The organism is Sphingomonas sp. Leaf242 (assembly GCF_001422045.1).
Classification (GTDB): Bacteria; Pseudomonadota; Alphaproteobacteria; order Sphingomonadales; family Sphingomonadaceae; genus Sphingomonas.
In genome coordinates this window covers 457153-572495 of the sequence record NZ_LMLW01000009.1, presented here as the reverse complement: position 1 = coordinate 572495, position 115343 = coordinate 457153, and the positions used below count along the sequence as shown (strand labels likewise).

Sequence of the window (115343 nt, the reverse complement as noted above, 5' to 3'; positions counted from 1 at the left end):
GATCTCGGTCACCGCACCATCGGCGTCATCACTGGCCCCGAGATAAGCCCGATCAGCCGCGACCGCCTCGCCGGCGCGATCGTCGCCGCGACCCGCGCCGGCCTGCGCGACAGCCTGCACATCAGCATCGGCGACTATTCCGCGGGATCCGCGGTCGATCACACCCGCGACCTGCTCGCACACGACGTCACCGCGCTATTCTGCTTTAGCGACGAAATGGCGATGGGCGCGCTCAGCGCGATTGGCGATGCGGGGCTCTCATGCCCCGCCAACATCTCGGTGATCGGCTTCGACGACCTGCCGCTCGCGCGCTACTTCCAGCCGCCGCTGACCACCATCGCCCAGCCCAAGGGCATGATCGGGCGTCGCACGGTCGAACTGCTCGTCGACATTCTGCGCGGCGTCGACGGCCCCCCGCAGCAAGTCACGCTCCATCACGAACTCGTGGTGAGGAAAAGCACCGCGGCACTTCGCCCTCGATGACCGAAACCGAAGACAGATTGTATGCCAGAGAATGACCGTCACTTTCTCGTTCGCGTGACGCCCGCTGTGTCTCTGGATCAAAGTTCGGCCGAACCGCCTCGTGTGCTCCGATAACGCTATAGGCGCCCCAGGCTGAACGGACATCCTCCCGAAATTTACAGACATTCGAGCCTTCGGTGTCCTGAACCCCGCCGATCGAGACTAATCGGCAGACTTCGCGCATACGCTACCGGACCGGCCGTTCGCGAGGTATCGCGGGCCATGCCCGACTCAGACCCGACGCCCCCGATCCCTGCAGCGACGTTGATCGTGTGCCGCGAAGCATCGGTCGGGCCACCCCAGATCTTGATGGTCGAGCGCGCGAAGGCGATGGCGTTCGCCGGCGGCGCGCTCGTGTTTCCGGGCGGTCGGGTCGATCCCGGCGATCATGCGCTGGCGGCGTTGCTGGGGCGTCCCGACGCCGATACCGCCGCGCGGATCGCCGCGATCCGCGAGACGATCGAGGAAGTCGGACTGGCGATCGGCCTGTCGCCGGCACCATCGGCAGCGACGCTCGCGACGCTCAGGGCCGCCTTGCACGCGGGGTTCCCCTTCGCGCAGGTGCTGGCCGAGGCGGGAACGCAGGTCGACGTCGATGCGCTCGAGTATTTCGCGCGATGGCTACCCGCACACGCCGCCGTGCGGATCTTCGACACGCGCTTCTATCTGGCCCGCCTGCCCGCCGGTGCGCCCGCACCCCGCGTCGACGCAACGGAGAACGTCCGCCTGTTTTGGTCCACCGCCGCCGACGTGTTGGCGGATGCCGATGCAGGCCGGGCCACGATCATCTTCCCGACCCGTCGCAATCTCGAACGGCTGGCGCAATTCGCCGATGTCGAGACGGCAATCGCGCACGCGCGGAGTCACCCGGTTCGCACGATCACGCCGTGGATCGAGACGCGCGACGGCGTCGATCGTCTCTGCATTCCCGACGATCTCGGCTATCCCGTGACCGTGGAGCGGCTCAGCGACGCGGTCCGCGGCTGATCGCTTGCGCGCGCTTCGTCGTACGATCGGCGGGCTTACGGGGCTCGCATTGCTGGTCGCGCTCTGCCTCGTGCTGTGGGCCAACCTGCGGGGGCGACCGCAGGACCTGCCGTGGACTCCGCTCGATCTCGGCCAACCGATCGGCGCGTTCACCGGCCGCAAGCTGACGGCGCTGACCCGGGATTTTCCAGCATGCCGGGCGCTGCTCGACCAGGCCGGCGTGTCCTATGCGGTCCTGCCGCCCCGTCGGGACGGGGATCGATGCGGCTATGCCGATGGGGTTCGCCTGGTCGAAGATCCCCGCACGGCAGATGGCAAGGTTCGGCGGATCGCGTTCAGCCCGGCGGGATTGCGCCTATCCTGCCCGGTCGCGGCGGCGCTGGCGATGTGGGAGTGGAATGTCGTGCAGCCATCTGCCCAGCGGCATTTCGGCGCCCGAGTGGCACAGATCGATCATCTCGGCAGCTATAGTTGCCGCCGCGTCGCGGGCAGCGGCCCGACCGGCTGGAGCGAGCATTCGACCGCGGACGCCGTCGACATCGCGGGGTTTCGGCTCAGCAACGGCACGCGGATCACGATCGCGCGCGACTGGCGGGGCGACACGGCGAAAGCGGCGTTTCTCCACGACGTGCGCGACGGCGCATGCACGCTGTTCGCGACGACATTGTCCCCCGATTACAACGCCGCTCATGCCGACCATCTCCACCTCGACCAGGCCGAACGCGGATCGATCGGCTGGCGTGCGTGTCGTTAGGCCTTCGATCAGTTCGCCAGCGTCGTCCCCGAATCGACCTTCTCCACCCAATAGGGAAAGAACGCCGGTTGACGGTTCGACCAGCCCGACGCGGTCGCCGCGGCTTCGCTGATCGACTGGAGCAATTTTCGCCGGAGTTCGGGATGCAGATGCGGCAGCGCAGCCGCGGCGCAGAAGGCGGACGGCAGCCATGGCCGGACCTCCGCCCCGATCAGCCGCTCGTACAGGAAGCGCAATGCGGAAAAGCTGGTCAACCGCCCCTGGCCCAGATCGAACGCGACGAGGGTCATCAGCGGCGCGAGGAACGGCTCGATCGCGTCGAGACCGCTGTCGTCGGGCACCATGACGCGAAGATCGGGCAGCGCATTGTAGAGCCTCGCCTGGGCACGGATGCTTGCCGCCTCGACGACATCGCGCGACCACCGCTCGGTCGCGTCGTCGCGGTCCAGCCCGACATCCAGAGACCGTCGGATGTAACGCTGCGCAGCGCTCGGAAAAGCCGCAAATTCCTTCATCTCGGCCAGCGTCATCGATCCCTGTGCCGGTTTCATTCTGGAAGCCATGTCGTCACCCCGCTCTCGTCAAGGAACCGGCAGACTATGCGCTCGGATGGTTAACAACGTTCCTATCGCGCGTCATCTTTCCGTAACGCCAAGCGACCATGAAAGCTGTTGCGCTGCAACAAGGCTGCGATGAACCGAACGAAACTAAGCGATTTGATCGTCTTGCGAGGCGTTTGGGCAACAAAAAAGCGCCGGTCGTTGCCGACCGACGCCCGTTCGTTGAGCAGATGCGAGAGCTACGCCTGCTTTTCGCGCAGCGCCCGCTCGGCATCCTCGTCATAGCCCGACGACTTCGCGGGCTCGCTGCCCGACCCCGGCTGCGTCGCCGAAATCGGATCGCTGCCGTCCATCGACTCGTCGAGCCCGTTGTCGAGACGCGCGTCGGCGCTGTCGGGATTCTTCTGCAGGCGCTTGCCGATCGACTTGTCCTGGCCTGCCTCCTGGCGCGGATCGCGACCCGAACTCTTGCCCTCGGCATCCTTGTCGTCGGGCGCTACGGACAGGCTATCCAGCGCGCTCTTGTCTATGTCGGTCATTGCGACGTCCCTTTTTAATCTTGGCGATGACCAACGGACGAAGCGAAGTTTGTTTCCCGGCGAAGGGCTCCGCGGGCCGGCTCAATCGAGCGGCGTCACCTTTACCGTCTGCTCCCAGAGATAAGCCTGACCAAATACCGTCATGAACGCGATATCGGTCGCATCGCGTCCGACGCAGACCCGCGCGATGTCGCTGCACGTCGCCATCCTGGTCGCGTCGATCAGCCGCCAGTCCCCCGCCAGCCACAGTTCCGCCACCGCATGGAAGTCGGGCGGATCGACCCCCGGCGCATAGGCCGACACGCACCGCGCCGGGATCCCACCCGCCCGCGCGAGCGACACCAGCAGATGCGAATAATCGCGACACACGCCCGAGCGCGACGCAAACGTATCGAGCGCCGTCGTCTCTCCGCTGCTCGATCCACAGCGATAGTCGAGTGACTGGTACACCCACTCGGTCAGCGCCGCCGCCAGCGGACCGCCTTCCAGCCCGCCGAACTCGCGCGCGACGAAGCCCTCGAAACGGTCCGACGGACAATAACGGCTCGGCATCAGATACGGCGTCAGCTCACCATCGAGCATCCGCGGCGGCGTCGCCGGATACAGCTCGAGCTGCACCCGCTCGCGCTTTACCGCGACGATGGCCTTATACTCGGCCGTGAACCGGCCATGCCCGCGCGACCAGCAGCGCTGGCCGATCCCGTCCTCGCCGCGCACCGCCCGGATCGGGCTATCCGACCACAAGGTAAGGGACTCGGATTCGATCGTCTGGTCGGCCATCGCCGCCGCCTCGATCTGGAGGAGCACATCGGCATCCCCCGTGATCCCGTAATCCAGACGCACGTCGATCGAGAGCCGCATGGCGCGTCCCATTCCTGTCCCGAGGCCAAAAGAAAAGGGCCCGGCGGTGTCCCGCCGAGCCCTGCGTTCGTCACAACCTTAGCGGGAGTTAGTTGCGGCTGCTACCAAACAGACGCAGCACGAACATGAACATGTTGATGAAGTCGAGGTACAGGCTCAGCGCCGACATGATGACGACCTTGCCGACCATGTCCGTGCCAGCGACCTGCGCATACAGCGCCTTGGTACGCTGCGTGTCGTAGGCGGTGAGGCCCGCGAACAGCAGCACGCCGACGCCGCTGATGACCAGCTGCATCACGCCCGACTGCAGGAACATGTTGATCAGGCTCGCGACCAGCAGGCCGACTATGCCGATGATCAGGAACGTCCCGAACGCCGACAGGTCGCGCTTGGTGGTGTAGCCGTACAGGCTGAGACCAGCGAAACCGGCTGCGGTGGCGAAGAACGCACCCGCGATCGACGTGCCGCTATAGACCAGGAAGATTGTCGACATCGACAGGCCCATCAGGACGGCAAAGCCCCAGAAGAGCATCTGCATCGTGCCGGTCGACATCTTGTTCTGGCCATAGCTCATGCCGAACACGATCGCGAGCGGCGAGAACATGATGACGTACTTCAGGATGCCGCCGCTCATGAACACCTGTGCGGCGGGCGACTCTGCGCCGCCCCATGCAAACAGCATCGCGACGATGCCCGTCAGCAGGACAGCCGAGCCCATGTAGTTATACACGGACAGCATGTACGACCGGAGACCAGCGTCATAGGCCTCGGTACGCTGGCCCGTGGCCGTCGTTCCGAACGGCGCGGCGCGGGGCCGGGGGTCAGACCAATTAGCCATGGTGAAATCAGCTCCTTTGTCCGGCATGGTGCCGGTTACGGTGAATATCGTCTTTTACAGGACGCTTTTCAAGCAGAGTGGTTGCATCGGCACGGTGGTTCGCGGTTAACCTGCCGCAATCCATGATCCGCCTTTTCGTCGCCCTCCGCCCGCCACCCGCTATCCGTCAGAGCTTGCTCGACATAATGGAGGGCGTGCCCACCGCACGCTGGCAGGACGAGGAAAAACTGCACGTGACGCTCCGCTTCATCGGCGAGGTCGAACGACCGGTCGCGGAGGACGTCGCGGTCGCTTTGAGCCACATCGTCGCGCCGGTCCCGAGCGTCGCCCTCACCGGAGTCGGCCGGTTCGAGAAGCGCGGACGGACCGATACGCTCTGGGCCGGCGTGACGCCCCCCGACGCGCTCGCCGCGCTCCACCGCAAGGTCGACCAAGCGTGCGTCCGCGCCGGCCTCCCGCCCGAACACCGCGCCTATCTCCCGCACATTACCGTCGCGCGGCTGGCACGGTCCGCGGGTGTCGGGTTCGCGATCGAGGACTGGCTGACGACGCATGCCGCACTGTCGAGCGCGCCCTTCCCGCTGCCCCATCTCGTGCTGTACCAGAGCCATCTCGGCCGCGACGGCGCGACGTACGAACCCGTCGCTCGCTGGGCGCTCGATACCGGGGGCGGAACCTGAGCCACGGCGAAGGGTTCGCCAAGACACAACAGGGAGAGACATTATGCGGATTGCGACACTGGCATTGCTCGGCGCGGCGACCATGAGCTTGAGCGCCTGCGACAAGGCCGGCATGGACACGGGCACGCCGATGGCAGGCGGCCGGCACGCCATCGCGACGCTCCAGAACGCCAACGGGGTCGATGTCGGCCGCGCCACCGCCACCGAAGTCGCGGGCGGCATCCGCTTCACGCTCGATGCCAAGGCGATGCCCCCCGGCACGCACGGCGCCCATATCCACATGGTCGGCCGCTGCGACGCCCCCGACTTCACGACCGCGGGCGGCCACTGGAACCCGACCGGCATGAAGCACGGCAGCATGAACCCACAGGGACCGCACGAGGGCGACCTGCCCAACCTCGTCATCGGCACCGACGGCCGCGGCACGATCGGCATCACGATCTCCGGCGCGACGATGGCGGGCCTGATGGACACGGACGGCTCAGCCTTCGTGGTGCATGCAGGTCCGGACGACCTGATGACCGATCCGGCCGGCAACAGCGGCGGGCGCATCGCCTGCGGTGTGTTCCAGGCGGGATAACGACGATTTGGGGGGGGTAACGAGCGCTGGCGGGCGCTCGTTTGAGCCCCGCCCCCGTCCCCGTCATGCCGGGCTCGTTCCGGCATCCACGGCCCCGCAAACTCGAAAGCCGTGAGTTCGCGGCACAGTGGACCCCGGAACAAGTCCGGGGTGACGGCATGAGTAATGCACCCCGCCCCCGTTCGTGCTGAGTAGAGACCGAGTAACTTCAAAGAAGCGTATCGAGGGCTCGTATCGAAGCGCATTTTTCGCGCACCGACCTACCTCCTCCCCGTTCGCCCTGAGCGAAGTCGAAGGGCATGCCCCAAGCGTAGGTGATTCGACTTCGCTCAGCACGAACGGAAGAGGGTGGCCGGCATAGGGTCAACAGGAGCGGTTAAACCGCCTCCCCCGCCGCCCGAGCCCTAGCCTCCCGCGTAGCCTCGGCCCCAGGCGCCAGCCGGTACGCCGCCACCGCACACGCCAGCGTGATCGGCGTCACCACCAGCAACGACAGCATCCCGATCGACAAGCTCCCGGTCAGCGTCGACACCCGCCCCGCCATGTACGGCCCCAGCGCCAACCCGATCAGCGTCGTCCCGATAAAGAACGTCGCGGTCGCCGTGCCCCGCATCCGCGGCAACACCATGTCTTGCGTCGTCGCCGCCGCCGCCCCCAGCGCACACGATGCGGTCAACTGCGCAAGGAAGATCCCCGCATAAAACGCGACCGGCGACGACGCGGTGAAGGCGAGGATCAAGAACGGCACCGGCACCACCGCGCCGAAGATCACCACCCACAACCGCCCCGCCGGATTCCCCTGGCGCAACCGATCGGACACCACCCCGCCGATCGTCAGCCCGAGGAACCCCGCGGTCGCGCCAAGACTGCCGATCATGAACCCCGCCGACGCCGGCGTCGCGCCAAGCTCGCGCAACGCATAGGGCGCCGCCCAGAAACTCGCGGCATAGCTCAGGAACGCGTTCAGCCCATACGCCACCACCGTGCACAGGAACGCCGGCGTCCCGACGATCAGCGCAAAGGTCGGCGGATCCCGCCGCTTCAGCGCCGACGCCCATGAGAACACCGCGTAAACACCGATCCCGATCGCCACCCATTGCGGCCACGGTTCGCCCGCCGCGACCAGCCCCAACACCGCCGCGACCACCAGCGCTAGCGCAACAAGGTTGTACCAGAGAGCCCGCGCACCACCCATTGCCGCACCAATCAAGGTCAGCGGTGGCACGATCGTCACCAGTTCGGCTCCGAACGCACGGAACGGCGCCGGATGCTTGTCGGGCTCGGGCAGACCTTCGACCAGCCCGCGGATCGGCTCCTTCAACGTCGCGATCCAGACGGCGAGCAACAGCCCCGGGACGCCGACCGCCATGAACGCCGCCTGCCAGCCGACCAGCCCGAGCGGTCCGCCGCCCGGATAGGCCTTGTTCCAGCCCTGCACGATCAGCCCGCCAATGAACAACGAACAGCCGCCGCCGACGTACAACCCGGCGGAATAGATCGACAAAGCCGTCGCGCGCAGCCGCTTCGGGAAATAATCGGAGATGATCGAATAGGCCGAAGGACTAGCGGTTGCCTCGCCGATCCCGACGCCGATCCGCGCGGCGGCAAGATGCCCTCCGGTCTTCGAAAATCCCGACAGCGCGGTCATCACCGACCACAGCGACAACCCGATCGTCATCAGCCGGACGCGGTGCCAATTGTCCGCCAGCCGCCCAAGCGGGATTCCGAACAGCGAATAGAACACGCCGAAGGCGGTGCCGTACAGGAACCCCAGATCCTGATCCTTCAGCCCCAGGTCGCGCTTGATGTCCTCCGCCAGGATCGAGATGATCTGCCGGTCGACGAAGTTCAGCACATAGACCAGGAACAGGACCGACAGCACATACCAGGCGTAGCGCGATGCGCCCTGTTCGGAGGGCGGGACGACGCCCGAGCTATCGCCCGATCGGTCAGCAAGCTCGTCTATAGTCGCCGCCATGATCCCTCCTCGATGTTTTCGAAGCTTGGGTATCAGAGCTTGCCAGATAGAAAAAGCGGTTTCGACCCTATCGGGTACGCCCGGCCCTCAGTGCGCGCCGAGCCGCCGCCGACGGCTGGCGCCTTGCTCTAGGCGGCGCAACAAGGTCTCGATCGTTTGCGGCTGCGCCGCCTCGTTGGAGGACGCGGTCGGCTCGGCCGGGGCCGTTGCCGACGCGACGACGGTCGGCTCCGGTATCGCCAGTTCGGCCTCGGCGTGCCCTTTAGCCTCAGGCACGTCCCATGGCTCGAGCATCGCCACGGGATCGGCGCCGCCGGCTGCCGCCCTTTTGTTGAGGGCGACGCTCTCCGTCGCGTTCAGCGAGATGTGGATCAGCGACGACACCGGTCGAGCCGGTACCATCGGTGTGGGCAGGATCGCCGTCGGATCGAACGCCGCGAGCGGAAGATCGAGATCGACCGGGATGCCACGCTCGTCACGCGCCTTGCCGACGCCGACCTCCATCATCGGCGTGCCGAGATCGGCGGCCGACATCGGTTTGCGCGGCGGCGCGTCGGGATGCGCATCGGCGCGACGGACCACCGGCAGATCATCGTCGCGACGTGGGCGCCGCACGAGCAGACCGCCAGGCCCTACCAACAGGAACAGCGACGACCACAGCAGCGCCGCGGCCAGCATGCCGCCACCCAAGGCCAGCAACAGGCGCGCCGTCATGCCGAGCGGCGGTGCGGCGGCCGGGATCAACGACGCAACCCCGGTGGTCCAGACCAGGCCTTCGAGGGTAGTGGTCGGCGACAGGAAGACGCCGCCGGCGACGATCACCGCGCCGACAACCGCGCCGTAGACGGGGACCGAACGGATCAGGCGTTGGCGGAGGAATGCGACCATCAATTTTCCCGTGCCGCGGCTGAAACGAGCCGCTGATAGGCAGGTGCATAGCGTAGAATGTTTGACGACCAGTTACGCTCCGCCTGCACGAAGGCACGCCCCTGTGCCCGTCGCGCGTCCCAACCGGTGCGATCGTCGAACATCGCACCCAGTGCCGCGGCGATCGCGGCGGGATCGTCGGGCGCGAACAGCGTGCCGGTATCGCTCGCCTTGCCCTCGGCGCGGATCAGTTCGCGGTGACCGCCGACATCCGACGCCGCGACCAGCCGCCCCTGCGCCATCGCCTCGAGTGGTTTCAACGGCGTGACCAGGTCGGTCAGCCGCATGCGTTTGCGTGGATAGGCGAGGATGTCGACCAGCCCGTAATAGCGCTCGACCGCGTCGTGCGGGACGCGGCCGATGAAGCGGATCGCGTCGGCGACCGGCGATGCCCCCGCCTGCGCGCGCAACGCCGCCTCCATCGGGCCACCGCCGACCATCAACAGGCGTGCGTTCGGACGCCGCGCCACCAGCATCGGCATCGCCGCGATCAGGTCGTCCAGTCCCTCGTAATCGTAGAAGCTGCCGATGAACCCAATCACGTCCGCGCCATCGAGCCCCAGTTCCGCGCCGAGCGCATCGTCGCGTGGCGGGGCGGTCCCGAAAAGGTCGAGATCGACGCCATTGGGCGACACGATGATCTTGTCCGCCGCGATGCCGCGCGCGACCAGGTCGCCGCGCAGCCCTTCGCAGATCACCGCGACCGCATCCGCGCGCCGCACTGCCCACGTCTCCAGCGCGCGCGTCGCCCGGTAGCGCAGCGACGTCGCCGTCCCCGTGCCGTTGCCGACCGCCGCATCCTCCCAGAACGCACGGATCTCGTACACCAGCGGCAATTTCCGCTTGCGCGCGACGATCAGCGCGGCGAGCGCATCGATCACCGGCGAATGCGCGTGGAGGATGTCGGGCTTGAAGGCATCGACCGCGGCCTCGATGCGCCGGGCAAACGCGGCGATCCCAGCGACCTCGCCGATAGGACCGGACGTCAACGCCGCCGGCGTGCGATGAAAGGTCAGCCCGTCGACCGACTCGACCGACGCCGGCGCATCGCCGTGACGCGGTCCGGTCACCGCCGCGACGGTCCACCCCAGCCGCTCCTGCGCCTTGAGGATCGCCCGCGTGCGGAACGTATAGCCGCTCTGCAAAGGCAGGCCGTGATCGAGGATATGAAGGATACGCATCGTGCTATCCGCTTGCCACCACATCGCTTAACGGCGCGTCAACCGACCCGACCTAAAGCTGTCGGTCCAATATGTGTGTATCGTAGCCGAAAGGAGGCCGCATCATGATCGACAATCTCGCACTCGGCCTCAGCCACGGGCTGATGATGCTCGCTGCGTTCCTTTTGCTCAAGCGCCCCGACCTCGATCGCGAGCCGAGCCCACACGATACGCCCGACAAACCCGACACGAAGACCCGTCCCGGTGCGTGATCTCGCATTCATCGCGTTCCTGCTGGCGTTTTTCGGGATGGGCTTCCGGCGGCCGTTCCTGCTGGTGCTCGTCTACGTCTATATCGATATTGTCTCGCCGCAGCGCCTCACCTACCTGCTGCTCAACACCATCCCGATCTCGTTGATCGCGGTTGCGCTCGCGGTCGGCGGCTGGGTGCTCGCCGACGACAAGCGCGATACGCGGGTCGGCGCGCGGTCGGTTTTGATCGTCGTGCTGATGCTCTATTGCTGGGCCACTACGCTCGCAGCCGACTTCCCGGTCGAGGCGCTGGAAAAGTGGGACTGGGTGTGGAAGGCGCTGATCTTCGCCGCGTTCCTGCCGCTGACGCTGCGGACGCGGTTGCGGATCGAGGCGCTGCTCGTGTTCATGGTCCTGTCCGCCTCGTCGATCATCATCGTCGGCGGGATCAAGACGATCGCCAGCGGCGGCGGCGGCTATGGCCAGTTGAACCTGATGGTCGACAATAATTCCGGCCTGTACGAGGGCAGCACGATCAGCACCGTCGCGATCGCGATCATACCGGTGATCTTCTGGTTCATGGGATACGGCACGATCTTCAAGCGCGACTGGCGACTGAAGGGATTCTGCCTCGCGCTGGTCTTCGCGTGCCTGCTGATCCCGGTCGGCACATCGACCCGTACCGGGCTGTTGTGCATCGGCCTGCTGGCGCTGCTGTCGTTGCGCGCGGTCAAGCGCAAGGGTCTGTATCTTGCGGCAATTGTCGCGCTCGGGGTCGCCGCCGTGCCGTTCCTCCCGTCGACCTTCACCAACCGGATGAACACCATCAAGACCTATCAGGCGGACGAATCCGCCTCGACCCGGCTGGCGGTGTGGAAATGGACGATCGACTATGCGAAGGATCATCCGTTCGGCGGCGGGTTCAACGCCTTCCTCGGCAACCGGATCCGCTACGACCTGAAGACCGCCGAGGGTGGCGCGATCACCGGCGGGTCTAAGGTCGAGGTCGACAAGGCGCGCGCGTATCATAGCGCCTATTTCGAGATGCTCGGCGAACAGGGCTATCCGGGGCTGGCGCTCTGGCTGGCGATCAACCTTATCGGCATCGTCCGGATGGAGGTGCTGCGTCGCCGCTACCGCGATCCCGACGACGAACTCGCCTGGGCCGGACCGCTCGCCGCTGCGTTGCAGAGCGCGCATATCGTCTATCTGCTGGGCGCTGCGTTCATCGCGATCGCGTTCCAGCCGTTCATCTACATGCTGATCGGTGCGCAGATCGGCCTCGACACGTATCTCGGTCGCAAGCGCAGCGAGCAGACGTTCCGGCCGATGCGCCGCGTACCGCAATCGCGACCCGCACCCCTGTGAAGACTTGCGCGTGAAGACCGAGCTTCGGGCGCTGACCGGCGCGCGCGGTCTCGCCGCCTGGCTGGTCGTCCTCTACCACATCAGGCTGTCGATCGCCGGGCTTCCGCAGGCGGCGCTCGTCATCATCGCCAAGGGCTATCTCGCGGTCGACTTCTTCTTCCTGTTGTCCGGATTCGTGATCTGGCTGACCTGGCATGAGCGCCTGCGTGTGCAGGGCGTCGCCGGGATCGGCCCGTTCCTGCGCAAGCGGATCGCGCGGATCTGGCCGCTGCACATCGTTGTGCTGGCGGGTGCGGTGGCGCTAGCGCTGGTGTTCGTCGCGACCGGCCGCGCCGACCCGGTCGATTATCCCTTCGCACGACTCCCGCTCGACATACTGCTCTTGCAGAACTGGGGATTCACGGACCGCCTGGCCTGGAACGATCCGAGTTGGTCGATCAGCGCCGAACTCGGCGCCTATCTGCTGTTTCCGCTGCTGATTGCGACGGTCGACTGGCGGCGGCTAGCCAGCCCGGTCTTGCTGGTCATCGCAACGGCGATCCTCGTGCTGCTCTACCTCACGACGGCCGCCCCGACGCTCGGTACCGATATCCCGCGCTACGGATTGCTGCGATGCCTGACCGAGTTCGCGACCGGTACGATCGTGAGCGCGCTCTGGCTGCGGTGGCGGGATGTTAGGAAAGGGCCGATCGTTATCGCTGCGTCGACCGCAGGCATCGCGCTTCTCGCCGCTTGGGCGACTGGGGCACCCGAAACACTGATGGTCCCGGCTGCGTTCGCTTGCCTGCTACTCGTATTGGCGCTCACAACCGCGGCAAATCACAATCCGCTCTCCAGCCGGGCGATCCACTATCTTGGCGAGATCAGCTATGCCACGTATCTCGGCCATTTCATGCTGTGGGTGGTGTTCAAGCTGCTGTTCGTCAGCAACGCGGCGGCTGTCCCGCCGATGTTGATCGCGCTGTACCTCAACGTGGTACTGCTGGCCTCGATCGCGCTCTACCACTTGGTAGAACGCCCCGCGCAACGCAAACTCAACAGGCCCCCCTCCCGCCTGCGGGAGGGGTCGGGGGAGGGGCTGCGATAAAAGCCGCAACCCCGTCCCCTCCCCTAACCCCTCCCGCAAGCGGAAGGGGAACACATCAGTCAACCGGCTCGTCGGCCAGTTCTTCCTCCAGCGCGGCGATGATCGCCTTGTTGAACGCAGGAATATCATCCGGCTTGCGGCTCGTGATCAGGTTGCCGTCGACGACGACCTCCTCGTCCACCACGTCCGCGCCCGCATTCTCCAGGTCCGTGCGGATCGACGGGAAGCTCGTCACGCGACGACCGTCGATCACGTCCGCCTCGGCCAGCAACCACGGCGCATGGCAGATCGCGGCGATGATCTTGCCGTCCTCCATGAACTCGGTGATGATCTCGATCGCGCGCTCTTCTTGACGCATCGTGTCGGGATTGGCGACGCCACCCGGCAGCACCAGCGCATCGTAATCGTCGGTATCGACCTCGTCGAGCGTCAGGTCGGGCGTCGCCGTCTCGGCCTTGTTGATGTCGCCCTTCATGCCCTGGATCGGGTCGGTCTTGATCGAGGCGAGCGTCACTTTCGCGCCCGCCGCCTCAAGCGCTTTGCGCGGTTCGAACAGTTCGACGGTCTCGAAACCATCGGCAGCGAGCATCAATACGCGAGCTTGGGAAAGATCGGCCATGTCATGTCTCCAGTAAAATCCCGTGCCCCCTCAACCAAGCGCAGCCCGCCTCGTTCCGGAACGATGCGCCTTCCCGAACATTTGCAGAGATAGTCAGAATCAGACGCCCCCAAGGGACCACCGCATTGCCCACCAAGATCGTGTATTCCGACGACTCCAAGCCCGGCATCACCCGCAAGAAGATGCGGAACGGCTGGGGCTATTGGGATGCCAAGGGCGAACGCATCACCGACCGCGACGAGATCGACAGGCTGAACGCGGTCGGCCTGCCCCCCGCCTACCGCGACGCCTGGTTCTGCCCCAAGCCCAACGGTCATATCCAGGCGGTCGGCTGGGACGAGAAAGGGCGCAAGCAATACCGCTATCACCTCGGTTTCCGCGAAGCGCAGGAGGCCGCCAAGTACGAGCGTTGCGCCGATTTCGGCCACGCCCTCCCCAAGATCCGCAAGGCGGTCGAGGCTGATCTCCGCAAGCGCTCGCTGACCCGCGAACGCGCAGTCGCCGCGGTCATCCGCCTGCTCGACGGCGGCCACATCCGCATCGGCAACGAAGCCTATGCAGAGGCGAATGAGAGCTTCGGCGCGACCACGTTGCGCAAGCGCCACGGCGAAGTGAAGGGTTCGACGCTGAAACTCCAGTACAAGGGCAAGTCCGGCAAGATGCGGACGCTCAAGATCACCGATCGCTCGCTCAGCAGCTTCGTCAAGAAATGCCAGGACCTCGACGAACAGCATCTGTTCGCGTGGCTCGACGATGCCGGCGTTGCGCACCCCGTCACCTCGACCGACGTCAACTGCTATATCCGCGACGTCACCGGCACCGATTTCACCGCCAAGAATTTTCGGACCTGGGCCGCCAGCGTCGCCGCGTTCGAGGCACTAGCATCCGCCGAACGCGACCTCAGCCTCAAGACGATGCTCGAACCCGTCGTCGCCCGCCTGGGTAACACCCACGCGATCGCGCGCAAAAGCTATGTCCACCCGTCGCTGATCGCGCTTGTGAAAACCGGTCAGTCGACCTTCCGCAAGGCGCTCCGCCTTCCGCGCGCCAAGCGCTACATGAGCCGCGAGGAATGTGGCCTGATCACCTTCCTCGAAGCCGGCACGCCCGCTGTTGCGACACTGGCAAAAGCGGCCTGACGAGTATTCCCATGACCAATACCACTGCTGCCGCCAAGCAACCGATCTTCGACGCGGGCGACGTCGGCGACCAGGCGCAGGGCTTCGTCACCGCCAGCTTCGCCTGGGTCCAGGCCTATTGGCTCCAGATCCTGATCGCATTCGGGATCGGTGCGGTGATCGTCGTCGCGCTCCACACCGCACGCCGCTTCGGCAGCAAGCTGTGCGAACGCCCGCGCGCGCTCAACGGCTGGGGCATCGTCGTAGGCAAGGCGATCGCGCGCACCGGCAATTTCTTCATCGTCATGCTCGCCGCCAAGCTGGTCGCCGGCTATTCCGCCGCCCCCGGCGAAGTCGCGACGACGATCAACTTCCTCTTCACCGTCGCCGCGGTATTCCAGGCCGCCGTCTGGGTCCGCGAGATCATCCTAGGCGCGATCGAGCATCGCACGCAGTCCGAACATTATTCGGGCGAAGCGTTGCTGTCGGCGATGGGCCTGATCCGCCTGCTCGTCACCTTCGTGGTGTTCGCGGTCGCGCTGGTCGTCGTCCTCGACAATCTCGGCGTCAACGTCACCGGCCTCGTCGCGGGTCTGGGCGTCGGCGGCATCGCGATCGGTCTGGCGGCACAAGGCATCTTCGCCGACCTGTTCGCCGCGCTCGCGATCATCTTCGACCGCCCGTTCCGCCGCGGCGATTCGATCAGCTACGACACCGCTTCGGGCAGCGTCGAGGCGATCGGCCTCAAATCAACGCGCATCCGCGGCATCGACGGCGAGGAGCGCGTGATCTCGAACAAGAACCTCCTCAACAAGGAGATTCTCAACAACACGCAGCGCAACCACCGCCGCGCGAAGTTCGTCATCGGGGTCACCTACTCCACGCCCCCCGAAGTCTGCTCGCGCATTCCCGCGATGCTGAAGGAGATCGTCGAGGCCAACGATAAGATCTTCACGCGCGCCGGCTTCACCGGCTTCGGCGCGTCGAGCCTCGATTTCGAGGTCCAGTTCGACAGCAAGGGCCCCGATTACGCGAGCTTCTACGACGGCCGCACGGCGGTCGGCATCGCGATCCTGAAGCGGTTCAACGACGAGAAGATCGAAATCGCCTTCCCGACGCAGGTGAACATGATGGCGGCGCCCGATGGATCGGTGGTCATGCCCTATCCCGAACGCAAAGCGGCCCGCGACGAAGTTTAGAACATCGGGTTCGCTCTTTCACCTGCGCGAATACGGGTTTTTCCTCCTTTAGGTTGGTCGAGGCTTGCAGGAGCCTTACCGACATGCCTAGAGACGCACCAGCGTTCAGCGCTAACCATGAGGGGAATGCCGTGGCCACGATCACCACTGCCGAAATGCAGGCCCGCATCGGCACCGAAACGGTCTCCGACTGGGTCGAGGTCACGCAGGCTATGATCGATAAGTTCGCCGACGCGACCGGCGACCACCAGTTCATCCACATCGATCCCGCACGCGCGGCGCAGACCCCGTTCGGCGGCACGATCGCGCACGGTTTCCTAACGCTGTCGCTGATGCCGCTGCTGTCGTCGAAGGTCCCCGATGCGCCGACCATCGAAGGCGCGAAGATGGGCGTCAATTATGGCGGCAACTCGGTCCGCTTCCTGACCCCCGTCCGCTCCGGCTCGAAAGTCCGCGGCCGGTTCAAGCTGCTCTCGTTCGACGAAAAGCGCCCCGGCCAGTGGCAGCAGACCAACGCCTTCTCGGTCGAGATCGAAGGCCAGGAAAAGCCCGCCCTGATCGCCGAATGGATCAGCCAAATTTTCGTTTGAAACTAATTCCCCTCCCGCTTGCGGGAGGGGTCAGGGGAGGGCCCGAGATAGCCGCGAATGCGCCGACCGCTCTGGCCACCCCCTCCCCCAACCCCTCCCGCAAGCGGGAAGGCAGCAGATAAGGATAACATCATGCGCTCAGCCGTCATCGTCTCCACCGCCCGCACCCCCATCGGCCGCGCCTATCGCGGCGGCTTCAACAACACCCCCGCCCCCACGCTCGCCTCGCATTCGATCAAGGCCGCGGTCGAGCGTGCCGGCATCGACGGCGCCGAAGTCGACGACGTCGTCTTCGGTTGCGCGCTCCAGCAGGGCCACCAGGCCGGCAACATCGCCCGCACTTCACTGCTGCGCGCCGGTCTCCCCGTCACCGTCTCGGGTATGTCGGTCGATCGCCAGTGCGCGTCCGGCCTCATGGCGATCGCCACCGCGGCCAAGCAGATCATCACCGACAACATGGACATCACGATCGGCGGCGGCGTCGAAAGCATCAGCCTCGTGCAGACTCCACAGATGCGCGTCGCGCCCGATCCCCAGCTGATCGCGATGCACAAGGACGTCTACATGCCGATGCTGCAGACCGCCGAAGTCGTCGCCAAGCGCTACGGCATCAGCCGCGACGCAATGGACGCCTACGCGCTCCAGTCGCAGCAGCGCACCGCCGCCGCACAGGCTGCCGGCTATTTCGACGCCGAGATCGTGCCCGTCGATGCCAACATGGCGATCGTCGACAAGGCGACGAAGGAAGTCACGTACAAGGACGTGACGATAACCAAGGACGAGGGCAACCGCGCCGACACCACGCTCGAAGGCCTCCAGTCGCTCAAGCCGGTGATGGGCCCCGACTTCACGATCACCGCCGGCAACGCATCGCAGCTCTCGGACGGCTCGTCCTCCTCGGTACTGATGGAAGAGAAGATCGCCTCGCAGCGAGGGCTCCAGCCGCTCGGTCGCTATGTCGGCATGGCGGTCGGCGGCACCGAGCCCGACGAGATGGGCATCGGCCCGGTCGTGGCGATCCCCAAGCTGCTCAAGCGCTTCGGCCTAAAGATGGACGATATCGGCCTGTGGGAGCTGAACGAGGCGTTCGCTGTGCAGGTCCTGTACTGCCGCGACAACCTCGGCATCCCCGACGAGCTGCTCAACGTCAGCGGCGGCGCGATCTCGATCGGCCACCCCTACGGCATGACCGGCGCCCGCGCGACGGGCCACGCGCTCATCGAAGGCAAGCGTCGCGGTGCGAAGTACGTCGTCGTCACGATGTGCGTCGGCGGCGGCATGGGCGCAGCCGGGTTGTTCGAAGTACTGTGACCTTGCAAGATATGTCGAGAAGCGATATTTAGTCTTTCGGCAAAGGACATTCTTGCCTTTCTGTGCGAGCCCTGGTTGTGTCAGCAGCCGGGGCTCAACTGCGTTTGGGGCCCGAGTGTCAGCTCGAACCCCGCCCGTGTGCTTATCCTCGACGTGCCACTTCGATGATCTTCACGACCAAGGTCGCAAAGGCGAAGAGCACGCCTAGTATCAGACACAGATCGACAAGAGACATTCTCGATCCTTTCATGTGCGACAGCAGACTTGCTGCCGCCGTCACCATGACGCGTCGCATGCGCAATCACCAAGCTACATTGCACGCGCCGATCGCGCCGCCCCCGCGCAACCAACCTCCGCCCCGCCCGTTCTCAGTGGCAATCCAAGCCAATAGGAGAATGACGATGGCCGACAAGGATACCCCGCAGGAAGTCGCAGCGAAGTTCATCGATAAGCTGAAGGCCAGCCCGTTCGTGATGATCGGCTTGCATGACGGCCAGCATTCCGAGCCGATGACCGCGCAGATCGACGACGATCAGCCCAACACGCTGTTCTTCTTCGCCGGCCGCGACAACCGCATCGCCAAGGGCGGCGCGGCGATGGCGCAGTTCGTCGGCAAGGGCCATGATTTCTTCGCGTGCATGGCCGGCGACGTCTCGACGTCCAACGACCGCACGCAGATCGACAAGCTCTGGAACAACCAGGTCGAGGCGTGGTTTCCGGGCGGCAAGGAAGACCCGAACCTCACGCTGCTGCGCTTCGACATCGACAGCGCCGAGCTGTGGGAAACCGATATCTCGATCGGCGGCCGGCTCAAGATGCTATTCGGCGGCACGATCCGTTCGGACGAGTCGAGCAGCCACGCGGTGGTAAACTCGATCGCCTAACGATTGCGGGCAGCCTGCGAGGGCTGCCCGTTTTCCATCACCCGTTCGCGGTGATGAACTCCTCCACTACCGGCGCGATCTTCTCCCGCCAGCGGGTGCCGTTGAAGATGCCGTAATGGCCAGCACCTTCCGCCATCAGATAGCGTTTCTTCTCGTCGGGTAGCGCAGTCGCCAGCGTCAGTGCCGCCTTGGTCTGCCCCAACCCCGAAATATCGTCGCGCTCACCCTCGACCGCGAGCAACCCAATGTCGGTGATCGCCGCCGGATCAACCAGCCGACCACGATGCGTCATGATCCCACGTGGCAGCGCATGGTTCTGGAACACGACGTCGATCGTCTGGAGATAGAATTCCGCGGTCATGTCGCAGACCGAGCGGTATTCCTCATAAAAATCCTGGCTCTGCGACGCGCTCTCGCCGTCGCCCTGGACGAGATGCTTATACATCTCCCAGTGCGAGACCATGTGGTTGCCCAGGTTCATCGACATGAATCCGGCGAGTTGCAGGAAGCCAGGATACACCTTCCGCCCCGCACCCGGATAATTGCCCGGGACGGTCGCGATCACGTTCTGCTCGAACCACGCATGCGGCCGCTCGGTCGCCAGCGTGTTCACTGCGGTCGGCGCCTCGCGCGTATCGACGGGACCGCCCATCATCGTCAACGTCTTGGGACGGCACGGGTTCTTGTCCGCACTCATCAACGCGATAGCAGCATAGCAGGGAACCGAGGGCTGGCAGACGGCCAGCATGTGCGTGCCCCCCTGCCCTTCGTTCGCGCCGATCGTCTCCAGATATTCGATCAGATAATCGATGTAATCGTCGAGATCGAACCGCCCCGCCGAGAGCGGCACGCTGCGCGCGTCGCGCCAGTCGGTGATGTAGACGTCGGCGAACGGCAGCATCCGCTCGACGGTGCCGCGCAGCAGCGTCGCGTAATGGCCGGACATCGGCGCGACGATCAGCAGCTTCGGACCGCCCTCGACGCCCTCGCGCACGAACCGCTTCAGCTGCCCGAAGTCCTTCCGCAACACGATCTCTTCGCGCACCGCGACCTCGCGGCCGTCGATCGTCGTCGTGTCGAGCCCGAACGCCGGCTTTCCCCGCGTTGCATTCGCGTGTGCGAACACTTCGAGCGCGGATGCGACCACCGTGCCGCCGCCCAAATAGGCGAACGGGTTTGCCGGATTGTTGAGCAGATCCGCGCCGAAGCTCGCCATCCTGCTGGCACCGGCCATCATTGAACGCTGGAATTCATAGGCATCGTAGAGCATGCGGTATCCTCTCGCCTCATCGGGCTTTGCACGGTGGTAACGCAATTTTGCCGCAGTGCAACGCGCGATCGACCGCGGCTCTGTCCCGCGCGACCGGATCACCGGTCTCGGCGACGCCCGGTTCTCGTTGAGCGCCACCCCCGCCACTGCTAGGCACCGCGCATGGCCAAGCCGATACCCGAAGAGAAGACGTCCCGCCGGATCGGCGATCTCGCGATGGTGTGGCGTCACGCCTCCCAATATCCTCGCCAGATCGCTTTCGCGGGGCTCGCGCTGATGATGACGTCGGCGGCGACGATCGGCATTCCGTACGGATTTAAGCGCGTCATCGACCGCGGCTTCGGCCCCGGTGCGGGCGGGTCGGTCGCCAACTCGTTCCACTATTTGCTGATGATCGTCGTGGTGCTCGCCCTCGCGACCGCGGTGCGCTTCTATTACGTGTCGTGGCTAGGCGAACGCGTCGTCGCGGATATCCGCACAAACGTGCAGCGCCACCTGCTCCGCCTGACACCGCGCTTCTTCGAGGAGAACCGTCCGTCGGAGATCGCCTCGCGTCTCACCTCCGACACAGCGCTGATCGAACAGGTCGTCGGCAGCACGGTGTCGATAGCGCTCCGCAACACCTTCACCGGCATCGGCGGGCTGATCTACCTGTTCGCGATCTCGCCCAAACTCGCGGGCATGCTGATGATCGGCATCCCGCTGATCATCCTGCCGATCGCGCTGCTCGGCAAACGCGTCCGCAACTACTCGCGCACGTCGCAGGACCGAGTCGCCGACGTCGGCTCGATCGCGACCGAGACGCTCGGCGCGATGAAGGTCGTGCAGGCATTCGGGCAGGAAGACCGCGAGGCGATCCGCTTCTCTGACGCGGTCAGCGCGACCTTCGCCGCTGCTCGCGCGCGGATCATGCTGCGTGCGGTGATGACCGCGATCGTCATCGGCCTCGTCTTCGGATCAATCACGCTAGTCCTGTGGGAAGGCGCGATCGACGTCGCTGCCGGCCGCATCAGCGGTGGCGCGATCGCCGCGTTCGTCCTGACAGGCGGCATCGTCGCAGGCGCGTTCGGCGCGCTCACCGAAGTGTACGGCGACCTGTTGCGCGGCGCCGGTGCGGCCGGACGCTTGTCCGAGTTGCTCCGCGAAAAGCCCGAGATCGCCGCGCCCGCCAACCCGGTCGCCCTGCCCCAACCGCCACGCGGCGCGCTCGCGTTCGAGGGGGTGCAGTTCCACTACCCAACGCGGCGCGACGTTGCCGCGCTCAACGGCTTCTCGCTCGACGTGAAGCCGGGCGAGACGGTTGCCGTCGTCGGTCCTTCGGGCGCGGGCAAGACCACCCTATTCCAGCTGGTCCAGCGCTTCTACGATCCCGACGCCGGCCGCGTGACGCTCGACGGCATCGACCTGCGCGACGCCGACCCGGCGGAAGTCCGCGCCCGCATCGCGATGGTCCCGCAGGAGACGATCATCTTCGGCGCCTCGGCGCGCGACAATCTCCGCTACGGCGACTGGTCCGCGACCGACGACCAGCTCTGGGCCGCCGCCGAAGCCGCCAATGCCGCCGAATTCCTGCGCAAGCTACCCGAGGGCCTCGACACGTTCCTCGGCGAAGGCGGCGCACGGCTGTCGGGTGGCCAGCGCCAGCGCGTCACGATCGCGCGCGCGCTCCTCCGCGATGCGCCGATCCTGCTGCTCGACGAGGCCACCAGTGCGCTCGATGCCGAAAGCGAGCGGCTCGTGCAGGAAGCGCTCGAGCGGCTGATGACGAACCGCACCACGCTGGTCATCGCGCACCGCCTCGCCACCGTGCGCGCGGCCGAGCGGATCATCGTGATGAGCGACGGTCAGATCGTCGAAGAAGGCTCGCACGGGTCGCTGATGACCAACAGCGGGCTCTATGCGCGGCTGGCGAGCCTGCAGTTCAACGAGGCCGCCTAGACCTTTTTGACCTTGGGCTTTTTCGGTTTCGGCATCGGCAATTCGGCGGTCGAGATGCGGACGAGTTCGGCCAGCCACTCCGCATCGTCCCAGCGATCCGCGTCGACCAGCAGGCACGGTTTCGCGCCCGGATAGGGCGGCGCTTCGTCGATCGCCCCCGCGAACGCGCGGCCACCCGGTGTCGGTTTGACGAAGAGCTGCTCATCACAGATCAGCGCGACCATCCTGCCGTCGCAATAGACGCCGTATTCGCCGAACATCGGCTTTGCGGAAACATCCCCCGCCGCGGCGAGCTGGTCGACGATGAACGCGACGGTCTTGCGATCGGATGCCATCGGGTGATCTTCGCAGATAGGCGTGGCCTTGGCGAGCCATGCCGACGATGGCGTTTCATTTGCGATGCCATGCCCGCGCGCGCAAACTCGGCAAAAGAGGAGATGGATATGCGCGACTTCGACATCGTCATCTACGGCGCAACCGGGTTCACCGGGCGGCTCGTGGCGGAGTACCTCGTTCAGACCTACCCGACCGGCGTTCGCTGGGCGATGGCCGGGCGGTCGCTCGCAAAACTGCAGGAGGTCCGCGACCTGATCGGTGCCCCCGCCGACACGCCGCTGATCACCGCCGACTCGGACGATCCCGCCAGCCTCCGCGCGATGGCCGAACGCGCCACCGTCGTCATTTCCACGGTCGGACCGTACCAGCTGTACGGCTCCAACCTCGTCGCCGCCTGCGCCGCGACCGGCACCGGCTATGTCGACCTGTGCGGCGAGCCAGCCTGGATGCGCCACATGATCGATGCGCACGAAGGCGAAGCGACGCGGACCGGTGCGCGCATCGTGTTCTCCTGCGGCTTCGATTCCATCCCGTTCGATCTCGGCGTGCTGACGCTGCAGGAGGCGGCAAAGGCGAAATACGGCGCCCCCGCCCCCCGCGTGAAAGGCCGCGTGCGGAAAATGCAGGGCACGTTCTCGGGCGGCACCGCGGCCAGCCTCAAGGCGACGCTCGCCGCCGTCGCGCGCGATCCCGGCATCGTCAAGCTGCTGACCAGCCCGTTCGCGCTCACCCCCGGCTTCCAGGGACCGCATCAGCCGACCGGGCTGCTCCCCGAATACGACACGACCCTCTCGGCCTGGGTCGCGCCGTTCGTGATGGCGCCAATCAATACGAAGAACGTCCACCGCACCAATTTCCTGCTCGGCGAGGCCTATGGCGCGGACTTCGTCTATGACGAGATGATGGTCGCGGGGCTGGGCGATCTCGGCAAGGTTGCGGCGGAGGCGATCGCGAAGTTCAATCCATTCTCGGGCGACAAGGGGCCGAAACCCGGCGAAGGCCCGTCGAAGGAGGAGCGCGATGCCGGCCATTACGACCTGCTGTTCGCAGGCATCATGCCCGACGGCGAGCGGATCGACACGGTCGTAACCGGCGACCGCGATCCCGGCTATGGCTCGACCAGCAAGATGATCGCCGAGGCGGCGCTGTGCCTCGTCCAGGACGTGGAGGGCGATGGCGGGATCTGGACGCCGGGCGCGCTGATGGGAGCAAAGTTGCGCGATCGGCTGGTGGCGAAGGCGGGGCTGACCTTCACGGTCGGGTGATCAACCGCGAAAGAACCGCGTGGCGATCCAGGCAATCAGCACCGACACGATGATGGCGATTGGCATAGCGAGACGTCGGCGTCGTTCGACGGCAGCATAATGCGCGTCGAGATCGAAGTAGAAGCGGCCCGGTGCGGTTTCGCGGACGATGCCGTTGGCGCGCAGCCGATCGAAAGTCGCCTGCTCCCGAGCATCACGCGGTAGGAAGACGATCGCATCGTCGGGTCCGATCGCGTGTCGCGCCAGAAACAGCGCCGGGATGACTCCGCGGATCCGATGCGGACGCAACGCCATCGGCATGCCGGATGGGCTCGGATTTACCGGCGAGAGCTTATTCGGCAAGCGCGAAGACCGTCGCCGCCGCCGCAACGCTTGCAGCGACGCCCGATACCCCGACGATCGCTGCGGCTCGAAGTCGTACCGAAGCGCGAAATGCGCCGAGCCCTCGCGCATCGAGATGATAACGCCCCGCCCCGTCGTCGACGATCGCGCCATAGACTCGAAGTTGGCGAAATATCCGCGCGTCGTTCGCGACATAGGGGATCGCACGATCAGCCGACGTGGCCCGTGCCGCGACGAAATCCTTGACGATCCGTCGACGCGATCGGCCTAGTATAAGTCCCCGCATACTCTCCCCCCGCGCCGATCTCGCATAACGCGGAGGGTTTGCGCAAATCCTAACGTCGCTTGCCTTGGTGGCGGATGTTCGCCGGGCGACCGCGCCGCTTGATCTCGCGCACCGGCTTGCGTCCGCCACGGGGAGGCTGGGCCGCCCCTTTCCCCTCGGGCATCTCGAAGCGGAGGGCACCCGACACCGGGTTCGCCTCTGCCAGCCGCAACTCCAGTGTCTGCCCCTGCGCGAAGACATCGCCGCTATGCTCGCCGGTCAGCGTGCGCGCCCCCTCGTCGAAGCGGAAATACTCGCCGCCCAGGTCCCGCACCGGCATAAGGCCGTCGCCGCCGATCCCCTCGACCGTCGCGAAGAAGCCGAAATTGGTCACGCCGGTGATCCGCACGTCTATCACCTGGCCGACGCGCTCCGACAGGAACGCCGCGACATAGCGATCGGTGGTATCGCGCTCCGCCTCCATCGCGCGGCGCTCCAGCCGGCTGATGATCTCGCCGACCGACTCCACGTTGGCCGCATCGTCCGCCGGCAACCCGCCCTCACCAAGACCGTAGGCGGACACCAGCGAGCGGTGGACGAGCAGATCGGCATAGCGCCGGATCGGCGAGGTGAAATGCGCGTAGCTGCCCAGACTGAGGCCGAAATGCCCGTGATTGCCGGGCGCGTAATAAGCCTGGGTCTGCGTGCGCAGAATCTGCTCCATCACCTGCGGGCGGAAATCCGCATCGCCGATCCGCTCGATGATGTGGTTGAACGTCGCCGGACGGACGACCTGCCCGAGCGCGAACGGCACGTCGAACGTCTCCAGATACTCCTTGAGCGCCGCCAACTTCTCGCGGCTCGGCGGCTCGTGGATGCGGTACATCACCGGCGCCTTCTTCGCCTCCAGCGCCTTGGCGGCGGCAACGTTGGCGGCGATCATGTAGTCCTCGATCAACCGGTGCGCATCGAGCCGTTCGCGCGGCGACACCGACATGATCCGTCCCTGCTCGTCGAGCACCACGCGACGCTCCGGCAAATCGAGATCGAGCGGCGCCCGCGCATCCCGCGCCTTGGCCAGAGCATGCCAGCCAGCCCAGAGCGGCTGCAATACGCTCAGCATGTCGCCGCGCTCGTCCACCACCGGCGATGCGGCGTCGATGATCGCCTGCGCCTCCTCATACGCAAGGTTCGCGGCGATCCGCACCACCGCGCGCGTAAAGCGCCACGACTTAAGCGAGCCATCCTTGCCGATCCGCAAATGGCACGCGAGCGCGGCACGGTCGGCACCTTCCTTCAGCGAACACACCTCCGCTGACAGGATTTCCGGCAGCATCGGCACGACCCGGTCGGGGAAATACACCGAGTTCCCGCGCCGCCGCGCCTCGCGGTCGACCTCCGACTTCGGCCGCACGTAAAAGCTGACATCGGCGATCGCGACGATCGCCTTCCACCCGCCCGCATTGGAGGGATCGTCATCCGCTTCCGCCCAGACCGCATCGTCGTGATCGCGCGCATCCTCGGGATCGATCGCGACGATCGGCAGGTCGCGCAGATCCTCACGCCCCTCACCCAACGGAAGTTTCGACACCCGCTCCGCCTCGTCGAGCGCCTCCTGCGAGAACACGTCCGGAATCCCGAGCTTGTGGATCGCGATCAGCGAGAAACTGCGCGCCGCAAAAGGATCGCCCAACTTCGACACGACGCGTGCCGCGATCTTGGGCGGCTTGCCAGCGAGTTCCGCCAACACGAGGTCGCCCGGTGCCGCGCCGCCCGCGTCCGCGACCGCGAACTCACGCTGCTCGCGCTTGTCGACCCCCGTCAGCCAGAGCCGCCCGCCATCCTCGCGCAGCACGCCCAACACTTGCTCGGACGCCGGCGCGAGCACCTTCATCGGATGCGCGATCCAGCCGTTCCCGGCCTCCTCGGTGCGCGCGAGGATTCGCTCGCCAACGCCCAGCGCCCCGCGTTTCCGTTCGCGCACGCGCAGACGCGGCGGCGGCACGCCCTCCGCCTCCCAGCGCTCCGGGACCGCCCAGACGTTGCCGCCGTCATCGACATCGGCGATCCGCAGCACCGTCACCTTAGGAATGCCGCCCATCTTGTGGAACGCGCGACCGGGGGCGCTGTCGATCAGCCCCTCGTCGGCCATGTCCTTCAGCAGCGCCTTGAGCCCGATCTTGTCCTGCGCGCTGAGCCCGAAGCCCTTGGCGATCTCGCGTTTGCCCGCGGGCACGTTGGACGTGGCGATGAAGTCGAGGATCTGCTCGCGCGTCGGAAGACCGGCTTTTGGTTTGTACATCGCACACAGATAAGCACGCCAACCCGTTCCGTCACCCCGGCTTCACTCGGACCGACAGCATCCGGAAGGAACGGCAGATAACTTATGCGGTACGGGATTGACGCTCGAAACGCCTGCGGACCAGAAGGATAGTCCTCCGGTTTCGAGCAATCGGTACGTCATTTTTGGCTTTAGGGCTTGCAACCGGTCCAGATGGGCATAGTCTACTGAAAACATTGAAGGAGAGGCATGATGGCGACGCCCCTGAAGCTCGAAGCGGACCCCGAAGACAAAAACCTCGTCATCCTGCAAAGCCTCATCTGCCTATTGCGAGAGAAGAACGTTCTGTCGCGCGCGGATATCGAGGAGTTGTGCGACAAGGTTCAGGCCCGGGTCGCCAATCACGACAGCGATCCACTTCCTTGCCAGATGAACGGCGCGCTCGCCGCAGCCACCGAAGTCGCACAGATCGGCGATTATATCGGGCGCAAATACGGTGGAAAGCATCGTCGCGTGGTGTGATGCCCTAGCGGGTCGCCAAGCCCGGCAAAGACGATCGACTGTGCGATAGCGTCGCGCGACCGTAGCGCGACGCGCACAACCTTAAGCAGAACGCCGTGCGCGAGGCCGGTCGCACCTTGGCGGTGTCATCACGCCACCGAAACCGCGCGCAACAAATAGATCTATGACAACCGGCGTCCAGCCACGGTCAGCAGCAAATAGTCCAGCTCCCGCCGATCGCCACAGCTCTTAGCTGGCGACGAAGCAAGTCTCGCCAGCGACCCGCAACCGGCCACAGATATCCGCCGCCTGGTTCGCGCTGCCTGCGTTCACGCGCAGGCGATACAGGGTCCGACCGCCCGTCGCGACCGGCTGGACCGACTTGCCGAGCGCGCCGACATACGCGAACCGCTTCGAGAAGTTCGTCCAGGCCGCGTTGGCGACTGCTTCGCTCGGATACGCACCGAGCTGGACCAGCGAACCGCCAGTAGCCGCGCCGGCGCCACTCGGCTTCGACGCTGACAGCGGTGCCGTCGCGACCAGCCGCCCCCCCGATGCAGGAACCTGTGCGACCGCGTTGCGGCCCGCTGTGTCATCAGTCTTGGCCGCGACCGCACGCTTGCCGTCGACAGGCGCTTCCGGCACGCCGCGCAGATCGATCGCGCCGTTACCCGACTTCCCCGCACTGGTCGCGATCGCCGAATCGCCCTCGCCCTTGACCTTCAGGCCGCCGGCGTCGTCGGGCTTGACCTTGTAGTCGCCTTCCTGCGCGGCGATCATCTGGCCGCCGCCGGTCGGCGCGCGCTGTTGCAGCTTGTAGATGCCGAAGATGATCGCCGCGAGCACCGCGAGACCGAGCACGACGAGCGCAATGACGCGGCCGATGCCAACGGTTTCCTGCTCGTCCGGCTCGACGGTTTCGAGCCAGGGGAGCCGGTCTTCCTCGCGCAGATCCATATCTTCGGCCATCACTTCATCTCCGAAACCGCTTCGACACCCATGATGGCGAGGCCGTTATGAATAATCTGCCCTATAGCGGACGCCAAGAAAAGCCGTGCCGCGGTCGCCTGTGGATCCTCGATCACCAGGAAACGACGGTCGGGACGATCGTTTCCGACATTCCATAGCGCGTGGAACGCTGCCGCCAAGTCGTAGAGATAAAACGCAATTCTGTGTGGTTCGCGCGCGGTCGAGGCGATCTCGACGAGCCGTGGAAACTGCGCTGCAAGCTGTACGAGGGCAAGCTCGTCCGTATCAAGCCGGGACAAATCCGCAGAAATAGGCGTGATTCCCGCCTCTTCCGCGCGCCGATGCAGCGATGCGATACGAGCATGCGCGTACTGGACATAGAAAACCGGGTTGTCCTTCGACGCCTCGACCACCTTGGCGAAGTCGAAATCCATCTGCGCATCCGACCGCCGCGTCAGCATCGTGAAGCGCACGACATCCTTGCCGACCTCGCGCACGACGTCCGCCAGCGTGACGAAATTGCCCGACCGCTTCGACATCTTGACCGGCTCGCCGTTGCGCAGCAGCCGGACCATCTGGACCAGCTTGACGTCGAACCGCGTCTTGCCGCCGGTCAGCGCCGCCACCGCCGCGACGATCCGCTTGACCGTGCCGCCGTGATCCGCGCCCCAGATGTCGATCAGCTGATCGGCGCTCTGGCTCTTCTGGAAATGATAGGCGAGATCGGCGCCGAAATAGGTCCAGGACCCGTTCGACTTCTTGATCGGGCGATCCTGGTCGTCGCCGAACTGCGACGAGCGGAACAGCGGCAGCTCGACCGGCTCCCAATCGTCGGGCGTCTCGCCCTTCGGCGCTTCGAGCACGCCGTCATAGACGAGATCGCGCGCACGCAGTTCCGCCTCGGCCGCTTCGGGCTTCTTCGCGGCCTGGAGTTCGGCCTCCGAGGCGAACACCTCGTGCTCGATCCCCAGCAGCGCGAGATCGGCGCGGATCATTACCATCATCGCGGCGACCGCCTGCGTGCGGAAGGTGATCAGCCACTCGCTCTCGGGCGCGCCGACGTAGCGGTCGCCGAACTCCTTCGCGAGCGACTGACCGACGGGGACGAGATAATCGCCGGGATACAGGCCTTCGGGGATCTCGACGGTCTCGCCGAGCGCCTCGCGGTAGCGGAGGTGGACCGAGCGCGCGAGCACGTCGACCTGGCCGCCGGCGTCGTTGACGTAATATTCGCGGATCACCTTGTGGCCAGCGAACTCAAGCAGGCTGGCGAGCGCATCGCCCACTACTGCACCGCGGCAATGGCCCATGTGCATCGGGCCGGTCGGGTTGGCCGAGACATACTCGATGTTGACGGTGATCCCGTCGCCCTGCTTCGATCGGCCGTAGTCGGCGCCCGCCTCGGGGATCGCGGCCAGTTCGGCGCGCCAGGCGTCGTCGGTCAGCTTCAGGTTGATGAAGCCGGGGCCTGCTACGCTCGCCGAGGCCACGTCCTCAAGCTTCGACAGTTCGGCGACCAGCGCATCGGCGAGGACGCGCGGATTGGTCTTGGCAGGCTTGGCAAGCACCATCGCGGCGTTGGTCGCGAGATCGCCGTGGCTGGTGTCGCGCGGCGGCTCGACCGTGACGTTCTTGCGATCGAGACCGGCCGGCAGCGTCCCCGCCGCGGTCAGCGTGTCGAGCGCCGCATCGATGTGCGCGGCGAAACGGGTGTAGAGCGTCATGGCAGTCCCGGTACGTCAAGGAAACGCGCGCTCTAGACCATCGCGGCTTGGCGCTCAATTTAATCCCGCCGGGGGGGCGGGGTGATACGTGTCGACGAGTCCCACCGTAATTCCCGCGAAGGCGGGAACCCATACTGGCTGGCCGTGCGAGGTGTAGCTTCCGTCCCGAGAATATGGGTCCCCGCCTCCGCGGGGATGATGGATAGGATGGGGCACATTTTTAGGCGACACCCCCGTCATCCTGACGAAAGTCAGGACCCAGGGTTCAAAGGGCGACGTATAGTGCTCTGGGTCCTGACTTTCGTCAGGATGACGGACTTGGTGAAAGTTGCGGCCCTCCGGTAAAGAAGCGCGGCCGAGGGGGACTTGGCCCGGGCGCACCTACAGCCCCCCAACACTCATACCCGTATCAGCCCCTCTACCGCCGCAGTCCTCGCGCTCGTCGGGAACAGTGCCGCCATTGCCCGAGCCGGCTCCACACCGAAATGCGACGACACCGCGCCGCCGATGAACGCATCGAGTTGCATCGTCGGCTTCAAATCGCGTGCCTCGTACAGCGCGGCGGGAGCCAGGCCCGGCCAGTCGGACACCACCCTGCCCCCCTTCACGCCACCGCCGAACAGCATCGCCGCGGTGCCCGTCCCGTGATCGGTGCCGCCGGTGCCGTTGACCGCGACGGTTCGTCCGAACTCGGTCGCGACCAAGACCATCGTGTCCGCCCATAGCGGTCCCAGCCCCGCCTGCAGCGACGCGATCATCGCGTCGAGGCCCTTCAACTGGGCGGTCAGTCGTCCGCGCTGGCCGGTATGCGTATCCCAGCCGCCGGTCTCGATCATCGCGATCCGTGCGCCGGTGTCGGGCTTGAGCAAGCGCGCGGCGAGCGCACCGGTCGCGGCCGCATTGCGCCCGCCGTCCTGGGCGAGATCACTGGTGAGTTGCCGCGTCGCCATTGCCTCGCTCCACAGGCCGTGGAGTTGCTGGTCACCGTTGTACAGCATCGCGACGCGTTGCAGCAGGTCGTCGGACGCGTCGGGCAGGCTCGACGGCGCGTAGGAGGCCACCTCGCGCCGCCCCCGCAGTGCCATCGGCACGGTCGCCGCCACCGCGATAGCGCGCGCTTCCTCCGCAGGCAGCACGCCGAGCAGCCGGTTGAGCCAGCCGTCGTGGACCTGGTAAGCACTCGCGCCGCCCGTCTCGAGAACGTTCTGGCCATCGAAATGCGAGCGATCGCGATACGGCGACGCGATCGCATGCGCGAACAGCGCCTGACCTTGCTTGTAGAGCCCAGCGCTCGCCATCATCGCCGGGTGCAGCGTGAACATGTCGTCGAGCTTCGTCCCTGTCGCGAAGTCGGCCGCGAGATCGCCGCGCACGCCCGCAAACGCCGGATCGCCGACCGCGCCGATCGTGCCGAGACCATCGGCCGCGCCACGCTGGATGATGAAGACGAACCGCTTGTCGGTCGCCGCGCGCGCAAAGGCGATGCGCGGCGCGAAGGCGGACGCCAGCACGCCAAGCGTCCCGATGGTGAGGAAGGAACGACGGTCGAGCATGACTATCTCCGCAGCGATTCGGGGGCGACGAGCAACAGGGCGAGCGCCTGCGCCGGGCTTTCTGCGCGCGACAGGCCCTGCGCAGTGGTGGGACTGAGCGAGGCGGGGTACAGCGTCGGCGCCAACGCCCGCGCATCGACCGGCCCGGCACGTGCCGCGAACCGCTCCGCTGCCTCTACGCGCCGCAGGATCGCATCGGGCCCGGCCCAGGCTGCGGCGACGTCATCATACCCGATCGGCTGCCCCGGCTGCCATATCGGCTGGCCGAGCTGGTTCATCATTCCCACCGTGACGCCGGGCTGGACGATGGTCGTGCCGAGCGCGCGCTGCGTGGAGAGATACCATTCCCAGGGTGACTTGAACTTAACCGGCTGCGGCACCCACGCCTCGGGCGACGCGACGAGCGCGCGATAGACCGTCGGGAGATCACCGCCGGATTTCAGGAACGCCGTCTTCAACCGCGCGACCATCGCGGGCGGCGGCGTATCGCCCGCGAAGTGCCGGGCGAGCTTCGTCGCGATGTGCGTCGCCGTCGCGGGGTGGACCGCGAGATCGGACAGCACCGCCTGCGCCTGCGCTTCCCCCGCCGCGGGATAGAGCTTGCCCATCACCGTCCGATCGCCGGGCTGATGAACGTCGTCGAGGAACAGGAAGGCGCCCGCGCGCGAATCGTCCTGGACGCGCGCACCGGGGCCACGACCGATGCCCGCGACCGTCCACCCGGTCATCGCGCGCGCGAATTCGGTGACGTCGGCCTGGCTGTAGCCACTGCGGACGCCAAGCGTGTGCAGCTCCATGATCTCGCGTGCGAGATTTTCGTTCAACCCGGTGCGGCGCCGGGCCTTCCGGACGGCGAACGGACTGTCCGGGCCGATCGACACCGCCTGGTCGAGATACAGCAGCATCGCCGGATGCCGCTCGACCGCGTTCAGCATGTCGGCGAACTTACCGAGCACATGCGGGCGGATCGCCTCGAACTCCATCGGCCCGGCGAGCGCCATCACCTCGAATTTCTCGGTCGAGACCGCGAAATGGTTCGCCCAGAAATGCACGAGCCGCTCGACAAACGGCGCCTCGCCGGTCAGCGCCGCCATCGTTCGCGCCGCGACCGCCGTGCCATAATCGGTGCGACTCTGCTTGCCGATGACTTGTCGCGCCTCCTGCCGCGCCGCCGCTCCGGGATCGAGCGCGCCCGGCATGGCAGGAGGCTGCGCCGTCGCCGGGAGGGCAACGCCCGGGGACACGGGGGCGGGACTCATCGCGCCGGGCATTGTGGGACCGGAGACCGCGGGCTTCCCATCCATGCCGGTCGCAGCTTTCGGCGTGCGCGGTCCGAACTGCGCCTTGATCGCCTTTTCCTGCGCATAATAGGCGACGAGCCCGACCGAAATCCCGGCAGTCGAGGGCGCGGTTGCGATCACCGCCGGCCGCGGCTCGAACTCTTCGCACTGTGCCAACACCCACTTCGCCGGATCGCCGGCAATGGTATCACCGGGCCGTGCGCCGAGGCCAAACCGATTGAGCGCGATACTGGAAGCAGACACGACGCTTCTCCTTCGTCACCCGGCGTACGCGTCAAATGTCGTGCAAGTATGTCACGCGCGCCGCTCGTCGCATCCGCGCCGCAATTCGTCGTTGCACGGTACGCAATCGCAACGGATAGGTTTGCAATTGCAACTGATGCTGCACCGCAATATTTCATTGGATCGAGAGTTGGGTGGAGACTCGATCCGGCTCGATGCACCACGCGGGAGACACGATCATGCGCAACGCTATCAAGATCATCGCAGCAGCAGCGGCAGCCCTCACCTCGACGATCGGCATGGCCGCCGACACCAAGCAGAGCTTCGTCCACGAGGGCAGCACTTATGTCTACACCTCGACGCAGGACGGCAGCCGCCAAGTCATCGACGGCCGCCGCTATCCATCGGGTCAGAAGTTTCACCTGATCGTCCGCGGCGATCGCGTATCCGGCGTTTCGGGCGGCGTCCCGGTCGCCTTCAAGACCACAGAAGCCAATGGCGCAGCCGGCGGGATCGCCTCGGTCACGCGCTAAGCTGACTGGGTTTTAGGTGCTTGCAGCGGCGGTCGGACCTCGGTCCGGCCGCCGTTTTGCGTTTGGCTTCGACCTACCACAACACGCCCGTCATCCTGACGAAAGTCAGGATCCAGAGCCACTGAGGACGTCGTTCGTTACCCTGGGTCCTGACTTTCGTCAGGATGACGGAGGGGGAGCCCGCTACGTCTCCCTCAGAACCCCTCGGGCAGGTCGATCGGGCCGACGAGTTCGCGGTAGCGCGATACGGCATACCGGTCCGTCATCCCCGCGATGAAGTCCGCGATGTGCCGGCTGCGGTCCGGATCTTCCGAAGGCAACCGCTCGCGCCACTCCTCGGGGATCGTCCCCGGATCGTCGCGATACACCGCGAACAGCCCGGACACGATTCCATGCGCCGCATCAGCCGCGGCCAGCTGGCGCGGATGATGGTAGAGATTGGCGTACATGAACCGCTTCAGGTCGCGCTCCGCCTCGCGCATCTCGGGCGAGAAGCCGACCAGGCATTGGCCCGCATCGCGGACGTCGTCGACGCTGGTGACGCCGCTCACCGCGATTCGCTGGCGGGTTTCGGCGATCAGGTCGTTGACCATCGTCCCGATCTGCGTGCGGACGAGTTCGCCGACCAACCGCTTCGGCGCAACGTCCGGGAAGCGGCGGCGCACATCGTCCCAGCCGCGCGCGACCAGCGGTACGGCCAGCATCTGGTCGAGCGTCAGCAGCCCCGCGCGCAGGCCATCGTCGATATCGTGATTGTCATACGCGATATCGTCGGCGATCGCCGCGACCTGCGCTTCGAGGCTCGAAAAGCTGGTCAGTGCGAGCGGATATTCCGCATCGGCGACCGCGAGCGCCCAGCCCGGATGCCGCACTGGGCCATTGTGCTTGGCAAGCCCCTCGAGCGTTTCCCATGTCAGGTTGAGCCCGTTCCACAACGGATACGGCCGCTCGATCGTCATCAGCGTGCGCAGCGTGTGGCCGTTGTGATCGAACCCACCCTGCTCGGTCAGCGCCGCCTTCAACGCATCCTCGCCGGCGTGACCGAACGGCGGATGGCCGATGTCGTGCGCGAGACACAGCGCTTCGGTCAGGTCCTCGTTCAGCGCCAGCGTCCGCGCGATCGTTCGGCCGATCTGTGCGACCTCCAGGCTGTGCGTCAGGCGGACGCGAAAATGATCGCCATCGGGCGCCATGAACACCTGGGTCTTGTGGCGCAGGCGACGGAAACTGATCGAGTGGATGATCCGGTCGCGGTCGCGTTGAAAGGCGTCGCGCGGACCACGGACGGACCCGTTCTGTTCTTCTTGAAGTCGTCCTTTGCTGCGCGCCGGGTCCGATGCCCAGGGCGCGCGGTAACTCACTTCGCCGGCAACTTCGTGATGATTTCGCCGGGATCGCTGGTGAAGGTGAACGTCGAGACGCCTTCCTTGGCGAGCTGATTGACGAAGGTCCGCGCTTCCGAATCGGTCTTGAACGGCCCGGCGAGCACGCGATTGGTCGCCTTCCACGGCGCGGTCCAGCCGGCGCGGGAGCCGAACACGGTCGGTGCCTTGGCCTTCGCCTTCTTCCACGCCTTGGGCAGATCACCCTCGGTCGCGCCGGTCGACACCTGCACCCAGGTCCGCGCGGGATTGGCGCGGGCGATCCGCTTTTCCTCGGCCGCAGCCTTGTCGGCGGCAAGCTTCTCCGCCGCGGCGGCCTTCTTCTCCGCGAGCGCCTTCTTGTCCGCGATGGCTTTTCGCGCGGCCGCCTTCTTATCGAGGGCAGCCTTCCTGTCCGCGGCGAGCTGCTCGGCGGCGGTCTTCTTGGCCGCGGCGTCACGCTCGGTCCTGGCCTTGGCCTCCGCAAGCACGCGTTCGGCATCGTCGGGCATCGGCACCGCAGCCTGCGTCACGACGGGCGCGGGATGCATCGGTGCGACACCGAGTTCGGAAGCGGGGATCGACAGCCCCGCGACGATCCGCGCGAGGATCGAGTCCTCGCTCGACGAGACTGCGCGCGGCGGGATCGCAGCGGCCACCTCGACCGGCGGCGTCGAGGGTGTCGCACCAGTGGAGAAACCGGGGCTCGGCAGCGGCGGGGCGCCAGCCTGCCGTACGGACTGCGGCTGTACGGATGTTGGCTGGGCCGCCGCCTGCTGCACCGGCGCTGGTTGCATGGGGGCCGGCCGAATTGGGACCGCCTCGACGGGCCGCGACTGAACCGAAGCCTGCTGCACCGGCGCGGGTTGCACGGGGCTCGCCGTCGCGGGTTGGGCGGGCGTACGTGTAGCTGCGGCAGCGACCGCATTGGCCACCCGCGTGTTGCTCTCCGACTGTATGCGCCCGGCAGGCAGGGCGGCCATCTGCGTTACGGTAGTCGCCGGCAAAGCCCCGGTCGGCGTTGGCACGATGCGCGCCACCGAAACGGGCGACGGGGTTTGCGGCCCTGCAATCGCTGCCTGCGCGAGTTGCGGCGCGCGATAGGTCGGCTGCGGCGTTGCGATGCGCCCTCCTGCTTGCACAGGCGCGGCCTGCACCGTCCGAACCGAAGCCAGTTGGGGCGGTGGCGCGATCGCAGCGGGAATAGTCGGTGCTGGTGTCGCCGCAACAGGCGTGGTCGCAGCGGCACGCGTGGTAACCGCGGCCATTTCGGTCCGATCCGGCTTGCCGCGCCGGTTGCGCTTGGTCTTGCCAGAGGTCGCGACGACCACCGGCCGCGGCACGGCGGCGACCATGACCGGTGCGGTCGGATCGGGCGCCAGCATGCCCAGCGGCGGAGTCATCCGCGCGTCGGCCAGACGCGTAGGCGTCGCATGGACCTCCCCGAAATGCACAGCGAAGGCGCGGTCGCTCGCCGGCAGGCTTGGCAGGCGCTGGAAGAACGGTTGCAGGCCCTGTGCAGTGCCAGCCGGCATCATCGTCGTCGCGATCTTGTCGGCACCGGCGACATCACCGTTCATCGCGATGATGAATGCGCGCGAGCGCCATGCGCCACGATCGCTCTTAAGCAGCAGTGGATTGAGCTGCTGGATCGCAAGCTCGGGCTTGCCCGAAATGCCGAGCGACAACGCGTAGCGCCTGATCGTCTCGTCATCGGGCGCGTCACGGAGTGCCACGCGGTAATCGCGCTGCGCCCGGTCCTGCTGGCCGATCAGATCATACGCGAGGCCGCGGTCGGCGGCGAACTTGCGCGGATCGAGGCCGAGACCCTCCGCCTGCGCGTAATAGCGCAGCGCCTCGCCCGGACGCTCGGACCGGACGAGAATCGACGCCATCCCCGCCTTCGCACGACCGTCACGCGGGTTCACCTTTTCGGCGCGCGCGAACAGCGCCGCGGCACCGCTGAGATCGCCGAGGCCCATCGACAGATCGCCGGCCTTTATCAGCGCATCGACGTCGCGCGGATTGCTGGCGAGCTGGCGCATAACGTCGCCGAGCTTGTCCGCATCGGTCGTGCCCGGAAGCGCCTGGACGACGCCTTGCGCGGACGAGGCGGACGGCGCGGTCGCGAGCACGAGGGCCAGCGCAGCGGTCAGGAAATGATGGGACGAGCGGGTCATGAGGATCATCTGTCTAGACGCCAGCCCGACCGAACCGGCAATGTTTGCGTGCGCGGGTCGCGGCGAACCGGGGCGCGGTGGCGACGAACGATGCGTTGGGCAGAGTCATTCGCTCAAGAGCAGTATCTATCAGCTTGTGACAAGCCTCCCTCCTAGATGCTCCGTCACCCCGGACTTGTTCCGGGGTCCACCATGCCGCGTATCGCTGATCGGCGAGCATGCGGTGTCGTGGATGCCGGAATGAGCCCGGCATGACGGAGCTTTCTAGGCGTGCTTGAAACTCAAACCCGTCAGTCGACTTCCCGCCAGGATGTTCCCGGCTTACTGGTTGTTCTGGCGATGCAGGAAGCGGGGGATGTCGAGCGGATCCTGAGGGGCCGCTTCGCCGTCTTCCTTCGCAGCACCGCGTGCCGCATTCGACATGCGCTCGAACAACGTACCGCCGAGCTTCACGCGCGGTGCGGCCGGAACCGCCTCGTGGGCAGCCTCGGCACCCGGAGCGAGCCAGCGGCGACGTGCACCACCCTCGTCCGCTGCCGGCGTCGGCACCGGAACAGCCGGCGCGATCGGCGCGCGAGCGGGCGGCACCGACGATGTCGACGCCGGACGCGCGATCGGACCACGACCGTAAGGCTCGTCGCCATACGTGCGCGGTGCGGGCGCCGGCTGCGGTGCAGGAGCAACCGGCGCAGGCGCGGCCTGCGGCACCATCGTCTCGGCACCGAGCACCAGCTCGTCATCCGACTTCGACGCCGATGGCTCGACTTCCGACGACGCGTTCAGGTCGAGCGGCTCTTCGTCGGCGGACGACGCAGCAGGCGCGGCCGACGAAGCGGCAGGCTCGCTCGGACGGAACGAGGTGTTCTCGTCGGTCTTGCGCGATCCGAAGCTGAACGAGCGGGTCGGCTCGGGTGCAACCTCGGGCGGACGCGCGTCGGCATCGATCCCGGTCGCGACGACCGAGACGCGGATCTTGCCTTCGAGCTCCTGATTGAACGCCGAACCCCAGATGATGTTCGCATCGGGATCGACCAGGTCGCGGATGTGATTCGCGGCTTCGTCGACTTCGAGCAGGCGCATGTCGTCGCCGCCGGTGATCGAGATGATGACGCCCTTCGCGCCGCGCATGCTCACGCCTTCGAGCAGCGGGTTCGAGATCGCCTTCTGCGCGGCTTCGAGCGCGCGGTTGTCGCCGCTTGCCTCGCCGGTGCCCATCATTGCCTTGCCCATCTCCTGCATCACCGAGCGGACGTCGGCGAAATCGAGGTTGATGAGGCCCGGCATCACCATCAGGTCGGTGATGCTGCGGACGCCCTGCTGGAGCACCTCGTCCGCCATCGTGAACGCTTCCTTGAAGGTCGTGTTCGCGTTGGCGATGAGGAACAGGTTCTGGTTCGGGATGACGATCAGCGTGTCGACATACTTCTGCAGCTCGTCGATGCCGCCCTCGGCCGACTTGGCGCGACGGTTGCCTTCGAATGCGAACGGCTTGGTCACGACGCCGACGGTCAGGATGCCCATGTCGCGCGCCGCCTTGGCGATGACCGGTGCCGCGCCCGTACCCGTACCGCCGCCCATGCCGGCGGTGATGAAGCACATGTGCGCGCCTTCGAGCATCTTGGCGAGCTGATCGATCGTCTCTTCGGCGGCTGCGCGACCGATCTCGGGACGCGAGCCGGCGCCGAGACCTTGCGTGATCTTGGTACCGAGCTGAATCCGCTGCGGTGCGGTCGACTGCTTCAACGCCTGCGCGTCGGTGTTCGCCACGAGGAAGTCGACGCCCTGGACGTCGGCCCGCATCATGTTGGCGATCGCGTTGCCGCCCGCGCCGCCGACGCCGATCACCGCGATGCGGGGGGCCAGATCGTCCACTTCGGGACTAAGGAATTCGATGCTCATCGCCGTTCTCCGCACAACCCGGTAGATACGCTACGGCCGGGCCCCTGATTAATCTGTGTGCACCAACGTCACGGCCTGTTCCAGCCGAAATAACGCCAGCGCCCTCGAAACTCTTAATAATTCGCGCGTGCCGCCTGAATCAACTTGCGCATCATGCCCATACCCTTTGGCCGATGCACCGTCGTCCGCTGCGGCGCGAGCCCGCGAAGGTCGATCGGGTTGGTCGCCGCATAGAAGGCCAACCCCGCTAGCGTCGCGAACGCCGGTCCGCCATGCGCTTCCGGCAGCGCGGTCAGGCCACGCGGTCGACCGATCCGCACCGACCGCCCGAGCGCCTGTTGCGCATAGTCGGCAATGCCCTTCAGCTCGGCACCACCGCCGGTCAGCACGACCTGACGCCCGACCGGCCCCTCGAACTTCAGCTTGGTGAGCGCGTTGCGCACTTCGCCCATCTGATGCTCGAGCCGCTGGCGGATCACGCCGATCAGCTGCGCCTTGGTGATCTGCGCGCCCTCGCCCGCGCCGTCCTCCGCGGAGATCGGCATGACCGGGATCATGTCGTGATTATCGCGGGGGCTGGCGTTTGCCGAGCCATGGAAGCACTTCATCCGCTCGGCATTCTGGCGCCGCGTACCGAACGCGCTGGCGATATCGTCCGTAATGTCCTGCGCGCCGATCGGGATCGAGGTCAGCCCGACCAGCATGCCGCCGGCGAACAGCGACACGTTGGTGATCCCCGCCCCCATCTCGACCAGCGCGACGCCCAGCTCACGCTCCTCGTCGCTGAGGCAGGCAAGCCCGGTCGCGACCGGCGAAGCGATGATCGACTTCACTTCGAGATGCGCCGACCGCACGCACAGATCGAGGTTGCGCACCGGCGAACCGTCCGCCGCGACGACATGGATGTGCACCCCGAGCCGGTCTGCATGCAGGCCGAGCGGCGTCTTCACCCCCGTCAGCCCGTCGAGCGTATAGAGCGCCGGCTGCGCGTGCAGCACCATCCGGCCCTGCGGATCGATCGAGTTGCGCCCCGCGGCGAGCAACGCATCGATATCCTGCTGCTCGACGCGGTGGCCGCCCAGCTCGAACTCGACTTCGGCGACATCGGACACGAGGCCGCCGGCCGAGAAGCCGACCCAGACGTTCTCGATGTTGATCCCGGCGATCCGCTCGGCCTGCTCGACCGCCTCGCGCACCGCCGCCTCGGTCGTCGCCATGTCGGCGATGTAGCCGCGCTTGACGCCGCGGCTCTCGCGCTGGCCGGTGCCGAGCACGATCAGCTCGCCCCCGTCCCCCTTCTGCGCGATCATCGCCGAAACCTTCGACGACCCGATATCGAGCGCCGTGATCAGCCCTTCCGGTGCCACCTTCGCCATGTCATCCCTCCCCGCCCGTTACGTTCGCGCCCGCCGTTTGCGACGGAGTATTCGTAGTTTCGCCCGTTGCTGGCGCGCTGGCAGGTGCCGGCACGTCGACGCTGTGCGCCAGGCTCGCGCCCGGTTTGCGCGCGACCAGCTTGGTCGGATCGCGCATATCGAACCGGATCCAGCCGCGCCCTAGCAGCGGCCGCGCCCCATCCAGCTCGGCGAACTTCACCAGCGCACGCGGCGCACCGTCTTCCGGCAACGCCAACGTCTCGCCGCTCTCGAACGTGAGATCCCAGCGCCGATTGCCGACCCAGGTCGCCGCCTTCACGCGCGGCTTCAGCGCAGGCGCGGCGGCGAGCAGCGTCTGGTACGACGCCTCCTGCCGATCCGCGCCCGGCCCGATCACCAGCGGCAGGTTCGGGATCGCATCCGGCTGGACCGGCTCGAGCAGCACGCCCGATGAATCGATCAACGTGAGTTGGCCATTGTCCTGCCACACCGCGGCGGGGGTCCGCTCGACAATATCAACCAGCATCGTATTCGGCAGCCGCCGCGACACGTGCGCGTCCGCGATCCAGCCATAGCGCAGCAGTTTCTGCCGCACCGCCTCCAGGTCGACGGACAGCATCGACGTCTGGTTCTGCTTGTCCTCGAGCGCGACCGCATAGACCGACATCCGGTCCATCCGCTTGAGCCCCGTGACCTCGATCTGCTCGACCTTGAAGCCCGCACGCCCGGCACCCTCGGCCACCGCCGCGCCGATCATGCCGGGAATGCCGACCCACGTCGCCGCCGCGATCGCGACCGCACCGCCCGCGCCCAGGATCGACCACGTCGCGATTTTGCGAAGCGTGTCCTCACTGACCGGGAGCATCCCGACCAGCCGGTCCATGACCGACACCTTCTTGACCGCGACCTTCCGGCGCGGGGCGGGCCGCTTGGGCGGCGGACCGCGCTTGATAGTGCGGCTCATGGGGAGGGGTTGTCCTGCAACGCCTCGTCGACGATCGCCTGGACCAGCTCGGCATAGCTCATGCCGATATGCCGTGCCTGTTCGGGCACGAGGCTCAGTGGAGTCATCCCCGGCTGCGTGTTCACCTCGAGCAGGAACAGCCCGTCGACGCCACGCTCGTCATCCCAGCGGAAGTCCGACCGCGACGCCCCCTTGCAGCCGAGCAACCGGTGCGCTTCGAGCGCGAGGCTCTTGCAGGCATCGGTGATCTCGTCGGGGATCTCCGCCGGGCAGACGTGGACCGTCATGCCGTCGGTGTATTTCGCGTCGTAATCGTACCACCCGCTCTTGGGCTTCAATTCGGTGACCCCGAGCGCCTTGCCGCCGAGCACCGCGGTCGTCAGCTCGCGTCCGCGGATATACGGCTCGGCAAGCAGTTCCTCGAACTCGCCCCAAGGCCCGACGCTGTCGCGCGCGATCGGATTGCCGTAATTGCCGCTGTCGGTGACGATCGCCACGCCGACCGAGGAACCCTCGTTGACCGGCTTCAGCACATAGGGCCGCGCCATCGGATCGCCCTCGAACAGATCCGCCGACTTGACGATCCGCCCGCCCGGCATCGGCACGCCCGCGGGAACGAGCAGCAGCTTGGTCAGCACCTTGTCGATCGCGATCACCGACGTAGCGAGACCCGAATGGGTGTAGCGCAACCCCATCAGATCGAGCAGCCCCTGCACCGATCCATCCTCGCCAGGCGTGCCGTGCAGCGCGTTGAACACCAAGTCGGGCTTCGCGTCCGCCAGCTTGGCAGCGACGTCCCGTCCCATATCGATCCGCGTAACCCGGTGGCCGAGCGACTCAAGCGCATCCGCACAGCCGTTACCCGACATCAGCGAAACCTCACGCTCCGCCGACCAGCCGCCCATGAGCACCGCGATGTGAAGAGCCGCACTCACTGCTCCCCTCCCGCCTGCGGGAGGGGTCGGGGGAGGGGTTGATGCAAGATGCCGGTATCTGGACCGCCCTCCCCCGCCCCATCCCGCAAGCGGACGGGGAGGTATTCACCAACCCGCTGGATTTCCCATTCCAACGTCATCCCCGAATGCGCCTTCACCTTGTCGCGTACCTCTTCACCCAGCGCCTCGATTTCCGCGCTCGACGCGGACCCGAGGTTCAGCAGGAAATTGCAATGCTTCTCACTGACCTGCGCATCGCCGCGAGTCAGCCCCCGACACCCGGCCGCGTCGATCAATGCCCAAGCCTTGTGCCCCTCGGGGTTCTTGAACGTAGAGCCCCCGGTGCGCGACCGCAAAGGCTGCGATGCCTCGCGCTCTGCCGCGATCCGATCCATCTCCGCGCCGATCACGGCAGGCTCGCCGGGCGTACCGGAGAACACGGCTTCGACCACGACGGCTCCCGCAGGCAGGTCCGAATGACGATAGGTGAACCCGAGTTTCTCGGCAGGCCAAATCTCGACCGAACCCTCCCGCGTAACCACGGTAGCCTCGACCAGAATATCGCTGACATCGCGACCATAAGCACCCGCGTTCATCCGAACCGCTCCGCCGACAGTACCCGGAATCCCACGCAGAAACTCAAGCCCGGCAATTCCAGCATCCCGCGCGGCACTGGCAACGGTAATCCCCATCGCACCCGCACCCGCACGAACGCGGCCGTCCTGCACCGAAACCTTGGCCATCGCCTTAGGCAATCGCACAACGACCCCCGGCACGCCGCCATCGCGCACGATCAGGTTCGAGCCTACGCCGACGGGAAGCACTGGAGTTGATGGGTCGAGCGTTTTAAGCAAGCCGGCCAGATCATCGACATCCGAAGGCCGCACCAGCCACTCCGCCGGGCCACCTGTACGAAACCAAATAAAGTCCGCCAGACTGCCATTAGCCGTCAGAGTACCACGCAGATCCTCCCCGGCACGGGGAGGGGGACCGCCAAAGGCGGTGGAGGGGGCTCTGCCAGAAGCGTTACGCTCGTGGACGCCCCCCTCCACCATGCCTTGCATGGTCCCCCTCCCCGTACCGGGGAGGATTTGCGACGCGCCACTCACGCCAGCACCTTCGCGCGCTCGGCAGCAATCGCATCCGCCAACCCAGCCGCCCACTTCGTGATGTCACCAGCGCCGAGGCACACGACCATGTCATCCGCCTCGATCGTCGCCGCCAGCTCCACCGCGAGCGCGTCCGCATCCGCAACCACACCAGCAAACCGGTGCCCGCGCCGCTTCAACCCGTCGACCAGAGCCGCCGCATCGACGCCCTCCACAGGCGCCTCGCCCGCCGCGTAGACCGGCGTCACCAGCACCCGGTCCGCATCGTTGAAGGCCGTCTGGAAGTCCTCCATCAGATTGCCGAGACGCGAATAGCGATGCGGCTGCACCACCGCGATCACGCGACCCTTCACGCCCTCGCGCGCCGCCGCCAGCACCGCGCGGATCTCGACCGGATGATGGCCGTAATCGTCGATGATCGTCACGCCAGCCACTTCGCCGACCTTGGTGAACCGCCGCTTCACGCCGCCAAACTTGGCAAACCCCTGCTGGATCGTCGCATCCGCGATCCCTAGCTCCAGCGCCACGCCGATCGCCGCCAGCGCATTCTGGACGTTGTGCCGCCCCGGCATCGGCATCTCGATCCCCGAAATCGTCCGCGTCGCGCCATCACGCTCGCGCACCACGCAATCGAACCGGTTGCCGCCCGGGATCGGCGTCACCTCCACCCCGCGCACATCCGCCTGCGCCGAGAAACCGTACGTCACCACCCGACGATCGCGCACCCGCGGCAGGATCCCCTGCACTTCCGGGTGATCGAGGCACAACAACGCCGCGCCATAGAACGGTACGTTCTCGACGAACTCGACGAACGCATCCTTCACGGCGTCGAACGAGCCGTAATGGTCGAGATGCTCGGGATCGATGTTCGTCACGACCGCGATCGTCCCGTCGAGCCGCAGGAAGCTGCCGTCGCTCTCGTCCGCTTCCACGACCATCCAGTCGCTCGCGCCCAGTCGAGCGTTCGAGCCGTACGAGTTGATGATCCCGCCGTTGATGACCGTCGGATCGACCCCGCCCGCATCGAGCAGCGCCGCCACCATTGACGTCGTCGTCGTCTTGCCATGCGTCCCAGCCACCGCGACGGTGGACTTCAACCGCATCAGCTCGGCGAGCATTTCCGCACGCCGCACCACCGGCACGCGGGCATTGAGCGCCGCCTCGACCTCCGGGTTCGAGCGCACAATCGCAGTCGACACGACCACCACGGCCGCATCGCCGATGTTCGACGCCGCGTGGCCGATCGCCACCGGGATGCCCTTGCCGCGCAAGCCCTGCACGACATAGCCCTCGGCCACGTCCGACCCCTGCACACGGTAGCCGAGGTTCTTCATCACCTCGGCGATGCCCGACATACCGATCCCGCCGATCCCGACAAAGTGGATCGTGCCGATATCCGTTGCGACGCCCTTCATGCGAACTGCGCCTTGGGCTTCGAGGGCGCGCCGACCGGAATGCGCGACATCGGCGCGTCGAGGCTCTCGACCAGATCGGCCAGATCGCTCGCCGCATTCGGCCGCCCGCAACTCCGCGCGCGACCCGCCGCGTTCTGCAACGCCGCCGGATCGAGCCCGAGTTTCTGCATCTGCTTGGCCAGTTCCACTGCGGTAAAGTCTCCCTGCGCAATTGTCCGCGCGCCGCCCGCCTGCGTGATCTCGCGCGCGTTCACGGTCTGATGATCGTCGGTCGCCCCCGGCAGGGGCACCAGGATCGCTGGCCGCCCCGCCGCGGTCAGCTCCGAAATCGTCGAAGCCCCCGCGCGTGCGATCACCAGATGCGCCCAGGCCAGTTGCTCGGGCATATCGGGCAGATACGTCGCCAATTCGGCCGGAATATGATGCTCGGCGTATTTCGCGCGCACCGCGTCGATATCCTCGATCCGCGCCTGATGAGTCACCTGCAACCGCCGCCGAAACGTCACCGGCAACATCGCCAGACCGTCGGGCACGACCTGCGACAGGATGCTCGCCCCCTGGCTGCCACCCGTCACGAGCACGCGAAAAATTCCATCCTCCTCCAGCAGCGGATACGGCCGCGAGCGCAGCGCCAGCACCGCCTCGCGCACCGGATTGCCGACCAGATGCGCCTTGCCCAGCAGCTTCGGCGCGAGGCGCTCGGTCGGCTCGGACGAGGTCGCGATCGCGTCCACGCGCCCCGCGACGAAACGGTTCACGCGCCCCAGCACCGCGTTCTGCTCATGCACCGCGGTCGGGATCTTGTCCGCGAACGCCGCCAGCAACGCCGGCAGTGCAGGATAGCCGCCAAAGCCGATCACCGCGGCCGGCTTGAACGTCCGGTACAGCTCGCGCGCCATTGCTCGCCCGCGCCACATCTCCCGCGTGGCCCGAGCCCAACCGAGCGGTCCACCGGTAAAGCGCCCCGCCGGCAGGACATGCGTCTGGATATCCTCGAACAGCCCCGGAAACCGCACGCCGCGCGCATCGCTGACCAACGCGACACGGTGGCCGCGCTTGGTCAGTTCGGCCGCGAGCGCCGCTGCCGGGACCATGTGTCCCCCGGTCCCACCGGCTGCGAGGACGTAATGCCGAGACTGATTAACGTTCATTCACCACTCCAGCGGACGACATAGGGGCTCCGCGTGAGAAACGGATTGCGCCGGGTAAACGCCAGCAGCAACCCCATGCCGACCGACAACGCAATCATCGACGACCCGCCATAGCTGATGAACGGCAGCGTCATACCCTTAGACGGCGCGAGGCCCGTGTTCACCGCCATGCTCACCAGCGCCTGCGCGCCGAACTGCGTCGCGAGGCCCGCGGAGGCGAGCAGCTTGAATTCGTCCTGCTCGTCCAGCAGCTTGACGAACACGCGCACCACGATCGCCAGGAAGATCACCGCGATCACCGAACACGCGATCAGCCCGAATTCCTCGCCGATCACCGAGAAGATATAGTCGGTATGTGCCTCGGGCAGCCCGAACTTCGCCGCACCCGCGCCCGGCCCCGTCCCGGTCCAGCCGCCCGCGGTCAGCGTATTATGCGCCGCGTTCGTCTGGAAATGGTCGCCCGCGCCCTCGCCCTCGACACCCGGAAACAGGAACGCATCGATCCGCGACCGCGCCACGCCGTAGAACACATAGGCGGCAATCAGCCCGGCCGGCGCCATCGCGACGAGGCCGAGCATCACCTTGGCCGGCGTCCCCGCGATCATCAGCAGCGCCATCCAGACCGAGCAGAAGATGATCGTCTGGCCGAAATCGGGTTGCAGCATCAGCAGCACCGCGACGCCCGCGGTCATCGCGCCGGTGATCAGCACGGTCGGCAGCTCGGCATCCTTCGCACGCAGCGACAACAGCCACGCGACGGTGACGATGAACAGCGGCTTCAGGAACTCCGAAGGCTGGAACTGCGCGAACCCGACGCCGAGCCAGCGGCGTGCACCGTTCGCCTCGACACCGATGAACGGCGTCACCATCAGCATCAGCACGAACAGCGCGCACCCGCCGATCGCCATCCGCCGCGCCATCGACACGGGCATCATCGACACGCCGAACAGCACGGGGAGCGACACGCCGACCCACATCAACTGTCGCCAGAAATAGTAGAGCGGCGCGATCTTGTGGTGCTCGCCCGAATAGCGGACCGCACTCGCCGGCGACGCCGCCGCGACCGCGATCAGTCCGATCGCAATCAGGAACAGCGTCAGCAGCAGGAGCATCCGGTCGATATCCCAGAACCACGTGCCGAGCGGCGACTGATCGCCCCGCCCGCCGCGCCGTTTCATCTTGGCGACGATGCTGGTCTTCGGTGTGCCCATATCGCCCCTAACGTCGATCCTTCCAGCGCGGATATCGGTCATGCCAGCGACTCCACCGCGGCGCGGAACGCGGCCCCGCGCGCTTCGTAATCGCGAAACTGGTCGAAACTAGCACAGGCGGGGGATAACAAAACAGTGTCGCCCGGCTTGGCGTTTGCGGCGGCCGTGCGGACCGCTGCGTCGAGCGTGCCGACGTTATCGACGCGCATGGAGTCTTTCAAAATCTCGGCGAACTTCGGGCCAGCCTCGCCGATCGTGTAGGCGTGGACGACGTGACCGAAGGCGGGCTTGCAGGCGTCGAGGTCGTCGCCCTTCGCGCGCCCACCGACGATCCAGTGGACCCGGTCGAACGCAGCCAAAGCCGGCGCGGTGCTCTCGGGATTGGTCGCCTTGCTGTCGTCGACATAGGCAACGCCGCCATATGAGGCGATCTGCTCCATCCGGTGCGGCAGGCCCGTGAAACTCATCAGGCCACGGTCGATGTCGACTTCGCTCACGCCCAGTGCCTTGACCACGGCGATCGCGGCAAGTGCGTTCTGAGCGTTATGCGGCCCCTGTAACGTCGGCCAGTTGCTCTGATCCATGCACACGCCGGGCGCGATCTTGGTGAGGTGCTCGCCCTTCGCCGACAGCCCGCGCGCGATCTGCGCGGACGGCGCGTCGCCGATCCCGATGACCGTATCATGGTCAGGCGACTGCATCGCGAACAGCCGCGCCTTGGACGCGGCATAGCCCTCGAACCCGTCATAGCGGTCGAGATGATCGGGCGTGATATTAAGCAGCACCGCGACGTCGCAATCGAGCGTCTGCGTCAGGTCAATCTGGTAGCTCGACAGTTCGAGCATGTAGACGCCGCCCTCGGGGAGCGCTTCCTGCTCGAGGATCGGTAGGCCGATGTTGCCGCCCATCAGCGTCGGGATGCCGGCGGTCTTGAGGATGTGGTGGACGAGCGCGGTGGTGGTCGACTTGCCATTGGTCCCGGTGATGCCGACGACCTTGTGTGGCGGGAGGTCTGCACGGGCCTGTGCGAAGAGCTCGATGTCGCCGATGACGGGCACGCCGGCCGCGCGCGCCGCGGCGGCGAGCGGGTGCGTGTTGAGCGGCACGCCCGGCGACACCACGAGCGCATCGAAGCCCGAGAGATCGTCAAGCGGCGCCACTTCTAAAAGCCCTCTCCCCKCMGGGGAGAGGGAGTGAAGACATCACGCTTCGCCTCATCGGAATCCCACGCGACGACCTGCGCCCCGCCAGCCACCAACGCCCGCACGGTCGCAGCCCCAGACCGCGCCAGTCCCAGCACCGCATAGCGTTTCCCGCGCCAGGCCTGCGCAACGATCACCGCAGCTTCAACGTCGAAAGGCCGACCAGCGCCAGCACCAGCGCGATGATCCAGAAGCGGATCACCACCGTCGCCTCTGCCCAGCCGAGCTGTTCGAAATGATGGTGGATCGGCGCCATCCGGAACACGCGCTTGCCGGTGCGCTTGTAGAAGAACACCTGGATGATCACCGACAGTGCCTCGATCACGAACAGCCCGCCGATGATTCCCAGCACGATCTCATGATGCGCGACGACCGCGATCGTTCCCAGCGCGCCGCCCAAAGCCAGCGACCCGGTATCGCCCATGAACACCGCCGCTGGCGGCGCATTGAACCACAGGAACGCGAGCCCGGCCCCCACGATCGCCCCGCAGAAGATCGCAAGTTCACCCGCGCGGGGGACGTGCGGAATACCGAGATAATCGGCGAACTTCACGTTCCCGACCAGATACACGATCACCATGAACGCGACGCTGGCGATGATCACCGGCATCGTCGCCAGCCCGTCGAGCCCATCGGTCAGGTTCACCGCATTGCCGAACGAAACGATCGTGAACGCCGCGAACACCGGGAAGAACCAGCCGAGATCCAGATACATGCGCGACGTGAACGGCAGATACAGATGCGGCCCGTTCTGCGACATGATGATCGTCGCGGCGACGCCGGCGATGATGAATTCGAGGAGCAACCGCGTGCGCCCGCTGATCCCCGCGGTGCTCGCCTTGCGCACCTTGTCATAGTCGTCGAGGAAGCCGATCGTCCCGAAGCCGAGCGTCACGAACAGGCACGCCCATACATACGGATTGCTCAGGTCCATCCACAGAAAGATGGCGAGGCACATCGAGGTCAGGATCATCAGCCCGCCCATCGTCGGCGTCCCACGCTTCGACAGATGCGACTGCGGGCCGTCAGCGCGGATCGGCTGGCCCTTGCCTTGCCGCACGCGCAACCAGCCGATGAACTTCGGTCCGATGATCAGGCCGATGATCAGCGCGGTCGCGACCGCACCCCCGGTCCGCACCGTCTGGTAACGGATGAGGTTCAGCAGGCCGGGAAACCCCAGATGCTCGGCGAGCCAATACAACATTCAGTTAATCCCGCCTTTGAGGCCAGCCTGGAGACCCGCTACGACGCGCGCGAGGCCCACCCCGTTCGATCCCTTGACGAGCACGACATCGCCGGGCGCCAGGATCGTCCGTAACGACGCGAGCGCGGCCGCAGCGTCGCCCACATGGACGGTTTCGGCCTGTCCCTCAAGCACCTGCGCTAACGGCGCCATCGCTTCACCGACAAGCAGCGCCATTTCGACGCGCGCGGCGAGAATGGGCTCGGCGAGGCCGGCGTGATAGTCGTCGGAGCCCTCGCCCAGTTCGCGCATCTCGCCGAGTACCGCGATGTGACGACCAGGCTCGTGGCTGAGGACGCTGAGCGTCGCACGCATAGAGGCGGGGTTGGCGTTATAGCTCTCGTCGATCACCAGCGCCTGCCCTTCGCCGACGGTCACCAGCGACCGCGCGCCACGGCCTTGCAATCCGCCGAGTTCGGCCAACGCGAGGCCGGCGAGTCCGAGATCACTGCCGGCCGCCTGCACGCAGGCCAGCACGCCGAGCGCATTGGACACCCAGTGCGCGCCGGGCTGCGCGATCGTGAAACTCAGCTCGTGCTCGGCCCCCTGCCCCATCCGCGCAGTGACGAACGTCCCGCCGGTCGGCAGCCGCATCGCCTCGATCGCGCGGACATCGGCGCCCTTCTCGCTGCCGAACGTCACGATGTGCGCGGCATGCGGCGCGGCATGGCCGAGCAGCCGGTCGCGGTGCGGGCTGTCGTAGGGGACGATCGCGGTCCCGTCAGGTTCGAGCCCGGCAAAGATCTCCCCTTTGGCATCGGCGATCGCGCTCTCGTCGGGAAAGAATGCGGTATGCGCAGGCGCGATCGCAGTGATCATCGCGATGTGCGGTCGGACGATCTGGGTCAGCTCGGCGAGTTCACCGGCATGGTTCATCCCCATCTCGAACACGCCGAACTTCGCGTCCCGCGGCATGCGGGCGAGGCTCAGCGGGACGCCGGTGTGGTTGTTGTAGCTCTTGACCGAACGGTGCACGTCGCCGGGGGATGCGCGGTCGAGGCAGGCGAACAGCGCTTCCTTCGCGCTGGTCTTCCCAACCGACCCGGTGACACCGATGATCTTCGCACCGCTCCGAGCCCGGCTCGCCCGCCCAAGCGCCTGCAACGCGATAAAGCTGTCCTCGACGATGACGTGCGGATGATAGCAAGGCTCCGACACGATCGCCCCCGCCGCGCCCTGTGCGAAGGCCTGATCGAGGAACAGGTGCCCGTCGCTGGCCTCGCCCTTCATCGCAATAAAGAGGTCGCCGGGCCCAACTTCGCGCGAGTCGAACGCAACGCCAGTGACGGCGAAGTCACCAGACGCCACACCACCGGTAGCCGCTGCGATCTCGGCCGAAGTCCACAGACTCACTGCCCCCCCTCCCGCAAGCGGGAGGGGGTCGGGGGGTGGGCGCGCGCTATCGCCGAAGCGCAGCGCCTGCCGAACCCGCGAGCCCACCCCCGGCCCCTCCCGCTAGCGGGAGGGGGGAAGAAGATAGCTACCCTCACGCCGCGCACTCCCGCGCGACGGTCACGTCGTCGAAGGGGAGGACCATGTCGCCGACGATCTGCCCTTGTTCGTGGCCCTTGCCCGCGATCAGCACGATATCCTCGGGCCCAGCCTCGCGCACCGCCGCACCGATCGCCGCGCGCCGGTCGCCGATTTCCTCAGCTCCCCGCGCGCCCTTCAGGACGTCGCAACGGATCGCGCGAGCGTCCTCGGTCCGCGGGTTGTCGTCCGTCACGATCACACGGTCAGCATGCTGCACCGCGACCTGCCCCATCGTCTCACGCTTGCCGGTGTCGCGATCGCCACCGGCGCCGAACACCACGATCAGCTTGCCGCCTGCGTGCGGTTTCAGCGCAGCGATTGCCGCTTCGAGCGCGTCCGGGGTGTGGGCATAGTCGACGTAGACCGGCGCACCCGACTTCGCGATCACCGCGCGTTCCAGCCGCCCGCGCACCGGCTGCAACCGCGCGAGATTGGCGATCGTCGCGGCCACGTCGCCACCGGTCGCGATCACGAGTCCCGCCGACACCAGCGCGTTCGCCGCCTGGTAAGCTCCGATCAGCGGCAGTGTCACCTTGTACGTTTGGCCCTCCGCCTCGATCGTCAGCCCCTGCCCGAGCAACGTCGGATCGCGCCCTACCAGCCGCAACGTCTCGCCCTGCGTCCCGACCGTAATCAGCCGGTTGCCACGCTCGCGCGCCAGATCGATCACCCGCGCCGACTGAGGATCGTCAGCCCACACCACCGCCGCACCGTCCGTCGAGAGCACCTCGGAGAACAGCCGGATCTTGGCCGTAAAATACGCCGCCATGTCGCCGTGATAGTCGAGATGGTCGCGGCTGAGGTTCGTGAACGCCGCCGCAGCTACCTTCAGTCCCTCGGTCCGGTACTGCGTCAGGCCGTGGCTCGACGCCTCGAACGCGAGATGCGTGACGCCTTCGCGCGCGAGCCCCGCCACGTTCGACAGGAACGTCACCACATCCGGCGTGGTCAGCCCGGTCGTGACACGCTCGTCCGCCGTCGTAACCCCCAGCGTACCGATCGAAGCTGCATGGAACCCCGCCATCCGCCACAGCTGCCGAGTCATCTCGACGCACGACGTCTTCCCGTTGGTCCCGGTGATCGCCACCGACGTCTCGGGAAACGGCGCGAAGAACTTCGCGGCCAATTGCGCGAACCGCTCGCGGGGGTTGTCGTCGGCGATGTAGGTAGCGCCCTCGACCGTCAGCCCAGGCCGCGCCACGACTGCGATCGCGCCCGAGCGGATCGCGTCCTCGATGAAATCCTCGCCGTTGACGCGTGCGCCTTCGAACGCGCCGAACACCGTGCCGGGCGCGACCTTGCGGTGATCGATCGCGAACCCCGTCACCTGCGCCTCTTCCGTCCCGTCGGTCAGCGCTGCGAGTTTCATGCAATAGTCCTCATTGCCCGGTCGGCTGTGTACGCGACGGGTCCTGCCACAAAGTCGGCAGGATGTCAGACTCGTCGATGTCGCGGTGCGCGTCGGGCACCACGCCCAGGATCGCCCCGACGCGCGAGATCGTCCGGCCGACCACCGGCGCGGTATTCCACGCAGCAGTCTTCCACCCGGCGGTTTCCTTCGTCCCGAGCGGTGAATCGAGCATCGCCAGCACGACATAACGCGGCGCATCCATCGGGAACGCCGCGGCAAACGTCGCCACGTTGCGCGAATGATCGTAGCCACCAGAGACCGCGGCCTCGGCCGTCCCGGTCTTGCCGCCGACGCGGTAGCCCGGCGCATCGCCCTTGCGACCCGTGCCGCGCTGAACGATCAGCCGCAGCATCTGCCGCATCCGCGCGCTTGTCTGCTCGCTGATCACCCGGCGACCGGCAACCGCATGACCCGGCGCGACCTTCAGCAACGTCGCCGGCCGCCAGATCCCGCCATTGACCAGCGCCGCATACGCGCTCGCCAGATGCAGCGGGGTCACCGCGATACCGTGCCCGTAGGCGGTGGTCATCGTCGTCGTCCGCGCCCAGTATTTCGGCCACAACGGACGGCCCTTCTCGCGCAGTTCGATATCGGGCTTGGTATCGAAGCCGAGCTTCTTGAACATCGCCTGCATCTTCGCGGGCCCGACCTCGTCGGCCACACGTGCGGTGGCGATGTTGGACGAGTAGATCAGCGTCTCGGCCATGTTCAGCCAGCGCTTCGGATCGCCGCGCTCGTCATGGATCGTGAAGCGGCCGACCTGGAGCGGATGAGTCGCATCGAAGCGCCGCGCGAACGACGTCACCACGCCCGTATCCATCGCGGTCGCCATCGTGATCGGCTTGAACGTCGAGCCGAGCTCGAACACGCTCTGAGTCGTGATGTTGCGGAGCTGTTCGCTGCCCGACATGCCGACGCGGTTGGGGTTGAAGGTGGGCAGCGAGACCATCGCGATCACCTCGCCGGTCGCGACGTCTAGGACGATGCCGCCCGCCCCTCGCGCGGAAAACGTCGTCATCGCGCGGCCGAGTTCGCTCTCCATCGCCGCCTGGACGCGGTTGTCGAGCGACAGCGCGACCGGCGTGCCGTTCAGCGCAGGATTGGTCAGCCGCTCGTCGAGCACGCGCTCCATCCCGCTCATGCCGTGGCCTGCGGTCGACAGGAAGCCGAGTGCGTGCGCCGCCATCGTCGACTGCGGATACAGCCGCTGCGTATCGCGATCGAACACGATCGCCGGCTCGCCGATCGCATTGACCTGCTCGACCAGCGCCGGCGACGCGCGCCGCTGGAGATAGATAAAGCTTTTGCCCGACGTCAGCAGCGCATAATAATGCGCCTGGTCGCCCGCCTCGGGCATCAGCGCGGCGAGCTTGCTGGCGATTTCGGTCGGATCGCCGATCAGCTTTTTCGGGTGCACCGCGATCGTCCACGCATCGATCGTCCGCGCGAGCGGCGCGCCGTTGCGATCGACGATGTCGCCGCGCGCCGCGATCGCCGCCGAGCGCGCCTGCGGATCGGCGAGCGACGCCTGCACCGCCAGCATTCCGAGCCGACCGACCACCACCAGCACCGCTGCTCCGAACAGGAACATCAGCATCATCAGGCGCGTGTGCGCCGTCGCCACCAGTGCATGACGCTGGTTGGCGCTACGTTGCTGCGAGACGGGCCGGGCGACCAAGGCGGTCACCGCCGCTTACGGCTCTCGGAGCGGGCGCCGCTCATGATGTCACCCAGCGTCGTGTCGGACAGCAGCTTCCGGTCGAGCATCGCCACTGCCTGCGGCCGGACCTTCGCGACGGCGGCGAGGCGCTCTGTCTTGGCGGCGCGGACGAGTGCGGCCTCGGCCGAGCGCGGCGTCGACACCGACGCGCGGATCACGACCGGCTTGAGCGCCGTCTTCGACGCGGCCTGGATCGCGACGTTCATCGCGCGCGGTGCCGTAACTTGGGCCATCTGCACCGGAGCAAGCTTCACCACGGCAGGAGCGGCGGTGACCGGCACGATCGACGTGGAGACGACGGACCCCGCCCCCGACGGCACCAGCAGCGCGGCGGTCTGGACCCCGTCCGCGCGCAGGCTGTTGACGTCGAGCGCCGCGAGCGCGGCCTCGCTCACGACGAACTGGCCGGCAGTGGGCGCCGACAGCGCCAGCGTATCGCCATTCCAGCGCTCGAGCTGCGCCAGGTTGCCGCGCGTGTCGAATTCGGTTTCCAGCGCACGGATGTCGCGCTGCGCCGAGCGGATCTGACCATTGACCGCCTCCAGCTTCTTGCGCTCGGCGGCGACCTGCAGCGACACGAGGTAGAAACCGAGCACGACGGCCACGCAGCCCCCGAACCAGCCCACACCCTTCATCCGATACGCCGCCGTCATGTCGTCACCTCTTCCGTCCATGGTTGCGCGGAGGTCCGCCGCGCCGTCCGTAATGTCGCCGAGCGCGCACGCGGGTTGCGTGCGATCTCGGCCTCGCCGGCGCGAACACCGCGGCCGACATGAGAAAAACTAGGTTCCGCAACGGCTTTCACCTGCGGAAGATGACGCGAACCTGAAGGCGAGCCCCCGGAACGCGTGCGCAGGAAGCGCTTCACCATCCGGTCCTCGAGGCTGTGGAACGTCACGATGGCCAGGCGTCCGCCGGGCTTCAGCACGCGTTCGGCCGCCAGCAATCCGTCGGCCAGTTCGCCGAGCTCACGGTTCACATGGATCCGGATCGCCTGGAACGCCCGGGTCGCGGGGTCCTTCTTGTCGTGCGCCTTGTAGCCGAGCGCGCGGCGGACGATGTGCGCCAGCTCGCCGGTCCGCGTCAGCGGGCGCGCCGCGACGATCGCGCGCGCGACACGCCGCGACTTGGGCTCGTCGCCATATTGATACAGCACGTCGGCGATCTCGTTCTCGTCCGCCTCGTTGACGAAGTCCGCCGCCGACATGCCGGCCTGCGCCATCCGCATGTCGAGCGGGCCATCCGATTGGAACGAGAAGCCGCGCTCGGCCTGATCGAGCTGCATCGACGACACGCCGATATCGAGCGTCACCCCGTCGACCGGTGCGAGGCCCCGCGCTTCGAGTTCGGACGCCATCGCCGAGAAATCCGCGGCGATCAGCGTCAGGCCTTCTTCGGCCTCTTCCATCGCGCGACCATTGACGATCGCGTCTGGATCGCGGTCGAACGCCACGATCCGCGCGCCCGACTTGAGCAACGCCAGCGTATAGCCGCCCGCGCCGAACGTGCCGTCGACCATCGTCTCGCCGGGCTCAGGGGAAAGCGCAGCGAGGACTTCGTCGAGCAGGACGGGAATGTGCGGTGCGTCGGGGGAACTCACAGCTGCACCCCCTTCTCGGCCATGTAGAAGCGCGCCATCTCCTTGACGACGGGGGGCATGCCGTCGGTGGCGATCAGCGTCGCGGGGTCCCAGATCTCGATGTAGTCGAGCACGCCGTAGAAGAACGCATGGCCCTTGATGCCCGCATAGAAGCGCGGGAACGCAGGCATGATGAAGCGACCGGAGCCGTCGAACGGCACCGCTTCGCCGGACGCGGCGGCGCGCTTGATGTTGTAGTCGTATTCGCCGTTCTCGGCAGGATTCTCGGATTCGCGGCGATCGAGGCGCTCGGCGAGGATGTCGACGTAACCGGGATCATACGCGACCAGGCAGCGATTCTTCTGATGCGCGCCGATGATGATGGTCCCGCCGTCCTTGCCGTTCGCCTTGGGGGCATTTGCCGAGAGCGTGGTGCGGAGTGCCGAGGGGATGGCTACCCGGCCCTTGTCGTCGACAAGGCCGATACCGTCTCCTTGATAGCGACCACGCACCGACACGCCAAAACCCTTCGAAATGGCGCACATGATTCACCTTCCCGAGCCGCGACCCTCGTCGCGCCTCGACCGCAGCAATCGCCGACGGTGAAACATGCCCCTGTATTAATCTCCATCTACCATAGCGGACTGGGGACGCAACGGGATTTTTGGGGATTGGACGGAATCCACGACAGGTTTCGTCGACCAAATCGGGGAAAATCGCACCCCACAACGCGAATTAACGCGCCATTAGGGACGTTAGGCTGGGGAATTCCGGGGATCAGGCACAATCGGCGGTTCGAACGGGCAGCCTCGATGGGCACGCGCGAATGTTCAACGCGCCCTGGATCGTGTCCGGCGATGTGCAATCAAGGGCAGCAATCAGCCTCAGCGAGTCGGGGCTTGACCATTTGCACTGGGAGCGACGCCCATTTCGGCCAGGGGCTCGGTGGGATCTGCGGCATCCCCGCTGTTCGTCACACCCATGTTGGCCACCACGTCCGGCTGGGCGGCCCCTATCGCCGCGACCGGCCGCTCGCGGCTTGCAGAGCCGATGATCGCGCTAGCCAGCCCGATCAAAAGCACCACGGCCGCAAGGCCGATCAGGCCGACCTTGATGCGCTGCATGCGCTGATAGGGATCGTTGGGTGACTTCATCTTGTCGCGTTCCGATACCCGACCATCGTCCCGCTGTCGATTCTCGACGCAGGCCGGCTCAAGTCAGGCCCTTGGCTGTGCGCCACTCGGGATCGTACAGCGTCGACAGATACCGGAATCCGGTATCGCACAGAATCGTCGCGATGCGTTTTCCCGGACCCAGATGCCGCGCCAGCGCGACCGCTCCCGCGACGTTGATACCCGACGACAAGCCAAGGCAGAGTCCTTCGTCGTCGAGCAGCCGGCGCACCCAGGCATACCCCTCCTGGTCCGAGATCCGGAACTGGGTGTCGATTGGCGCGCCTTCGAGATTGGCGGTAATTCGCCCCTGCCCGATCCCCTCGGCGACCGACGATCCCTCGGACTTCAGTTCGCCGTACGCATAATAGTTATAGAGCGCGGCGCCGTGCGGGTCGCTGAGCGCAATGCAGACCGCCTCGTCCTTGGCCTTCAGCCCGAGCCCGACGCCGGCGATCGTCCCGCCGGTGCCGGCTGCACAGGTAAAGCCATCGACCCGCCCCTCCATCTGCGCCCAGATTTCCTCGGCGGTGCCGACGATATGCGCGCGGCGGTTGGCGATATTGTCGAACTGGTTCGCCCAGATCGCGCCCGGCGTCTCATCGGCGATCCGGCGCGAAGTATGGACGAAATGGCACGGCGACGAGAACGCGGCCGCAGGCACCAGCACCAGTTCGGCCCCCAGCGCCCTGAGCGTGTCCATCTTCTCGCGGCTCTGCGTCTCGGGCATGACGATGATCGTCTTGTAGCCCTTGGCGTTGGCGACCAGCGCGAGACCGATACCGGTGTTGCCCGCGGTCCCCTCGACGATCGTGCCGCCGGGCTGGAGCAGACCCCGCTCCTCCGCATCCTCGACGATGAACAGCGCCGCCCGATCCTTGACCGACGCGCCGGGATTGGCGAATTCGCACTTTCCAAAGATATCGCAGCCCGTTGCGTCGCTCGGCCCCTTCAGTCGAACGAGCGGGGTGTTGCCGATCAGGGCGAGCGTATCAGATGTCGTGTGCATCGCCGACAAATGGCGCTGCCATCCGCTGCGGGCAACCCATCGAAAGTTTTGCGTGCTAAACACGATACGCCACGCCGACAGGTCTTGCCGAACGCCTCTCGCGCAAACCCATAACGTGCTTTCAGGGTGGATTGATCCATGTTAGCCTCGCCACCTGTCCAAGTCGCGGCCAGGAAAAGGGCTATCGGTCATGAAAAACTACGAACATGCGCTGTCGTTGCTGGAGGAAGCAACGCGGATCATGCTCGCTGTCGGCGACACGCTGGTCGCCGCGCACATCGCGACACCGATCGATGTCATCGAAACGCGTCTCTACGCGTTGCGTGGTATGCAGAAGCCCTGACCCCTTCCGACGGGCGCTCGACATCCCGAGCCCTGCTCAGCCCGTCAGCAAGGCTGACCTGTTCGTCGTCCGAGGATGCGATGGTAGCGCTTAAACCTTGACGCCCTATGCTGCATGCGCGAAGCGAGGTTCCGCTATGAAGATCATCCCCATCACCGCCGTTGCCGCGCTGCTCGTGCTGGCTGCCTGCAACTCCAAGCCAGCCTCGCCAGAGGTAGTCGACACCAATCCCGATCCAATGGCGAACACGCTCGCAAACGCCGCGCCGGTCGAGTTGCCGCCCGCGATCAAGTCGGAAAAGACGTTGCGCTGCAAGGACAACAGCCTGTTGTACGTGACGTTCTTCCAGGGCGACAAGCAGGCCGTGGTCCGCACCAAGCAGGACGGCACGCCGACCACACTCAAGTCTGACGTCGCCGGTTCGCCGAAGACCGCCGAGGGCGGCTGGTCGATGACCGGCAACGAGGACAGCGTCACGCTGACCCGTCCGGGCAAGTCGGCGCAGATTTGCCACGCATAAGGTTCGATCGGCCAATATTTTGGCGTGAACGGTTCCAGAAACGGCCGGCGGTTTCCCCGCCGGCCGTTTTTCTTTGTGTCGTGCACCCTTGCCCGGACGCCGCCGGCCCGGCACCGTATGATCCATGGCAACACTAGCGATATACAGCCTGAAGGGCGGCGTCGGTAAGACGACGCTCGCCGTGAACCTCGCCTGGTGCGCCGCCGCGCTGTCGGCAAGACGTACGCTGCTTTGGGATCTCGACCCGCAGGCCGCGGCGACCTGGGTGCTCGGGGGGCCGGGCAAGGTCGACCAGGCGCAGGCTATGTTCTCGAAGGATATCGCAGTCGCCAAGCAGGCACGGCCGACCGCATATCCGCAGCTCGACCTGATCGCCGCCGATGCGTCGCTCCGCGGGCTCGACCAGCTGTTCCACGATCTCGACAAGAAGAAGCGCCTCGCCAAACTGGTGTCCGACCTCGCTGGCTACGACCGCGTCGTCCTTGACTGCCCGCCGGGCCTGACCGAGACCGCCGATCAGGTCATGCGCGCCGCCGACCTGATCGTTATCCCGGTCATCCCCTCGCCGCTGTCGACTCGTGCCTATGAAGCGGTCGTCGCGCACCTCGGCGGCCGGACGCCGCTGCTGCCGGTCCATGTCATGGTCGACAAGCGCCGCGCGCTACATGCCGAGGCGCTGGCGATGCATCCCGACTGGCCGGTGATTCCGATGGCAAGCGGCATTGAGGCGATGGCATCGCGGCGCGCACCGGTCGGCGTCTTCTTGCCAAAGTCGTCGGCGGCGCGCGCGTTCGCCGATCTGTGGCGGCGGATCGAACAACGGCTGGCCGCATGAGCGAGGTTCTGGATCCGAAAAATGGACTCGACCCGCAGCTCGTCCTCGGCGCCTACTCGGTCGGCGTCTTTCCGATGGCCGACAGCCGCGATGCCGCCAGCGTCTACTGGGTCGAGCCGCGCCGCCGCGCCGTGCTGCCGCTTGATTCGTTCCGGCTCTCGCGGTCGTTGCGCAAGACGATCGTTGCCGACCGGTTCCAGGTCACAGTCGATACCGCTTTCGAGCCTATTCTCCGCCTCTGCGCCGAAAGCGTCGCAGGCCGGCCCGAGACCTGGATCAACGCGAGTATCGAACGTGTCTTCACGACGCTGCACGCGATGGGCTTTGCACATTCGGTCGAATGCTGGGACGGCGGCAAGCTGGTCGGCGGGCTCTATGGACTCGCGCTCGGCCGTGCGTTCTTCGGCGAAAGCATGGTCAGCCGCGCGACCGATGCCTCGAAGGTCGCGCTCGCGCATCTGGTCGCACGGCTGCGCGTCGGTGGGTTCACGCTGCTCGACTGTCAGTTTCAGACCTCGCACCTCGCCTCGCTCGGCGCAGTCGAAATCGATCGCGCGAATTACGTTGCGTTGCTGGCCGCGTCACTCGACGGTGCGCTCGGCGCATCGGCTACTGCAGGCGTGGCGTCGGCCGGCGACTTTCGCGCGCTCGATCGCTTGGCGGGCAAGGCCTCCGCATCGGACGCGGTATCGGGCCCGGTCGCGGGGAACGTCATCGCGCAACTCTTGGTCCAGACGTCGTAGACGGGGTGCTGCACCGCGTTCAGCGCGGGGCGTTCCTTGTAGAGCCAGCCTGAAAACGTCCGGCGCCAATGCGTGTCGACGCCACGCACCAGCACTTGGACGAACGCGCCGGTCAGTTGCTCCTGCTCCCACGGCGCGGTCTGCTCGCAGGCGCGCAGCCGCAGCACCACATCGCCCATCCGCGTGGCCTGGCCGGGCTTCAGCGTGACGTCGTGCGTTTCGCCATTTCGCTTGTTCAGGATGCCGATCACCGCAAAGCGTTGCGCCATCGGCGTTCCGCCATTCGCGATCGCCGCCGCCCCGGTATCGATCGTCTCGACCGAAGAGTTCGTCGACTCGTCCGCCATCGGCAGATCCTGCTGGACGACCCCGGCAGGCTTATTCGGCGTCTGCAACGCGCGATAGCCGAACCAGCCGCCCACCCCCAGCGCCACGACCAGCACGGCCGCGGCAAGCCAGCGCAAATTCACCCTTCGGGGACCCAGGCTTCGTAGTCACCCGTGGCCGCCGCACGCGTTCCGCCCTTTTCGAGCGCACCCGAAGGCCGATAGGCGAGTGAGGTGCCGGTCATGTTGGGAATCGCCGGCTTCTGCCAGGCGCGAACAGGCGGCAAAGCGCGCTCGGGAACGTCGTCGACCTGATGATGCAACCAGCTGAACCACGCGGGCGGGACTCGGCTGGCGTCAGTCGCGCCCTGATAGATCACCCAGCGACGCGGGTTGCCGGCGGTATCCTTGCCGCCCTCGTAATAGACGTTACCAAGCGCGTCCTCGCCCTTCTTCGCCATGCTGCGCAAGCCGAATTTGGTGCCGAGGGTGGCGCCGTTCCACCACGTGAAAGTCGATGCGAGAAAGCCCATGCCGATGCGCTTAACCCGAGTGAGGGCGGGCTTCAACCATGATGATGGCCGAGGTCGGGCGAAGCCTCGCTTCCTGTGTAATTCGACAGGCGTGTCGGTGCTCACCCTTTTGCAGCGAGGGTGTGCCCGCGTTCGACCGACATGCTGGTTCCCCTTGTTGCGGGGAAACACGCTACCCTGTGTAGAAAGGACGCCGTCCCCATCAAAGCCGGTCTCGCCGGTCCGGCAGACCCTTCCGCGCTACTTCTCGCTCTCGTCCCAAGTTACGCGATCACCCTCGGCGATCCCCAATTCCGCAGACCGTCCACCCATCAGTTCCAGCACTGCGCCGACCGGTTCGCCCGACGGGATCGGCGCCTCGGAAAACGGCACGGTGTTTTCCGCGATCCGGGCGATCGTCCGGTCTGCGCGGATGTAGAGAATGTCGAGCGGACTCGGCGTATTCTTCATCCAGAAGTTCGCGTTCACCGGCGCGCCGCCGTCGGCCGGATACGGCCAGAACAACATTCCACCATCGGGTTTCAGATCGGTCCGGTACATCAGGCCGCGTTCTTGTTCCGCCGCCGTCTTCGCGCGCTCGACGACGAACACATGCGGGCCGTTCGCGCTTCTGATCGTGAGTGTGACCACCGCGGCATTCTCGGTCTTGGTATCGGTATGCATGTACGCGATCCCGCCCGCTCCTGCTCCGCCAATCAGAACCGCGGCCAGACCGGCCTTGGCAAGTACGCTCATTACAAACCCTCTTCGACCACGACCGCCAGCGGCCCCTTCCGTCCTGCGACGACCCGCGCGCGGAGCGGCTGGTCGGGCTCGACCGATTCGATACCGGCGCGGCGTAGCGTCTCCATATGGACGAATATATCGCTGCCGTCTGCGCTACGGACTAGAAAGCCATAGCCCTTGAGGCGGTTGAACCATTTGACAACGACCGGCTCGAACGGCCCAGCGGCATCGATCATCGCGATCGGATCGACCCGGTCCGGCGACGATGTCGACGTCCGCTCCACCTCGGCGACGGCGTTGGTCATGTCGATCGAGACGATCTCGCGCGCCTGGAACCCTCGACCGCGCTGAACCGACAGAGTCTCGATTCGTGCGCCCTCGGGCAGACTGCGGCGGCCATGAGGCTGCAGGACGGAGAAATGGACGAGGATATCACCAACGCTGTCGTCGTCCGCGACGGCGAAACCGAACCCACGGGTCACGTCGAACCACTTGATGACGCCGCCGATCGCACGCACATCGACGCCGCCGACAAGTCCGGCCAATAGTCCCCCGTTGTCGATGGTGGCTTCGATCGCAGTTTCGACCGGCATTTCCGCCCCTGTTTGCGTCACTATACGCATCATTACACCCCTAGCCGCCTAGCTAGCACGCTTCGTCGCAATCGCAACGAATCCATGACGGACATCACTCGAAATCGGATGCTTCTACAACAGCCGACGGCGGGGCGGCGACGATCCGCCGTGCCAGATCGAAACGGTGACCGGCGCGAAGCATTGCCGCAAGTTGCTTCTCGTGCAGTTTTCGGTCCCCGTGCCCATCGCTGTCCCCGCTGCCGTATGGGCCGATCCGCTTGCGACGTGCGAACGCCAGCGCCGATTCGACCGCGCGGTCGGCAATCGCCGGCGCGACCGAGTCCGCGTCGCTTTCGTCGATGCCCGCTTCGCGAAATGCGCCCGCGACACGTCGCGCCCCCAGGCCCCGCCGCTGCATCGCCGCCGCGCGCTGCTCGGCAAAGGCCCGGTCGTCGACATAGCCGAGCTCGGCCATACGTTGCGCCAACTCGGCAGGGTCGGCGTCGGCGCCGGCAGCCTCGTCGGCCCAACCACGTTCGCGGATCTTGCGGTTGAGGTAATCGGTCAGCCGCCCCCGCGTCGTCGCGAACCGTTCGACGTAGCGGAGCGCCAAACGTTCGAGCGCGGCGGCATCGAGTGGTTTGGGCGCGGGCCGTTCGCGCGATCGGCTCTTGTCCTGGCCTTTGCCCCACCCGCCGCGTTTCGCCGTGCCACGACCATCCGTCGAGCGACTACTGTCGGAGTCGCTAGCGTCCCGTTGGGGGTCGAGGGCATCGTCATCGTCGTCCACGCCATCATTGTGCCACACTGACACCCGAAGTTGAACGGCTAGACTAGAGATAGGCGTGGTGTGTTCGATCGCCGCGACGGAGCAAGGCAGGAACTGCGATGACGACCGAAACGGCAATGACCGACACGGCCACCACCGACGGCAAGCACGGCCAGACCGTAGCGGCCCCTGTCGCCACGCCGACCGCAGACGCCCTGCCGCGCCGCTTCGCCGATTTCGGCACGCTGGGCGAAGCCCTCGACTACGCCGCGAGCGGTAACCGTGGTCTTAATTTTCACGACGCGCGTGGCACTTTGGCTCAGCCCTATCCCTACAGCCAGCTCCGTACCGACGCGCGCGCGATGGCCGATCGCCTGATCGCCGCCGGTGTTGCCCCCGCCGATCGCATTGCGCTGGTCGCGGAGACCGGTCCCGAGTTCGCTGCGCTGTTCTTCGGCGTCGTCTATGCCGGCGCCTGGCCCGTGCCGCTGCCGCTGCCGACCTCGTTCGGCGGCCGCGATTCGTACATCGAACAGCTTCGCGTCCAGCTCGAGAGCTGCGACCCGAAAATGCTGATCTTCCCGCCCGAACTCGCGCAAATGGCGGGCGAGGCCGCGCGCCTGTCTGGCACCGTCGGGATCGACTGGTCCGAGTTCGCGACGCGCGAGGCGCCCGCGGCAACGCTGCCCGAGGCCAAGCCGGACGACATCGCATATCTGCAATATTCGAGCGGCTCGACGCGCTTCCCGCACGGCGTCATCATTACCCATGCGGCGCTGCTCAACAACCTGGCCGCGCATAGCCACGGCATGGAAGTCTGCGACACCGATCGCTGTGTCTCCTGGTTGCCCTGGTATCACGACATGGGTCTGGTGGGCTGCTTCCTGTCGCCGATCGCCAACCAGGTCTCCACAGATTACCTCAAGACCGAGGATTTCGCGCGCCGTCCGCTCGCGTGGCTCGATCTCATCAGCCGCAACGAGGGTACGACGCTCAGCTATTCGCCGACCTTCGGCTATGACATCTGCTCGCGCCGCATGTCGTCGCAGACCAAGGCGAGCGACCGCTTCGACCTGTCGCGCTGGCGCGTCGCCGGCAACGGCGCCGACATGATTCGCCCCGACGTGATGCAATCGTTCGTGGACGCGTTCGCCGATGCCGGCTTCAAGGCGAGTGCGTTCCTGCCGAGCTACGGCCTTGCCGAGGCGACGCTCGCGGTCTCGCTGATGCCGCCGGGCGAAGGCATCCGCGTCGAACTGGTCGAGGAAACCCAGCTCTCGGGGGGTAGCCGCGGCGGTGACCGTCCCCAGCGGTATCGCGCGATCGTCAACTGCGGCAAGCCGGTCCGCGACATGCGCATCGAAATCCGTGAAGAGGACGGCACGCCGCTCCCCGAGCGCGCGATCGGCAAGGTCTGGTGCAGCGGCAAGTCGGTGATGGTCGGCTACTTCCGCGACGACGCGGCGACCGAGGCGTGCATGTCCGGCGGTTGGCTCGATACCGGCGACATGGGTTATATGTCGGACGGCTATATCTACATCGTCGGCCGCGCCAAGGACATGATCATCGTCAACGGCAAGAACCACTGGCCGCAGGACATCGAATGGGCGGTGGAACAGCTCCCCGGCTTCAAGGCCGGCGACATCGCCGCGTTCGCGATCACGACGCCTGGCGGCGAGGAGACCCCCGCCGTACTGGTCCAATGCCGCAGCTCGGACGAAGCCGAACGCCTGCGCCTGCGCGACGAGATCCGCGAGCGCGTGCGGTCGGTGACGGGCATGAACTGCCTGATCGAACTGATTCCGCCGCGGACGCTACCACGCACCTCGTCGGGCAAGCTCAGCCGGGCTAAGGCTCGCAACCTGTATCTCAGCGGCGATATCAAACCATACGATATCGCAGCCTGAGATAGCGCCTCGATTGCGATGCTCTGCGGTTCTTAGTTGGGCAGAACGCGCCGGTAGGACAGAGATCCGCGATGAATCGTGATATCGGCGACGGTACGCCAACAGTCTGCTAACTAAAGCTTATTAGGGTTCGCTCCGTGAGCATCAAAACCCCTTCACCGTTGCGCGGGATCGCAGTCACGCTTCCCTTGTTGTTAGGTCTGCGCGACGGCTCCGATCCGGTCGAATGGAGCCGAATCCGGACTGCGCAACTGCACGGCGGGCGCAGGATGGCGCTGGTGATGCTCGCGGCGAACGGTATCGCCGCAACCGCCACGGCGCTGCTGGTCGACGACACGTCGCCGCAATGGCAGATCGCCAGCTGGCTCGGCGTGCTGCTGCTCGTCGTCGGCGGCATCGCAGCCCGGCGCCTCAGGGCACCCCAACTCGGCGATGGCCAGATCGCGCTGCGCGATGTCCGCAACACCGGCTGGGAAGGCTTGCTGCTGGCGCTAGCCTGGTCGACCGTACCCGTGCTGTTCTGTACCCATGCGCCGTCCGGGACGACCGCGGGTCTCGGGCTGACCCTGTGCGCACTGATGACCGGCGCGGCGTTCGCGATGGCGCCGCTGACGCTCGGAACCTTGGTCTTCCTCGGGTATCTTGGCAGTGCTGTCACGCTCCAGCTAGCTATGGCAGGCACGATCGCGGCCTCGGTCGGTGTGTTCGTCTTCACCCTGCTGCTGATGCTGGTCTGCGTCAGCCGCGCGCGGACGCTGATGCTGCTCCACGCCAGCGAGATGGCGCTCGACGAGCGCGACGAGACCGTCAGCCTGCTGCTGCGCGAGTTCGAGGAGACCGGCGCCGACTGGCTGTGGGAGACCGATGCCACGCGCCGCATCGTCCGCGCCTCGCCGCGTTTCGCGTTCGCCGCCGGCCTCGATCCGGCCAGCATCGACGGCATGCCGTTGCTCCAGCTGCTCGCCGGGCCGACCTGGGAGACCGGTGATTTCGCCACCGGATTGCGCACGCTCGCCGACAAGATGAAGAAACGCGAGAGCTTTCGCGATCTGCGCCTGCCCGTGCAGATCAAGGGCGAAGATCGCTGGTGGGAGATCGCGGCCTCGCCGCGGTTCGACGATCGCGGCGTGTTCAGCGGGTTCCGCGGGGTCGGCTCCGACATCACCGAACAGCGCAAATCGGTCGACAAGATCAACCGGATGGCGCGCTTCGACACGCTCACCGGGCTGCCCAACCGGCTGATGGTCAACGAAACACTGGTCCGGACGATCGGCGACGCCGGCCAATGGGGCGGCCGGTACGCGTTCATGATGCTCGACCTCGACCGGTTCAAGGCGGTCAACGACACGCTTGGCCATCCGTTCGGCGATCGCCTGCTGAGCCGCGTCTCCGAACGGCTGAGCCAGTTGATGACCGACAACGAACTGTGCGGTCGGCTCGGCGGCGACGAGTTCGCGGTCATCGTCCGCGACGCCAGCGATCAGGTCGCGCTCGAATCGCTCGCCCAGCGGATCATCGACTCGCTGTCGCTCCCCTACGAAATGGATGCGCACACGCTCTACATAGGCGCGAGCATCGGTCTCGCGGTCGGTCCGCGCGATGGCCGGACCGCGGAAATGCTCATCCGTTCGGCCGATCTTGCCTTGTACCGCGCCAAGGATGCCGGTCGCGGCGTCTACCGCAGCTACGAACCCGCGCTTCACGTTCAGGCCGAAGAGCGTCGCGTCCTCGAAATCGCGCTGCGCACCGCGGTCGAGAATGGCGAGATGCATCTCGTCTACCAGCCCGTCGTCGACGCCGAAACCGGCGTCCTGCTGGGTTTCGAGGCGTTGCTGCGCTGGAATAGCCCGGAATTCGGCATCGTGTCGCCCGACAAGTTCATCCCGCTCGCCGAGGAAACTCGGCTGATCGCCAATATCGGCGCCTGGGTCCTGCGCACCGCGTGCGAGGAGGCTGCGCGCTGGCCATCGGTGATCCGGATCGCGGTCAACGTATCGCCCGACCAGCTGCAGAACCCCGGATTCGTGACGACCGTCACCGGCGCGCTGGCCAGCTCCGGCCTGTCCGCCGAACGGCTCGAGCTCGAAGTGACCGAGAGCGTGTTCATGCATGAGGGGCTGGGCGTCGCCAAGGTCCTCGAACGCGTCCTCGATCTCGGCGTGCGGCTTAGCCTCGACGATTTCGGGACCGGCTATTCGTCGCTCGGCTATCTTAGCCGGACGCGGTTCTCATCGATCAAGATCGATCGCAGTTTCGTCCAGGACGCGGCCAAGGGGATGCGCGAGGCGATCGCGATCATTCGTGCGGTCGTCGCGCTGGCCGAGAGCCTCGGCATGGCGACCACTGCCGAGGGCGTCGAGACCGAGGCCGAACACCGGATGGTCCGGCAATTCGGCTGCACCAAGGTTCAGGGCTATTATTTCGGTCGCCCGCTTCCGGTCGAGGAAGCCCGCGCGTTGGCCAACCGCGGTTGGCAAAAGTCGGCGGCCGCCTGATCCGGCAGCCGCCACCGACCGCCGCCCCCCAACGCCGACAGTAATTTCCTGCCGCGACTATCGGCGGCGCTCACGCCCACCGAAACTGACCAGACTCTCGGCGCCATCCGCTGACAGCGCCGACACGCCGACGAACGTGTCGTCGACCGGCACCTGGACCAGCACCGCCTGCGTACCCGTCACGTCGCGGACGTCCGTCCAGCCCTGCGCGTCGTTGCGGCGCCACCGGACGCGGTAGCGTGCGGCGCCCGGCACGGCAGTCCATTCGACCGTCGTATCGCGCGACAAGGCACCCGCGATCGATACGTCTTCGGGCGCCGCCGGCGCGGCGGCAATCTGCGCGATCGTCGCCACGTTGATCGCCGTCACCTTGGCCAGATACGGAAAGTCCATGCCCTCGATCGTGTCGCCGTAGACGACACCTTTTTCGGTGCGCAGATCCTGATGCTGGCGATCCCAGTTCTCGGCCGCGACCGAGAACCGTACCGCGGGATAGCCGAGCTTGAGAAACGGTTCGTGATCGCCACCGCGACCGAATCGATCCGGCCGCCGATCGATCATCACGTCGAGCCCGCCCGGAATGCCGCCGGCGATCCCATCGATCGCCTTGGCCAGCGCGCGACTTGGGCCATCGTCCTCGCCGCCCTCCGCACGCCGTCCCTGTTGCGCGACCATGTCTTCCGATGCGCGAATGCCTTCCGAAAACACGCGCACCTTGTCCGCGACCCGGACGCCGCCCTGCCCGACCGTGTTGCCGACGATGTCGTTGTTGAGCATCGCCGACACCTGCCAGCCGCGCGCCTTCGCCGTATCGGCGAGCAGTTCGGCGCCCCACAAGCCCTGTTCCTCGCCGGAGAACACCGCGTAGACGATCGTCGCGTCGAACTGACTTTGCGACAGCAGACGAGCAGCCTCGAAGACCAGCGCCACGCCCGAGGCATTGTCGTTGGCGCCCGGCGCGTCGGAGGTCGCGTTCATGACATCGGTCACGCGGCTGTCGATATGTGCGCCGACGATCACCACCCGGTTCGGATCGCGGCCCTTCTGGATCCCCAGGACGTCTTCTACCACCACGCCGGTCGGTGCGCGCGGGCCGGTGAAACGTCGGGAAATCCGGTCGACCGCGATGCACCCACCGCACGATGCACCGATCTCCGTAAAGCGGCGCGCTGCCCAGGTCCGGGCGGCGCCGATACCGCGCTTGGGGTCGGTCGTGGTCGACGCCGTGTGGCGTGTGCCGAAATCGACCATCGTTGCGACGTCCGCCTTCAATCGGGTCGCAGACGGCTTCGCCGAGGTAGCGGATTGAGTCGCGGGTGGGGGCGCGAGCGGGGCGGCGGCTGCGAGAAGCAGTGGAACGATAAGGGTCGACATGGAATGATCGTGCCCGGATCGCAGGCACGCCTCAAGTGTTTAATATCGCCGAGACGAACCAACTGAAACTGGAATTCAGCTGAAGATCACTTTCGGCGAAATCGATAAATCGCACGAACATGATTCAGATTTGATACTTTTTAATCAAATGCGTAGAGGTACTTATCGAAATCCGGGACCGATAGTGATTATAGGCCATTCAATCTCGAATATGGACGGTATCATACAAGCCATCGATGAACCGGTGGCTCGTGTGCTGAAACGTACGCGCACAGAGCTGATCGGCATGTCGTATACGTCAATCACGCACCCTGAGGATATCGCTCGCAACGTATCGCAGGTCCAAGCTCTTCGTCCAAATGGTCAGTCGCAATCGATCCGCAAGCGATATCTTGGCGGCGATGGCAGTATCATCACGCTCACTGTCCAGGTTTTGCGTATCGGCAGCGGCGAGAGCGGCCATCTCGTTGGCACGATGTCGGCCGCAGCCCCACTCGGCTCGATGATTGCAGGTCCGCGTCACGACGATCGCCTACCACATAGTCTTTGGCGCCGCGCAAAGGATCTGCTCGCGGTTATGCAAGCACGCGATAAGACGCTGGGCGGCGATCTGTTCGCCGATCATGCCTGGGCGCTGCTGTTGAGCGTCTATGTGGCGGAGGCCGAGAGTCGGATCGCAACGGTCGACTCGGTCGCCAGCCAGCTCGGTCTAAATCGCGCGACCTTGGATCGCTGGATTCGTGTGCTGGAGGCCAAATCGCTGGTCGATCCGCCCGATAGCATGCGCGAAGCACTCCAGCTGACCCGCTCCGGCATCGACGATGTCGAACGGCTTTTGTCGACCCGATCGCTGGTGGACGTCAGCTAAGACGATCGATCGCCTCGCGCGTCAGCGACCCGGGAATGATCATGACGGGGACCGGCAGCGCACCCGCGTCGGTTCCCGCGAAATGCGCGATCAACTCGCCCGGCGCGCCGATAGCAGCCGCGCCGAGCACCAGTGCAGCGATCTCCGGGTTCGCCGCGATCATCTCGCGGATGATCTTCGGCGCTTCGCCTTCGCGGACGGTGATCGACGGACGAAGGCCGGATTCCTCCAGCAACGTGCCCGCGGCGCCGGCGACCAACCCCTCGGCGTGCAACCGCGCTTCCTCCTCGATCGTCGCCTGGACACCGCCGAACGCGATGAACTCCTGCGGCGGGATCACGGTGAGGATCTCGACGCCGCCGCCGGTCTTCACCGCCCTCCGAGCCGCGAACCGCAACGCGATGCCAGCTTCCGGACTATCGTCGATAACCACCAGATAAATGCGCATTTTAGCCCCCGTTATTGCCGGTAATTGGGCCGGGGCGGGTGGATACGCAAGTGCGCCGGGGTTGACCCGAGCGGACGAGGGCGCGAGTAGGCATGCCGTTACGTCACGCCCTGGGGAAATCCATGTCGATCGAGATCAAGATGCCTGCGCTGTCCCCCACCATGGAGGAGGGTACTCTCGCCAAGTGGCTGATCAAGGAAGGCGACGTCGTCAAATCCGGCGACCTGATGGCCGAGATCGAGACCGACAAGGCGACGATGGAATTCGAAGCCGTCGACGAAGGCACCGTGGTAAAGATCCTCGTCGCCGAGGGTACCGACAACGTGAAGGTCGGCACCGTCATCGCGATCATCGCCGAAGAGGGCGAGGACGCGTCTTCGGTCTCGTCCGCGCCGACCAAGAGCGAGACGCCCGAACCGGCCGCGAAGGAATCGGAAGCCAAGCCCGATCCGACGGACCCGAACAAGACCGGGACCGAGGCCAAGCCGGTCGAGCGGACCGAAGCTTCGGCCGAGGATCATGGCCGTCCCGACGACGCCGGTTCGGCCAAGCCTGCCGCCAGCGGCGACCGCGTGAAGGCGAGCCCGCTCGCGCGTCGCCTCGCCGCCGACAAGGGCATCGATCTCGGTGCCGTATCCGGCTCCGGCCCCAAAGGTCGTATCGTCAAGGCCGACGTCGAGAGCGCAAAGCCGGGTGCCGCACCCGCTGCTGCGAAAACCGAAGCTGCTGCGCCAACCGCGTCTGCTGCTCCGGCGCCTGCCGCAAAGCCGGCTACCGTGCCGGATATCCCGCATGAGGCGACCAAGCTCAGCAACGTGCGGAAAACGATCGCACGTCGCCTGACCGAGTCGAAGCAGACCGTTCCGCATATCTACCTGACGGTGAACATCCGTCTCGACGCGTTGCTCAAGCTGCGTGGCGAGTTGAACAAAAGCCTCGAATCGCGCGGCGTGAAGCTGTCGGTCAACGACCTGCTGATAAAGGCGCAGGCCGTCGCGCTCATGCAGGTGCCGACCTGCAACGTGATGTTCACGCCCGACCAGCTGATTACCTTCCAGCGGGCCGACATCTCGGTCGCGGTCAGCACGCCATCGGGGCTGATCACGCCGATCATCGTCGGTGCCGATACCGCCTCGCTGTCGTCGATCTCGACGCAGATGAAGGACCTTGCGGCACGGGCTCGCGACGGCAAGCTGAAGCCCGAGGAATATCAGGGCGGTACCGCCTCGATCAGCAACATGGGCATGTTCGGCATCACGCAGTTCGATGCGGTCATCAACCCGCCGCAGGCGATGATCCTCGCGGTCGGCGCGGGCGAGAAGCGTCCGTACGTGGTCGGTGACGAGCTGACCGTCGCGACCGTGATGTCGGCGACCGGCAGCTTCGATCACCGCGCGATCGACGGCGCGGACGGCGCGCAGTTCATGAAGGCGTTCAAGCACCTCGTCGAAAACCCGCTGGGCATGCTGGCGTAGTCTGACGGACATGGACTTGACCGCCTCCACTCCGTTCGCCCTGAGCGAAGTCGAAGGGCATGAGGCTCATGTACCTCGACTGCGCTCGGCACGAACGGTTTAGGGGGTGTTCGACATGAAGAAGACGACCATCGAGATCCTGCACATCTTCGCAGGTCTCGTAGTCGCAATCGCGATCACCTGGGCGGCGGCATGGTCCTACCCACTCGGGCAGGACGTGATCTGGGCGTGCGGGGCTGCGGCGATGGTCGCGACCGTACTGATGGGCGTAGGGCCATTACGCCGTGCCCGCCGTCTCGACCGAACGACCCGCAGGAGTGAAGCGTGACCGATCTGCCCCCCAACAAGGCCCCGACGATCCGCGTCACCGCGATGCCGGCCGACGCCAATCCGTATGGCGATATCTTCGGCGGCTGGCTGATGGGCCAGATGGATCTTGCCGCGGGTTCGGTCGCGTCCCGGCGCAGCGGCGGCCGTGCCGTCACGATCGCCGCGGACGCGATGAAGTTCCACATGCCGGTCGTCGTCGGTGACGAAGTCTCGGTCTATGCCGAGCTGAGCGCGGTCGGGCGTACCTCGATGACGATCGAAGTCGAGGCGTGGCGCCGCGCGCGTCACAGCAACGACAGCTGCAAGGTCACGCAGGCGCGCTTCATCTTCGTGGCGGTCGGCGACGATCGCAAACCGCGGCCCGTGCCGCCCGAAACCAACTGAATCGAAGGACTTACCGTGGCTGATACCTATGATCTCGTCATCCTCGGCTCGGGCCCCGGCGGCTACGTCGCCGCGATCCGCGCGTCGCAACTCGGCCTAAAGGTCGCGATCGTCGAGCGCGAGCGGCTGGGCGGCATCTGCCTCAACTGGGGCTGCATCCCGACCAAGGCGCTGCTCCGCACGTCGGAAATCTATCACTACATGCAGAACGCCAAGAGCTACGGCCTCAAGGCGGACAATGTCGGGTTCGACCTCGCCAAAATCGTCGATCGTTCGCGCAAGGTCGCCGGCCAGCTCAATGCCGGCGTCAAGGGCCTGATGAAGAAGAACAAGGTGACCGTAGTCGAGGGCGTCGGCACGGTTACGGCGAAGGGCAAGCTCAGCGTCAAGCAGGGCGACAAGACCGTCGAGCTCGAAGCCAAGAACATCATCGTCGCGACCGGCGCCCGCGCGCGCGACCTGCCGTTCGCCAAGGCTGACGGCGAACGGATCTGGACCTATCGTCACGCGATGGTGCCGACCGAGATGCCGACCAAGCTGCTCGTGATCGGCTCGGGCGCGATCGGCGTCGAGTTCGCCAGCTTCTACAACGACATGGGCGCCGACGTGACGATCGTCGAGATGCTCCCGCGAATCCTTCCCGTCGAGGACGAGGAAGTCTCCGCGTTCATGGACAAGGCGCTGACCAAGCAGGGCATCAAGCTGCTGACCCAGACCGGTCTCGAAGGGCTGACCCCTTCGGCGAACGGCGTCACGGCGAAGATCAAGGCGAAGGACGGCAAGGTTTCGGAAGAAACCTTCAGCCACGCGATCATCGCGATCGGCATCGTCCCCAACACCGAGAATATCGGACTGGAGGCGCTCGGCGTCGAGACCGATCGCGGGCATATCAAGACCGACGGCTACGGCCGCACCAACGTCGACGGCATCTGGGCGATCGGCGACGTCACCGGCGCGCCGTGGCTCGCGCACAAGGCCAGCCATGAGGGCATCATCGCGGTCGAGAAAATCGCCGGCGGTTCGCCGCACCAGATGGACAAGGCCAACATCCCCGGTTGTACCTATTCGCGCCCGCAGGTGGCGTCGGTCGGCATGACCGAGGCAAAGGCCAAGGAGGCCGGGTACGAGCTGAAGGTCGGCAAATTCCCCTTCATAGGCAACGGCAAGGCGATCGCGCTGGGCGAGGCCGAGGGTTTCGTGAAGACGGTGTTCAATGCGAAGACCGGCGAGCTGCTCGGCGCGCACATGGTCGGCGCGGAAGTCACCGAGCTGATCCAGGGCTATGTCGTCGCGCGCCAGCTCGAGACGACCGAAGCCGAGCTGATGGAGACGGTGTTCGCACATCCGACTCTGTCCGAGATGATGCACGAGAGCGTCCTGGCCGCCTACGGCCGCGCAATCCACTACTGAGCTTGCGTCCCTACCCATCTAGGCGGAGCTGGCACTGAAGGGTTGCAGGGGCACAACGCGCAGAGGGGTGGTCGCTTACCGCCCCCTCCGTCTTGCAAGCGCCAGCCACCTCCCCCTGGCGGGGGAAGATTTGAGGTTGGTACTCCAGTCGCCTCCGTCATCCTGACGAAAGTCGGGATCCAGGATACCAGCCGCCGCCCTTGTGGCTCTGGGTCCTGACTTTCGTCAGGATGACGGAGGCGGGTGGGGCGTCCTTTTGTCAGGCACGAGTCGAGACCAGTCTGATATCCGGCCGACCGACCGATCCGAGCGAACCATACCGTTTCGGCCCTATTTCTCTTGACCCTCGCGCGCGACGCGGCAAAGGGTCGCGCCGGCCACGACGTCCCGCTTTCAGGATTTCGCGGCGCATAAGCCACCGGTGCGGGAACCGCGAATGTCGATTGAACCAGACTCCCGCCTCACGCACCGCCACATCACGATAACGGCGGTCGCACTATGCATCGCCTCGCTCGCGCTCTTCTGGCCGGGCACCGCGATGTACGACACCGTCACGCAATATCAACAGGTCCTGTCGGGCGTGTACGACGATTGGCACCCACCGGCGATGGCGCGAGTCTGGGCGCTACTCGCGCCGCTCGGGCCAGGCGCGACGCCGATGCTGGTCCTGCAACTCGTCACCTATTGGCTCGGGCTCGGTTTGATCGCCACCGCGCTAGCCCGGATCGGTCGCACCCGCGGCGCCGCCGCGATCCTCGCGATCGGCCTGCTCCCACCCTTTCTCGGCTGGCAGGGCGTCGTGCTCAAGGACGCACAACTCGCTGGCGCGCTTCTCGCCGCAGTCGGCATCATAGGCTGGTGGCGACTCATGCAGCGCCCGCTGCCCCGCGCGATGTATATCCCGGTCGCACTGCTACTCGCCTACGCCGTGCTGGTCCGCGCCAACGCCGTGTTCATCGTCGTTCCGCTGATCGTGACGCTGGCCCCGCGCCCGGCACACCCCCTCACCAAGCTCGTCGCCGGTCTCGTCGCGGTGGTCGCCGTGCTCGGCGTCGCGCCGATCGTGAACCACCAGTTGCTCCGCGCGCAACCCAGTGGGGTCGAAGCGACGCAGGCGCTCTACGACATAGCGGGCATCGCCGCGCGTACGCCGGACGCCAATACCATAGGCCTTACCCGGCAAGAGACAGCAATCGTGATCCAGCGGCGGTGCGCGAAGCCGTTCTTCTGGGATCCGCTCGGCGACGATGCGCATTGCGGAACGACGATGGCACGGCTGCGGGCGCTGCCGACCACGACGCTGTACCTCACGCTGGCGTCGGCGGCGCTGCATCATCCGATCGCCTATGCCGGGCACCGCTTCGCGCATCTGAACTCGACCGACCGGTGGCTGGTCCCGTTCCACTGGCCGAGTGCCGCGCCGCCCGTCGCGTCGGAGCCGAACACGATCGGGCTCGCCAACCCCAGTGCAGGAGCCCGCGCGTGGGAGGTGCTGACCGCGATGATCGTCGAGACCCCGCTCGGCTGGCCAATCGCCTGGATCGTCGTCGCGATCACCGCGCTTGCCGCAAGCCTGTCGCGCCCGCGCGATCCTGTCCGCGAACTCGCCACCGCGTTGCTGGTATCCGCCCTAGCGCTGGAGGTCAGCTTCGCGGCGCTGAGCATCGCGTCCGACCTGCGCTATCACCTGTGGCCGATGATCGCGACGGCGGTCTCCGTCGTCCTGCTCACCGATCGCGCACCGCCGCGGCGGGTCCTGATGATCGGCGCAATGGCGCTGACGATCGTGATCTGCAGCGGGCTGGTGGCGCGCATGACGCTACCCCTCCCGCCCCAGTCCTATGCCGGCATGCTGGGGTGAGCCACCTGCAGCGCCTAGCGCCGGCGTAGCTTGCGCCGCGGATAGGGCACCGTCTCGTAATATTCTGTGGTCGTCGTGGTCGTCGTCACCGGGACGGACTGAACGACCACCGTCGTCGAGCCTGCCGGATAGGCCGGGCCGCTGGTGGTCGTGACCGTCGTGGCACCATCGCGCGAAACCCAGGTTTCGCCCGGCGCACTCGCGTAGGTACGCGGCGGCTGATAGCCGGCGCCATAGGGCAGCGCGTAGTCGTCCGCATATGTGCGCGGGGGCGGCGCATAATCGTCCGCATACGGCGCGGGCGGCGGATAGCCTGCGCCGTATCCCGCACGGACTGGTGACGGCGTGCGACGGCCACGATCCTCGGCCTTGTCGATCGCGTAGCCTGCCGCTGCGCCGACGCCGGCACCGATCAGCGTACCGCCGAGACGGTTGCCACGTCCGGCGATGACGTTGCCCGCGACGCCACCGGCTACGGCACCGATCGCGGCACCGCCCAGACCCGTGTCGCGCCGATCGTAGCGACCATCGTCCGACCGCGGCGTGCGACCATCATCATATGGCGGCGCATACCCGCGTTCGCTCGGCCCGGCGTACACCGTGTCGTTTGCCGCATAATCCCGAGGACTTATCGTCACCGAACTGCTCGAATCATAGCGGTCCCAATCGACGTCGCCGACGGTGTCGTAAACCGATCCTCGCGGGTCGATCAGGACGGCGTCGTCGTAGTAGCGCGCCCAGTTATACCCCTGCGGCGGTTGCGGAAGACCGTAGGTCGACCAGTCGCCCACGTAGAAGCGCGGCGCATTCCAATAGCCGGGCACCGCCCAGCCGCGATGCGGGCGGCGGTAGCCGGTCCAGCCGCCCGGCGCGTTCGCACCGGCCCACCAGCGACCACCGATCTTGCTGCCCCAACGCGGCTGGCGGTGCGGTCCCACCTGTCGCGACGCGGTCTGCACGATGGGAGGATTGGCGGCTATCGGACCGGGCCGGCGGGGATTCGCCATCGGTGCCTGCATCGTCGCGCCCGGCATGCCGTAGCCGGCGCCGGGCCGCTGCTGCGCGTGCGCCGCGCCGCCGCCGACCAAGGCGAGCCCTGCGCTCGCGAGAATAAGGCTCCGCATGTTCATCTCCCTGGTTCCGCCACCCTATCCCGCGCAAACGCCGGATGTCTTGAGGGGTTGCTTACCAAAGCCGGGAGCGAGTCACCAGCAAGCGTACCGTCCCGAAACGGAGCAGCGCCTAAAGCCGCTGGCTCAACAATGCCGCGAGCGCCTCGCACCCTGCCGCATCCTCAGCGTCGAACCGCGCCGGCTCCGGGCTGTCGAGATCGAGCACGGCGATCAGCGTGCCGTCCTTGATCACCGGTACCACCAGCTCCGACCGGCTTGCCGCGTCGCAGGCGATGTGCCCTGGGAATGCGTGCACGTCCTCGACCAACTGCGTGGTCAGCGTCGCGGCGGCGGCCCCGCATACGCCCTTGCCGACCGGGATGCGGATGCACGCCACCTTGCCCTGGAACGGCCCGAGGACGAGTTCGCCACCCTGCGCTTCGGGCACCAGCCGGTAGAAGCCTGCCCAATTGAGATCGGGCAGATACTCCCACACCAGCGCGGCGGCATTCGCCATGTTGGCGATCGGATCGGTCTCGTCCGCGGTCAGCGCGTCTAGCGCGGCGAGCAGGTCGCGGTAGAGGTCGGCCTTGGTGCCGGCGGAGATATCGAACTGGTACATGTGATCTTCCTTGGTCGGCGACTTGATGGAACTAGCACGCTCCAAAATCCGTCATCCCAGCGAAAGCTGGGATCTCCATGTTGGCGCCGGCGGTCCGTTCCTCAAGGATACCCCAGCTTTCGCTGGGGTGACGGGGCGGAGGGATGGCACATGATCATAAATCGCTCAATCGTCGCGGACCTTGCCCCGCCCCGCCTTCACCCCGCTACGCACCTTCTTCGTATCGACCCGCCGTGCCTTTGCCGCCTTGGACGGCTTGGTCGCGCGGCGTGCCTTGGGAACGATCGTCGCTTCCTTGATAAGCGCCACCAGCCGCTCGCGGACTTCCTGGCGGTTGAGCAATTGCGACCGCGAACCTTCGCTGCGCAGCACCAGCACGCCGTCGCGCGTCAGGCGCGATCCGGCCAGCACGGCGATGCGGTTCTTCACCGCGAGGGGCAGGCCGGGCGAGAGGCCGACGTCGAAGCGCAGGATCACCGCGCTGTCGGTGGTGTTGACGTGCTGGCCGCCGGGACCGCCCGAGCGCGTCGTGCTCTCGATCAGTTCGCTGTCGTCGATCGAGATCGATCGGGTGATCTGGATCGCGACCATTAGCCCCTGCCCTCAACCCGCTCAGTCGTCGGTAGAGTCGGGAGTCGTTACCGCGTCGGCAGTTGGGGCAACGTCGGCAACCGGGGCAGCCTCATCGACGAACCCGGCCTTGGCGAAGCGCTCGGGCAGCGGCGCTTCGGCGAGGACGTCGGGCTTGCCCGGGCGCGGGACGATCAGCCGCTGCGCGTGGAGCATCATGCCCAGCCCATCCGCCTTGCCATACACGCCGTCGCCGACCACAGGTGCGCCGAGACCGCTCGCGGCGTGGACGCGGATCTGGTGCGTGCGGCCGGTCTCGGGCAGGAACTCGACCAGCGAGCGACCATCCTTGATCTCGAGCACACGCCATTTGGTACGCGACTTCTTGCCCTCGGGGTCCTCAACCATCCGCCAGCCGGTCTCTGCCGTGCTGACCTTGCCGAGGGGCATTTCGATCAGGCCCGATTCACCGTTAACCTCACCGTCGAGGAGGGCGACGTAGCGTTTCGAGACGAGGCCCTGCTCGAACGCCTGCTGTAACCGGGCATGCGCCTTCGGGTTGCGCGACAGAAGCAGGCAGCCGCTCGTGTCACGGTCGAGGCGGTGCACTGCCTTCGGCCAGCGCTGGAAGCCGAACTTCAGGCTTTCGAGATGATTTTCGAGGCTCAGCGAGCCATCGCGGGGCGGATCGACCGGCAGCCCTGCGGGCTTGTCGATCACCAGGGCCTCGCCGTCGAGGAAGAGTACGCGTTCACCATGCATGGCGCCGCCCTTGCCATCATTAGCGCCTGCGTGCCAGAGCCCGCGTCGATGTTGCACCGCACGCTGGCCCTCGCGCTCCTGTTCGCCCCGACCGTCGCGGAGGCCCAATTGTGCGAAGGCCAGAGCGCGGCGATCGCGCCCGATGGTCGCGCGTTCGGGCATTTGCCGTACGGCGACGCCGCCGAAACCGAACTGGTCACGCTGCCGTCCGAATATTCGGTGGGCAATCCATGCGTGGTACGCGCCGATATCCTGCCCGATCTGTTGCGGCTGTTCGCAGCGGCGCAGGGCGATCCTTCGGGGATGGGCCAGCTCCGCGCGCTCTCGTGTCAGCGGTCGATCGCGCGCCAGCGCAGCGTGTTCTGCCGCGGCGAAATCAGCACCGCGGCGGATCGGGCGATTTCGGTCGCGCCGCCTGGATATAGCGAGCATTCGACCGGCTATGCGCTCGACTTCGCGGTCCGGCCTGCGAACGGGTGTCCCGATGCGGAGGCGTGCATGGCCGCCACGCCTGCCGCGCGCTGGCTGCGGCTGAACGCGCCGCGGTTCGGGTTCGAGCAGAGCTTTCCAGGCGGCAACAAGCAGAACGTGAAGTGGGAGCCCTGGCACTGGCGCTGGGTAGGCACGAGCGGCAGCGCGCCCGGGGCGGCGAAGGCACGGTTCGTGTTCGCGCGGGCCCGGCGGTTGTATCCGGCGGATCCCGCCGTGCTGCCGCTGGTGGTGAAGGTGTCGGCGCAACCGCCGGTGCCGGTGGCTCCGGTCGTGGTGGTGCCGTCGAAGAAGAAGCGGCGGTAGAAGTAAAGACTGGTTTGATCGGGGCTATGTGTCCCTGAGAGCGGTACCACCCCGGCGGAGGCCGGGGCCCAGTTGGGGAACGCTGCTGACGACAGGCAGCGCTTCGTTACCACCACCTTTCCAACTGGGCCCCGGCCTTCGCCGGGGTGGTGGTTTTTTGGGGGGCACCTTTGAGTGACGCGCCGATTGGATGCCCCACTCTACCCAATCAGTGCAGCACGAGCCCGCCCGTACGCACGACGCCGTCCTGCAACGCGTGGTCGTACAGCAATTCGGTCTCCAGCTTCACCTGGAGCGACAGCCGGTCGAGCATCGACTCCGCCTGCACGCCGAACGCAGCCCAGTCGTCGGGGGAAATCGTCGGCAGCCAGTGGCCGATGAACGCCTTCCAGTCCGAGCGGAGGATGTCGAGATCCTCCTCCATCATCGCGATCGTATCGGCCGAGCATCGCGCTTCCATCGCAACGACGGTGCGATCGATGACCTCGTCCTCGACGCCCAGATGATCGGCGACGGTCACTGCCAGCTCGATCAGCTTGCGCGACGCGAACGCGCTTTGCGTATTAGATTCTCGTGATAAATTAACGAGTTCCGAACATTGCCGGGCAATCTTCTCGTGATCTTCGATCAACCGAATCCAATTCGCACGGTCCTGATCGGATACTTCTCGCTCTGCGATCTTCGCGTTCATGACGTCGCTACTCCCCTGCGAATGCCAAACGGTAACACTGAATATACGCGTCAAATATTACCAAAGATGCAATAGCGTCAGGCGCTTGACCATAGCTATAGTATTTCCGGCAGTGCGGCCGTGTCGAAACGACCGTATCGCGTCCACCCTTTGACATGACGCCGCGGCGCGCCTATATCCGCATCTCACCACAGCATCCGGGAAATGACATGCCGTCGCGCAGCGTGTCGATCGTATTGGATACCGAGGTTTCATACGCTGAGAGCCGCCGCACCTGATGCGCGCGGCCTTTTTGCGTGAACGTGCGTCCCGCTCGGGGGTTCCCGAGCACGAATTTTCGGCTGACGAGGCAAAATAAACCTATGGCATCCAAGGCGATCGAACACGGCACTGCAAAGCGCCGTATCCGCAAGGTTTTCGGCAACATCCACGAAGTCGTGCAGATGCCGAACCTGATCGAAGTCCAGCGCGAGAGCTACGAGCAGTTCCTGCGCTCCGACAAGTCGATCGGCCACGTCTCGGGTCTCGAGAAGACGCTGCGCAGCGTGTTCCCGATCCAGGATTTCGCCGGCACCGCCTATCTCGATTTCGACGACTACGTCCTTGAGCCGCCGAAGTTCGACGTCGAGGAATGCCGTCAGCGCGGGATCACCTACGCCGCGCCGATGCGCGTCACGCTGCGTCTGACCGCGTTCGAGGTCGATCCCGATACCGAGGCCAAGTCGGTCATCGATATCAAGGAGCAGGACGTGTACATGGGCGACATGCCGCTCATGACCGAGAACGGCACGTTCTTCATCAACGGCACCGAGCGCGTCATCGTCAGCCAAATGCACCGTTCGCCGGGCGTCCTGTTCGATCACGATCGCGGCAAGACGCACGCATCGGGCAAGTATCTGTTCGCGGCGCGCGTGATCCCGTATCGCGGTTCGTGGCTCGATTTCGAGTTCGACGCGAAGGACATCGTCAACGTCCGCATCGATCGCAAGCGCAAGCTGCCCGTCACGGCGCTGCTCTACGCGCTCGGCATGACGTCGGAAGAGATCCTCAACTATTTCTACAACCGCGTGACGTTCGTCCGCGGCCAGGGTGGCTGGATCGTTCCGTTCCAGGTCGAGAACTGGCGTGGCCAGAAGCCGATGTTCGACATCGTCGATGCGAAGACCGGCGAAGTCGTATTCCCGAACGGCCAGAAGATTTCCCCACGCGCTGCTAACAAGGCGTTTAAGGACGGTCTCACCGACCTGCTGATCCCGACCGAGGAAATCTTCGGGCGTTATTCGGCCTATGATCTGATCGACGAGTCGACCGGCCGCATCTACATCGAAGCCGGTGACGAAGTTACGTCCGAGAACCTCGAACTGCTCGACCAGGCAGGCATCGAGCGTCTCGACCTGCTCGACATCGATCACGTCGCGACCGGTCCGTGGATCCGCAACACGCTCAAGGTCGACAAGGCCGAAGAGCGCGAGCAGGCGCTGTCCGACATCTACCGCGTGATGCGCCCCGGCGAGCCGCCGACGCTGGAGACCGCCGAGGCATTGTTCTCGGGCCTGTTCTTCGATCCGGATCGCTACGACCTGTCGGCCGTCGGCCGCGTGAAGCTCAACATGCGTCTCGACCTCGACGTCGAGGACACCGTGACGACGCTGCGCACCGAGGACATTCTCGAGGTCATCAAGACGCTCGTGAACCTCAAGGACGGCAAGGGCGAAATCGACGATATCGACAACCTCGGCAACCGTCGTGTCCGTTCGGTTGGCGAACTGCTCGAGAACCAGTACCGCGTCGGCCTGCTCCGCATGGAGCGCGCCGTGAAGGAGCGCATGTCGTCGGTCGACGTCTCGACCGTCATGCCGAACGACCTGATCAACGCGAAGCCTGCGGTTGCCGCGGTCCGCGAATTCTTCGGCTCGTCGCAGCTGTCGCAGTTCATGGATCAGACCAACCCGCTGTCGGAAGTCACCCACAAGCGTCGCGTGTCGGCACTTGGACCAGGTGGTCTGACGCGTGAGCGCGCTGGCTTCGAAGTCCGCGACGTTCATCCGACGCATTACGGCCGCATCTGCCCGATCGAGACGCCGGAAGGGCCGAACATCGGTCTGATCAACTCGCTCGCCAGCTTCTCGCGGGTGAACAAGTACGGCTTCATCGAGACTCCGTACCGCAAGGTCGTCGACCACAAGGTCACCGACGACGTCGTCTATCTGTCGGCAATGGAAGAGGCCAAGCACACGATCGCGCAGGCCAACGCCGAGCTCGATTCGTCGAACGGCTTCGTCGAGGAACTGGTGTCGTCGCGTCAGGCTGGCGAATTCCTGATGGCGCTGCCCGACAACATCACGTTGATGGACGTCAGCCCCAAGCAGCTCGTCTCGGTCGCGGCATCGCTCATTCCGTTCCTGGAAAACGATGACGCCAACCGCGCACTGATGGGCTCGAACATGCAGCGTCAGGCCGTGCCGCTCGTCCAGGCCGAGGCGCCGTTCGTCGGCACCGGCATGGAAGAGACCGTCGCACGTGACTCTGGTGCCGCGATCTCGGCAAAGCGTGCGGGCATCGTCGACCAGGTCGACGCGGCGCGTATCGTGATCCGGGCAACCGGCGAGATCGATGCCGGCAAGTCGGGCGTCGACATCTACACGCTGATGAAGTTCCAGCGCTCGAACCAGTCGACCTGCATCAACCAGCGTCCGCTGGTGAAGGTGGGCGATGCGGTCCGTGCCGGCGACGTGCTCGCCGACGGCCCGTCGACCGAGTTCGGCGAGCTGGCGCTGGGTCGCAACAGCCTCGTCGCGTTCATGCCGTGGAACGGCTACAACTACGAGGATTCGATCCTGATCTCCGAGCGGATCGTGAAGGACGACGTGTTCACGTCGATCCATATCGACGAGTTCGAGGTGATGGCTCGCGATACCAAGCTCGGGCCTGAGGACATCACGCGCGACATCCCGAACGTCGGCGAGGAAGCGCTTCGCAACCTCGACGAGGCGGGCATCGTCTACATCGGTGCAGAGGTCGAGCCGGGCGATATCCTCGCCGGCAAGATCACGCCGAAGGGTGAATCGCCGATGACGCCGGAGGAGAAGCTTCTCCGCGCGATCTTCGGCGAGAAGGCCAGCGACGTGCGCGATACGTCGCTTCGTCTGCCACCGGGCGTGTCGGGTACGGTCGTCGACGTTCGCGTCTTCAACCGTCACGGCATCGACAAGGACGAGCGCGCGATGGCGATCGAGCGCGAGGAGATCGAGCGCCTGAAGAAGGATTCGGACGACGAGCGTTCGATCCTGAACCGTGCGACCTGGTCGCGTCTTCGCGAGATGCTGCTCGACCAGACCGCCACCTCGGCGCCGAAGGGCGTCAAGAAGGGTGTCGTGATCGACATGGATCTGCTCGACAGCGTCGACCGCCACGAGTGGTGGAAGTTCGCGGTCGCCGACGACAAGGTCCAGAGCGATCTGGAAGCGGTCAAGATCCAGTATGACGATGCAGCCAAGCTGATCACGGACAAGTTCCACGATCGTCGCGAGAAGCTGGAGCGTGGTGACGAGCTGTCGCCGGGCGTGCTGAAGATGGTCAAGGTGTTCGTCGCGGTGAAGCGCAAGCTGCAGCCGGGCGACAAGATGGCAGGCCGTCACGGCAACAAGGGCGTCATCAGCCGCATCCTGCCGGCGGAGGACATGCCGTTCCTCGCCGACGGTACGCCGGTCGATATCGTGCTCAACCCGCTGGGCGTGCCGTCGCGCATGAACGTCGGGCAGATCTTCGAGACGCATCTGGGCTGGGCCGCACGTGGCCTGGGTCAGTCGATCACCGCGGCTCTCGAGACGTGGCGTGAAGAGAATCCGGACGCCAAGCCGGGTGCGATGCCCGAGGCGGTCCGCGATCGCCTCAAGACGGTGTACGGCGAGCAGTATCACGCCGAGATCGACGCCCGCACGGGTGACGAGATCGTCGAGCTCGCCAAGAACCTGAAGGGCGGCGTGCCGATGGCGACGCCGGTGTTCGATGGTGCCCGCGAAGCCGATGTGTCGGCGATGCTGGCGCTGGCGGGCCTCGACACGTCGGGTCAGTCGGACCTGTTCGACGGCCGCACCGGCGATCAGTTCGATCGCAAGGTGACGGTGGGCTACATCTACATGCTGAAGCTCCACCATCTGGTCGACGACAAGATCCACGCACGGTCGATCGGGCCGTACAGCCTCGTCACGCAGCAGCCGCTGGGTGGTAAGGCGCAGTTCGGTGGGCAGCGCTTCGGCGAGATGGAGGTCTGGGCGCTCCAGGCCTACGGCGCGGCGTACACCTTGCAGGAAATGCTGACGGTGAAGTCGGACGACGTTGTCGGCCGCACCAAGGTCTACGAGGCGATCGTCAAGGGCGACGACACGTTCGAGGCCGGCATCCCGGAGAGCTTCAACGTGCTCGTCAAGGAAATGCGCTCGCTCGGCCTGAATGTGGACCTGAAGCAGTCGGAGCCCGGCTTCGACAGCGACGGCATCCAGATCGCGGCGGAGTAAGCCTCAACTCCTCCCCTCCCGCTTGCGGGAGGGGTCGGGGGAGGGCCTGTCCCCGCAGGCACCACCCCGAGAGGCTACGACATCCCCTCCCCTAGCCCCTCCCGCCATGCGGAAGGGGAATGGAGAATAAAATGAACGAGATGACCCCCTTCGCCAATCCGGTCGCCAAGACCGAGACGTTCGACCAGATCCAGATCGGCATCGCGTCCCCGGACAAGATTCGTTCGTGGTCGTTCGGCGAGATCAAGAAGCCCGAGACCATCAACTATCGCACGTTCAAGCCCGAGCGTGACGGCCTGTTCTGCGCGCGCATCTTCGGTCCGATCAAGGACTACGAGTGCCTGTGCGGCAAGTACAAGCGCATGAAGTACAAGGGCATCGTCTGCGAGAAGTGCGGCGTCGAGGTTACCGTCTCGAAGGTCCGCCGCGAGCGGATGGGCCATATCGAGCTCGCCGCCCCGGTCGCGCACATCTGGTTCCTGAAGTCGCTGCCGTCGCGCATCGGCCTGCTGCTCGACATGCAGCTGAAGCAGCTCGAGCGCGTGCTGTACTTCGAGGCATACATCGTGATCGAGCCGGGCCTGACCCCGCTCGAGAAGTACCAGCTGATGACCGAGGACGAGCTCCTCGACGCGCAGGACCAGTATGGCGAGGACGCGTTCTCGGCCGGTATCGGTGCCGAAGCGGTCCGCATCATGCTCGAATCGCTCGATCTCGTCGGTGAGCGTACCGCGCTGCTCGAAGAGCTTGCGGTCACCAAGTCCGAGCTGAAGCCCAAGAAGATCATCAAGCGCCTGAAGGTCGTCGAGAGCTTCATCGATTCGGGCAACCGCCCCGAGTGGATGATCCTCGAGGTCGTTCCGGTCATCCCGCCCGAGCTGCGCCCGCTGGTGCCGCTGGACGGTGGTCGTTTCGCGACGTCGGATCTGAACGATCTGTATCGCCGCGTGATCAACCGCAACAACCGCCTGAAGCGCCTGATGGAGCTCCGCGCGCCGGACATCATCGTCCGCAACGAGAAGCGCATGCTCCAGGAGGCCGTCGACGCACTGTTCGACAATGGTCGCCGCGGTCGCACGATCACGGGCGCCAACAAGCGCCCGCTGAAGTCGCTGTCCGACATGCTCAAGGGCAAGCAGGGCCGCTTCCGCCAGAATCTGCTCGGCAAGCGCGTCGACTATTCGGGTCGTTCGGTCATCGTGACCGGGCCTGAGCTAAAGCTGCACCAGTGCGGCCTGCCGAAGAAGATGGCGCTCGAGCTGTTCAAGCCATTCATCTACGCACGGCTCGATGCGAAGGGTCTGTCGATGACCCTGAAGCAGGCGAAGAAGTGGGTCGAAAAGGAGCGCAAGGAAGTCTGGGATATCCTGGACGAGGTGATCCGCGAGCATCCGGTCATGCTGAACCGTGCGCCAACCCTTCACCGTCTGGGCATCCAGGCGTTCGAGCCGGTATTGATCGAGGGCAAGGCGATCCAGCTCCACCCGCTGGTCTGCTCCGCGTTCAACGCCGATTTCGACGGCGATCAGATGGCCGTGCACGTTCCGCTGTCGCTCGAAGCGCAGCTCGAAGCGCGCGTGTTGATGATGTCGACGAACAACATCCTGTCGCCCGCCAACGGCAAGCCGATCATCGTTCCGTCGCAGGACATGGTCCTCGGTCTCTATTATCTGTCGATGATGAAGGAGAACGAGCCGGGCCAGGGGATGCTGCTCGGTGACATGGCCGAAGTGCATCAGGCGCTGAACGCTCAGGCGGTCACGCTGCACACCAAGGTCATCAGCCGCGTTCCGCAGACCGACGAGAAGGGCAAGCAGTACCTCAAGCGGTACGAGACGACCCCGGGCCGCATGCTGCTGGGCGAGTGCCTGCCGCACAGCCACAAGGTGCCGTTCGACACCGTCAACCGCCTCCTCACCAAGAAGGACGTGGGTGACGTGATCGACGAGGTCTATCGTCACACCGGCCAGAAGGAGACCGTGCTGTTCGCCGACGCGATCATGTCGCTCGGCTTCCGCCACGCGTTCCGCGCCGGCATCTCGTTCGGCAAGGACGACATGATCATTCCGGACGCCAAGGTTGGTCTGGTCGACGACACCAAGGCGCTCGTGAAGGACTTCGAGCAGCAGTATCAGGACGGTCTGATCACGCAGCAGGAGAAGTACAACAAGGTGATCGACGCCTGGAGCCGTTGCGGCGATCAGGTCGCGAACGCCATGATGGACGAGATCCGTGCGGTGAAGGTCGACGAGGAAACCGGCCGTGAAAAGCCGATCAACTCGATCTACATGATGGCTCACTCGGGTGCTCGTGGTTCGCAGGCGCAGATCAAGCAGCTTGCCGGTATGCGTGGCCTGATGGCCAAGCCGTCGGGCGAGATCATCGAGACGCCGATCATCTCGAACTTCAAGGAGGGCCTGACCGTCCTTGAGTACTTCAACTCGACCCACGGCGCTCGCAAGGGCCTCGCGGATACGGCGTTGAAGACGGCGAACTCGGGTTACCTGACGCGTCGTCTGGTCGACGTGTCGCAGGATTGCGTCATCATCGAACCGGATTGCGGCACGACCCGCGCTCTGGAGATGAAGGCCATTCTTCAGGGTGGTTCGACGATCGCAAGTCTCGGCGAGCGCATCCTCGGTCGCACGACCGCGGAGGACATCGTCGATCCGAAGACCGGCAAGGTCGTCATCCCGTCGGGCACGCTGCTCGACGAGCCGATGATCACGACGATCGAGGGACTCGGCACGCAGTCGTGCAAGATCCGCAGCCCGCTGGTCTGCGAGTCGAAGATCGGCGTCTGCGGCAAGTGCTACGGGCGCGATCTCGCCCGCGGTACGCCGGTCAACATCGGTGAAGCTGTCGGCGTCATCGCCGCGCAGTCGATCGGTGAGCCGGGCACGCAGCTGACGATGCGTACGTTCCACATCGGTGGTGCGGCGCAGCTCAACGAAACGTCGAACCTCGAGGCTCACGCCGACGGTACGGTGCAGTTCCGCGATCTGCGTATCATCGTCGACCAGCGTGGCCGTCGCGTGGTGCTGAGCCGCTCGGGTGAAATCGCGATCGTCGACATGGACGGCCGCGAGCTCTCGGTCGATCGCATCCCCTACGGTGCGTACGTGCTGTTCGACGATGGTCACATCGTGTCGCGCGGCGATCGGATGGCCGAGTGGGATCCGTTCACCATGCCGGTGATCACGGAGAACCCTGGCACGATCAAGTATGTCGACCTGATCGAGGGCAAGACGCTCACCGAGCAGACCGACGAAGCCACGGGCATTGCCCAGCGCGTCGTGATCGAATATCGTGCGGCGACCAAGTCGAAGGAGGATCTGCGTCCGCGCATGACCCTGCTCGACGAGACGTCGGGCGAGACCGGTCGTTACATGCTGGCGATCGGCGCGACCTTGTCGGTCGAGGACGGCGCACAGGTGTTCGGCGGCGACGTTGTGGCCCGCGTCAGCCGCGAGAGCGCCAAGACGCGCGACATCACCGGTGGTCTGCCGCGTGTTGCCGAGCTGTTCGAGGCACGTATCCCCAAGGACTCGGCGATCATCGCCAAGATCTCGGGCCGCGTCGTGTTCGGCAAGGACTATAAGGCGAAGCGCAAGATCGGCATCCAGCCCGAGGATGGCGGCGACGTCGTCGAGTATCTGGTGCCGAAGTCGAAGGTCATCGACGTCCAGGAAGGCGATTACGTCAAGCGCGGCGACAACCTGATCGGCGGTTCGCCCGATCCGCACGACATCCTCGAGACGATGGGCATCGAACCCCTCGCCGAGTATCTCGTGTCGGAAATCCAGGAGGTCTATCGTCTCCAGGGCGTGAAGATCAACGACAAGCACATCGAGACGATCGTTCGTCAGATGCTGCAGAAGGTCGAGATCACCGACGGCGGCGACACCACGCTGCTGAAGGGCGAGCAGGTCGATCGCGAGGAAATGGACGCGACCAACGAGAAGCTCGAGAAGAAGCAGACCCGCGCACAGGGCAAGCCCATCCTGCTCGGCATCACCAAGGCGTCGCTGCAGACCCGCAGCTTCATCTCGGCGGCATCGTTCCAGGAGACCACCCGCGTCCTCACCGAGGCAGCGGTCCAGGGTAAGCAGGACATGCTGATGGGCCTGAAGGAGAACGTGATCGTCGGCCGGCTCATCCCGGCAGGCACCGGTGCAGGCCTCAACCGCCTGCGTGTCGTGGCCAACAGCCGGGACGCCGCGATGCGCGTCCAGCAGCGCAAGATGGCGGAGGTGTCGATCGTGGCACCGATGTCGGCTGCCGACGAGCACGCCGCCGAACTCGCGCGCTCGCCGCGTGATGCAGGCGGCGTCGGTGAGGATCCGCTCGCAGCGGTCGTCACCTCGGGCACCGGCACCGACGCGGATGCCGGCGAATATCTGAACGAGACCGAGTAATCGGTTTCGTCAGACGCCTCGGCGCTGACTAAAGAAAAGGCCGCTGTCCGGGATACCGGGCGGCGGCCTTTTTAGTGTTTGGGCGCGGTAGTCGGGGGTTCGGCGGCGATGCAGTCGGACTGGCCGCGACACTTGACGAAGGCGGCGCAGACCGATGCAGCGAGCGCGGGCAACTCTCCCGCGCCGCGAACCGCCTCGATCTCGGCCACATTACCGCAGGTCGCCCCGGCCATCGTGGTGGCGCATCGGCCGGCTTCGGCAACCGACATCGCGGCATGTGTGCGGGGCGCGGCACTGGCCTCGTACGTCTCGATCACGTCGCGAAGATCGGCGGGGGACAGCCATTCCAGATGCTTCGCTGGACACTGCCTGCCGATCGCGACACGATAGGGCCGCCACGGATCGTCCGCCGCCGTACCGGCAAACGCGAGCAGCGTGCAGGCCGCGGCAGCCGCGACGATCCGCACGACCTGGATGGCAAGCGCAGGAAGACTCGACGGCGTCATGCCGCACATCGTGCCGACCCGACCTTACAGAGCGCTGACGGCAATATGGACAACAACCGCTGTTCTGGGGGGACGCCGGCCCGTTGTACTGAGATCGCGAAGACCGTTCCGCGCTATTCGCCGACCATATGGCCTGATATCCCGATGATGATCGGCGCGGAAACATCGCGAACACATCGCCGACCTAAGAAAGACCGATGAATTCAACGTCTGTTCAAGATTCGGCGAAGCCCGTGCTGCTGGTGGTCGACGACGATCACATGATCCGCACGCTGTTGGCGCAGAGCCTCGGCATGCATGGGTTTCAGGTCGAGACGGCCACCAATGCGCACGAGATGGACGCCGTCCTGGCACGATGCCCGGTATCGCTGATCCTGCTCGACGTGATGATGCCCGGCGAAGATGGCGTGTCCGTCTGTCGCCGGCTCGCGCGGGTTGGCGCGCCGCCGATCGTTATGCTCAGCGCGCTGGGCGATGAACCCGATCGGATCCTCGGCCTCGAAATCGGCGCGAGCCACTATCTGTCCAAGCCGTGCAGCCCGAGGGAGATCCTGGCGACCGTCCGTGCCGCACTGCGCGCGCGCGAAATCCAGGATGCGGGTGAAAGCCGGTCGTTCGCATTCCTCGGCTGGCGAGTCGATTTCGCGGCACACGAACTGTTCGATCCGGAGGGTACGCTGATCGACCTGACCGACGGCGAGTTCGCGGTTCTGCGCGCGTTCGTCGAGCGGCCAAGACGCGTGCTGGCGCGCGATGCGCTGTTGGAAGCGGCGCGCGGACCCGACACCGACGCGTTCGATCGCGCGATCGACGTGCAGGTCAGCCGGTTGCGCCGCAAGCTTCGCTCGCGCGGCGACGAGATCATCCGCACGATCCGCAACGAGGGCTATTTCTTCGTACCGCGCGTGGCCCGACAGTGACGCAACCCGCCACCATCTACACGCCGTCGAAACTCGGCAGGCTGCGTCCGTGGACGCTGTTCGTCCGGATTCTCGCGTTACTGCTGACGACGGTGCTGCTGGTTCAGATCCTGAACTTCGCGATCGTGCTGTTGATGCCGCCGCCGATGCCCGTAATCTACACGACGGCGCGCGTTGCCGGCGTGGTCCGCTCGGGTAGCGACCCGGCAAAGTTGCTGACCATGAGGATCACAGGCGGCCCCCCTCGACCGTCCGACAGTTCGCGCGATGCACGCCTCGCCAAACTGATCGCCAACGACCTTGCACTGCCCGCAGAGCGCGTGACCGTCGAGACCGAACCCTCCGCGATGCCGATGCTGGCGGGAGCGCTTCGTCCCCCGGTGCCGATGGGCATGGTCCGATCCCGTCATCACCTGTTCGAGAACGCCTTGTTCGGACCGTTCGTGGTGTCGATAGAGCGGCCAGACGGGCGGTGGCTCGTGATCCGGCCCACCAACGGCACGATCGGGCCCTGGCGGGCGCGCATCGTCCTGTGGTTCCTGGCGGCGATGGCGGTCGTCGCGCCGATCGCCCTGCTGCTGGCCCGCCGCGTCGCGACTCCGATCGGGCGGTTCGCCGCCGCCGCCGAACGGCTCGGCCGCGATCCGCGGGCAGCCCCCCTACCCGTCACCGGTCCGCCGGAAATCGCCGAAGCCGCCAGCGCGTTCAACCTGATGCAGGAACGGCTCAACCGGTACGTCGAGGATCGAACCACGCTGATCGCCGCGGTCGCGCACGATCTGCGGACGCCGCTGATGCGGCTGTCGCTGCGGCTCGAAAAGGCGCCGGAAGATATTCGGATCGCAAGCGAAGGCGATATCCAGGAGATGAGCCAGCGGATCGGCTCGGCGATGGCGTTCGTCCGCGACATGACCCGCCATGTCCGCCGCCAGAAGCTCGACCTGCGATCGCTCGCCGAAAGCGTGACCGACGATTTTGCGGATCGCGGCGATCAGGTCGTGCTGCATCCCGGATCGCCGCTGATCATCGAAGGCGACACGCCGTCGCTGAAGGCCCTGCTCGCGAATCTGGTGGGCAATGCCGTCAATTATGCCGGGCATGCCGAAGTCCTGCTCCACCGCGCCGGCGGGATGGCCGTGCTCGACGTGTTCGATTCCGGCAGCGGCATGGCGCCTGCCGACCTGGCGCGCGCGTTCGAGCCGTTCTTTCGCGCCGAACACTCGCGCAACCGCGATACGGGCGGCAGCGGGCTGGGCCTCGCCAGCGTGCGTGCCGTCGCCCGCGGACACGGCGGCGAGGCGACGATCGAAAATCGCGCCGACGGTGGCCTGCTGGTGCGGGTGACGTTGCCCGTATGACTTGAGCGATACGTCGGTACCGGCGCGGCCCGACATATCGGGGCAACGTTTCGCGTGCCAACTGGTGGTCACGGTATCGAGGAGGCGTCATGCGCACAGTATTTCTTATCGGCCTGGCCGGCGCGCTGGCGGGGTGCGCTGCCGACCTGCCGAGACCTCGGGGATCGAGCGCGCACGGTGATGCAGCACATCGCCTTGCCGACGCGGGGTCAGACCACGGTCGCGGGCAGTTGTTCGTCAGTCCGATGGGCGAACCGTTCAGGACGTCGCAACACCCCGGCGCGGCGGAGGCGCTCTGGTTCTCGGGTGCCGACGCCGACGGCGATGGTCGTATCACCGAGGCGGAATTCCAGCGCGATGCGATGCGGTTCTTCGCGGTGCTCGATCGCGGGAACGATGGCGAGATCGATCCCGACGACATCGCCTATTACGAAAACGTCCTGGTTCCCGAGATCCGTGTCGCGTCGGGCGGCGGCGGTACTTCACCCGGCGCGCGCGGCCCCGGGGGGCGTGGCGGACGCGGCTCCGGGGGTGGACGGAGGCAGGGCGGCGGCGGCGGCGGCGGCGGCGGCGGTCAGGGGATGCGCATGGGCAGCGACGACGGCAAGAAGACCGATGCCACCGTCCATGAACGGCTTGGTGCCGCGAAGTTCGGGTTCTTCGATTTCCCCGAACCGGTCATCGCGGCCGATCGCAACCTGAACCGCGGCGTCGATCGATCCGAATTCGCGATGGCCGCCGCGACCCGGTTCGCCGCGCTCGACCGCAATCGCGATGGTGCGCTGACCCGCGGCGAATTGCCGAAGGCCGGTGCCGAAACGTGGCGGAACGGGGCGGACCGCCCCGCCCCGCCGCCGCCGGATCGCGATACGCCGTAATCGTGGGACGGCGGCGGATCGAACGCCCCTTTACCAATATCGCGACAGAATCAGCCGAGCACGCCCGAGACGATCCAGCGGCGGCTGACCGCGGATTTGACGATCGCCGCGCCGCAGCGTCGACAGGCGGAGCGCTGGACCGGCTGATCGGCCAGATCGCGGTGGCGTGACCGCGGTGCGTGCAGCCCCAGGGCGCAGTCGCTGGCGTGTGTCGATAGTCCGCGCATGCCGCCCCCGCCCCAAGATCGAACGTCGGTCATGGCGCGCGATGTTTTCCCGCGTATGTCTGTGCGGTGAAGGGTTTGTCATGCGGCGATCCGGGTGCTCCGGCGTTTGCAGTCGATACCGCACCGCGCCGGTCGGCGCACAAGGGAGCCGATCATGGCCGTAACGGACCTCGTCACCTTCTCGAACATCCAGCTGCGCCCCGATCCGTCGCGGACCGTGATCCGCCCGTTCAACGTCGACTATCCCGGTCCGTTCAAGGTCGAGGGCCACCCCCGCGTCGAGCGCGTGATCGACCGCGTGCTGTCGCTGTCGCATGACGAGCTTCATGCCGAACGCAAGCGCGTCACCGCGTCGCTCGACGAGCGCCACCGCGACGTCGACGACCTGCTGCTCCACCGGTTCGGCGAGGTCATGGCGAGGACGCCGGACGCCCGCACCATCACGCGCGACCAGCAGGTGCTGATCGGCGCGTATCTCAGCGAGGAATATTCGTTCGAGGCCGCTGCGCTGTTCAACCCGAGCATGGTGCTGCATCCCGATCAGAGCGGTGCGCCCGACCATGGTCTCCGCTTCATCCTGTCGCTGCGCGGGATCGGCGAGGGTCATGTCTCGTCGGTGACGTTCCGCACGGGGAGCTGGTCGCCGCAGGACGGCTTCTCGGTCGACCCCGCCAGCCGGACCGCGGTGCCGCCGCGGATCGAGCCGTCGGATCAGGGCGCGACCGATGGCGGTCCGACCCGGCTGCAATGCGGCAACAGTCGCGAGCTGTCGGAAACCGTGATCTTCCCGATCCTGCCGAGCCAGCGTCAGGGGATCGAGGATCTGCGGCTCGTCCGGTTCGAGGATGCCGGCGAGGTTCAGTATCTCGGCACCTATACCGCGTTCAGCGGCTCCGAGACGCGCTGCGAGCTGCTGCGCGGCGAGGACTTCAAGACGTTCGAGATGCAGCCGATGCGCGGCGCGGTCGCGGGTACCAAGGGGATGGCGCTGTTCCCGCGGAAGATCGACGGGCGCTTCGCGATGCTCGGGCGGCAGGACAACGAGAATATCTGGTATCTGACCTCGGACGACCTGCTGACCTGGGACGGGGGCACCAGGATCGTCGAGCCGAAATGGCCGTGGGAATTCATCCAGATGGGCAATTGCGGATCGCCGATCGAGCTCGACGAAGGCTGGCTGGTGCTGACTCACGGCGTCGGCAGCGTCCGCAACTACTGCGTCGGCGCGTGCCTGCTCGACAAGGCCGACCCGACCAAGCTGCTCGCGCGGATGACCGATCCGCTGATCGTCCCGAGCCCGAAGGAGCGCGACGGGTATGTACCCAACGTCGTCTATAGTTGCGGCGGGATCGTCCACGACCGGACGCTATTGCTGCCGTTCGGGGTTGCCGACAATTTCGCCTCGTTCGCGACGGTGGATGTGGGGAGGTTGATTGCGGCGATGGCGTGAACGCCGGCAGCGTGAAAGCATGTTCCCCCGCGAAGGCGGGGGTCCAGCCTGGGCTCCCGCCTTCGCGGGAGAACAAGGGGGAAGAGCATCGCTGGACTTGGGGAAGCCGGCTTATGCGAGGACTGGCTCGACAACCAGCCGCGCACCGGCAAACTCCTCTGCGACGACTATATCGATCTGCCGTTCGATCCCGCGCGTGAGCCCTGCCGGCACGGTCACCGCGAAGCCTCGCGCGATCAGTCCGTCGACGGCCCAGCGGACGCAGTAATCCGCCGCGACGCCGATCACCGTGACGTCGGTGACGCCGTTCGCCGCCAACGCGGCGAAGAAATCATCGCGCAGGATCGTCGGCTTGGTCGCATCGCGAGCGTCTTCGATCGCCAGCCCTGGCTCGGCCCACATGTCGAACACGCCCTTCTCGATCCGCCACGCCGGGATCGCCGGGTCGACCAGCGCGACGTCGAGCATGTTGCCCCACCCTCGCGTCCCCCGCACGCAGTGGATCGGGAACATCGCCGCTTCGGGCGAGGCGGCGTAGGTCTCGCGGAAATGCGTATCGAAGGTAAAGAGGACTCCCGCAGTGTCGACGGCGGACAGCGCCGAAAGCCACGCCTGCATCGGCGCGACCAGTGCGTCGGCCCCCGCCACGCTGAGCGCGCCGCCCTCCGCCATGAAATCCCACTGCGTATCCACCACGACCACGAACCGCGCCATCGCCCGTCTCCTTTAGCCGCTGCTTGACACAAACGCGTCTTCTCGGACACCCGCACCGCAACAACGCAGGAGCCCATGCGCATGGCCGTGACCGATATCGCCACCCGGACGTACAATCACAATTTCCGGCTCGATCCGATCGTGCGCAGCCTGCTCGATACCGATTTCTACAAGCTGCTGATGCTGCAGATGATCCGGCAGGTGTATCCCGACGTCAGCGCCACTTTCGCGCTGATCAACCGGACCAAGAACGTGCGGCTCGCGGAGATCGTCGACGAGGCCGAACTGCGCGCGCAGCTCGATCACGCGCGGACGCTGCGGTTCGCGAAGAAGGAGCTGATCTGGCTCGCGGGCAACAGCTTCTACGGGAAGCAGAAGATGTTCGGGCCGGAGTTCCTGGCTTGGCTCGCGGAGTTCCAGTTGCCCGCCTACGATCTGCGGAAAGTCGACGGGCAGTACGAACTGCATTTCGAGGGACCGTGGACTCACACGACGATGTGGGAAATCCCCGCGCTGACGATCATCAACGAGCTGAAGTCGCGCGCAGCCCTGCGTGATCGCGGTCGGTTCGCGCTCGACATTGTCTACGCGCGCGCCAAGGCGAAACTGTGGGAGAAGGTCGAGCGGTTGCGCGAACTGCCCGACCTCGTGCTGTCGGATTTCGGCACGCGTCGGCGGCATGGGTTCCTGTGGCAGCGCTGGTGCGTCGAGGCGCTCAAGGAAGGGCTCGGCGACCGGTTCATCGGTACGTCCAATGTGCTGCTGGCGATGGACGCCGACCTCGAGGCGATCGGGACGAACGCACACGAGCTGCCGATGGTGACCGCCGCGCTCGCCGACAGCGACGCCGAGCTTGCCGAGGCGCCGTACCGAGTGCTCGAGCATTGGCGGCAACATTATAATGGCAATTTGCTGATCGCCCTCCCCGATGCGTTCGGCACCACCGCGTTCCTGCGCAACGCGCCGCACTGGCTGGCGGAATGGACCGGCTTCCGTCCCGACAGCGCGCCGCCGATCGCGGGTGGCGAGCAGATCATCCGCTGGTGGGAGGAACAGGGCGTCGATCCGAAGACCAAGCTGCTGATCTTCTCCGACGGGATGGACATCGACACGATCGAGCAGACGTATCGCCATTTTCATGGGCGGGTGCGGATGAGCTTCGGCTGGGGGACCAACCTGACCAACGATTTCCGCGGCTGCGACCCCGACGGCGCGGCGGCGCTGGAGCCGATATCGCTGGTCTGCAAGGTGATCGAAGCGAATGGCCGGCCGGCGGTGAAGCTGTCGGACAACCCCGCCAAGGCCACCGGCGAGCCCGCGGAGATCGCGCGGTACCTGCGTGTGTTCGGAGAAGCGGACCGCGAGACGGCGCCGGTGCTGGTGTGACTGCTTGTTAACTCCCCTCCCTGGAAGGGAGGGGCCGGGGGTGGGTCGGTTCCGTATCGGGCGACGCTTCGACACGAGCTGGCCTACCCACCCCCAGCCCCTCCCTTTCAGGGAGGGGAGCAGAACTAGGTTAATCCTCGACCAGTTTCATGAAACGCCGCTCGACTGGCGCCAGCACCGGCCCGAGTTCATGCCCGCGCTTCACCACCGCGCCGGCCTCGCCAATTAGCGCCCACATGCCCTGCTTGTTACGCAGCGATGGGCGTTTCTCGATTCTGAACTCCGGCCGTTCGGCGGCACGGCGGAAGGCGGCGAACACCGCGGCGTCCTTGCCGAGATCGATCGCATAGTCGCGCCAGTGGCCTGCCGCGACCATGCGCCCGTAAAGGTCCAGAATCCGGTTCAGTTCTAGGCGCTCGAAGCCGACCTGCGTCGCCTTGGACGGTGTAGGAAAAGGTACGACGCCCATCAGTTATCCACCATCATGCGCGGCCGCGGCGGTCCTCTGGATGCTCGTCGGCGAGCAGCGCGTCGAGCCGCTTGCGCATCGTCTCCAGTTCGCAGCGCATGATCTCCATCTTCTGCGTGGCGGGATCGAACATCTCGCTGCACGGCGTACCGTAGGGCACGAAGCGCGGCACCTCGGGCGCGTTGCCGCCCTCGATCGTGGTCGCGCGCGCGGGGATGCCGACGACCGTTGTGCCCGCGGGCACGTCGCGCGTGACGACTGCGTTGGCGCCGACCCGCGAGCGCTTGCCGAGCGTGATCGGGCCGAGCACCTGCGCGCCCGAGCCGATGATCGCGCCGTCGGAGATGGTCGGGTGGCGCTTGCCCTGCACGCCGTTGTCGGGACTGGTGCCGCCGAGCGTGACGCACTGGTAGATCGTCACGTCGTCGCCGATCTCCGCGGTCTCGCCAATCACGACGAAGCCGTGGTCGATGAAGAAATTGCGGCCGATCGTCGCGCCCGGATGAATGTCGATCGCGGTCGTGAAGCGCGACCAGTGGTTGACGCAGCGCGCGAGGAAATAGAGCTTCGCCTTGTACAGGCGGTGCGCGATGCGGTGATAGCCAAGCGCCCAGACGCCGGGATACAGCATGATTTCAGCACGCGAATGCGGGGCGGGATCGCGGGCGCGGATCGAATCCAGATAGGCCAGTAATCCGCTCGACATCCGCAGTCCCCTTCGCGATTTCCGTATCTAGGGTATCGAACGACCGATTTCCAGAACCGCGCGCATGAGCCGCCTCAGGCCCCCACATCGGACTGCCGGGATCGGGGTAAAGCCTATCTTTGTTGTGGGATAAGCCCGCGCGTTGCACTCTGCGCGCGATATTAAGGGGATGCCGATGTTCGACCTGACGACCTTGAGCTTCGAAACGCTGTTGCCGTTCATCCTGGTCGGGTTCGCCGCGCAGATCGTCGACGGCGCGCTGGGGATGGCGTTCGGGGTTATTTCGAACACGCTGCTGCTGTGGGTCGGCGTACCGCCAGCCGCGGCATCGGCGGGCGTGCATACCGTCGAGACCTTCACGACCGCGGTGTCGGGGATCAGCCATGTGCTGCACAAGAACGTCAACTGGACGCTGTTCCTACGGTTGATGATCCCGGGGGTGATCGGCGGCGTACTGGGTGCGTACGTGCTGTCGAACATCGATGCGAGCACGGCGAAACCGTTCATCCTCGCCTATCTGACGTCGATCGGTGTGTATCTGCTGTACCGCGGGCTTCGTTATCCGCCGAAACAGAAGGAGCCGAAGATCGTCGAGCCGCTCGGGCTGGTCGGCGGGTTCCTCGACGCGGCGGGCGGTGGTGGCTGGGGGCCGGTGGTGACCTCGAACCTGCTGGTGCAGGGCGCATCGCCGCGGACCACGATCGGCACGGTTAATACCGCCGAGTTCTTCCTGACCGCGACGATCTCGGCGACGTTCATTACGCAGCTCGGCTGGGCGGCGTTTACGCAGGCTACCGTGGGGTTGTTGATCGGTGGGGTACTGGCGGCGCCGTTCGGGGCGATGTTGGCGAAGCGCGTGCCGGCGAAGACGTTGATGGTGCTCGTCGGCGTGATCCTGACGATCACGAGCCTGTTCGGACTATACCGCGCGATCTGGCACTAAGTCCTTCCCCCGCCAAACTCGCTCCCGTCATCCTGGCCAACGCCAGGATCCAGAGTATCGGGCGCTACGGTCTTGGCTCTGGATCCTGACTTTCGTCAGGATGACGGAAGCGGTTTGGGAGGGGGATTACTTCACAGCGTCGCGTGAACCGTCGCAACCGCGGCCATAACCGCGCCGATCCGCACCGACGTCTGGATCGCTTCCGCGGTCACGCCGGCCTTCTTCAGAATCTGCTCGTGGCTGTCGATGCACATGCCGCAGCCGTTCATCGCCGACACGGCCAGGCTGAACAGCTCGAAATCGACCTTGTCGATGCCGGGCTGGCCGATCACGTTCATCCGCAGCTTGGCGGGCATGTTGCGGTATTCCTGGTTCCCGGCGAGGTGCGTGAACCGGTAATAGACGTTGTTCATCGCCATTACCGCGGCCGCCGCGCGCGCTGCATTCGCAGCCTCGGGCGAGAGCTTCGGCGCGCATTCGGCTTCTGCGGCTTCGACCAGCGGGTTGTAGCCCGAGCCGTGCGCGCAGGTCAGCAACAGGCCGTATTTGCGCTGATCGGTGAGATGCGTCTCGTTCAGCAGCGAGCCGACGTTGAGGCGGATGTCCTTGGCGTAATCGGGCAGTTGCCCTGCGAATTCCTTGAGCGACATGATAATTCCTTCTGCTTCCCTTCCGCCTGCGGGAGGGGGCGGGGGAGGGACTGGAGACAAAAAGAGAGGGCGGCCCGTGTGGACACGCCCTCCCCCAACCCCTCCCGCAAGCGGGAGGGGAGTTTCAGTTACGCAGCGAGCTGGAGGACGTCGTCGCCCTTGTTCCAGTTGCAGGGGCAGAGCTCGTCGGTCTGTAGCGCGTCGAGCACGCGGAGCGTCTCGGCGGGGTTGCGGCCGACGTTCAGGCCGTTGACCTGGACCGCCTGAATGACGTTGTCCGGATCGATGATGAAGGTCGCACGGAACGCGACATGCTCGTTCTTGTCGACGATACCCAGCGCGTCGGCGAGCTTCGCGCCGTTATCTGCCAGCCATGGGAAGTCTGCTGCGGCAAGGTCCGCGTCCGACTTGCGCCAGGCGAGGTGGACGTGCGCGGTGTCGGTCGACGCGCCGATCAGCACGGCGTCGCGGTCCTCGAAATCGCCGCGGATGTCGCTGTAGCCGACGATCTCGGTCGGGCACACGAACGTGAAGTCCTTCGGCCAGTAGAACAGCACCTTCCACTTGCCGGGGTAGGCGGTCGTCAGGTCGAGCGTCTCGCCGGCGGGCAGCGCTGCAATGCCCTGCTGGACGGGAATGGTCATCGATGGGAACTGGTCGCCGATGGTCAACATGATGGAAGCCTCCTGGAATTAAACTTGGCTCCAGGCATCCTCAAAGGCGGCGGTGAACCCGCTCGGTTGTTGTGCAATGCGGTATATGGGGCTGGTGTAATCGATCCAACGCTCTATTTATCATCTGATGATCGACAGAGGCGATTAATGGCTGCGACTTATCTACCTACGTTGAAACAGTTGCAATATTTGGTTGCGCTGAAGGACCACGGCCATTTCGGACGCGCCGCGGAGGCGTGTTTCGTGACGCAATCGACGCTGTCGGCGGGCCTGCGCGAGCTGGAAACGCTGATCGGCGTGGTGCTGGTCGAGCGGACCCGGCGAGTTGTGCGGTTCACGCCGCTGGGCGACGGGATCGCCGACAAGGCGCGGCGCGTGCTGCGTGAGGCGGAGGAACTGGGCGACATGGCGCGCGCCGCCGGCCAGCCGCTGTCGGGCGACATGCGGATGAGCGTCATCCCGACGATCGCGCCGTTCATGCTGCCGAGGATCCTGCCGCGGTTGCGCAAGGATTATCCGGATCTGAAGCTGTTCCTGCGCGAGGAACCGAGCGGTCCGGCGTGCGAGGGGTTGCACAACGGCCGGACCGACTGCGTGCTCCTCGCGCTCCCCTATGCGTGCGGCGAGGTGACGTCGGAGACGCTGTTCGAGGATCGGCTGTTCGTCGCCTATCCGTCGGGCGAAGAGCCGACCGCGCTGCCCGCAATCCCGGCATCGGCGATCGACGAGACGCGGCTGCTGCTGCTCGAGGATGGGCATTGCCTGAAGGATCATGCGCTCGGCGCGTGCAACCGGCCGGAGTTGCGTGCGGAGGCGACGATGCTCGGCACGTCGCTGCACACGATCGTGCAGATGGTCGATAATGGACTCGGGATTACGATGCTGCCGGAGATGGCGCTGAAGGCGGGGATCCTCGACAACACCAACATCACCGCACGCCCGCTCGACGAGATCAATGCGGTGCGGAAGATCGCGCTGGTATGGCGGCGGGCGAGCCCGCGCGAGAAGGACTTCCGGTTGATGGCGAAGGCGCTGGCCGACGTTCAGTAAGCTCACACTTCTGCCCCCATCTCTGAAAGGGAGGGGTCGGGGGTGGGTCGGCCAGCTTGGGTTGCTGACGGTCCACGATGCGGAAGCCGACCCACCCCCTGCCCCTCCCTTTCAGGGATGGGAGACCGTCGCGCTTCCGACTTGCTCGGTCTTCACCTCGACCCGAGATCGACACGCTTGCGCAACCAACTCGGCGTTCGATCGTATGTTTCGCGAGTTCCCGCTGGAGACCCGATGATGTCGAAGACGCTTCCGCTACTGCTGATCACGAGTGCGCTGGCGCTTGCGGCGTGCAGTGGCAAATCGAAGGACGACGTCGCCAGTGCGTCGACCACGCCGCTCAATCCCGCGCTCGCCGTCCCGAACGGGCCGCCCGCGGTGGCCAATCCGACCGTCGGCGGCGTGCCGATGATGGCGACGCAGACGATCGTCGATAACGCGTCTGCGGCGCCCAATCTCTCGACGCTGGTGGCCGCGGTGAAGGCCGCGGGTCTGGTGCCCACCCTGTCGGGGCCGGGGCCGTTCACGGTCTTCGCACCGACCAACGACGCGTTCGGGCGGCTTGCCCCCGGCATGGTCGACACGTTGTTGAAGCCCGAGAACAAGGCGTCGCTGACCAAGGTGCTGACCTATCACGTCGTGCCCGGCGTGGTGACCGCCGACGATCTGCGCCGCCGCATCACGGCAGGTGGCGGCACGGCGACGCTGACCACGGTCGAGGGCGATCCGATCACGGCTACACTGGTCGGCGCGGTCATCACGCTTACCGACGTCAACGGCAACAAGAGCTATGTCGAGACTGCCGACGTCCGCCAGTCCAATGGCATCGTTCATGTCGTCAACGGCGTGATCGTGCCCAAGCTGAGTTGATCTGAGTGCAATTAGGCTCAATTCATCGCGCCGATGCTACGGCTTGCCGGCAAAATCATTGAGTCCGACCGATATCTACCCAAGTTTTTCCGTTCGAGTTTCATACGTCCCTTCCACAATCTCTGGAGTTGCAGATGACTGTTAAGACCAACCTGATGATCGCAGCCGCATCGAGCCTGCTCCTTGCTACCGGCGCGACGGCACAGACCACCGCACCTGCTGCGCAGCGGACGGGCGCGCCCACGACGGCTGCTCCGGCGGCAGCGGCTCCGGGCGCGACGACCGCAGCGCCGCAGGCTGCCGGTGCGCCCGCCGCGTCGACGGCCGCCGCGTCGACGGCCGCCGCGACCACGACGATCGCGGCCGCTCTGCCGACGCTGCCGAACCGCGCGACGCTGACCAAGCTGGTCACCGCAGCAAAGTTGCAGACGACGCTCGCAGGCCCCGGCCCGTACACGCTGTTCGCGCCGAGCGACGAAGCGTTCACGCGTCTGCCCGCCGGTGCGCTCGACACGCTGCTGAAGCCTGAGTCGGTGCCGACGCTGGCGACGATCATCAAGTATCACGTCGTCGCCGGTGCGCTGACGTCGGAGCAGCTGAAGGCGCAGATCACCGCGGGCGGTGGCAAGGCCACGCTGACCACGCTCGCCGGCCAGCCGCTGATCGCGTCGCTTGAGGCGAACGGCAATATCGCGCTGACCGATACCGCCGGGATCAAGTCGTTCGTCGATACCGCGGACATCAAGGAGACGAACGGCGTCGTTCATCTCACCAACGGCATGAGCGTTCCGAAGCTCGGCTGATTTGAGTGCGGGCCGCGGTCTCATCGGAGAGCGCGGCCTGCACTAATTTGTTTTCTTTCGAAGGCGGGGATCCAGTCTGGGTTCCCGCTTTCGCGGGAGAACAATCTTCGCGCTAGCTGCTAGGCGTATTCCAGCGGGAGGCAGCGGCGTGATCGTGATCGCGCGCCTCCACCCAGCTAGCTTCAACTCCCCGCGTTTCGCGCTTCCAGAATGGCGCGTCGGTCTTCAGCCGGTCGATCAGATACGCGCAGGCCTCCAGCGCCGCGCCGCGATGTGCCGCCGTCGCCGCGACGAACACGATCCGCTCGCCCGGATGCATCGGCCCAACGCGGTGCACGATGATAGCGGCACGCAGCGACCAACGCTCGATCGCGCCCTCGGCGACCTTGAGCAACGCTGCCTCGGTCGCGCCGGGATAATGTTCGAGCTCAAGCGTTCCCACACCGTCGTCCGCACGCACCAACCCGGTGAACGTCGCCACCGCGCCGGCGCCAGCCGCCTCCGCACGCGTCATCTCGGCGGCGATATCGATCGGCGATTGCTGGACCGAGATATGGATCATCCGCCCGTCACCGGCGGGAATATCGCGATTTCCTGTGCGCGACCGATCGGCGTATCGAGCGGCACGAAGTCCTGATCGATCGCCGCGCGTAGTCGCGATCGGTTTTCGAACGCGCCCGCATGGGCCGCGCTCGTCTCCGCCAGCCAGTCGACCAGATCGGCAACCGTCACGACGCTCGTCGGCGGCTCGATCGACTCTTCACCCGTGCCGATACGCTCGCGCACCCAGGCGAAATACACCATCCGTATCGTCATGCCCGTAATGCCTATTCAGTCCATGTGCTTCAGGCCGACGCGGAGATAATCCCATCCGGTCATCAGCGTAAGGACGGCCGCGCCCCACAGCGCGACGATGCCGACGGTGTGGACCCAGGCCATGTCGGGCACCGCGCCGCCGAGGATGATGCCGCCGAGCGATACGAGCTGCAACGTCGTCTTCCATTTCGCCAGCTGCGAAACCGGTACGGACACCTGCACCTGCGCCAGGAATTCGCGGAGCCCCGACACCGCGATCTCGCGCAGCAGGATCACCAGCGCCGCAATGACGTGGACGCCCGGAATATCGCGCGTCCCGACCAGGATCAGGATCACCGCCGCGACCATGATCTTGTCCGCGATCGGATCGAGGAATATCCCCAGCCGCGACACCGCGCCGCTCGACCGCGCGAGATAGCCGTCGAAATAATCGGTAATACCCATCAGGCAATACAGCACGAAGGCGATGCCGTACCCCGCCTCCCAGTCGGGCCACCACAGGAACCAGACCAGCAGGGGCACCGCGACGATCCGCGACAATGTCAGGAGGTTAGGCAAGCTCAACACCCACCACCCCTATACCGGTCGGTCGCGCGGCGAAACCGGTTTAAGCGTTGGCGCGCGGATGACGCTCGGCTAAGGGTTGGACATATTACCGCAACGATCAGGGCTATTTCCCGTCATGCTCAATGCCCTTGGGTTGCTGAAGCAACGTCGCTTCCTCCCGCTGTTCACGACCCAGTTTCTCGGCGCGTTCAACGACAATCTGTTCAAGACCTCGATGGTCCTGTTCGCGACCTATGCGGTCTTCAACGACCCGAAGATGGAGGCCAATTTCAACGCGCTGGCGACGGGACTCGGCATCCTGCCGTTCTTCCTGTTGTCCGCGCTCGCCGGACAATTGGCGGACAGCCACGACAAGGCGCGGATCATCCGGATCGTGAAGACGGTCGAGATCGGCATCATGCTGCTTGGCGCGACCGGCCTGATGGTCGCGCGCGCAGGGCATCCGTCGCTGGGGATCGGGCTCATGCTCGGCGCAGTCCTGTGCCTCGGCGTGCATTCGACGTTCTTCGGCCCGATCAAATACGCGATCCTGCCGCAGCATCTGAAACCGTGTGATGTGCTCGGTGGCACCGGGCTGGTCGAGGCCGGGACGTATCTCGCGATCCTGCTGGGCACCGTGACCGCAGGCTGGATTCCGATCGAGGGCGCCGCTGCCAGCGTGCTGGTCGTCGCCGCGATCGGCTGGTTCGCCGGACGCCAGGTGCCGCCGGCGCCACGCGAAGGCCCACCGCTGAAGCTCGACTACAACCCGTTCACGGCGTCGTGGCGACTGATCAACGCGACGCTGCACATCCCGCGGCTGTTCTTGGCGATCATCGCGATCAGCTTCTTCTGGACGATCGGCGCCGTGCTGATCATCGTCTTCCCGCCGCTGGTGAAGAACGTGCTGACCGCCGACGAGCGAGTCGCCAGCTTCGTAATCGCGGTGTTCTCGGTCGGTGTGGCGATCGGTTCGGTGGTAATCAACACGATGTTGCGCGGGCGTATCTCGGCGAAGTTCTCGCCCGCATCGGTGATCGCGATGGGCGGATTCGTCTTACTGTTCTCGTTCCTGGTGCGGACCTGGACGCCGGCGCCACCGGGGCACTTCTACGACTGGGCCGGCTTCATCCATCAGCCGGGTGCGATTCCCGTGCTAGCGACTCTGCTCGCGATCGCGATCACCGGCGGGATGTTCGTGGTGCCGCTCTACGCGTTCCTGACGACGACCGTCGAGAAGGACCAGACCGCGCGGACCGTGGCGGCGAACAACGTCGTCAACTCGGGCGCGATGACGGTCGGTTCGATCCTCGTCATCGGCATCACCGCGATGGGCGTGACGCCCGAGGACATGCTGTTCCTGGTGGCGGCGATGTGCCTCGTCTCGGCATGGCTCGCACAGAAGCTGCACCGGGCCTGCGACGACGACGCGATCGGGTGTTTGCCGACGCTGAAGGGGTAGCCTCACACCTGAACCCGTTCGCGCTGAGCGAAGTCGAAGGGGGAGTGCCAAAAGCAGGTGCTTCGACTCCGCTCAGCACGAACGTAAAAAGGGGTGCGTAGGCCTCAGAAAATGAAGCTGTAGAAGCACGTGAAGAACGCCGCGAAACTCAGCAGGAAAAGCTTCACGTCGTGATCGTCGTTCTTCGCGCTGGCGACTACCGGCGGCGGCAACGATCGGCGCAGCGGATGGCGGGCGGCTTCGTTGGTGAGGACTAGGCGTCTGGTCATGATGAAAACGTTAACGTCGCGTTTACCAATTCGACCAGTGGCAAAAGTGGTTAAGCTGGCGGCGTCCGGCAATGGGACAGAAATGGGCCCCGGCTAACCGCCCATAAAGCCAGCGCCGATCCGCTATCCTTGCGTAAAAACCGCGTATAAGCTCCAGTCTTTCCCCGTGATTCCGCGGGCGTGAGGACCCGGACCATCGAACAGATCGGCGCGCTTCCCTATGTGATCGACGAAGCCGGGCATGCGCGCGTGATGCTGATCACGTCGCGCGATACCGGCCGCTGGGTGATTCCCAAGGGCAATCCCATCACGGGGCTCGCCAGCCACGAGGCCGCGGCGCAGGAAGCCTATGAGGAAGCCGGCATTCGCGGTATCCCATGCCCCTCTCCTGTCGGGCAATTCGCGTACCGCAAGCGCCGCCGCACCGGCCGCTACCGCGACATGATCGTCACCGTGTTTCCGCTCGCGTTCGTCGAGCAGGTCGAGGACTGGCCCGAACGTCATCAGCGCGACACACGCTGGTTTACGCTTGATCGTGCGGCGGAGGCTGTCAATGAGCCCGGCCTGAAGGCGCTGATCGCTGCTTTCCGTGAGCCGCCGATCCCGGCATCGCTCGCGCAACGTATCTTACCCGTCGTGCGCACGAGCGCGAAAAGGAGAATTCCGATGCTGGGCTGGTTCCAGTCGCTGATGCCGAAGCAGGGGCGGTTCTTCGAACTGTTCGACGCGCATGCCGCGACTCTGGTCGCCGGCGCCGATGCGCTTGCACGGCTGCTCCACGGCGAAGGCTCGATCGAGGGTCAGATCGCCGAGATCGTCAAGCGCGAGCACGAGGCCGACGATATCACCCGGGAGGTCCTCCAGGACGTCCGCCGCGTGTTCGTAACGCCGTTCGACCGCAGCGCGATCACCGATCTGATCGGCGTGATGGACGACGCGATCGACCAGATGAACGGCACCGCGAACGCGATCGCGCTGTATGAGGTCACCGAATTCTCGCCGCAGATGCGCGACATGGCGGGCATCATCGTCGAGGCCGCACGGATCACCGCGGAAGCGATCCCGCTGCTGCGGTCGCTCGGCACCAACGCAGGCCGGTTGCACGACCTTACCGCGCGACTGATCCAGATCGAGGGTCATGCCGACGACATCCACGACACCGGCCTTCGCGCGCTGTTCCAGGCCTCGAAGATCAGTGCGGACCCGATGACCTTCATCATCAACCGCGAGATCTACAGCAGCCTGGAAAAGATCGTCGACCGCTTCGAAGACGTCGCGAACGAGATCCAGGGGCTGGTCATCGACCATGCTTGAGGTGTCGTACGAGTCGCGACGCTCCAACGAAACGCCACCCCGGCGAAGGCCGGGGCCCAGTTGGGGGACGGCAATAACGGAGGAAGGTGCGCTGTTACTGCGACCTCTCCAACTGGGCCCCGGCCTTCGCCGGGGTGGTGAAGTGGTTGGGAGAGCGGCGGTGCACCTTAACCGCGTAACCGCGGGCGGCCGCGCATGATCCTCTCCCTCCCGCTCCTCATCGGCCTGATCGGCATCGCGCTGCTGTTCGACTTCCTGAACGGCCTTCACGACGCAGCGAACTCGATCGCCACCGTCGTCTCCACGCGCGTGCTGAAACCCCAATACGCCGTGCTCTGGGCCGCGTTCTTCAACTTCATCGCGTTCGCGGTGTTCGGCCTCCACGTCGCGCAGACCGTCGGCACCGGCATCGTCCAGGCGCACGTCATCGATGCGCAGGTGATCTTCGCCGCGCTGATGGGCGCGATCGCGTGGAACGTCATCACCTGGGTGCTCGGCATCCCGTCGAGCAGCAGCCACGCGCTGATCGGCGGGCTGCTCGGCGCGGGGATCGCCAAGGTCGGCTTCGGCGCGATCGTCTGGAAGGGCGTGATCGCCACCGTTCTGGCGATCTTCGCGTCGCCCGCGATCGGCCTGGGGCTCGCGCTGGTCTTGGTCCTGATCGTCGCGTGGACCAGTCTCAAGCTCACTCCGCTCGGCGTCGACAAGCGTTTCCGCAAACTCCAGTTGATCTCGGCCGCGCTCTATTCGCTCGGCCACGGCGGCAACGACGCGCAGAAGACGATGGGGATCATTGCGGTGCTGCTCTATTCGCAGGGCCTGCTCGGCGGCGAATTCCACGTGCCGCTCTGGGTCGTGCTGTCCTGCCAGGCCGCGATGGCGCTCGGCACGCTGTCGGGTGGCTGGCGGATCGTCCACACGATGGGCTCGAAGATCACGCGGCTGACGCCTGCGCAGGGCTTCTGCGCGGAGACCGGCGGCGCGATCACATTGTTCGCCGCGACCTATCTCGGCATCCCGGTCTCGTCCACGCACACCATCACCGGCTCGATCGTCGGCGTCGGCGCCGCACGGAGGCTCTCCGCGGTCCGCTGGAACGTCGCCAGCAACATCGTCGTCGCCTGGACGCTCACGCTGCCCGCCGCCGCGCTGATCGGCGCGGCGACCTATTGGCTGGTCGGGCTGTTCGTCTAAACGGCCCCCTACCCCAAACGACCCTCTATTGACGCGGACGTAAACGGCTCCGACAATCCCGGCAGAGCGAAGGACAACGATCCTTCGCCGCCAGGGAGAGGGTATCATGAAGACGACCTACACGGCGTTGCTGCTCGGGACCGTGCTGAGCGTCGCGAGTCCGGGCCACGCACAGACCGCCGGCCCGGCCAGTGTCGCGACGACCGAGACCTATAACCGCATGGTCGTGTTCGGTGACAGCCTCGCCGACGGCGGCTATTACCTGACGCTGGACCCCAGGCTGCCGCGCGATGCGGGCAGCTTCACGACCAACCCCGACCCGGTTGCGCCCGAGGTCCTCGCGGCGCGACTCGGGCTGTCGCTCGACCCGGTCTATGGCAAGGGCGGCACCAACTATGCGATCGGCGGCGCGCGCGTGACCGCCGCGAACGCGCTATCGATCCCGGTCGCGACCCAGATCAGCAATTTCCTCGCCGCCGGCGGCACGTTCGGTCCGCGCGATCTCGTCTACATCCAGGGCGGCGGAAACGACTATTTCGCGTTTCAGGCGGCGGGAAGCACCAACACCGCGATCCTGACCACTGCGGCGACCCAGCTCGCAGCCCAAGTCAGCCGGCTCCAGACGGCGGGTGCCACGCGGATCGTCACGCTCGCGGTTCAGACCGGCGGCGCGGCCGGGCTCCAGCTGTTCAACCGGACCTATGCTGCGGCATTGGCGGCGGCGAACGTCAACGCGCTGTACTTCGACACCGACCGACTGTTCGGCGAACTCGTCGCCAGCCCCGCGACCTATGGCTACACCAACATCACCGGCGTTGCCTGCACCGTCCCCTCGTCGCTCGCCTGCACGCGCGCGACGCTCGTGTCGCCGAACGCCAACGAGACGTATATCCAAGCGGACAGCGTCCACCCGGCCGGCATCACGCAACGTATCCAGGGGCAGGCGCTGGCGAGCCTCGTCCAGGCGCCCGACCAGATCGCCGGCCTCGGTTATGCGGCGCAGGCGATGCTCCGCGGACAACGCGACCTGTTCGAGGCCGCCGAGCGTGGCGGCGCGCAACGCGACGGACACGCGCTGTCGGTGTTCGGCAGCGCCGGCTATCATTATTACTCGAGCGGCACCTCCGCCCAGCGCGTCGGCATCACCGAGCGAGGCTTCAGCGGCACTGCCGGCGCCGACCTCGCGATCGGCGATGCATCGGGAGTCGGTCTCGCGGGCGGCTATTCGGACGGCACCGGCGACTTCAAGACCGGCGCTGGCAGCTACAAGCCCCGCGCCTGGTCGGTCAGCGGCTACGCGCGCGGTGACCTCGGCGCGGTCCGCCTGCTTGCGGACGGGACCTATGGCGAGATCGATTACCGCCACATTCGGCGCACCGTCCAGCTCGGCCCGGCGATCCGATCGCATGAGGGCGAGACCGACGGCACCTACGTCGCCGGGCGAGTGACTGCCGCGGTCGACCTCGTCAAGTTCGGCGGGCTCACCTTCGGCCCAGACCTCGCGGCGCAGTATGACCGTGTTCGCATCGCCGGCTATGCGGAAGCCGGCGGGCTCTCGACGGCGGCGAGCTTCGGCAAACAGGAGATCCAAAGCCTGACGGGCCGCTTCGGCGCAGTCCTTCGCACCGTTCCCGGAGAACCGGTGCGATTCTTCGCACGCGCCGGGTACGAGCGCGAATTCGACGACGATCCCCGCACGCTGACGATGACGCCAACGGGCGCCCCGATCAGCTTCACGAGCACGGTCGAACGCGCCGATCGCAGCTATATGAGCTATGCGATGGGGGTGGACGGCAATGTCGCGGGACAATTGTCGCTCCGCGCCGGTGTCGCCGGCTATGCGCTGCGCGACGACCGCAACAGCGTTTCGGCGTTCGCAGGGTTATCCGCTGCATTCTAGACGTGCGGCATTCGTCTCGGGGTGTGGCGATGCCGCATCCCGAACCGCGTTCGACCAATTTGCGATGTCAGTTTAAAAAATATCCGGCGAACCGGTCATCAACGGAAATGGTGGAGCCGAGGGGGATCGGTTAAAATCCCCTTAAGCACTGGAAAACAAAGGGTATTTATTTCGGCGTCGGGACCTTTGTGTTAGCCCTTTGTACTAGCTAGGGCAAGCCCTTACCGTTGGCTTGCTCAACCCTTAGCGAACACGAATGCGAATATTGCGTCCTCAACATAACGCCGCTGAAACTTCAGGTAAGAAAAAAGAGAGAACAGATACACCAAGCTTATTGCCGCATAGCTAAATAGCTGAAACGGTAGACTGCTATTGCCGAGCATGAGAAGCCCCTGAGGCGCATCGTATCCAGAGATACGCAATAATACATAGGCCATTTCAAACCAAAGTGATGCCAGTAATATTGTGCAGATCGATCGGAATAGCCCCGATATCACCAGATAGTTATACATTCGGGCGGTTGCACTTGGATTGTTATTCATTACGATAGCTTCCAGTGGCTTAAACCACACCGTATCTACTCTTATTTCGATGTCTAGGACTGGAATGGCGCTCAGCTTGGCGCTTGCCGCAGCGAGAACCTCCCTAGACAAGCGCGTTCTGTAAAATCCAAAAAATCCTAATACAAGGATGCCAAAGTATGATGGCAAAGCGGGAAGATGCGTTAAACACCTAATCAAACTACTCAGCCATGTCGCCCTTGAGAAGTTCTTTATTACGTTGTTTTTAAGCTGCCCGCGAATAACCTGAGAAAGACTTGTATTTCTTATCTTTGTACCCAGTATAACTATTGTACTGGCCTTACCAAAGAAGCTATCCATTAGCTTCTCTATAAGCTGGCTACCGACGTAGGCGATTATATGCCCAAGAATATAAACTGAAAATAGCACAGTTAAGGTAGTTACGAGCGTCGAGACAAACTGCGGTTCTATACCAAAATTGAAGCTTGTTGTATTAGCCCGCAAGCCACCTGTATAGTGGACGATAAACGGCAGCGAAAACAAACCACATCCAAAGTATACTACTATGTCATAATTAGCGAATGGAGGCTTCACTAAGTCCTTAACGGATTCTATTCCTGACATGCCACCCCCTACGAACCTTGCCGCCAATTACTTTGGCCCCGGTCGTTTCAGGTGGTATTTGAATGCAAAGCCTAACTAGTCAATCGCTTACCCGCCTACGGCCGAAAAATGGTAAGAATATGCGAGAGGGCCCCTCCGACAAGAGTGAGCCCGGTTTACCCCGTATGCCCGGTCCGAGCCTCAGGCGATTATGACACGCCTAGCGCGACCTGCATTATCGCGCGTGGTTCTCCATCCCTGCATGACGTGTCACAGTCGCCTACCGATCCATCATCGGCTCTGTCCAGAATAGCCTAACGAGCGTTTGACAATTATGGACAACGGTTCTATCTAGGCTTGGCAACAGGGAACCGAGCCAATGCGAACCGTCACCTACTACCGTGTCTCGACTGCCAAGCAGGGCCGCAGCGGCTTGGGCCTAGATGCTCAGAAAGCTGCCATCGCCTCGTTCTGTCAGTCGCGGGATTGCCAGCCCCTAGCTGAGTATGTCGAGGTCGAGAGCGGCAAGCGGGATGATCGGCCTGAGCTTATCAAGGCACTGCATCATGCCAAGGTGACAGGGGCTACCCTCGTTATCGCCAAGTTGGACCGACTGAGCCGTAACCTCGCCTTCCTCGCGAAGCTGCAAGATGCTGGAACCCGGTTCATTGCTGCCGACATGCCTGAGGCGAACGAGCTTACAATTCACATAATGGCGGCAATGGCCCAGGCCGAACGCAAAGCTATCAGCAAGCGGACGATTGAAGCCCTCGCCGCTGCCAAAGCCCGAGGCACCAAGCTAGGCAATCCAATGGGCGCTAAGGCGTTCGGGGAGAGCAAGGGCAACGGGGCAGCGGTGGAAGCGATCAAGGCCAAGGCTCAGGCGTTCGCTAGTGACGTTGCGCCGATCATTGAGGCGATCAGGGCTGACGGCCATACCAGCCTGAGGGCTATCGCCGGGGAGCTTAATGCTCGCGGGATCATCACAGCCCGAGGCGGCAAGTGGGCGGCTCAATCGGTTAGCGACGTAATGCGCTGCCACTCCCCAAGCTGATACCGGGCAGGCGACGGGAAGGCCCGCGTATGCGCCGCCTCAGCCCCGCCAGACTCAATTGGGGAGGGTCCGGGTATTGCCCAGCCTGATTATCGGAATGAGTCTGAGAGGGGCTTATTCGGGCAAGGACATATTGGGACCGTATAGCAATAGCAAACATCACCTTCGCAATCGGTCCCTTCCAGTACCGTAGTGCAATGAAGCAAATCGACCCAGTACATTCCAGTACCGTATTGCATATAAACCCATTCATCACCGCCCAAGCTAGGAAGCCCTAGGACGCCTGACAGTGCGATAACTGTAGGACCCACAGCCAGCAATGGTTAGCTTTAGAGCGAGGGGGTGTGCTATTCTTACGAATAGGTACATGGCGTCCAAACCGATAGCACTCCAAGCGACGTATGATCTAACTCAAGATGATACTGGCTCTGAGGCTTTCCCAATGACTGTAGCTGAGGCATTCCGCTTCTGCCTATGTAGTCGATTATCCTTTATCCGTTCTTACGGGCAGCTTCCGATTTAGGAGGTTTGGGGGTAAGGGGGAAACCGATAGATCCAGCTTAATATTCACTAATCTAAGATGATAATAGATGGTATTATATCTAGATATCATTCGTACTCTACGGTCCTAAACCGTATTCCTGATACGCATCCTTCAGATTAGCTCAGTAATCAATATCGAGGCACCCCTAGCCTTTACATTGAATAGGCATACGATACGCTGGTTTCCGTCATTGGTTTTCCAGCTACCTTTCCACTGAGCTAATCTGAGGAATGTCCGGCACCTAGCCGCTTCTCACATTACGCAATGCTCATTAAACCAATGTCGCCCATCGGCCCTGAGCATCGCCAGCCTGCTAGTTGTAGCATTGCCCCCTGTTGGCATCTAGCAGGCGACCCTTTCACTATACCTGATTTAACTGTTCCTGTTTGCTTATATGCAAGCGGGCTATCTCTCTTTTACATTGGGACAAGTTCCTACACACGATGAAGGATAAGCCGTGAATATTGCCACCGTTGATACCGACCGCATCAATAACAAGCCGGTTGCTGATTACCTCGCATCTACAGACCGCCGCGTAACGATTGGCGTTCGCTTCACATTGGAAGCCCTAGGCATCCCGTTGCCTGACTTCCTCTGCCGTAAGCCTGCGGGTCGCCCCGGTCGGGCCGCTCTAATGGCCGCAGTCGATGCCGATACAGGCACGATCCATACCTACCGCGCCGAGAAGCTAAAGGTTGGCCCGTTCGCGCCTACTCCACAGCGCTAATCTTTAATCCCCATCAATACACAAGAAAGAAAACCAATGACACAGAATACCACGCTTGCAGATATCGCTAATGAAATTGAAGCCCTTGATGCCCAGCTGTCGAAGATCAATGATCTTGTTGAGCTAATCGGCAAGCCCGCAATTCTCAAGGCTGATGAAGTTGCTAAGGCTCTTGCAGATGCGAAGGATCGCTTTGCTGATGCCCTTGCTAATCAGGCCGAGTTAGAGCGAGAGGCGCGACTTAAAAACTTCACCGATATCCGCATTGTCGCTTCACCGGGTAAAAACCTGATGAATACGGAGTTCATGATCTATTACACCCGTAAGACGTGGAATAATGACGCAAAGGAGTCCCTCCCCAAGGTGCATGAATGCCGGGGGTTTGCTGCACTGGACGAGGCTGCATACGAATATCTCGTAACGGTGAAGCCTGAGGCTATCCCTGCCGAGATTATGGCGCTGGCACCGGGCAATGCACAGGAGGCGTTCGGCCTGTACTTCGTCGGCAAGCAGCGGGGCTACGTTAAGGGCGCGGCGGTAGCTGCGTAATGTCTAATCCTGATGATCGGGGAACGGGATCGGCACCAAAGCCCTCCCGTCCCGATTACGTTCCAAAGGTCGCTCTAGTCCCGCAAACCCTATACGATCTGATGCAGCGGGCAGGCCCCTATGCCGATGCCGTCAAAGCCCATCTGGAATGGTCTGCCGTATCATCTTGGCTGATGCAGCCGAATTGCGAGCAGCCATTGCAAGCCGCTGGCCTCCCGTTCGCTGTCGCTAACCTATCCGTGATGCTGACAAGGGAAGCCGACGAACATGCAGCAGGTTGGCCCCGCCTATCAGGCCCCCGCGTAACTCCCGCAATCTACGGCTTCTCCCCGGACAGCCAATGCGAAGCCCGACGTTCCGCCGCCCAAGCACGTTCGATCTGGGAAGCCAATGGCCGTCCGTACCTTAGAGCCAAGGATTGCAAGCTCGCCTTCCAGTACCTTGTCGCCTGCATCCGCTCCGGCGTGATCCCTCCCGTCCCGACGATTGGCGACGTGCCACCTACAGCGCCTGCCAAACCGGCACCGCCGCACATTCTGAATATGTTTAAGGAAAACCAATGACCGCACTAACTCCCCGGCAAGCCGTAAAGGTGAAAGCCGCTCTTTCCCTAATTGCAGTGCATGGGCACAATCCCCGTACTGTACAGCAGCACGCTAATACCGAATTGGCTAAGGGTTTGCCTGCCAATATCGCCTACAAGAATGCACTAGATTCTTTCACGGCTCGCGTTCCTGCATTGAAGAATACCCTAGAGATTGCTGTCGATCTTATCCATAACAGCGATGATGCTACCGTCTCGATGTATGACAAGGCGCTGACTGCATACAATGATACCGGTGATGAAGGGCATCTTGATAATCTCGCTCCGATGATCCTTGAGGATGCAAAGGCGCTGGCTATCAGTAAGGGCGAAGTCACCGAGGCTGATGCCGCTAACTGGACCGTTGATGATGCCCTTGGCAGCACTATCGAAGCCTATGCAGAGACGCCCGATGTTCCTGAGGCATCTTCGATCCCGCCCGGTGAAGTGGTGCAAAGCTCCTT

The 115343-nt window shown here is 65.4% G+C and carries 108 protein-coding genes and 2 pseudogenes (2 of these 110 only partly in view); 49 read left to right on the top strand and 61 right to left on the bottom strand.

What is annotated here, in order from left to right; genetic code table 11:
• The 3 genes from ASF09_RS13885 to ASF09_RS13875 form a co-directional block, all read left to right on the top strand.
• Positions 1–483 carry the 3' portion of a LacI family DNA-binding transcriptional regulator gene (locus tag ASF09_RS13885; RefSeq protein WP_060526725.1) on the top strand. It extends 522 nt beyond the left edge of the window, so only the last 483 of its 1005 coding nucleotides appear in the window; its start codon lies beyond the left edge, outside the window; it ends in the stop codon at positions 481–483.
• Positions 484–744: 261 nt separating this feature from the next.
• Positions 745–1509: an NUDIX hydrolase gene (locus ASF09_RS13880; RefSeq protein WP_060526724.1), complete on the top strand. Its 765-nt coding sequence runs from the start codon at positions 745–747 to the stop codon at positions 1507–1509.
• Between the two features lie 4 nt (positions 1510–1513).
• Positions 1514–2263, top strand: coding sequence for an extensin-like domain-containing protein (locus tag ASF09_RS13875; protein WP_060526723.1), 750 nt, complete (start codon positions 1514–1516; stop codon positions 2261–2263).
• An 8-nt stretch (positions 2264–2271) separates the two neighbouring features.
• On the opposite strand, the gene ASF09_RS13870 is transcribed toward ASF09_RS13875, so the two are convergent.
• The 4 genes from ASF09_RS13870 to ASF09_RS13855 form a co-directional block, all read right to left on the bottom strand.
• Positions 2272–2826 carry a hypothetical protein gene (locus ASF09_RS13870; RefSeq protein WP_056051270.1) on the bottom strand — a complete coding sequence of 185 codons (555 nt, stop codon included), beginning with the start codon at positions 2824–2826 and terminating at the stop codon, positions 2272–2274.
• Between the two features lie 236 nt (positions 2827–3062).
• Positions 3063–3362, bottom strand: a complete 300-nt coding sequence (locus tag ASF09_RS13865; RefSeq protein WP_060526722.1) for a hypothetical protein — start codon at positions 3360–3362, stop codon at positions 3063–3065.
• Positions 3363–3443: 81 nt separating this feature from the next.
• The gene (locus ASF09_RS13860; protein WP_060526721.1) at positions 3444–4223 is read right to left on the bottom strand and encodes a transglutaminase-like domain-containing protein; all 780 of its coding nucleotides are present in this window, start codon (positions 4221–4223) and stop codon (positions 3444–3446) included.
• Positions 4224–4311: 88 nt separating this feature from the next.
• Positions 4312–5061 carry a Bax inhibitor-1/YccA family protein gene (locus tag ASF09_RS13855; protein ID WP_060526720.1) on the bottom strand — a complete coding sequence of 250 codons (750 nt, stop codon included), beginning with the start codon at positions 5059–5061 and terminating at the stop codon, positions 4312–4314.
• Between the two features lie 122 nt (positions 5062–5183).
• On the opposite strand from ASF09_RS13855, the gene thpR reads away from it, so the two are divergent.
• Complete coding sequence (gene thpR, locus ASF09_RS13850; protein WP_060526719.1) at positions 5184–5741, top strand: RNA 2',3'-cyclic phosphodiesterase; 558 nt, start codon at positions 5184–5186, stop codon at positions 5739–5741.
• A 43-nt stretch (positions 5742–5784) separates the two neighbouring features.
• On the top strand, positions 5785–6321 hold the full coding sequence (locus ASF09_RS13845; RefSeq protein WP_060526718.1) for a superoxide dismutase family protein: 537 nt from the start codon (positions 5785–5787) through the stop codon (positions 6319–6321).
• A gap of 376 nt (positions 6322–6697) precedes the next feature.
• Here the strand turns inward: ASF09_RS13845 and ASF09_RS13840 are convergent, their stop codons facing one another.
• The 3 genes from ASF09_RS13840 to ASF09_RS13830 form a co-directional block, all read right to left on the bottom strand.
• The gene (locus tag ASF09_RS13840; RefSeq protein ID WP_060526717.1) at positions 6698–8299 is read right to left on the bottom strand and encodes a spinster family MFS transporter; all 1602 of its coding nucleotides are present in this window, start codon (positions 8297–8299) and stop codon (positions 6698–6700) included.
• A gap of 87 nt (positions 8300–8386) precedes the next feature.
• Positions 8387–9187 (bottom strand): hypothetical protein, encoded by an 801-nt coding sequence (locus ASF09_RS13835; RefSeq protein WP_060526716.1) that lies wholly within the window; start codon positions 9185–9187, stop codon positions 8387–8389.
• Positions 9187–10407, bottom strand: coding sequence for a TIGR04063 family PEP-CTERM/XrtA system glycosyltransferase (locus ASF09_RS13830; RefSeq protein ID WP_060526715.1), 1221 nt, complete (start codon positions 10405–10407; stop codon positions 9187–9189). Before ASF09_RS13830 ends, ASF09_RS13835 begins: the two co-directional genes overlap by 1 nt.
• A gap of 104 nt (positions 10408–10511) precedes the next feature.
• On the opposite strand from ASF09_RS13830, the gene ASF09_RS20740 reads away from it, so the two are divergent.
• The 3 genes from ASF09_RS20740 to ASF09_RS13820 are packed head-to-tail and all read left to right on the top strand — an operon-like array spanning position 10512 to position 13093.
• Positions 10512–10658 (top strand): hypothetical protein, encoded by a 147-nt coding sequence (locus ASF09_RS20740; protein WP_183128742.1) that lies wholly within the window; start codon positions 10512–10514, stop codon positions 10656–10658.
• Positions 10651–12006, top strand: coding sequence for a putative O-glycosylation ligase, exosortase A system-associated (locus ASF09_RS13825; RefSeq protein WP_060526714.1), 1356 nt, complete (start codon positions 10651–10653; stop codon positions 12004–12006). Before ASF09_RS20740 ends, ASF09_RS13825 begins: the two co-directional genes overlap by 8 nt.
• Positions 12007–12016: 10 nt before the next feature.
• Positions 12017–13093 carry an acyltransferase family protein gene (locus ASF09_RS13820; RefSeq protein WP_327196584.1) on the top strand — a complete coding sequence of 359 codons (1077 nt, stop codon included), beginning with the start codon at positions 12017–12019 and terminating at the stop codon, positions 13091–13093.
• A 55-nt stretch (positions 13094–13148) separates the two neighbouring features.
• Here the strand turns inward: ASF09_RS13820 and ASF09_RS13815 are convergent, their stop codons facing one another.
• The gene (locus ASF09_RS13815) at positions 13149–13712 is read right to left on the bottom strand and encodes a type 1 glutamine amidotransferase domain-containing protein (RefSeq protein WP_060526712.1); all 564 of its coding nucleotides are present in this window, start codon (positions 13710–13712) and stop codon (positions 13149–13151) included.
• Between the two features lie 182 nt (positions 13713–13894).
• Here ASF09_RS13815 and ASF09_RS13810 point away from each other — a divergent pair, with 182 nt between their 5' ends.
• From ASF09_RS13810 to ASF09_RS13790, 5 genes are all read left to right on the top strand, one after another.
• Entirely contained in the window at positions 13895–14851 is a 957-nt protein-coding gene (locus ASF09_RS13810) for a DNA topoisomerase IB (RefSeq protein WP_060526812.1), read from the top strand.
• Positions 14852–14862: 11 nt separating this feature from the next.
• Positions 14863–16029 carry a mechanosensitive ion channel family protein gene (locus ASF09_RS13805; RefSeq protein WP_060526711.1) on the top strand — a complete coding sequence of 389 codons (1167 nt, stop codon included), beginning with the start codon at positions 14863–14865 and terminating at the stop codon, positions 16027–16029.
• Between the two features lie 155 nt (positions 16030–16184).
• Complete coding sequence (locus ASF09_RS13800) at positions 16185–16619, top strand: MaoC family dehydratase (RefSeq protein WP_200912572.1); 435 nt, start codon at positions 16185–16187, stop codon at positions 16617–16619.
• 132 nt (positions 16620–16751) lie between these two features.
• Positions 16752–17930 carry an acetyl-CoA C-acyltransferase gene (locus ASF09_RS13795; RefSeq protein ID WP_060526709.1) on the top strand — a complete coding sequence of 393 codons (1179 nt, stop codon included), beginning with the start codon at positions 16752–16754 and terminating at the stop codon, positions 17928–17930.
• Positions 17931–18331: 401 nt separating this feature from the next.
• Positions 18332–18814, top strand: coding sequence for a pyridoxamine 5'-phosphate oxidase family protein (locus ASF09_RS13790; protein ID WP_056052905.1), 483 nt, complete (start codon positions 18332–18334; stop codon positions 18812–18814).
• A gap of 37 nt (positions 18815–18851) precedes the next feature.
• On the opposite strand, the gene ASF09_RS13785 is transcribed toward ASF09_RS13790, so the two are convergent.
• Entirely contained in the window at positions 18852–20084 is a 1233-nt protein-coding gene (locus ASF09_RS13785; protein ID WP_060526708.1) for a polyhydroxyalkanoate depolymerase, read from the bottom strand.
• A 162-nt stretch (positions 20085–20246) separates the two neighbouring features.
• Here ASF09_RS13785 and ASF09_RS13780 point away from each other — a divergent pair, with 162 nt between their 5' ends.
• The gene (locus tag ASF09_RS13780) at positions 20247–22022 is read left to right on the top strand and encodes an ABC transporter transmembrane domain-containing protein (protein ID WP_060526707.1); all 1776 of its coding nucleotides are present in this window, start codon (positions 20247–20249) and stop codon (positions 22020–22022) included.
• Here the strand turns inward: ASF09_RS13780 and ASF09_RS13775 are convergent.
• Positions 22019–22357, bottom strand: coding sequence for a TfoX/Sxy family protein (locus ASF09_RS13775; RefSeq protein WP_060526706.1), 339 nt, complete (start codon positions 22355–22357; stop codon positions 22019–22021). The genes ASF09_RS13780 and ASF09_RS13775 overlap by 4 nt on opposite strands.
• A 108-nt stretch (positions 22358–22465) precedes the next feature.
• Between ASF09_RS13775 and ASF09_RS13770 the strand changes: the two genes are divergently transcribed.
• Positions 22466–23623 (top strand): saccharopine dehydrogenase family protein, encoded by a 1158-nt coding sequence (locus tag ASF09_RS13770; RefSeq protein ID WP_060526811.1) that lies wholly within the window; start codon positions 22466–22468, stop codon positions 23621–23623.
• On the opposite strand, the gene ASF09_RS20405 is transcribed toward ASF09_RS13770, so the two are convergent.
• From ASF09_RS20405 to ASF09_RS13760, 3 genes are read right to left on the bottom strand one after another with little or no spacing between them, the layout of a single operon-like run.
• On the bottom strand, positions 23624–23923 hold the full coding sequence (locus ASF09_RS20405; protein WP_156359367.1) for a hypothetical protein: 300 nt from the start codon (positions 23921–23923) through the stop codon (positions 23624–23626). It lies immediately after the preceding gene.
• A gap of 31 nt (positions 23924–23954) precedes the next feature.
• A complete protein-coding gene (locus tag ASF09_RS20400) occupies positions 23955–24251 on the bottom strand; it encodes a hypothetical protein (protein WP_156359366.1) in 297 nt (98 codons plus the stop codon).
• 49 nt (positions 24252–24300) lie between these two features.
• Complete coding sequence (locus tag ASF09_RS13760) at positions 24301–26532, bottom strand: ribonuclease R family protein (RefSeq protein WP_060526704.1); 2232 nt, start codon at positions 26530–26532, stop codon at positions 24301–24303.
• 228 nt (positions 26533–26760) lie between these two features.
• On the opposite strand from ASF09_RS13760, the gene ASF09_RS13755 reads away from it, so the two are divergent.
• Positions 26761–27033: a hypothetical protein gene (locus tag ASF09_RS13755; protein ID WP_235529827.1), complete on the top strand. Its 273-nt coding sequence runs from the start codon at positions 26761–26763 to the stop codon at positions 27031–27033.
• A 228-nt stretch (positions 27034–27261) separates the two neighbouring features.
• Here ASF09_RS13755 and ASF09_RS13750 read toward each other — a convergent pair whose 3' ends face one another.
• The 4 genes from ASF09_RS13750 to ASF09_RS13735 form a co-directional block, all read right to left on the bottom strand.
• A complete protein-coding gene (locus tag ASF09_RS13750) occupies positions 27262–27981 on the bottom strand; it encodes an SPOR domain-containing protein (protein WP_060526703.1) in 720 nt (239 codons plus the stop codon).
• A complete protein-coding gene (gene argS, locus ASF09_RS13745) occupies positions 27981–29705 on the bottom strand; it encodes an arginine--tRNA ligase (protein ID WP_060526702.1) in 1725 nt (574 codons plus the stop codon). Before argS ends, ASF09_RS13750 begins: the two co-directional genes overlap by 1 nt.
• A gap of 398 nt (positions 29706–30103) precedes the next feature.
• Entirely contained in the window at positions 30104–31258 is a 1155-nt protein-coding gene (locus tag ASF09_RS13740; protein ID WP_060526701.1) for a DUF1501 domain-containing protein, read from the bottom strand.
• 2 nt (positions 31259–31260) lie between these two features.
• Positions 31261–32802, bottom strand: coding sequence for a DUF1800 domain-containing protein (locus ASF09_RS13735; RefSeq protein WP_060526700.1), 1542 nt, complete (start codon positions 32800–32802; stop codon positions 31261–31263).
• 218 nt (positions 32803–33020) lie between these two features.
• Between ASF09_RS13735 and ASF09_RS13730 the strand changes: the two genes are divergently transcribed.
• Entirely contained in the window at positions 33021–33314 is a 294-nt protein-coding gene (locus tag ASF09_RS13730; protein WP_060526699.1) for a hypothetical protein, read from the top strand.
• 194 nt (positions 33315–33508) lie between these two features.
• Here the strand turns inward: ASF09_RS13730 and ASF09_RS13725 are convergent, their stop codons facing one another.
• The 20 genes and pseudogenes from ASF09_RS13725 to ASF09_RS13630 all read right to left on the bottom strand — a co-directional run bounded on the left by ASF09_RS13725 (position 33509) and on the right by ASF09_RS13630 (position 57784).
• Positions 33509–34675, bottom strand: a complete 1167-nt coding sequence (locus tag ASF09_RS13725) for a deoxyguanosinetriphosphate triphosphohydrolase (RefSeq protein WP_060526698.1) — start codon at positions 34673–34675, stop codon at positions 33509–33511.
• Positions 34672–36855, bottom strand: a complete 2184-nt coding sequence (locus ASF09_RS13720) for an SPOR domain-containing protein (protein WP_060526810.1) — start codon at positions 36853–36855, stop codon at positions 34672–34674. Before ASF09_RS13720 ends, ASF09_RS13725 begins: the two co-directional genes overlap by 4 nt.
• A 321-nt stretch (positions 36856–37176) precedes the next feature.
• A complete protein-coding gene (ftsZ, locus tag ASF09_RS13715; protein ID WP_060526697.1) occupies positions 37177–38754 on the bottom strand; it encodes a cell division protein FtsZ in 1578 nt (525 codons plus the stop codon).
• A gap of 113 nt (positions 38755–38867) precedes the next feature.
• Positions 38868–40130, bottom strand: coding sequence for a cell division protein FtsA (gene ftsA / locus ASF09_RS13710; RefSeq protein WP_056051322.1), 1263 nt, complete (start codon positions 40128–40130; stop codon positions 38868–38870).
• Between the two features lies 1 nt (position 40131).
• Entirely contained in the window at positions 40132–41094 is a 963-nt protein-coding gene (locus ASF09_RS13705) for a cell division protein FtsQ/DivIB (RefSeq protein WP_056051324.1), read from the bottom strand.
• Positions 41091–42029, bottom strand: a complete 939-nt coding sequence (locus ASF09_RS13700) for a D-alanine--D-alanine ligase (protein WP_082444296.1) — start codon at positions 42027–42029, stop codon at positions 41091–41093. Before ASF09_RS13700 ends, ASF09_RS13705 begins: the two co-directional genes overlap by 4 nt.
• Positions 42026–43084, bottom strand: a complete 1059-nt coding sequence (murB, locus tag ASF09_RS13695) for a UDP-N-acetylmuramate dehydrogenase (protein WP_082444307.1) — start codon at positions 43082–43084, stop codon at positions 42026–42028. Before murB ends, ASF09_RS13700 begins: the two co-directional genes overlap by 4 nt.
• A gap of 50 nt (positions 43085–43134) precedes the next feature.
• Positions 43135–44553 carry a UDP-N-acetylmuramate--L-alanine ligase gene (gene murC / locus ASF09_RS13690; protein ID WP_060526695.1) on the bottom strand — a complete coding sequence of 473 codons (1419 nt, stop codon included), beginning with the start codon at positions 44551–44553 and terminating at the stop codon, positions 43135–43137.
• Positions 44550–45704 carry an undecaprenyldiphospho-muramoylpentapeptide beta-N-acetylglucosaminyltransferase gene (gene murG, locus ASF09_RS13685; protein WP_060526694.1) on the bottom strand — a complete coding sequence of 385 codons (1155 nt, stop codon included), beginning with the start codon at positions 45702–45704 and terminating at the stop codon, positions 44550–44552. The genes murC and murG overlap by 4 nt, the downstream gene beginning before the upstream one ends.
• Positions 45701–46882 (bottom strand): FtsW/RodA/SpoVE family cell cycle protein, encoded by a 1182-nt coding sequence (locus tag ASF09_RS13680; RefSeq protein ID WP_060526809.1) that lies wholly within the window; start codon positions 46880–46882, stop codon positions 45701–45703. Before ASF09_RS13680 ends, murG begins: the two co-directional genes overlap by 4 nt.
• A gap of 71 nt (positions 46883–46953) precedes the next feature.
• A pseudogene (gene murD, locus ASF09_RS13675) lies at positions 46954–48254 on the bottom strand (UDP-N-acetylmuramoyl-L-alanine--D-glutamate ligase).
• Positions 48251–49321: a phospho-N-acetylmuramoyl-pentapeptide-transferase gene (gene mraY / locus ASF09_RS13670; protein ID WP_056051331.1), complete on the bottom strand. Its 1071-nt coding sequence runs from the start codon at positions 49319–49321 to the stop codon at positions 48251–48253. The pseudogene murD and the gene mraY overlap by 4 nt, the downstream one beginning before the upstream one ends.
• On the bottom strand, positions 49322–50713 hold the full coding sequence (locus ASF09_RS13665; RefSeq protein ID WP_060526692.1) for a UDP-N-acetylmuramoyl-tripeptide--D-alanyl-D-alanine ligase: 1392 nt from the start codon (positions 50711–50713) through the stop codon (positions 49322–49324).
• Between the two features lie 133 nt (positions 50714–50846).
• On the bottom strand, positions 50847–52262 hold the full coding sequence (locus tag ASF09_RS13660; protein WP_060526691.1) for a UDP-N-acetylmuramoyl-L-alanyl-D-glutamate--2,6-diaminopimelate ligase: 1416 nt from the start codon (positions 52260–52262) through the stop codon (positions 50847–50849).
• Between the two features lie 10 nt (positions 52263–52272).
• On the bottom strand, positions 52273–53991 hold the full coding sequence (locus ASF09_RS13655; protein ID WP_060526690.1) for a peptidoglycan D,D-transpeptidase FtsI family protein: 1719 nt from the start codon (positions 53989–53991) through the stop codon (positions 52273–52275).
• Positions 53988–54677, bottom strand: coding sequence for a hypothetical protein (locus ASF09_RS13650; protein ID WP_060526689.1), 690 nt, complete (start codon positions 54675–54677; stop codon positions 53988–53990). Before ASF09_RS13650 ends, ASF09_RS13655 begins: the two co-directional genes overlap by 4 nt.
• The gene (gene rsmH, locus ASF09_RS13645) at positions 54674–55624 is read right to left on the bottom strand and encodes a 16S rRNA (cytosine(1402)-N(4))-methyltransferase RsmH (RefSeq protein ID WP_060526688.1); all 951 of its coding nucleotides are present in this window, start codon (positions 55622–55624) and stop codon (positions 54674–54676) included. The genes ASF09_RS13650 and rsmH overlap by 4 nt, the downstream gene beginning before the upstream one ends.
• Positions 55621–56148, bottom strand: coding sequence for a division/cell wall cluster transcriptional repressor MraZ (locus ASF09_RS13640; RefSeq protein ID WP_060526687.1), 528 nt, complete (start codon positions 56146–56148; stop codon positions 55621–55623). Before ASF09_RS13640 ends, rsmH begins: the two co-directional genes overlap by 4 nt.
• Positions 56149–56487: 339 nt before the next feature.
• The gene (locus tag ASF09_RS13635; protein WP_060526686.1) at positions 56488–56757 is read right to left on the bottom strand and encodes a hypothetical protein; all 270 of its coding nucleotides are present in this window, start codon (positions 56755–56757) and stop codon (positions 56488–56490) included.
• A gap of 58 nt (positions 56758–56815) precedes the next feature.
• On the bottom strand, positions 56816–57784 hold the full coding sequence (locus tag ASF09_RS13630; RefSeq protein ID WP_060526685.1) for a cysteine synthase A: 969 nt from the start codon (positions 57782–57784) through the stop codon (positions 56816–56818).
• A gap of 190 nt (positions 57785–57974) precedes the next feature.
• Here ASF09_RS13630 and ASF09_RS20395 point away from each other — a divergent pair, with 190 nt between their 5' ends.
• The 4 genes from ASF09_RS20395 (at position 57975) to aat (ending at position 60225) form a co-directional block, all read left to right on the top strand.
• The gene (locus ASF09_RS20395; RefSeq protein ID WP_156359365.1) at positions 57975–58127 is read left to right on the top strand and encodes a hypothetical protein; all 153 of its coding nucleotides are present in this window, start codon (positions 57975–57977) and stop codon (positions 58125–58127) included.
• 136 nt (positions 58128–58263) lie between these two features.
• Positions 58264–58647, top strand: a complete 384-nt coding sequence (locus tag ASF09_RS13625; protein ID WP_056051347.1) for a hypothetical protein — start codon at positions 58264–58266, stop codon at positions 58645–58647.
• 124 nt (positions 58648–58771) lie between these two features.
• On the top strand, positions 58772–59482 hold the full coding sequence (locus tag ASF09_RS13620) for a ParA family protein (RefSeq protein WP_060526684.1): 711 nt from the start codon (positions 58772–58774) through the stop codon (positions 59480–59482).
• Entirely contained in the window at positions 59479–60225 is a 747-nt protein-coding gene (gene aat / locus ASF09_RS13615) for a leucyl/phenylalanyl-tRNA--protein transferase (RefSeq protein ID WP_060526683.1), read from the top strand. The genes ASF09_RS13620 and aat overlap by 4 nt, the downstream gene beginning before the upstream one ends.
• A 35-nt stretch (positions 60226–60260) precedes the next feature.
• On the opposite strand, the pseudogene ASF09_RS21130 reads toward aat, so the two are convergent.
• The 5 genes and pseudogenes from ASF09_RS21130 to ASF09_RS20735 all read right to left on the bottom strand — a co-directional run.
• Positions 60261–60494 (bottom strand): annotated as a pseudogene (locus ASF09_RS21130) (DUF2155 domain-containing protein); the annotation flags it as partial.
• 197 nt (positions 60495–60691) lie between these two features.
• Positions 60692–61084, bottom strand: coding sequence for an NADH:ubiquinone oxidoreductase subunit NDUFA12 (locus tag ASF09_RS13610; protein WP_060526682.1), 393 nt, complete (start codon positions 61082–61084; stop codon positions 60692–60694).
• Positions 61085–61324: 240 nt separating this feature from the next.
• Positions 61325–61819, bottom strand: coding sequence for a DUF192 domain-containing protein (locus ASF09_RS13605; protein ID WP_082444293.1), 495 nt, complete (start codon positions 61817–61819; stop codon positions 61325–61327).
• Positions 61819–62403, bottom strand: coding sequence for a cold-shock protein (locus ASF09_RS13600; protein ID WP_082444292.1), 585 nt, complete (start codon positions 62401–62403; stop codon positions 61819–61821). Before ASF09_RS13600 ends, ASF09_RS13605 begins: the two co-directional genes overlap by 1 nt.
• Before the next feature lie 94 nt (positions 62404–62497).
• Positions 62498–63175, bottom strand: coding sequence for a regulatory protein RecX (locus tag ASF09_RS20735; protein ID WP_200912567.1), 678 nt, complete (start codon positions 63173–63175; stop codon positions 62498–62500).
• 116 nt (positions 63176–63291) lie between these two features.
• Between ASF09_RS20735 and ASF09_RS13590 the strand changes: the two genes are divergently transcribed.
• Positions 63292–65061: a fatty acyl-AMP ligase gene (locus ASF09_RS13590; protein WP_060526805.1), complete on the top strand. Its 1770-nt coding sequence runs from the start codon at positions 63292–63294 to the stop codon at positions 65059–65061.
• 137 nt (positions 65062–65198) lie between these two features.
• The gene (locus ASF09_RS13585; RefSeq protein ID WP_235529826.1) at positions 65199–67556 is read left to right on the top strand and encodes a putative bifunctional diguanylate cyclase/phosphodiesterase; all 2358 of its coding nucleotides are present in this window, start codon (positions 65199–65201) and stop codon (positions 67554–67556) included.
• 57 nt (positions 67557–67613) lie between these two features.
• On the opposite strand, the gene ASF09_RS13580 is transcribed toward ASF09_RS13585, so the two are convergent.
• Entirely contained in the window at positions 67614–68930 is a 1317-nt protein-coding gene (locus ASF09_RS13580) for a M20/M25/M40 family metallo-hydrolase (protein WP_060526681.1), read from the bottom strand.
• A 211-nt stretch (positions 68931–69141) separates the two neighbouring features.
• Between ASF09_RS13580 and ASF09_RS13575 the strand changes: the two genes are divergently transcribed.
• On the top strand, positions 69142–69798 hold the full coding sequence (locus ASF09_RS13575; protein WP_056051359.1) for a PAS domain-containing protein: 657 nt from the start codon (positions 69142–69144) through the stop codon (positions 69796–69798).
• Here the strand turns inward: ASF09_RS13575 and ASF09_RS13570 are convergent.
• On the bottom strand, positions 69791–70246 hold the full coding sequence (locus tag ASF09_RS13570; protein ID WP_056051362.1) for a universal stress protein: 456 nt from the start codon (positions 70244–70246) through the stop codon (positions 69791–69793). The two genes, ASF09_RS13575 and ASF09_RS13570, sit on opposite strands and share 8 nt — an antisense overlap.
• A gap of 122 nt (positions 70247–70368) precedes the next feature.
• Here ASF09_RS13570 and ASF09_RS13565 point away from each other — a divergent pair, with 122 nt between their 5' ends.
• The 5 genes from ASF09_RS13565 to ASF09_RS13545 all read left to right on the top strand — a co-directional run bounded on the left by ASF09_RS13565 (position 70369) and on the right by ASF09_RS13545 (position 75706).
• Positions 70369–71721, top strand: coding sequence for a pyruvate dehydrogenase complex dihydrolipoamide acetyltransferase (locus ASF09_RS13565; RefSeq protein ID WP_060526680.1), 1353 nt, complete (start codon positions 70369–70371; stop codon positions 71719–71721).
• Between the two features lie 115 nt (positions 71722–71836).
• A complete protein-coding gene (locus tag ASF09_RS13560) occupies positions 71837–72049 on the top strand; it encodes a hypothetical protein (protein WP_060526803.1) in 213 nt (70 codons plus the stop codon).
• A gap of 44 nt (positions 72050–72093) precedes the next feature.
• A complete protein-coding gene (locus tag ASF09_RS13555; RefSeq protein WP_060526802.1) occupies positions 72094–72435 on the top strand; it encodes an acyl-CoA thioesterase in 342 nt (113 codons plus the stop codon).
• 15 nt (positions 72436–72450) lie between these two features.
• On the top strand, positions 72451–73845 hold the full coding sequence (gene lpdA / locus ASF09_RS13550; RefSeq protein ID WP_060526679.1) for a dihydrolipoyl dehydrogenase: 1395 nt from the start codon (positions 72451–72453) through the stop codon (positions 73843–73845).
• A gap of 436 nt (positions 73846–74281) precedes the next feature.
• Positions 74282–75706, top strand: a complete 1425-nt coding sequence (locus ASF09_RS13545) for a hypothetical protein (RefSeq protein WP_060526678.1) — start codon at positions 74282–74284, stop codon at positions 75704–75706.
• A gap of 14 nt (positions 75707–75720) precedes the next feature.
• Here ASF09_RS13545 and ASF09_RS13540 read toward each other — a convergent pair whose 3' ends face one another.
• The 4 genes from ASF09_RS13540 to ASF09_RS13525 form a co-directional block, all read right to left on the bottom strand.
• Positions 75721–76830: an RcnB family protein gene (locus ASF09_RS13540; RefSeq protein ID WP_082444304.1), complete on the bottom strand. Its 1110-nt coding sequence runs from the start codon at positions 76828–76830 to the stop codon at positions 75721–75723.
• 118 nt (positions 76831–76948) lie between these two features.
• Positions 76949–77440, bottom strand: a complete 492-nt coding sequence (locus ASF09_RS13535; protein WP_060526676.1) for a GAF domain-containing protein — start codon at positions 77438–77440, stop codon at positions 76949–76951.
• Between the two features lie 165 nt (positions 77441–77605).
• Positions 77606–78031 (bottom strand): alternative ribosome rescue aminoacyl-tRNA hydrolase ArfB, encoded by a 426-nt coding sequence (arfB, locus tag ASF09_RS13530; RefSeq protein ID WP_060526675.1) that lies wholly within the window; start codon positions 78029–78031, stop codon positions 77606–77608.
• 21 nt (positions 78032–78052) lie between these two features.
• A complete protein-coding gene (locus ASF09_RS13525) occupies positions 78053–78772 on the bottom strand; it encodes an RluA family pseudouridine synthase (protein WP_060526801.1) in 720 nt (239 codons plus the stop codon).
• Between the two features lie 30 nt (positions 78773–78802).
• Here ASF09_RS13525 and ASF09_RS13520 point away from each other — a divergent pair, with 30 nt between their 5' ends.
• Positions 78803–79567, top strand: a complete 765-nt coding sequence (locus ASF09_RS13520) for a M15 family metallopeptidase (RefSeq protein WP_235529825.1) — start codon at positions 78803–78805, stop codon at positions 79565–79567.
• 208 nt (positions 79568–79775) lie between these two features.
• Here the strand turns inward: ASF09_RS13520 and ASF09_RS20390 are convergent, their stop codons facing one another.
• Positions 79776–80087 (bottom strand): hypothetical protein, encoded by a 312-nt coding sequence (locus ASF09_RS20390; RefSeq protein ID WP_133030371.1) that lies wholly within the window; start codon positions 80085–80087, stop codon positions 79776–79778.
• 533 nt (positions 80088–80620) lie between these two features.
• Between ASF09_RS20390 and rpoB the strand changes: the two genes are divergently transcribed.
• Positions 80621–84775, top strand: a complete 4155-nt coding sequence (rpoB, locus tag ASF09_RS13510) for a DNA-directed RNA polymerase subunit beta (protein ID WP_060526672.1) — start codon at positions 80621–80623, stop codon at positions 84773–84775.
• A gap of 131 nt (positions 84776–84906) precedes the next feature.
• A complete protein-coding gene (gene rpoC, locus ASF09_RS13505; protein WP_060526671.1) occupies positions 84907–89193 on the top strand; it encodes a DNA-directed RNA polymerase subunit beta' in 4287 nt (1428 codons plus the stop codon).
• A 71-nt stretch (positions 89194–89264) separates the two neighbouring features.
• Here rpoC and ASF09_RS13500 read toward each other — a convergent pair whose 3' ends face one another.
• Entirely contained in the window at positions 89265–89699 is a 435-nt protein-coding gene (locus ASF09_RS13500; RefSeq protein ID WP_060526670.1) for a hypothetical protein, read from the bottom strand.
• 197 nt (positions 89700–89896) lie between these two features.
• Between ASF09_RS13500 and ASF09_RS13495 the strand changes: the two genes are divergently transcribed.
• From ASF09_RS13495 to ASF09_RS13485, 3 genes are all read left to right on the top strand, one after another.
• Positions 89897–90619 (top strand): response regulator, encoded by a 723-nt coding sequence (locus ASF09_RS13495; protein ID WP_060526669.1) that lies wholly within the window; start codon positions 89897–89899, stop codon positions 90617–90619.
• A complete protein-coding gene (locus tag ASF09_RS13490) occupies positions 90616–91977 on the top strand; it encodes a sensor histidine kinase (RefSeq protein WP_056051389.1) in 1362 nt (453 codons plus the stop codon). The genes ASF09_RS13495 and ASF09_RS13490 overlap by 4 nt, the downstream gene beginning before the upstream one ends.
• 89 nt (positions 91978–92066) lie before the next feature.
• A complete protein-coding gene (locus ASF09_RS13485; RefSeq protein ID WP_082444290.1) occupies positions 92067–92855 on the top strand; it encodes a hypothetical protein in 789 nt (262 codons plus the stop codon).
• Positions 92856–92905: 50 nt separating this feature from the next.
• Here ASF09_RS13485 and ASF09_RS20385 read toward each other — a convergent pair whose 3' ends face one another.
• Entirely contained in the window at positions 92906–93082 is a 177-nt protein-coding gene (locus tag ASF09_RS20385; protein ID WP_156359364.1) for a hypothetical protein, read from the bottom strand.
• A gap of 154 nt (positions 93083–93236) precedes the next feature.
• Between ASF09_RS20385 and ASF09_RS13480 the strand changes: the two genes are divergently transcribed.
• Positions 93237–94532 (top strand): glycoside hydrolase family 130 protein, encoded by a 1296-nt coding sequence (locus ASF09_RS13480; protein WP_060526667.1) that lies wholly within the window; start codon positions 93237–93239, stop codon positions 94530–94532.
• Between the two features lie 111 nt (positions 94533–94643).
• Here ASF09_RS13480 and ASF09_RS13475 read toward each other — a convergent pair whose 3' ends face one another.
• Entirely contained in the window at positions 94644–95246 is a 603-nt protein-coding gene (locus ASF09_RS13475) for an isochorismatase family protein (protein WP_060526666.1), read from the bottom strand.
• 81 nt (positions 95247–95327) lie between these two features.
• Here ASF09_RS13475 and pncB point away from each other — a divergent pair, with 81 nt between their 5' ends.
• Positions 95328–96632 carry a nicotinate phosphoribosyltransferase gene (gene pncB, locus ASF09_RS13470; RefSeq protein ID WP_060526665.1) on the top strand — a complete coding sequence of 435 codons (1305 nt, stop codon included), beginning with the start codon at positions 95328–95330 and terminating at the stop codon, positions 96630–96632.
• Between the two features lie 130 nt (positions 96633–96762).
• Here pncB and ASF09_RS13465 read toward each other — a convergent pair whose 3' ends face one another.
• Together ASF09_RS13465 and epsC are read right to left on the bottom strand one after the other, a co-directional pair.
• Entirely contained in the window at positions 96763–97101 is a 339-nt protein-coding gene (locus ASF09_RS13465) for a DUF2794 domain-containing protein (protein WP_056051400.1), read from the bottom strand.
• A 13-nt stretch (positions 97102–97114) separates the two neighbouring features.
• On the bottom strand, positions 97115–97807 hold the full coding sequence (gene epsC / locus ASF09_RS13460; protein WP_060526664.1) for a serine O-acetyltransferase EpsC: 693 nt from the start codon (positions 97805–97807) through the stop codon (positions 97115–97117).
• Positions 97808–97982: 175 nt separating this feature from the next.
• On the opposite strand from epsC, the gene ASF09_RS13455 reads away from it, so the two are divergent.
• A complete protein-coding gene (locus tag ASF09_RS13455) occupies positions 97983–98750 on the top strand; it encodes a sulfite exporter TauE/SafE family protein (protein WP_056052944.1) in 768 nt (255 codons plus the stop codon).
• A 131-nt stretch (positions 98751–98881) separates the two neighbouring features.
• Here the strand turns inward: ASF09_RS13455 and ASF09_RS13450 are convergent, their stop codons facing one another.
• Complete coding sequence (locus ASF09_RS13450; protein ID WP_060526663.1) at positions 98882–99400, bottom strand: carboxymuconolactone decarboxylase family protein; 519 nt, start codon at positions 99398–99400, stop codon at positions 98882–98884.
• 128 nt (positions 99401–99528) lie between these two features.
• Complete coding sequence (locus ASF09_RS13445) at positions 99529–100074, bottom strand: peroxiredoxin (protein ID WP_060526662.1); 546 nt, start codon at positions 100072–100074, stop codon at positions 99529–99531.
• A gap of 147 nt (positions 100075–100221) precedes the next feature.
• On the opposite strand from ASF09_RS13445, the gene ASF09_RS13440 reads away from it, so the two are divergent.
• The 3 genes from ASF09_RS13440 (at position 100222) to ASF09_RS13430 (ending at position 102797) form a co-directional block, all read left to right on the top strand.
• On the top strand, positions 100222–101124 hold the full coding sequence (locus tag ASF09_RS13440) for a hydrogen peroxide-inducible genes activator (RefSeq protein WP_060526661.1): 903 nt from the start codon (positions 100222–100224) through the stop codon (positions 101122–101124).
• 237 nt (positions 101125–101361) lie between these two features.
• On the top strand, positions 101362–101994 hold the full coding sequence (locus tag ASF09_RS13435; RefSeq protein ID WP_060526800.1) for a fasciclin domain-containing protein: 633 nt from the start codon (positions 101362–101364) through the stop codon (positions 101992–101994).
• Positions 101995–102128: 134 nt separating this feature from the next.
• Positions 102129–102797: a fasciclin domain-containing protein gene (locus ASF09_RS13430; protein ID WP_060526660.1), complete on the top strand. Its 669-nt coding sequence runs from the start codon at positions 102129–102131 to the stop codon at positions 102795–102797.
• A 112-nt stretch (positions 102798–102909) separates the two neighbouring features.
• Here the strand turns inward: ASF09_RS13430 and ASF09_RS13425 are convergent, their stop codons facing one another.
• The 3 genes from ASF09_RS13425 to pgsA are packed head-to-tail and all read right to left on the bottom strand — an operon-like array spanning position 102910 to position 104180.
• Positions 102910–103359, bottom strand: a complete 450-nt coding sequence (locus ASF09_RS13425; protein ID WP_060526659.1) for a molybdenum cofactor biosynthesis protein MoaE — start codon at positions 103357–103359, stop codon at positions 102910–102912.
• Positions 103356–103613: a molybdopterin converting factor subunit 1 gene (moaD, locus tag ASF09_RS13420; RefSeq protein WP_056051410.1), complete on the bottom strand. Its 258-nt coding sequence runs from the start codon at positions 103611–103613 to the stop codon at positions 103356–103358. Before moaD ends, ASF09_RS13425 begins: the two co-directional genes overlap by 4 nt.
• A gap of 15 nt (positions 103614–103628) precedes the next feature.
• A complete protein-coding gene (pgsA, locus tag ASF09_RS13415; RefSeq protein WP_060526658.1) occupies positions 103629–104180 on the bottom strand; it encodes a CDP-diacylglycerol--glycerol-3-phosphate 3-phosphatidyltransferase in 552 nt (183 codons plus the stop codon).
• A 115-nt stretch (positions 104181–104295) separates the two neighbouring features.
• On the opposite strand from pgsA, the gene ASF09_RS13410 reads away from it, so the two are divergent.
• Complete coding sequence (locus ASF09_RS13410) at positions 104296–105621, top strand: MFS transporter (RefSeq protein WP_060526657.1); 1326 nt, start codon at positions 104296–104298, stop codon at positions 105619–105621.
• Between the two features lie 104 nt (positions 105622–105725).
• Here the strand turns inward: ASF09_RS13410 and ASF09_RS20730 are convergent, their stop codons facing one another.
• A complete protein-coding gene (locus tag ASF09_RS20730) occupies positions 105726–105890 on the bottom strand; it encodes a hypothetical protein (RefSeq protein WP_165899569.1) in 165 nt (54 codons plus the stop codon).
• Positions 105891–106085: 195 nt separating this feature from the next.
• Here ASF09_RS20730 and ASF09_RS13405 point away from each other — a divergent pair, with 195 nt between their 5' ends.
• The 3 genes from ASF09_RS13405 (at position 106086) to ASF09_RS13395 (ending at position 110298) form a co-directional block, all read left to right on the top strand.
• Positions 106086–107204 (top strand): DUF47 family protein, encoded by a 1119-nt coding sequence (locus tag ASF09_RS13405; protein ID WP_060526799.1) that lies wholly within the window; start codon positions 106086–106088, stop codon positions 107202–107204.
• 195 nt (positions 107205–107399) lie between these two features.
• The gene (locus ASF09_RS13400) at positions 107400–108398 is read left to right on the top strand and encodes an inorganic phosphate transporter (protein WP_060526656.1); all 999 of its coding nucleotides are present in this window, start codon (positions 107400–107402) and stop codon (positions 108396–108398) included.
• 106 nt (positions 108399–108504) lie between these two features.
• Positions 108505–110298 carry an autotransporter outer membrane beta-barrel domain-containing protein gene (locus tag ASF09_RS13395; protein ID WP_060526655.1) on the top strand — a complete coding sequence of 598 codons (1794 nt, stop codon included), beginning with the start codon at positions 108505–108507 and terminating at the stop codon, positions 110296–110298.
• 236 nt (positions 110299–110534) lie between these two features.
• Here ASF09_RS13395 and ASF09_RS20380 read toward each other — a convergent pair whose 3' ends face one another.
• Entirely contained in the window at positions 110535–111413 is an 879-nt protein-coding gene (locus tag ASF09_RS20380; protein WP_156359363.1) for a hypothetical protein, read from the bottom strand.
• 388 nt (positions 111414–111801) lie between these two features.
• Here ASF09_RS20380 and ASF09_RS13385 point away from each other — a divergent pair, with 388 nt between their 5' ends.
• The 4 genes from ASF09_RS13385 to ASF09_RS13375 all read left to right on the top strand — a co-directional run.
• A complete protein-coding gene (locus tag ASF09_RS13385) occupies positions 111802–112476 on the top strand; it encodes a recombinase family protein (protein WP_060526653.1) in 675 nt (224 codons plus the stop codon).
• Between the two features lie 1001 nt (positions 112477–113477).
• Positions 113478–113747: a hypothetical protein gene (locus tag ASF09_RS20375; RefSeq protein WP_156359362.1), complete on the top strand. Its 270-nt coding sequence runs from the start codon at positions 113478–113480 to the stop codon at positions 113745–113747.
• A gap of 36 nt (positions 113748–113783) precedes the next feature.
• Positions 113784–114296 (top strand): hypothetical protein, encoded by a 513-nt coding sequence (locus ASF09_RS13380; RefSeq protein WP_060526652.1) that lies wholly within the window; start codon positions 113784–113786, stop codon positions 114294–114296.
• A gap of 559 nt (positions 114297–114855) precedes the next feature.
• Positions 114856–115343, top strand: the 5' portion of a protein-coding gene (locus tag ASF09_RS13375; protein ID WP_156359361.1) for a hypothetical protein. Its footprint extends 355 nt past the window's final position; the window shows 488 of its 843 coding nt (coding positions 1–488); its start codon is at positions 114856–114858; its stop codon lies beyond the right edge, outside the window.

Coding starts and splice junctions, on each gene's coding strand:
- ASF09_RS13880 (WP_060526724.1), top strand. CDS start 745: ATGCCCGACTCAGACCCGACGCCCCCGATCCCTGCAGCGACGTTGATC.
- ASF09_RS13870 (WP_056051270.1), bottom strand. CDS start 2,826: ATGGCTTCCAGAATGAAACCGGCACAGGGATCGATGACGCTGGCCGAG.
- ASF09_RS13865 (WP_060526722.1), bottom strand. CDS start 3,362: ATGACCGACATAGACAAGAGCGCGCTGGATAGCCTGTCCGTAGCGCCC.
- ASF09_RS13860 (WP_060526721.1), bottom strand. CDS start 4,223: ATGCGGCTCTCGATCGACGTGCGTCTGGATTACGGGATCACGGGGGAT.
- ASF09_RS13855 (WP_060526720.1), bottom strand. CDS start 5,061: ATGGCTAATTGGTCTGACCCCCGGCCCCGCGCCGCGCCGTTCGGAACG.
- thpR (WP_060526719.1), top strand. CDS start 5,184: ATGATCCGCCTTTTCGTCGCCCTCCGCCCGCCACCCGCTATCCGTCAG.
- ASF09_RS13845 (WP_060526718.1), top strand. CDS start 5,785: ATGCGGATTGCGACACTGGCATTGCTCGGCGCGGCGACCATGAGCTTG.
- ASF09_RS13840 (WP_060526717.1), bottom strand. CDS start 8,299: ATGGCGGCGACTATAGACGAGCTTGCTGACCGATCGGGCGATAGCTCG.
- ASF09_RS13835 (WP_060526716.1), bottom strand. CDS start 9,187: ATGGTCGCATTCCTCCGCCAACGCCTGATCCGTTCGGTCCCCGTCTAC.
- ASF09_RS13830 (WP_060526715.1), bottom strand. CDS start 10,407: ATGCGTATCCTTCATATCCTCGATCACGGCCTGCCTTTGCAGAGCGGC.
- ASF09_RS20740 (WP_183128742.1), top strand. CDS start 10,512: ATGATCGACAATCTCGCACTCGGCCTCAGCCACGGGCTGATGATGCTC.
- ASF09_RS13815 (WP_060526712.1), bottom strand. CDS start 13,712: ATGGCCGATCTTTCCCAAGCTCGCGTATTGATGCTCGCTGCCGATGGT.
- ASF09_RS13810 (WP_060526812.1), top strand. CDS start 13,895: ATGCGGAACGGCTGGGGCTATTGGGATGCCAAGGGCGAACGCATCACC.
- ASF09_RS13805 (WP_060526711.1), top strand. CDS start 14,863: ATGACCAATACCACTGCTGCCGCCAAGCAACCGATCTTCGACGCGGGC.
- ASF09_RS13800 (WP_200912572.1), top strand. CDS start 16,185: ATGCAGGCCCGCATCGGCACCGAAACGGTCTCCGACTGGGTCGAGGTC.
- ASF09_RS13795 (WP_060526709.1), top strand. CDS start 16,752: ATGCGCTCAGCCGTCATCGTCTCCACCGCCCGCACCCCCATCGGCCGC.
- ASF09_RS13790 (WP_056052905.1), top strand. CDS start 18,332: ATGGCCGACAAGGATACCCCGCAGGAAGTCGCAGCGAAGTTCATCGAT.
- ASF09_RS13785 (WP_060526708.1), bottom strand. CDS start 20,084: ATGCTCTACGATGCCTATGAATTCCAGCGTTCAATGATGGCCGGTGCC.
- ASF09_RS13780 (WP_060526707.1), top strand. CDS start 20,247: ATGGCCAAGCCGATACCCGAAGAGAAGACGTCCCGCCGGATCGGCGAT.
- ASF09_RS13775 (WP_060526706.1), bottom strand. CDS start 22,357: ATGGCATCCGATCGCAAGACCGTCGCGTTCATCGTCGACCAGCTCGCC.
- ASF09_RS13770 (WP_060526811.1), top strand. CDS start 22,466: ATGCGCGACTTCGACATCGTCATCTACGGCGCAACCGGGTTCACCGGG.
- ASF09_RS20405 (WP_156359367.1), bottom strand. CDS start 23,923: ATGCCGATGGCGTTGCGTCCGCATCGGATCCGCGGAGTCATCCCGGCG.
- ASF09_RS20400 (WP_156359366.1), bottom strand. CDS start 24,251: ATGCGGGGACTTATACTAGGCCGATCGCGTCGACGGATCGTCAAGGAT.
- ASF09_RS13760 (WP_060526704.1), bottom strand. CDS start 26,532: ATGTACAAACCAAAAGCCGGTCTTCCGACGCGCGAGCAGATCCTCGAC.
- ASF09_RS13755 (WP_235529827.1), top strand. CDS start 26,761: ATGATGGCGACGCCCCTGAAGCTCGAAGCGGACCCCGAAGACAAAAAC.
- ASF09_RS13750 (WP_060526703.1), bottom strand. CDS start 27,981: ATGGCCGAAGATATGGATCTGCGCGAGGAAGACCGGCTCCCCTGGCTC.
- argS (WP_060526702.1), bottom strand. CDS start 29,705: ATGACGCTCTACACCCGTTTCGCCGCGCACATCGATGCGGCGCTCGAC.
- ASF09_RS13740 (WP_060526701.1), bottom strand. CDS start 31,258: ATGCTCGACCGTCGTTCCTTCCTCACCATCGGGACGCTTGGCGTGCTG.
- ASF09_RS13730 (WP_060526699.1), top strand. CDS start 33,021: ATGCGCAACGCTATCAAGATCATCGCAGCAGCAGCGGCAGCCCTCACC.
- ASF09_RS13720 (WP_060526810.1), bottom strand. CDS start 36,855: ATGACCCGCTCGTCCCATCATTTCCTGACCGCTGCGCTGGCCCTCGTG.
- ftsZ (WP_060526697.1), bottom strand. CDS start 38,754: ATGAGCATCGAATTCCTTAGTCCCGAAGTGGACGATCTGGCCCCCCGC.
- ftsA (WP_056051322.1), bottom strand. CDS start 40,130: ATGGCGAAGGTGGCACCGGAAGGGCTGATCACGGCGCTCGATATCGGG.
- ASF09_RS13705 (WP_056051324.1), bottom strand. CDS start 41,094: ATGAGCCGCACTATCAAGCGCGGTCCGCCGCCCAAGCGGCCCGCCCCG.
- murB (WP_082444307.1), bottom strand. CDS start 43,084: ATGGTGGAGGGGGGCGTCCACGAGCGTAACGCTTCTGGCAGAGCCCCC.
- murC (WP_060526695.1), bottom strand. CDS start 44,553: ATGAAGGGCGTCGCAACGGATATCGGCACGATCCACTTTGTCGGGATC.
- murG (WP_060526694.1), bottom strand. CDS start 45,704: ATGAACGTTAATCAGTCTCGGCATTACGTCCTCGCAGCCGGTGGGACC.
- ASF09_RS13680 (WP_060526809.1), bottom strand. CDS start 46,882: ATGAAACGGCGCGGCGGGCGGGGCGATCAGTCGCCGCTCGGCACGTGG.
- mraY (WP_056051331.1), bottom strand. CDS start 49,321: ATGTTGTATTGGCTCGCCGAGCATCTGGGGTTTCCCGGCCTGCTGAAC.
- ASF09_RS13660 (WP_060526691.1), bottom strand. CDS start 52,262: ATGAAACTCGCAGCGCTGACCGACGGGACGGAAGAGGCGCAGGTGACG.
- ASF09_RS13650 (WP_060526689.1), bottom strand. CDS start 54,677: ATGACGGCGGCGTATCGGATGAAGGGTGTGGGCTGGTTCGGGGGCTGC.
- ASF09_RS13640 (WP_060526687.1), bottom strand. CDS start 56,148: ATGTGCGCCATTTCGAAGGGTTTTGGCGTGTCGGTGCGTGGTCGCTAT.
- ASF09_RS13635 (WP_060526686.1), bottom strand. CDS start 56,757: ATGAAGTCACCCAACGATCCCTATCAGCGCATGCAGCGCATCAAGGTC.
- ASF09_RS13630 (WP_060526685.1), bottom strand. CDS start 57,784: ATGCACACGACATCTGATACGCTCGCCCTGATCGGCAACACCCCGCTC.
- ASF09_RS20395 (WP_156359365.1), top strand. CDS start 57,975: ATGAAAAACTACGAACATGCGCTGTCGTTGCTGGAGGAAGCAACGCGG.
- ASF09_RS13625 (WP_056051347.1), top strand. CDS start 58,264: ATGAAGATCATCCCCATCACCGCCGTTGCCGCGCTGCTCGTGCTGGCT.
- ASF09_RS13620 (WP_060526684.1), top strand. CDS start 58,772: ATGGCAACACTAGCGATATACAGCCTGAAGGGCGGCGTCGGTAAGACG.
- aat (WP_060526683.1), top strand. CDS start 59,479: ATGAGCGAGGTTCTGGATCCGAAAAATGGACTCGACCCGCAGCTCGTC.
- ASF09_RS13610 (WP_060526682.1), bottom strand. CDS start 61,084: ATGGGCTTTCTCGCATCGACTTTCACGTGGTGGAACGGCGCCACCCTC.
- ASF09_RS13605 (WP_082444293.1), bottom strand. CDS start 61,819: ATGAGCGTACTTGCCAAGGCCGGTCTGGCCGCGGTTCTGATTGGCGGA.
- ASF09_RS13600 (WP_082444292.1), bottom strand. CDS start 62,403: ATGCCGGTCGAAACTGCGATCGAAGCCACCATCGACAACGGGGGACTA.
- ASF09_RS13590 (WP_060526805.1), top strand. CDS start 63,292: ATGACCGACACGGCCACCACCGACGGCAAGCACGGCCAGACCGTAGCG.
- ASF09_RS13580 (WP_060526681.1), bottom strand. CDS start 68,930: ATGTCGACCCTTATCGTTCCACTGCTTCTCGCAGCCGCCGCCCCGCTC.
- ASF09_RS13575 (WP_056051359.1), top strand. CDS start 69,142: ATGGACGGTATCATACAAGCCATCGATGAACCGGTGGCTCGTGTGCTG.
- ASF09_RS13570 (WP_056051362.1), bottom strand. CDS start 70,246: ATGCGCATTTATCTGGTGGTTATCGACGATAGTCCGGAAGCTGGCATC.
- ASF09_RS13565 (WP_060526680.1), top strand. CDS start 70,369: ATGTCGATCGAGATCAAGATGCCTGCGCTGTCCCCCACCATGGAGGAG.
- ASF09_RS13560 (WP_060526803.1), top strand. CDS start 71,837: ATGAAGAAGACGACCATCGAGATCCTGCACATCTTCGCAGGTCTCGTA.
- ASF09_RS13555 (WP_060526802.1), top strand. CDS start 72,094: ATGCCGGCCGACGCCAATCCGTATGGCGATATCTTCGGCGGCTGGCTG.
- ASF09_RS13545 (WP_060526678.1), top strand. CDS start 74,282: ATGTCGATTGAACCAGACTCCCGCCTCACGCACCGCCACATCACGATA.
- ASF09_RS13540 (WP_082444304.1), bottom strand. CDS start 76,830: ATGCGGAGCCTTATTCTCGCGAGCGCAGGGCTCGCCTTGGTCGGCGGC.
- ASF09_RS13535 (WP_060526676.1), bottom strand. CDS start 77,440: ATGTACCAGTTCGATATCTCCGCCGGCACCAAGGCCGACCTCTACCGC.
- arfB (WP_060526675.1), bottom strand. CDS start 78,031: ATGGTCGCGATCCAGATCACCCGATCGATCTCGATCGACGACAGCGAA.
- ASF09_RS13525 (WP_060526801.1), bottom strand. CDS start 78,772: ATGCATGGTGAACGCGTACTCTTCCTCGACGGCGAGGCCCTGGTGATC.
- rpoB (WP_060526672.1), top strand. CDS start 80,621: ATGGCATCCAAGGCGATCGAACACGGCACTGCAAAGCGCCGTATCCGC.
- rpoC (WP_060526671.1), top strand. CDS start 84,907: ATGAACGAGATGACCCCCTTCGCCAATCCGGTCGCCAAGACCGAGACG.
- ASF09_RS13500 (WP_060526670.1), bottom strand. CDS start 89,699: ATGACGCCGTCGAGTCTTCCTGCGCTTGCCATCCAGGTCGTGCGGATC.
- ASF09_RS13495 (WP_060526669.1), top strand. CDS start 89,897: ATGAATTCAACGTCTGTTCAAGATTCGGCGAAGCCCGTGCTGCTGGTG.
- ASF09_RS13485 (WP_082444290.1), top strand. CDS start 92,067: ATGCGCACAGTATTTCTTATCGGCCTGGCCGGCGCGCTGGCGGGGTGC.
- ASF09_RS20385 (WP_156359364.1), bottom strand. CDS start 93,082: ATGCGCGGACTATCGACACACGCCAGCGACTGCGCCCTGGGGCTGCAC.
- ASF09_RS13480 (WP_060526667.1), top strand. CDS start 93,237: ATGGCCGTAACGGACCTCGTCACCTTCTCGAACATCCAGCTGCGCCCC.
- ASF09_RS13475 (WP_060526666.1), bottom strand. CDS start 95,246: ATGGCGCGGTTCGTGGTCGTGGTGGATACGCAGTGGGATTTCATGGCG.
- pncB (WP_060526665.1), top strand. CDS start 95,328: ATGGCCGTGACCGATATCGCCACCCGGACGTACAATCACAATTTCCGG.
- ASF09_RS13465 (WP_056051400.1), bottom strand. CDS start 97,101: ATGGGCGTCGTACCTTTTCCTACACCGTCCAAGGCGACGCAGGTCGGC.
- epsC (WP_060526664.1), bottom strand. CDS start 97,807: ATGTCGAGCGGATTACTGGCCTATCTGGATTCGATCCGCGCCCGCGAT.
- ASF09_RS13455 (WP_056052944.1), top strand. CDS start 97,983: ATGTTCGACCTGACGACCTTGAGCTTCGAAACGCTGTTGCCGTTCATC.
- ASF09_RS13450 (WP_060526663.1), bottom strand. CDS start 99,400: ATGTCGCTCAAGGAATTCGCAGGGCAACTGCCCGATTACGCCAAGGAC.
- ASF09_RS13445 (WP_060526662.1), bottom strand. CDS start 100,074: ATGTTGACCATCGGCGACCAGTTCCCATCGATGACCATTCCCGTCCAG.
- ASF09_RS13440 (WP_060526661.1), top strand. CDS start 100,222: ATGGCTGCGACTTATCTACCTACGTTGAAACAGTTGCAATATTTGGTT.
- ASF09_RS13435 (WP_060526800.1), top strand. CDS start 101,362: ATGTCGAAGACGCTTCCGCTACTGCTGATCACGAGTGCGCTGGCGCTT.
- ASF09_RS13430 (WP_060526660.1), top strand. CDS start 102,129: ATGACTGTTAAGACCAACCTGATGATCGCAGCCGCATCGAGCCTGCTC.
- ASF09_RS13425 (WP_060526659.1), bottom strand. CDS start 103,359: ATGATCCATATCTCGGTCCAGCAATCGCCGATCGATATCGCCGCCGAG.
- moaD (WP_056051410.1), bottom strand. CDS start 103,613: ATGACGATACGGATGGTGTATTTCGCCTGGGTGCGCGAGCGTATCGGC.
- ASF09_RS13410 (WP_060526657.1), top strand. CDS start 104,296: ATGCTCAATGCCCTTGGGTTGCTGAAGCAACGTCGCTTCCTCCCGCTG.
- ASF09_RS20730 (WP_165899569.1), bottom strand. CDS start 105,890: ATGACCAGACGCCTAGTCCTCACCAACGAAGCCGCCCGCCATCCGCTG.
- ASF09_RS13400 (WP_060526656.1), top strand. CDS start 107,400: ATGATCCTCTCCCTCCCGCTCCTCATCGGCCTGATCGGCATCGCGCTG.
- ASF09_RS13395 (WP_060526655.1), top strand. CDS start 108,505: ATGAAGACGACCTACACGGCGTTGCTGCTCGGGACCGTGCTGAGCGTC.
- ASF09_RS13385 (WP_060526653.1), top strand. CDS start 111,802: ATGCGAACCGTCACCTACTACCGTGTCTCGACTGCCAAGCAGGGCCGC.
- ASF09_RS13380 (WP_060526652.1), top strand. CDS start 113,784: ATGACACAGAATACCACGCTTGCAGATATCGCTAATGAAATTGAAGCC.